Genomic DNA, 112,174 nt, shown 5'->3' with positions numbered 1-112,174 from the left:
GACTGAACGTCGGGGACAAGCTCACCCTGGAGCTCGGCGGACGGCGGACGGCGCTGACCGTGATCGGCGAGACGATGGACGGCGCGCCCGGACCGCCCGGCATGTTCGTGGACTGGCGCGTCCTCACCGAACTCGCGCCGGACCGCGCCGTCAAACCAGATGAGGTGTACTACCAGGTCCAGCTCAAGCGTGGCGGCGATGTCGCGGCGTACGTCGCCGCGGTCACGGCGGCCGACCCGGCGATCGACGCGTGGGACACGTCCCAGCTCAGCGATTTTGCGGTGACCGTGATCGGCTTCTCGTCGGTGCTCTCGCTGCTGCTGTCCACCGTCGCGGCGCTCGGCGTCTTCAACACGGTCGTGCTCAACGTCCGGGAGCGCCGCCGCGACCTCGGCATGCTCAAGTCGATCGGGATGACGCCACGCCAGGTCGTCACGATGGTGCTGACGTCGATGGCCGTCGTCGGCGGGGCCGGCGGTGTGCTCGGCATCCCCCTGGGGGTCGTCGCGCACCGGTACATCGTGCCGATCGCCGCCGACGCGGCCCGGGTCGCCATCCCGCATTCGGTGCTGGAGGTGTGGCAGGCGCCGACGCTCGCGCTCATGGCCCTCGCCGGCGTCGTGATCGCGCTCCTCGGCGCGCTGCTCCCGGCCCGCGGCGCGGCCCGGCTCACGATCGCCGAGGTGCTCCACAACGAGTGAGTCGTCGCGGTTGGGGCCTCCGAACGCGATGCCGGCGGCCCCAACCCGACAGGTCGAGATGCTCGCAGTCGTCGGGTTGGATCACCCGGTGACTATGGCAGCACCGCGTCGGTCCTGTCTGCCCCTAGCGGCCTCGAAGGGGTGGTCCGGAATTGTGGCGGTGCCGTCGATGTAGCGACGGTAGGTACCGTTATGGAACGGGGCGCGGATCGGGGTCTCGGCCGATGAACGCGACCAGCCGGTCCACGGCGGACGCTTCGGCGCTGACCTCGACCTCGTAGCCGAAGGTCTTGCCCGGGCCTCGGTAGGCGGGCATGAGCATGCCGCAGGCCGCGTCGAGCGCCGCCTGCGCTTCCAGTTCGGTGTACGGCACCGGTTGGCCTGTCGCGACCGCGAGGTCCCAACCGTGCCCGACGTACTCGATCAACATCATCCCGAGCACCATGGCGCCGGGCAGTTCGGACGACGTCATGCGCAGCGGCCGATCGACAGCCCCGGACCGGAACGCCGCGACCGCCTGCCCACCTGCGGCGGCGAACTCGGCAGCCGGGTCGACACCGCATCGGTATGAGTTCGGGTCGTCGTGGTGTTCCACCCCGGTGGCCCGGGCGGCGAACATCCGCAGCCATCCGACCAGGTGATCGGTGAGCGCCGCCACGTCATAGTCTGGACACGGGGTCGGCAGCGTGCGCTGGTCGGGCTGGATCCCGGCGAGGAGCGTCGTTGTCTTGTCGATCACGGTGGCCAGATTGGCTGCGTCTGCGGGCATGAACATCCTCCTGGGAAGCGGTACCAGCAGCGATGGTAGGCGGGAGCCGGCCGGCGGCGTTGAACAAACGCGCCAGCCACAGCGGGCGCGGCCGGCCGTCGAGGATTCGCGAGGCATCCTGCGTCCGCAGGAGAGCCTGCGCGCCTTCCGGCGGAGCAGGTCTGCGGTGCCCGGCCCGCTCGCGGCCCACCTCGACCTGTTCTGGCATGTCGAGTGGGATCTGCCGGACGGGGTTACCCACCACCAGCGACTTCTGACGCTCCCGGCGGTCCACGTGGTGATCGAAGCGCGGGACGCCACCGTCATGGGCCCACTGCGGCGTACCTGGGTCCGCGATCTCAGTGGCAGTGGCTGGGCACTCGGCGTCATGTTCCGGCCAGGCGCATTCCGGGACGTGCTCGGTGCGCCCGTCAACACGCTCACCGACCGTGGCGTCGCGGTCAGGGATGTGTTCGGCCCGGCCGGTGACCAGTTCGCCGCCGCCGTTCGGGGCGCCGTTACCGACGAGGAGCGGTTCGCCCAGGCTGCGGCGTTCTTCGCGGATCGGCTGGCGGCACCATCGGCCGAGCAGCTCGCCGCGACCGCTGCGGTCGAGCGCGTCCGCGACGACGAGGCGATCGTCAGGGTGGCCGATCTGGCACGGTCGTGCCATTGGAGCATCCGGCACCTGCAGCGGCTGTTCTCGGAATGCGTTGGCGTGACCCCAAAGTGGGCGATCCGCCGGTACCGGCTGGTCAACGCGGCCGAGCGGGTGGCTCGGCAGCGCGAGGTGCGGTGGGATCTACTCGCCCACGAACTCGGCTACAGCGATCAATCGCACCTGGTCCGCGACTTCACCAGCGTCATCGGCATGTCCCCGGCTCGCTACGCCTACGTCTGCCGTACGTCAACCCCGGGGCGTTCGGTGTGAGCGGGACGCTTGCTTGCCGGCTGCGACCCGCGCGCCTTGCCCCCGATCCGTTCCCGCCGGCCGTAGTCTCACCGGCATGACGAGAACGCAGACGCACACCCTCGCCGCGCCCGGCGTCGACCTGGTCTACGACGTCCGGGGCCCGCTACCCCCGTCCGGCGGGCGCCCTGCGTTGCTCATGATCGGCCAGCCGATGACGGCGGAGGGCTTCGAAGCGCTCGCCGCACACTTCACAGACCGCACAGTCGTCACCTACGACCCGCGCGGCCTGGGCCGCAGCATCCGCAAGGACGGCCGGTCCGACCACACGCCGCAGCATCAGGCGGCCGACCTGCACCTGCTGATCGAGGCGCTCGGCGCCAGTCCGGTCGATGTGTTCGCCACCAGCGGCGGTGCGGTGACCGCACTCGAACTGGTCGCTACCCACCCCGGCGACGTCGTCACGCTGGTAGCGCACGAGCCGCCGATCAACGCCGTGCTCCCCGACGCCACGGCCGCCGAGCGCGCCCGGGCCGCCTTCCACGAGGCGTACCAGGCGAAGGGCACCGGCGCGGGCATGGCCGCGTTCATCGCGATGACGTCCTGGCAGGGCGAGTTCACTGAGGCCTACTTCGCCCAGCCCCAGCCTGACCCGGCGATGTTCGGCATGCCGACCGGCGACGACGGCACCCGCGACGATCCGCTGCTGTCGAAGAACTCGTGGGCGATCACCGACTACCGCCCCGAGGCGAGCGTGCTCACTGCGGCACCGACCCGGATCGTGATCGCGGTCGGCGAGGAGTCAGCGGGAACGTACACCGCGCGTACGGCCGTAGGCACTGCGGCGTTGCTCGGCCAGGAGGCCGCGGTGTTCCCGAGCCACCACGGCGGCTTCCTCGGTGGTCAGTCCGGTTACGCGGGCAAGCCCGAGGAGTTCGCGGCAAGGCTGCGCGACGTTTTGGACGCCGGCTGACCGTCGCGGGCACGTGCGCGGGTCCGCTGAGCGCGCGTCGCCATTCGGCTGGCAGTGGCACTCACGCCAGTTCGGCGATCACCGCGCGGACCATTCGGCGGCCATGCTCGGCCATTCGCGGGAAGGTATGCCGGTAGTAGTCGATGCCGGTCAACGACGGTGCGAGGGCCCAGCCGCAGGCGCGGAGCCAGGTAGCATCGTCGTACCCGATTGCCTCCCGGTAGGCCTCCCGGGCCGCGCCGGTGAAGGTCCATAGCGCCGGAGCCACGTCCGGCGCCGGATCGCCGACACCGAGTGCGCCGAAGTCGATGACCGCGGCCAGTCGGCCGCAGTCGGTGATCAGGTTGCCCGGCTGCAGATCACCGTGGATCCATACGGGGTCCCGGTCCCAGTCAGGAGCAGCCAGGCAGGCCTCCCAGGCCGCCTCAGCCGCGGTCACATCGAAGCCGTCGTCATGCTCGGCGAGCCGGGGCAGCACACGGCGGACGCCTTCATCGGCGTGGAGCAGGGCCGACCCGCGGGAACCCGGTGGCTTGACCGGACCTCCGGCCGGATCCACCCCGTGCAGGGCGCGAACGAAGGCTGCCACGTCGCGGGCCAGGAGTACGTCGGCGCAGCCAAGCCTGGGAGGCGTGCTCCCCACGACCCACGGCACCACGGTCCACCGCCACGGGTACCCCGCGCCCGGCTCGCCCACGTGAAGCGGAACTGGAATCCGCACAGGCAGGTGGGACACCAGCAAGGGCAGCCACCGCGCATCAAAATCGGCCTGGTCGACCGCCCAGGCAATCTTGGGCATACGGGCGACGAGTTCGTTGCCGATCCGAAAGAGTACGTGGTCGGTGCCCTCCAACTCGTCGGGTAGGGGTGTCACGGGAAGGTCGGCCCACTGCGGGCACTGGGCCGCCACCAGGCGGCGCACCTGCCCGACGGTGGCTCGGATCTCGTCATCATGGATGGGCACGGCTGGCACGGTAGTGCGGTTGGGCGGTGTGGTGCCAACCGATTAGGTGTCCAGCACCGACGCACCCGAAGGACTCCGGCGCTGACCGCGGTTGGCGGGTGCTGACGATCGAGCCACGCGGAGGAACCATCGGATCGTGCGCGAGGCAGGTCGGGCCCGCGACCGGCGAGGATTCCGGACCGCGACGCACTCAACTCGGCACGACCGACGGTTCGACCTCACCGCATCTCGTCACGGAGCGTGGCGCACGGTCGGCGGCATGTGCGGATTGGGTGGGCTTGCCGAGGGGCTCGGTCGGCAGGTGCTTTGGGTTTGGGCCGGCCAGCCGGGTTCAACGATGATCTGTTCCGTTGCCGGTCGGTCGGGGTTGACCCTCTCCCAGGGGGAGGGTCAAGGCTGTTGGGAGGCGGAGATGACGGGGTTGATGTCGATCGGGGTGTTCGCGCGGGCGACCAGGTTGTCCGTTCGTGTGCTGCGCAACTATGACCGGCTGGGTCTGCTTGTTCCGGCGCGGGTCGATCCGGATACCGGTTACCGGTGGTACGGCGTCGACCAGTTTCCGCGGGCGGGGCTGATCCGGCGGCTACGAGAGCTGGAGGTGCCGTTGCCCGAGATCGCCGAGATTCTGGTGGCCGACACCCCGGAGCGGGCACGCGCCGCCATCGAGCGGCACCGGGAGCGCGTGGCCGCGCGGGCGGCGCGGCTGGAGCGGATCGCCGGGGAGTTGGGCGCGGTGCTGGCCGAGCCGGAGCGCGTGCCGGGCTGGCTGCAGGTGTACGAGCGGTGGCGTGACGCCCAGCCGATTGCTTATGCGCGGGTGCGTACACCGCTGAGCAGGTTGGCCGAAGCGCTGGGGCCCGGGTACGCGCGGTTGTTCGCGGGCCTCGCCGAGCAGGGGATCGCCCCGGCGGGGCCGGCTGGGACCCGCTACCTCAGTGACGACCTCGACGCGGCGGAGCTGGACGTGGAGCTGTTCGTGCCGGTAGTCCGCCCGCCCCGGCCGACCGCGACGATCGCAGCCGGGCAACTGCCGGGCTGTCTGCTCGCCGCGACCGTCCATCAGGGCGGCTACGACGACGTCGAGACCGCCTACCGGTCGCTGGGCCGCTGGATCGCCGAGCACGACCGGGCTCTGGCGGGCCCGGTCGAGGAGCACTACCTCACCTCGCCCGCGCCCGGTATGCCCACGGCCGCGCTCCGCACGGAGATCGCCTGGCCGGTCCGGTCCCCGGCCGGCCCGGCCCGACCAACAGATCGGAAAACCAGATGATCATCGAGAAGGTGGCGTTCCCCGCCGGTCAGCACTGCGAGACCACCGCGCTTGGCGCTCTGCTGCGCCACGAAGGCCTCGAGTTGTCCGAGCCCATGCTGTTCGGCCTCGGCGAAGGCCTGGGCTTCGTCTACTGGGACGCCAAGAGCATGGACTTTCCGTTCCTCGGCGGCCGCACCAAGCCGTTCACGATTACCCGGACGCTGGCCAACCGGCTGGGCCTGACGCTGCACACCGAGGAGACCGCCTCGCCCCGCCGGGCCTGGCAGAACGTCGCTGCCGCCCTCGACGCCGGACGCCCGGTCGGCCTTCAGTTGGACTCCTACCACCTGGACTACTTCACCACGAAGGTCCACTTCGGGGCCCACTTCGTCGCGATGCACGGCTACGACGACACGCACGCCTACCTGATCGACACTGCCCAGCAGGGCGGTACCGTGACAACCACGCTGACGAGCCTGGAACAGGCCCGCAACGAACGCGGACCGATGACCGCCCGCAACCTTTCGTACACCGTGGCTGGCTCTGCGGCCCGGACCGACCTGGGCGACGCCATCCGGGCAGCCATCCTCCGCAACGCGCACGCCTTTCTCAACCCGCCCATCGCCAACCTCGGCCACCGCGGCATCGGCAAGGCGGCCCGGCAGGTGGCACGATGGCTCGACCGCTCAAGCGACCCGCACCGCGACCTCAGCCTGGCCGCGACGCTGATGGAACGGGGCGGGACCGGCGGCGCCCTGTTTCGCGCAATGTACCGCGACTTCCTCGCCGAATGCGCCACGATCGTCGACGACGACAACCTCCACCTCGGCCACCAACTCTACGCCGAGGTCGCTCCGTTGTGGACCGAGGTCTCCCACCACATCGCGACCGCCGGAGAAACCGGCGACCCAGACCACCTGACCCGCGCCTCGGAAATCCTCGCCGAGCTGTCGAACAAGGAACGACACGCCATGCAGACCCTGACCGGCATTCGCACCGCCCAACCACCCGACAACTGCGCGCCCACACCCGTTCCAACGCACTGACATCGGTACGACCGGGCGTCCGCCCCACATCGCGGCGACACGGGACCGTGGCGCCCGCTCGGCGGCAAATCCGTGTGCCTGATCTCGGATTGAGCGCCATCCGGCCCATGCTGGACCCGGTACCGCTGCCACATCGCCTGCTGACCGGGGCGCGGCCCACGCCGGATCAGCCCGCGTCAACGACGTCAGGGACGCGGCGGACCGAGCGGATCACCTGGGCACATCGGCAGGAGCGATCACGGCGTGGACCGTATCTCTGCGCCGTCGCCGCTGCAAGCCTCGAACAACCCAGGGGCTGTCGGCCGGCCCCCTTTCTGGCCCGTCGGCCGATCGGATGACCGAACAGGACGGTCGGCTATTTCCATGTGCGACGGGAACGCTGCGGCGGCTAGGAAGGAGGCATGGCCAACGAGGTGACCGTTCCGCTGCTGCCTTGCGCATCCATCGACGACGTCGTCGCCTTCTACGAGGTTCTCGGATTCCGGACGACGTACAAACAGCGCAAACCCAACCCATACGTGGCGTTGCAGCGTGAAGACCTGCACCTACACTTCTTCGAGATCGCCGGATTCCAGCCAGATCAGTCAGCCGGTTCCTGCCTCGTACTCAGCTCGGACATTGAGGGACTGCACCGGGCGTTCGCCGCCGGCATGCGCGCCGCGTACGGCAAGGTACTGGTGTCCGGTACACCGCGAATGACCCGACCAAGAGCGCGGAAGAACTACGACGGGTTGGGCGGATTCAGCGTCATCGACCCAGGCGGCAACTGGATCCGTGTCGTTCGGAATGCCACTACTGCTCCCATGGTGGCGACCCTGCCTGAAGGGCGTCTGGCCAAGGCTCTGGCGAACGCTGTCGTGCAGGCCGACTCCAGGGGTGACGTCCGACAGGGCGTCCGGATCCTCGACGGCGCATTGGCCCGCCCGCAATCCGAGAACGACCCGGTCGCGCAGGTAGAGGCCCTGATCTACCGCGCCGAACTGGCGATGGTGTACTGCACGACCCAGAGACCGCGGCGGAAATGCTGGACCGCGTCAAACGCGTCGTGCTCAGTGAAGGCGAGATCGAACGGGCGACGCCAGCGTTCGAGAACGCCGCCGAACTTGCAGCGGCGCTGCGGTGAGCCAGCTTACGCATCGATCTACCGCTCATCGGCAGATCCAGGGCGTCTCACACACGCAGTCGGCGGCCGGATGCGGTGCCGCCAGTTCCCCGCCGGCCGAGCTTCGCATGCACCGCCCAGCACGGTCTCGACCGCGTTGAGTAGCGGCGCGAATGCCGGGATTTCGTTGCTCTTCACGGCGCTCAGAGCCCTGCCGCCCGACTACGCAACAGCTCTGGCTCCTGTGGCCTGATCGAACTGCGGAGAGCGGGACACGTCGCTGGCATTCCTTTCACGTGCCGTGCGGCTCAGGTTGGTGTGGCTTTGTGGCGCGGGTGGGCCGCGCCTGCCGGCCGATGGCGACCACGGCGGCGATGATGATGGGGACGAGTGTCAGGTGGCAGAGGGCCAGTGTCGCCTTGCTCGCGGTGTCGAAGTCGGTGGGCAGAGTCATTAGGACGATCGTGCCGACCGCCAGCGCCGGGCCGGCGACCAAGGCGACCTGGATGACCCAGGCAGCAAGAGGTGCCAGCAGGGCGACGGCAGCAAGGCCGATCAGCAGCGGTACCGCGCTGAAACCAGCGACGGTGACCGCGTCGACCTCGGCCGGTCCGCTGGAGGAGGTGAATCGGAACGTGCCGCCGGCTGCTCGCCCGGTGCTGTAGACGATGAGATTGACCACCACGGCGGTCACGCCACCGACAGCGACGACCGCCACCCGCGACGGCCTACTCGACATCAGCAAGCTCCGTTCCGCCCTCACGGGCCAGGAACGCCTCGATACGGGCGAATGCACCTGCCCACACCTCGCCGACGAAGAAGTCACGGACCTCGGGAACCGGGAAGCCGCTCTGGACGACGGTCATCAGGGTGCCGCCGTCCTTCTCTTCGAAAGTGACCTCGATGCGGGTCGTCATGGTCATGCCGTCCGGGCTGGCGCCGTTGGACTCGGTGACGAGCCGGTGCGGACGGTCGATCTCGACGAACGTCTGCGTCTCCCGGAACAACATGTCGGGGCTGGGCCCCCACACCGCAGTCTGCTGTCCGCCGACTCGCAGATCGACCTCGATCTCGACGATGCCGGGCTGCTCGTCGAGGATGGAGAACCAGACCTTCTGCTTCTCGGCGTCCGTGTACGCGTCGAAAACCTCCTCCGGTGTCGCGGGCAGTTGCCGCGTCATCCGCATGTCAAGAGTCATGAATCCTGTCCCTTCGGGCCGGGCTGGAGAGTGAAGTAGGCGTCGAGACCGTCGAGGCGGCGCGCCCAGAGCCGCTGGTAGAAGCCGATCCAGGCCATCGCCTCATCCAGCGGCGCAACACCGAGGCGACACTGGCGTGACCGGCCGACCTTCTCCGTGACGACGAGTCCGGCATCTTCGAGCACCTGGACGTGCTTCTTCATGCCGGTCAGGCTCATCCCGGTCGGCTCGGCGAGCTCGCCGATGGTGGCCGGGCCCTCGCCGAGCCGGATCAGAATGCCTCGGCGGGTCGGATCGGCCAGCGAGGCGAACACCCGATCCAGGACCTGTTGGTGAACCATGTAGTTCACCTTACGACGCTGAACCTTCAAGTTCAATGTCGTCGTGGTGCTGCGCGTGGCGACGCAGTCGGGTAGCCCCGACGCATTGCTGCGTCGGGGCCCCCTCAGATGGTCATGGTGCTGGCGCACCGCTGGTGGGTGGATGAAACTGGGGGTGCGTCACCCGCTGACGTCGACGGTTCTTGGTACGGGTTGAGTCCGGCCCTCAGATTGACGCTGGATCTGGCCCCGGTGGGTACTCCGGGTTGCTGCCTGTGAGCGCGAGTCTCAGAATCCTGCGCAGCAGGCCGACGTGATCGGTCATGATGCCAGGAACGCCGTTCGCTGCCGGTGGGGTGAACAGGCGGCGCATCGCCGACGGGGCGGTGCCGGGTTCGCGGCGGCGGCCTCCACCACCCTCGGTCAAGGCCGTCGAGCGGGCCCTCTGGGATCTGCGGGCGGAGCGCGGGATGCGCCGCCGTCGGCGCAGGCGGGCGACCGTACCAGGCAGAGGTCCAGGGCGAGGGCGACCCGGGACCCGCCCCCGGGCGACCAGCAGCCTCCGCTGGGCGGGGGTGAGGTCGTCCCGGCCGGCGAGTTCCCACAGGGGGGCGTCCGCGTGGCGGACGAGCAGGTCCAGCAGGTCGGCGGGGATGGCCGGGTTGCGGGCCAGCCCTTCCAGCGTGCCGTCCGTCGTCACCCCCTGGTCATGATCGCCCCGCCTGAAGCATCTCAAGGTAGTGCGGGTTCGTCATCACCCCCAGCACGTTTCCGAACGGGTCCACCACGGACGCGGTGACGAATCCGGCGCCCCGCTCCCGGATCGGGTCGTGCTCGCGGGCGCCGGCCGCCAGCAACCGGGCCACGGTCGCCGGCAGGTCGTCGACGTGCCAGTAGGCGACCGCGCCGCCCGGTCCGGCGGCGGTTCCGGGCGGGGCGTACCGGCTGTCGATAAGGCCGAGCTCGTGCTGGTGGTCGCCGAGCCGGAACTCGTAATACGCCGGGTTCCCGTCGGCCCCGGCCCGCTCGAAGTACGGCTCGACGCCGAGCAGGTCGGCGTACCAGGTCTTCGCGGCAGGCAGGTCGTCGGCCCAGAAGTTGACGGTGGCGATGCCTCGCAGCATGGTGGTCCCTCTCCTCGATCGGTTCCTTGCCACGCACGCTACGAAGGATTGCGGAAGGTGCGGTTCCGCGATGGCGGGCAGACTGTCCGGCATGGTGGAGACGTCGGTGCGGTTGCTGCGGTTGCTGTCGTTGCTCCAGTCCCGGCGGGACTGGCCGGGTGGTGAGCTCGCCGCCCGGCTGGGCGTAACCACCCGGACGGTGCGCGCCGACATGGAGCGGCTGCGCGCCCTGGGCTACCGGGTGGACTCCCGCCCGGGAGCGGCGGGCGGTTACCGGCTCGGGCCGGGCAGCGTCCTGCCGCCGCTGCTGCTCGACGACGAGGAGGCGGTGGCGGTCGCCGTCGGCCTGCGGGCCGCCGCGGCGGGCACCGTCACCGGGATCGAGGAGACCTCGCTGCGTGCGCTCGCCAAGCTGGAGCAGTCGCTGCCGTCCCGGCTGCGGCACCGGGTGGACGCGGTGCGGGCCGCCACGGTCTCGACGGCCGGGGGCGGTCCGACCGTGCCGGTGGCGACGCTGACCGAGGTCACTGCGGCGATCCACCAGCGGGAGCGGCTGCGCTTCGACTACGTCCGCCGCGACGGCACCGCCAGCCGTCGGGAGGTGGAGCCGCACCGGCTGGTCTACACCGGACACCGCTGGTACCTGCTGGCCTGGGATCCGGAGCGCGCGGACTGGCGGACGTTCCGCGCGGACCGGGTCCGTCCGCGGTCGCCGAACGGTCCCCGTTTCGCGCCCCGGGCGGTGCCGGAGGCCGAGGTCGACTGGCGGCTGCGGCGGGGCGCCGGCTCCGCGCCGTGGCGGCACCCCGCGCGGGTACGGCTGCACGCGCCCGCGAGTGTGGTCGCCGGGCTGCTGGCGCCCTCGGCCGGCCTGCTGGAGCCGCTCGACGAGGCCACCTGCCTGCTGGAGACGGGCGCGAACTCGCTGCACGACCTGGCCGGCTTCCTGGGCAGCCTGAACCTCGGGTTCGACGTGCTCGACCCGCCGGAGCTGCGCGACCTGCTCGCGGCGCTGGCGGCCCGCTACGCGGCGGCGGCCGGCAGCGGCGGGCCGCTCCACGGCCCGGGCAACGGCGATGTGGGGCCGTACGGCGCGATGCCCCAGCCGGTGCCGGACTCCTCGGGTGGCCCGCCGTTGGTTCCGCCCCGGAACGGGTGACCGGCCGGGATGCCGCCGGACAGCGTGGACGTCGACGAGCCGCTGGCGGTGGGCGTACCCCCGGCTCCGCACGACGCGAGCGGCGAGCGGGTGCCGACCCGCGACCTGGCCGGGCTGGCCGGCTCGCGCTCGACGGGTACCCGGTAGGGCTGACCATCGCGCCGATCATGCCGCTGCCGGACTGGCGAACCCGAGCTCCCGCCGCCTGCCCGCCGCGCGGGGCCGGCTGAGCCGGTACGGTCAGAGACCATGGCACTGGTCCGTTGCGACTTCTTCTCCGAGGCGCTCGGCCTCAACACGTCGATGATGGTGATCCTGCCGCAGGCCACCACCGCCGAGATCGGGGTGTCGGGCGGCGGGGCCGACGGCGACCCGCCCGTGCTGTACCTGCTGCACGGCCTGACCGACGACGAGAGCATCTGGCTGCGGCGCACCTCGGTGGAGCGGTACGTCGCCCCGCTGGGCCTGGCCGTGGTCATGCCCCGCGCCGAGCGGAGCTTCTACACCGACGAGGCGCACGGCAACCGCTACTGGACGTTCCTCAGCGAGGAGCTGCCGCAGGTGTGCCGGTCGTTCTTCCGGCTCTCCCCACGGCGGGAGGACACCTTCGTGGCCGGGCTGTCGATGGGCGGGTACGGCGCGCTGAAGTGGGCGCTGCGCCACCCGGACCGGTTCGCCGCCGCCGCGAGCCTCTCCGGCGCGCTGGACGTCGCCCACCGGCGGGACCACCCGACCAGGCCGGTCGACCCGACCGTCTGGCACACCGTCTGGGGCGACCGGGAGGTGCCGGGCAGCGACGACGACACGGTGGCGCTGGTCGGCCGGGCCGGCGTCGACCCGCCCGCGCTCTACGTCGCCTGCGGCACCGAGGACTTCCTGTACGAGGACAACCTGCGCTTCGTCGAGGCGGCGCGGGCACGGGGCGTGCCGGTCACCGTGGACTTCTCCCGCGGCGACCACGACTGGGCGTACTGGGACGACAAGATCCGCGACGTGCTGGCCTGGCTGCCGCTACCCGGCCGGCCGGCCGGCGGCGCGGCCGCCCCGGCGAACACCGGCCGGCACTGAGCCGGACACCGCACCCGCGGCGGGAGGGCCGCAGGTGCGGTGGGGCCGGTCATCGCTGGCCTCCTCTCCCGGCACGAACGGTCAGCCACGGGTCAGCACGACCTTCAACGCGCCGGTCTCGGCCGGACGGGAGAAGACGTCGTACGCCTGCTCGATCTCCGCCAGGGCGAACCGGTGGGTGACCATCTGCGCGGTGTCGAACTGCCCGGCGACCAGCATGTCGAGCAGCTTGGGCGTGGTGCGGGTGTCCACCAGGCCAGTGGTGATGGTGACGTTGCGGATCCACAGCTGTTCCAGGTGCAGGGTCGCCGGACCGCCGTGCACACCCACGTTGGCCACCCGCCCGCCGGGGCGGACCAGGCCGACGCAGAGTTCGAAGGTGGCCGGGACACCGACCGCCTCGATCGCCACGTCCGCGCCGAGGCCGCCGGTGAGGCCACGTACCGCCTCCAGCGGATCGTCCTCGGGCCGCAGCGTGACATCCGCGCCGAACCGCTTGGCCGCCTCCAGCCGGCTCACCGCCTGGTCGACCACCACGATCCGCGCCGGCGAGAACAACTTCGCCGTCTGGACGGCCGCCAGCCCGATCGGGCCGGCCCCGACCACCACGACGGTGTCGCCGGGGGTGACCCGGCCGTTGAGCACGCCGACCTCGTACGAGGTGGGCAGGATGTCGGCCAGCAGCACCGCCGCCTCGTCGGTGACCGACTCCGGCAGCCGGTAGGTGGACAGGTCGGCGAACGGGATGCGGGCATACTCGGCCTGCACGCCGTCGACGGTGTGGCCGAGGATCCAGCCACCGCCGCCGAGGCACTGCCCGTAGCTGCCCTCCCGGCAGTACCGGCAGACTCCGCAGGCGGAGATGCAGGATGCGAGGACCCGGTCCCCCTCGGCCAGGTTGGTCACCCCGTCGCCGACCGCCACCACCGTACCGACGGCCTCGTGGCCGAGGACCCGGCCGGGACGTACCTCGGGCACGTCACCGCCGAGGATGTGCAGGTCGGTCCCGCAGATGGTGACCGCGTCGACCCGGACGATCGCATCGCGGGGGCCGACGAGTCGGGGATCGGGAATGTCCTGCCAGGACCGCTCACCCGGTCCGCCGTAGACGAGTGCCTTCATGGCTCCTCCTTACGCCGTAGGTCACCTCCCACGCTGCTCGCATGTGGGGACCGGGGGCAGGGCCGGAGGACCCGGCGCCGGGGACGGTCGGCCCGTCACACCCCGACGGAACCGTCGATGCTCTCCCGGAGGAAGTCGGCGTGGCCGTTGTGCCGGGCGTACTCGTGCATCATGTGCAGCATCACCAGCCGCAGCGAGACGTCCTCGCCCCAGCGCGCCTGGTGCCCGGTGACGTCGAGGGAATCGGCCTCCCGCTCGATCCGGCGGGAGTGCTCCACCTCCCGCTGCCACACCTCGAACGCCTCCGCGCCGGTCGAGCCGGTCGGGTCGTACGCCTCCTGGTAGTCGCCGGTCTCCGACCAGATCAGCGGGATGTCCTCGGCGTTGATCACCCGCCGGAACCAGGCCCGCTCCACTTCGGCCAGGTGCCGCAGCAGGCCGAGCAGGGTGAGCGTCGAGGGCGACATGGACCGGCGGCGCAGTTCCTCGTCGGTCAGGCCCCGGCACTTCATGGCCAGGGTCGCCCGGTGGAAGTCGAGAAACGCGCGCAGCGTCTCCCGCTCCCCCGCGAGCAGGGGCGGGCCGATCCGTTCGAGCTCCACGACGGCTCCTTCACGTCGGCGACGGGACGGCGGTGGCGTGCCCGCCGAGGGTTGGCAGGGGTCGCCGGGGAGCCTAATCCCAGCGGATCGGTCCGCCCTCGACGGGATCACGAGATGCCTCCGCACCTCGCCCGATCCGCCGACCGGGACCCCGGAGGCCTGCGTCGCCGACTGGGACGCGGTCGCCTACACCCATACCGCGCCGCACTGCCTGCGCCGACTGGACGAGGCGAAGGTCTACCCGCGCGACGTGCGGGGCGAGGTGCACGCCGACGGCGAGATCTGGTCCCGGGCGCTCTGGGACATCCGCGCCGCCCTGGGCGACCGCCGGGCCACCACCGCCATCGTGGAGGCGCAGTTCGCCTTCGCCCGGGACACCACGTTCCGGGACGCGGCGCTGGCCACCGTCGCCGCCGTCCAGCGGCTGCACGGCGCGTCCGCCGCCGCGGCGACCCGCGCGGCCTTCGAGGCCCGCGGCATCCGCTGAGCTGACCGGCCGGGGCATCCGCCGCGGACGCTCCGGCCTCGGGTGGCACCCCCGTGGCTCAGCGCGGCGGGAGCGACGACACCGCGACGGGGAAGTCGAAGTACATGTTCGGATACGGCTCGTCGGCGTAGCGGTAATGCCACCACTCACGGTCGTAGTTGACGAACCCGCCCTGCTCCATCAACCGACGCAGCAGGTGCCGGTTCTGCCGTGGCGTGCCGGTGACGCGCGGGTCGTCGGTGTGGGCCAGCGGGTCGAAGCAGTCGAAGCCGGTGCCCATGTCGACGCCGCCGTCGGCGAAGCGCCGGCCGGCCGGTGCGGTGCAGGCCACCAGCGGCTGCCCCGGGGTGAACGTGGCCCCGGGCGGCGCCGGCACCGGCTCCAGGGTCAGGTCGAGGGTGCTGCCCCGGCTGTGCGCGGTGGGCGCCCCGAGGTAGCCGTCGTCGAAGAGCCTCGACTTGTCCACCCCGGGATAGAACTCGGCCTTCATGCGCTGGTCGGCGGGGTCCTGCGCCCAACGGACGAAGTCGTCGACCGCCCGCTGGGGTCGGTAGCAGTCGTACACCCGCAGGCTGCGGCCTTGGGCGCGGGCGGCCGTCTGCACCCGGCGCAACGCCTCGGCCGCGGTCCGGGTGAGCAGGCAGAGCGGTTCGGGGTAACCGTCGACCGGCCGGCCCACGAAGTTGTGCGCGGTGGCGTACCGGATGTCCACGGCGATGCTCGGGTCGACCTCGGAGAGCAGCACGAAGTCGGCCGGGGCTGTCACGCCGGTCGGCGACGGCGTGACCGCGCTGGGCCGCGGCGCCGGACCGGGCGGGCGCTGGCAGCCGTCGACCGCCGCCACCGCCAGCAGCAGGGCCACCGCCCGGGCCACTCGCCGCCGGTGGCTGGGCGGCGCGGCACCGGGGCGGGCCCGGGCGGTGGGTGTCACGCGGGGTCCGCCGGGGGCGGTGCCGGCCGCGGCGGCCGGGATACCGACGGTACGGGCGGGCACGGCCCGGTGCTGACGGCGGCGGTCCCGGTGGCGTTCGCCACGGCCGGTGTGCCCGCCGGCGGCAGGACGGCGGCGAGGGCAGCGACGATCCGGCTGCGAACTCTCACTCTGACGAACGGTAGTGAGGCGCGGGCGGTCCGGTCCGCCGATCCGGGAAATCACCGCCGGGCCCGGCCGTACGATCCCGACCTGGCCACCGGCGGTCAGGAGTCGAGAAAGGGCCGCGGCCAGGTGTCGGGCGGGACGGCGCACCCGCAGCCCCGCCCGCGCCGGCGTCAGTGCCGGGCGGCCTGACAGATCTCCACCGGCTGGGCCGGCGCGCCGTCGACCGGCGCCGGCTCCTCGGGGGTGGACGCGATCCCGCCGGCGGCGATCCGGTCGAGCGTGGCGAGGCCGGCCTCGTCGACCGAGCCGAAGACGGTGTAGTTGGGGCGCAGCGCCGAGTCGGCCTGCACCAGGAAGAACTGACTGCCGTTGGTGTCCGGCCCGGCGTTGGCCATCGCGAGCGTGCCCCGGGCGTAGAGCCGACGGACGCCGGTCGGGTCGGTCGGCGCCGGCGGCAGGTCGGTGGGCAGCTCGTCGGCGTACCGGTAGCCGGGGCCGCCCTCGCCGGTGCCGGACGGGTCGCCGCACTGGAGCACCTTGAGCGTCGGGTACGCGGTCAGCCGGTGGCAGGGCGCGTGGTCGTAGAACCGGTGCCGGGCCAGGTGCAGGAAGCTCTGCACGGTGCACGGGGCCTGCTCCCGGTCCAGGGTCAGCCCGATGGGGCCCTGGTTGGTGCGCAGGGTGACCCGGACGGTGCCCCGGTCGGGCGTACGCCGCGGGTCCGGGGGCAGCGGCACCGGCCGGGCCGCCGGCTCGTCGGGCGTCGCGGTGTACGCGCACGGTCCGTGGGTCGTCCGCGGCGGCGCGGACGCGTCGGTGCCCGGCGCGGCGACTGCGGCGGTGCCGCCGGCGACGACCAGCGCGGCCGAGGCCAGCGTCACGCCGGCGAGGCGGCGCAGCGTCGGAGCCGCGCGGAACCGCGGCGGAATGGCGTGCGGTCGGGGTTCGCTCGACACGTGGGGTCCTCCCTGGACTCGTGGCACCAGAAGACCGGAGTCTATGGAGGTGTCGGCCGGTTGTCGACGCCCGTCAATCCCATCGGGCCGCCCGCCGCCGGGACCGGCGACGCCGCCGCCCGACCGCCAGCAGCGCGGCGAGCAACCCGACCAGTCCCGCCGAGCCGCCGACCACCGCGCCGCCGAGCCAGTCCGGCGCGCCACCGGGCGACCGGTCGGCGGCCAGGGCCGCGCCGGCGTCCGGGCCCACCGACGGGGTCGGGCCGTCCCCGCCGTCCCCGGTCACCTCCCCCGGCTCCACCAGCCTGCCCACGGACGAGTCCGTGGGCAGCGAGAAGCCCCAGTCGAGCAACCGCGCCCCCTGCTCCCAGGCCCGTACCGGACGCCGTTCGGCGTTGAGCAGGGTGACCACCAGCCGCCGGCCGTTGCGCTCGGCGGCGCCGACGTAGGTGTGCCGGGCCAGCTCGGTGAAGCCGGTCTTGCCGCCGAGCGCCCCGGGGTAGTCGTAGATCAGGCGGTTCTCGTTCTGGATCTGGAAACCGGGCTTGCGCAGGGCGGGCTGGGCGGGGATCTGAGTCCGCTCGGTGAGCGCGTACCGCCGGAAGGCGGGGTTGGCGAAGCAGACCCGGGCGATCAGCGCCAGGTCGTACGCGCTGGTGAACTGGCCCGGGCCGTCCAGGCCGGAGGGGGTCACCGCGTGGGTCTGGAGGGCACCGAGCCGGCGCGCCTCGGCGTTCATCTCCCGTACCCCGGCCTGCGCGCTGCCGGCGCCGAGCCGGGCCAGCAGGTTCGCCGCCTCATTGCCGGACTGGAGCAGCAGTCCGAGCCAGACCGTCTCCACCGGGTACCGGCCGCCCACCAGCAGACCGACGGCGGAGCTGCCCGGCTCGATGTCCAGGTCGTCCCGGGTCACCGTGACCACCTGCTTCGGGTCCAGCTTCGGCAGCATGGTGGCGGCCAGCAGCAGCTTCTGCACGCTCGCCGGGGTGGCGTGCTCGTGCGGGCCGCAGCCGCCGAGCACCTCGCCGCTGTCCAGGTCCGCGACCAGCCAGGAGGTCGCGGTGACCGGCGGCGGCGCGGGCGTTCCGGGCGGGACGACCAGGCCGGGGGTGGCCAGCGCCTCCCCGCCCACCGTGCGTTGCTCAGGCACCGCTTCCGGTGGCGTCGGTCGCGGCGGGCGGGTCACCGCCGGTGCCGCCAGCTTCGGGCAGGGCGCGGCGACGCCGGGGGCCAGCGCCGCCGGCGGCGCGGCGTCCGCCGGGACGGCCGTCCCGGTGCTGAGGAGTACGGCGACGGTGGCGGCGGCCAGGACCCGGGCTCTCATGGTCAGGCACCATACCGACAACCAACCGTGCCACCGGTACGCCCTCACCCACCGGGCAGCCCCGTCGCGCCGTCGTTGAGGTGGAAGGCGCGTTCCTCGGCAACCTCCCGGGCCCGCAGGAACCGTGTCGTCCACTCCGGGTCGCCGTCCGGGATCCGGTCGACCACCTGCTCGTCGAGCGCCCGGCCGCCGGACGGGACGAGTGCCACCACCACCAGGGTCGCCCCGTCCCGCCCGTAGTGCCGCACCTGCCAGCGCGCCCGCCGCCCGCGCCGGGCGGTGAGGGCGGTGAGCAGCAGGTACGTCAGACCGACCACGCCCAGCGCGACACCGAGGGCCAGCGCCAGGACCAGGGCGCGCACTACTTCAGTGGCACGGTCGCGCCGGCGCCCGGGGCGTACGTGGTGACCCCCGGCGGCAACGCCTTGATGATGTCGATCTGGGCGCAGGCGGAGCAGGCGTCGTAGCCCTGCTGGCGGGTCTTGTTCGCGTCCGCCTCGGCCCTGGCCTGGGCCACCTTGGCCTGGGCCTCGCTCACCGCCGCGTACGCCGCCTGGGCCTTGTTGACGGCGTCCTGGACGGTGGCCGGCAGGGTGACCCGGGCGAGGTTGAACTTGATTCCCTCGAAGAAGGCGCCACCGAGCATCTCGGCGAGGTCCTTGGGCAGGCTCTCGTTGACCGCCTCCTGCACCTTGGCGATGTTGGTGTTGTTGGCCTGCCCGGCGGCGTCCGGGTCGCCCGGGGTGGCCGCCGGCGCACGCTGCGCCCCGTTCTGCACGAGGGCGCAGCTGGAGACCAGCTCGGCGCAGCGGAACTTGCTGATCTGGATGCGCAGGTCGTTGTCGATCACCGGGCGGACGATGGCGTCCAGGAAGCTGCTCCAGCCCTCGTCGCCGTCGTAGGCGTAGCGCAGCTCGCCGTCGACGCCGCGGAACTGCCGCGTGCCGAACCTGGTGTCGAACTCCGCCATCACCTTCGGGTCGAGGTTGAGGGTGAAGTAGATGGTGCCCTCGATGCCCATCTCCACGCCGTCGCTGGACGGGGTGTTGACCACGTCCACGCCGGTGCGGTCGCCCCGGGAGGAGTCGGCGGTGACGGTGTAGAAGCGCTGCTGGGCCGGGTATCGGTGCATGGTGGAGTAGAGGCCGGTCCAGGTCCGGGCGGAGCCGGCCGGGATCACCTGCCGGACCCGGTTGTTGTCGAACCAGCCTCCGTTGCGCACCACGCCCACCTCGCCGCCGGCGGTCTTGTCGAAGCCGCCGATCAGCGTGGCCAGCGCGACGATCAGCACCGTCACGCCGGCCAGCACCGCCCCGACGATGGGCAGCACCCGCGACGGCACCGGCGACGCTGCCCGACGGTTGTGCAGTGTGGTCATCCTGATTCCTCCCCCGACATGGCGCGGGCCACGTCCGCGCTTCGAGATCAGGTTGACACCCGTGGTCAACGCACCGGCTGCGACGTGCGCCGCGACTCGGCGTCGTCGTCCTGACGGTGGACCGGGCCGGGCAAGGTGGACGGGCGGAGCGCGGATCAGCCGGGGCCGGCGAGCCCGATCTCGGCGAGGTAGTCGTACAGGGTGGCCGAGGCGCGCAGCCGCCGCAGGCTGCGCCGGTGCAGATCCTGCTCGCGCCGGGCCAGCTCGGCGTGGACCCGCTGGGGCCGACCGGTGGTCCGCATCTCGGCCAGGACGGCCGCCACGATCTCAAACGGGTAGCCGCCCCGGCGCAGCAGCGCGACGACCTGCGCGGCGCGCAGCTCCGCGCCGTCGTACAGCCGGTAGCTCGTGCCCGGTTCGCGCGCGGGCCGCAGCAGCCCCCGCTCCTCCCACAGCCGCAGCTGGGAGGTGCGGACCCCGACCAGGTCCGCGACCTCGCCGATCCGCGCGCCGCGACGCGGCGCGGGCACCACGACCGGCGGGCTGACCACCACCGTCTCGAAGGCGCCGAGGACGCGGCGGATCTCTGTCCGCTCGCGGTCCAGTTCGGCGTGGCCGGCGTCCAGCGCCGCCAGCGCCGCCGCCAGGTCGCCCCGGTGGACCGCGGCCATCACCGTCCGGGTACGCGCCCAGCCGTGCCCCTCGGCCATCAGGCGCAGCACGGCGAGCGCGCGCACGTGTGCGGCGGTGAGCACCCGGTAGCCGCTGGGCGTACGGCCGGCCGGCGGCAGGACCCCCTCGTCGAGGTAGTTGCGCACCTGCTGGGTGGAGATCCCGGCGGTGGCCGCGACATCGACCACCCGCAACCGCCCGTCCTTCACCGGGTCACCCTATCGGCTGCCACGTCGTTTGAGACTTTCCGGGCCACATCCCACCGCCGACCTCGGGAACTCGTGCTGAAGCTTTCACACGGAGCTCAATGAGAGGATTGAATCCATGGAGCAGCGAGCGCGGTACGCCGCCGACAGCCACGACGTCATCGAGGTACGAGGCGCCCGGGAGAACAACCTCACCGGGGTTTCGGTCGACCTCCCCAAGCGCCGGCTGACCGTCTTCACCGGGGTGTCCGGGTCCGGGAAGTCGTCCCTGGTCTTCGGCACCATCGCCGCCGAGTCGCAACGCCTGATCAACGAGACGTACAGCGCCTTCCTGCAGAGCTTCATGCCGAGCCTGAGCCGGCCGGACGTCGACGCGCTGCGCAACCTGAGCGCCGCGATCGTCGTCGACCAGGAGCGGATGGGTGCCAACTCCCGCTCCACGGTGGGCACGGCGACCGACGCGTACGCGATGCTGCGCATCGTGTTCAGCCGGCTCGGGGACCCGCACGTCGGGTCGGCCGGCGCGTTCAGCTTCAACCTCACCGAGGGGATGTGCCCCACCTGCGAGGGGCTGGGCCGGGTCTCCGACCTGGACGTGCACGCGATGGTCGACGTGGAGCGGTCGCTCAACGACGGGGCAATCCTGGTGCCGAACTTCGCCGTCGACTCCTGGTACTGGCAGACCATCGTCGGCTCCGGCCTCTTCGACCCCGACGCCAAACTGCAGGACTTCACCCCGCAGCAGTGGCAGGACTTCCTGCACAAGCCGGCCACGAAGATCAAGATGGGCAGCAACAACTGGACGTACGAGGGGCTGGCGGTGAAGGTGCGCCGGCTCTACCTGAGCAAGGACCGCGAGTCGATGCAGCCGCACATCCGGGCGTTCGTGGACCGGGCGGTCACCTTCACCACCTGCGCGGACTGCGGCGGCGCCCGACTCAACCGCGCGGCGCTGTCCTCCCGGATCGCCGGGCGCAACATCGCCGAGTGCGCGGCCATGCAGATCAGCGACCTGGCAGAGTTCGTCCGCGCCGTGGACGACCCGTCGGTGGCGCCGCTGGTGGCCACCCTGCGCGAGACGCTGGACTCGCTGGTGGAGATCGGCCTCGGCTACCTGAGCCTCGACCGCGAGTCGACGACCCTGTCCGGGGGCGAGGCGCAACGGGTGAAGATGGTCCGGCACCTGGGCTCCAGCCTCTCCGACGTGACGTACGTCTTCGACGAACCGACGGTGGGGCTGCACCCGCACGACATCGCCCGGATGAACGACCTGCTGCTACGCCTGCGGGACAAGGGCAACACGGTGCTGGTCGTGGAGCACAAGCCGGAGACCATCGCGATCGCCGACCACGTGGTCGACCTCGGTCCCGGCGCCGGATCGGCCGGCGGCCGGCTCTGCTACACCGGCGACGTCGCCGGCCTGCGCCGCTCCGACACCCTCACCGGGCGCCACCTCGACCACCGGGTCACCCTGCGCGACCCGGTACGCCGTCCGACCGGGCAGCTGCCGATCCGCAGCGCCGACCTGCACAACCTGCGCGACGTCGACGTCGACATCCCGCTCGGGGTGCTCACCGTCGTCACCGGGGTGGCCGGCTCGGGCAAGAGCTCGCTGATCCACGGCTCGCTGCCGCGCCGCAGCGGGGTGGTCGTGGTGGACCAGTCCCCCATCCGGGGTTCCCGGCGCAGCAACCCGGCCACCTACACCGGGCTGCTCGACCCGATCCGCACCGCCTTCGCCAAGGCCAACGGGGTCAAGGCGGCCCTGTTCAGCGCCAACTCCGAGGGCGCCTGCCCGACCTGCAAGGGCATCGGGCTGGTCTACACCGACCTGGCGATGATGGCCGGCGTCGCCACGGTCTGCGAGCGGTGCGAGGGGCGCCGATACACCGACGAGGTGCTGACCTACACCCTGCGCGGGAAGAACATCAGCGAGGTCCTCGCGATGCCGGTCACCGAGGCCCGGGAGTTCTTCCCCGGCGGTCAGGCCCGAGCCGTGCTGGACCGGCTGGCCGACGTCGGCCTGGGATATCTCGGCCTGGGCCAGCCGCTCACCACCCTCTCCGGCGGCGAGCGGCAACGGTTGAAGCTGGCCATCCACATGGCGGAGAAGTCGAGCACCTACGTGCTGGACGAGCCCACCACCGGCCTGCACCTGGCCGACGTGGACCAACTGCTGGCCCTGCTGGACCGGCTGGTCGACGACGGCAACACGGTGGTCGTCATCGAGCACCACCAGGCGGTGATGGCGCACGCCGACTGGATCATCGACCTCGGGCCGGGCGCCGGGCACGACGGCGGCCGGATCGTGTTCACCGGCACCCCCGCCGACCTCGTCGCACACGGCGACACGCTCACCGCCCGCCACCTGCGCGAGTACGTCGGCGGATAGCGGCTCAGCCGGTGATCATCGGCGCCGGCCCGGAGCCGCCACCGCTGCCCGATCAGCACCACCGGCCGGCCATCAGCATGGACACCGCGGACGTCACCAGGAAGACGTCCAGGAAGAGCGTCGCCAGCACGCTGAGCACCGTCAGCGAGACCGTGACCCGCCCGAGGTGGCGAGGGGTGGACAGCGGGACGGTCGTCAGCCGCCGGCCCGGTGCCGCGCCGTCCGGCGGCGCGGCTGCCGTGCCACAGCCGGCGCCCCGGTCACCCCAGCCGGCGCAGCCAGCGCCGCTGCCAGGGCGTCTCCACCGCCCGGAGGTGGTAGCGCTCCCGTACCCAGCTCACCGCCCGTTCCGCCGGCAGGCCGTCCAGGATCGCCAGGGCGGCCAGCGCCGTCCCGGTCCGGCCGACGCCGCCCCGGCAGGCGACCTCGACGCGCGCGCCGTCGTGCGCCCGGCGCAGTGCCTCCCCCAGCGCATCGAGGGCGTCGGCGCGGTCCAGCGGCAGCCAGAAGTCGGGCCACCGGATCCGCCGGTGCGGCCAGGCCGGCGCTGGGCCCGGGGCCAGGAGCAGGGCGAAGTCGGCGGGCGAGGCGGGATCGCCGACGCGGCGCCCGCGCACGGTCGCGCCGCTGGGCAGTACGACCACCCCGGTCGTCTCGGACCAGTTCATCCCGTGATTCTGCCGCAGGAGGTGCGCAAGCAGCGCCGCCCCCGGCCCGGGTGGGTCGGGGGCGGCGCTGGGGTGTCGGTGTGCAGGTCGCCTCTCGGCGAGTGGCGCGACGCGGCTCCAGCCGGACGGTATTCCGCGGCGGCAATTAGGTGAGGCCCGGGGACACTGGACACACCGACACCTGACTCAACAGGCTACCCCGGTCCGCTGTTCCACCCAGCTCGGGTGACCGGTGCCACCACTCGGGCGGGCCACACCCCCCGTCGTGGGCAGCCGCCGCGGGGTCGTGTCGGATATGCCGCAGGCCGGCACCCCTGGTGGGGGTGCCGGCCAGCATGGTGGTGCGGTGGGTCAGCTGTTCCAGTGCTGGGCGACGAGGTCGGCGGCCTGCTGCTCCCACTGGGCGTAGGCGTCGGGGTAGGCCGACACCTGCACGGTCTGCGCGGCCTCGGTCAGCGGCATGTCCTGCCAGCCGTCAACCTGCTTCAGGCCCTTCTCGAACGCCATCGTCGAGTACTCGGGGTCGGTGATCTGCTCGACCGTGCCCCAACCGCTGGAGGGGCGCTGCTGGAACAGGCCCAGCGAGTCGTGGTCGTTGCGGTCACCCAGGTGACCCAGGTTCTCCAGCTTCGACTCCTGCAGGCTGGTGGCGATCGAGATCACGGCGGCCCGCTCGTCCAGACCCGACTTCTTCGTCGCCGCGATGATCGCCTTCACGTTCTTCATCTGCTCATCACCAAGGTCGATCCGGGACTGCGCGCCCTGCACACCGTGCTTGTCCGCCTGCACCGCAACGGCGACCGGCTTGGCGTCCACTGCCGGGGCAGCGTGGGCACCGGTGGCCGGACCGGCGAACACACCACCGGCGAAAGCCAGACCAGCAATACCAAGAACGCTCTTACGCATGATCGTGTTCATGGGGGTAGCTCCTTCGAGGGGGATCGGCGACGCATCCGACGGGGGCCGGACACGCGCAAGCACCACGACAAGGCGCTCAACAAAAACAAGAGGGGAAGTCTCTGTCCGGCAGAACATCGCGAACCGCAGGGGCTCGCGGCGCCGGGACCATGTGTAACGACCGGCGGCCCACCACCATTCCCGGGGACCCACACCCCGGGCCGGCCACACCATCAAGCCAAGCCAGCGGGGGTTGCTGCTGCGATCGTCCAGGTGATGTAACCACCCCCGCCCGGCCACCATTCCGGGCCCACGATGCCGCCGGTCACAGGACACTCGGCCACGGTCGGGGCGAACCGGACGGTGAGCGGCCCCACGAACCGGACATGACGCGCCGCCCGAGCTTCCCCGCGCAGCCCGCACATACCGTGCCGGCCAAAGTCTCCCGCGCACTCCGGACATACCGGGCCGCTGGCCCCTCGGCGCGCACCGGACATACCGCGCTGCCTCCGCGCGGACCCAGGCATACCGAGCGGCGAGCGCCGGCCTGCACGTAACCGGACGTACCGCGCGGAGCCCGCCGATGACACCAACCGTCTGCAACGGCAGCCCGACCGAGCGGCCACCGAACCGGCGACGGGGGTGGGATGTCGCGCGTACCCGGGCAGGGGTGACCAGGCGGCGGCGCCCGCGCCCCGAGGACGACGAGTGGCTGACCCGCGTCGCGGACCTGCGCGCGCTGGTGCTGCCGGGAGCCGAACGCCGGGTCGACCTGGCCGCGCCACCGCTCTGCTCCTGGGTAAGCGGGCCGGCCGGGAGTGATGGTGCCGGGTCCGGTCACCTCCCGCCCGTCGCCGGACGGGCTCAGCCGGCCGAACGTCGAAGGGCCACCACGAGCGCGACCACAACGATGAGAGCGACGGTATCGAACCAGCCTGAGCTGAGCAGTCGCGCCGCCCGCCGACTTCCCCGCAACGCCGGAGTCAGGTTCGCCGCCACCGATGCCAGCAGGAACAGCCCGTGCCAGGCACCCATCGCCACGGTGATGAGGAGAACGACGATGAGGCTCTCCACAACCGCCCGCTCCACACCCTGCGCCCCGAGCTGGAAGGCGATCAGCCATGGGCCAGCCGAAACCACCGTGAGCAGCGCGAGCAGAACGAACCAGCTCGCCGCTCGCATGCCATGTCCGAACGCCACGTCGGACATCGATCCAGATCGCCCGAACCTGAGCTCGTCCCGTTCCTTCTCGCTCAGGGCGTAGAACCGCCGCAACGACAACGTCAACAGGGTGCTGGGATCGGCAGGCCTACTCACTTGAGAGATCTCACTCCTCGAGGATCAATACCGTCCCCTGTTCTTGCAGACGGTTCGAATGTAGTCCGCCGTCCCGTACGAGGCCGCGACCCAGCCGGCACAACCCAACGGCGGTACGACCGCACGGACTTGTGGCGGAGAACGGGGTTTCAGGACGTGCGGGCGCGGACCTTGGACGCGCACTCGGCGACCACCGATCGGGCGTCCAACCCCAAGCTCTCGATGGCGACCAGGGCCGTGAAGACCACGTCGGCGAGTTCGGCGGCGACGTCCTCGCGGGTGTGCGTGACGCCCTTGCGGGGGTTCTGGCCGAGCACGCCGATCCAGGCGCCCGCCGCCTCGCCGGCCTCCTCGGTGAGCTTGAGGATCCGGCAGGTCAGCTCCGCCTGCCCGGTGCCGTTGGCGGCGTCCAGCCAGCCCCGCGAGGCCCGCACCGCGTCCCAGATCGACTCGTCCACGCCGACCAGTGAACCGGACATAGGTGACGGCCCCTATCCCGGGACGGTTGGCGGGTACGCCGACATTCGTTGCGCGGTGCCGGCACGAGTGCCGGTCTTACGTACGCTCCACGGTCGTTTGGCCTGTCCGCCCGTCCGGCGGCCAAGATGTTGATCGCGGCGTTGACGTCCCGATCGTGGCGACTGCCACGGGCAGGCCCACGCTCGGACGTTCAGCGCCATCGTGTCGTTGACACGCCCGCAGCCGGAGCACATCCGGGTCGACGGGAAGAACCGGTCCACCCGGGCAAGGTGCGCCCGTACCGGGCGGCCCTGTACTCCAACATCTGCACGAACTGCGCGGTTGACCACCACCCGAGCACATCCGATAGTTATAACGAAGCCGCACCCGCACATGGTGTCATTGGTATATGACAGACCTGGACAACTTTTCCCACTCGCGGACCCGCATTTTTCGTCGTCCGCACGCTCACTCGGCCTACGCGACGACGTTCCCGCTACGCCACCAAGGGCACCGGCAAGGTCGGTGACCGCAAGATCGAGCTCACCAGCTGATCGGCGACCGGCGCCTGTCCCGGCTCGAAGCGATCATGCGGGCGGTGCACGCCGACTCCGAGACCGAGCTGGACTCTGGTCTGGTTCGTACTTCGCCAGCTCCGTGGGACGGCACACCGCTGAATATCCTGCGTCAATACACCGAGCAGCAGAATCGCCCGGTATAAGGCACGCTCGGGCCTGGCGCCCCTCCCGCACGGGCCTTCTCCCCCGCCCTGAAGGGCGGAGCACTGGCCCGCATATCGATAGCAACGGGGCTACCAGCAGGAAACGAAGGGACGTGTCGGTATGCCGGAGACCGTGGAGACGGTGTTCGCCAGTGTGGTCGCCCGCAATCCGGGTGAGCCGGAGTTCCATCAAGCGGTGCGCGAGGTGCTGGAGAGCATCGGCCCGGCGCTGGCCCGACACCCCGAGTACGCCGAGGCGCGGATCATCGAGCGGATCTGCGAGCCGGAGCGACAGGTCATCTTCCGGGTGCCGTGGGAGGACGACCGCGGTCGGATCCGGGTCAACCGGGGCTTCCGGGTGGAGTTCAACAGCGCGCTCGGCCCATTCAAGGGCGGGCTGCGCTTCCACCCGTCGGTCTACCTCGGGATCGTCAAGTTCCTCGGCTTCGAGCAGATCTTCAAGAACGCGTTGACCGGGCTGCCGATCGGCGGCGGCAAGGGCGGCGCGGACTTCGACCCGAAGGGGCGCTCGGACCGGGAGGTGATGCGCTTCTGCCAGAGCTTCATGACCGAGCTGTACCGGCACATCGGCGCGCAGACCGACGTGCCGGCCGGGGACATCGGCGTCGGCGGCCGGGAGATCGGCTACCTGTTCGGCCAGTACAAGCGGATCACCAACCGGTACGAGTCGGGGGTGCTCACCGGCAAGGGCCTGTCGTACGGGGGTGCGCAGGTGCGCCGGGAAGCGACCGGCTACGGGGCGGTCTTCTTCGCCGAGGAGATGCTCAAGCAGGCCGGGGACAGCCTGGACGACAAGCGGGTGGTGGTCTCCGGCTCCGGCAACGTGGCGATCTACGCGATCGAGAAGGCGCACCAGCTCGGCGGGAGGGTGGTCGCCTGCTCCGACTCGACCGGGTACGTGCTGGACGAGAAGGGCATCAACCTGGAGCTGCTGCGGGAGCTGAAGGAGCAGCGCCGCGCCCGGCTCGACGACTACGCCCGGCACGTGCCGCACGCGGTGGCGGTCTCCGGTCGTACCGTCTGGGAGGTGCCCTGCGAGCTGGCGCTGCCATGCGCGACGCAGAACGAGATCGGCGGCGCGGAGGCCGCGGCGCTGGTGACCGGCGGCTGCGTCGCGGTGGTGGAGGGCGCGAACATGCCGACCACGCCGGAGGCGGTGCGCATCCTCGGCCGGGCCGGGGTGCGGTTCGCCCCGGGCAAGGCGGCCAACGCGGGCGGGGTGGCGGTGAGCGCTCTGGAGATGCAGCAGAACGCCAGCCGGGACTCGTGGACGTTCACCCAGTCGGAACAGCGGCTGCGGGGGATCATGCGGGACATCCACGACCGCTGCTGGGCCACCGCGGAGGAGTACGGGCTGCCCGGAGACTACGTGGCCGGGGCGAACATCGACGGGTTCCGCCGCGTCGCCGAGGCGATGCTCGCGCACGGACTGGTCTGAGCCGGGCGGCCTGACCGGACGAACACCTTGTGCCGGAACTTTGTCACGAAGACCAAGTGAACGTGCGGGGCAAACACGCAGTGCCTACCAGTGCGAATACCTTCGAGTTCAGGCACAAACCAATGGGAGAGTGTGGTTCGTGCAGCTCCGTTACAACTACCGGGTGTACCCGGACGCCAGCCAGCGCGGCGCGCTGTCTCGGGCGTTCGGGTGCGCCCGCGTGGTGTTCAACGACGGGCTGCGCGCACGCCAGACGCCCAGGGAGAACGGCCTGCCATACGTGTCGGACGGGGAACTGTCCAAGCAGGTCATCACGGCCGCGAAGCAGACGCTCAAGCGGAATGGCTGGGCGAGGTGTCGTCGGTCGTCTTGCGGCAGGCTCTGGCGGACCTATGGCATACCGCAACGGGAGATCATCAACCGCTCCGGCGGCCCGCGCCCGGGCGCGGAGCAGGCCTTCGCGGTCTGGAAGGACTTCCTCTTCGGCCGCCGGTTCAGCGACCGGGCCGCGTACGCCGCCGGGGTGGGCACCCGTCGGCTGTACTCCGCGTGCCCCTGACCGGGCCGGTCCGGATACGCCGCTGGCCGGCACCCCTGGTGGGGGTGCCGGCCAGCATGGTGGTGCGGTGGGTCAGCTGTTCCAGTGCTGGGCGACGAGGTCGGCGGCCTGCTGCTCCCACTGGGCGTAGGCGTCCGGGTAGGCCGAGACCTGCACGGTCTGCGCGGCCTGCGTGAGCGGCATGTCCTTCCAGCCGTCGACCTGCTTCAGACCCTTCTGGAACGCCATCGTCGAGTACTCGGGGTCGGTGATCTGCTCCGGCGTGCCCCAACCCGAACTCGGGCGCTGCTGGAACAGGCCCAGCGAGTCGTGGTCGTTGCGGTCACCCAGGTGACCCAGGTTCTCCAGCTTCGACTCCTGCAGGGCGGTGGCGATCGAGATCACGGCGGCCCGCTCGTCCAGGCCCGACTTCTTCGTCGCGGCGATGATCGCCTTCACGTTCTTCATCTGCTCATCACCAAGGTCGATCCGGGACTGCGCGCCCTGCACACCGTACTTGTCCGCCTGCACCGCAACGGCGACCGGCTTGGCGTCCACTGCCGGGGCGGCGTGGGCACCGGTGGCCGGACCGGCGAACACACCACCGGCGAAAGCCAGACCAGCAATACCAAGAACGCTCTTACGCATGATCGTGTTCATCAGGAAAGCTCCAATGCGGGGGTCGGCACCACGACTCGACCGGGGGATCGAGCACGCGGGCAAGCACCACGACAAGGCGCTCAAGAATCAAAGGGAAAGTCTTCGTCCGGCAGGACATCGCGAGCGGGGGCTCGCGGCGCCGGGACCATGTGTAACGACCACCGGCCCGCCGTCATTCCGGGCCACGTCACGTCATCGGGCCAGGCCGGCGGGGCTGCTGCTGCGGTCGTACGGAGGGTGTAACGACCCCGGCCCGACCACCATTCCAGGCTGACGGTGCCGCCGGTCACGGGACAGCCCGCGCAGACATCGCAAATTCGAACATCGACGCGCTCGGCGATTCGGACATCCGGGGTGCCATCGGACGCCACGTCGTCAGACGACGAGACCGCCCGCGACGCCCACCCCATCCCCGTACCTCGAAAGGGCCCGGCGCGGACGCACGGAGCCTGCCGACGACGAGGGTGTGGCCGGCGCAGGGATCAAGCGCCCGGAGCCGGGCACGGCGGCCACACCCACCGCGGACAGCGGGCGGAACCCGGTGGAGGAAACCAGAGCCCGCCATTACGGTGCGGTGATGCCGCTGCATCCCGCCCCGGAAGCACCCGACCACCACCTCCTGATCACCGACGACGGCACTCCGCTGGCCCGTCTACGGCTGCACGACGACGACGGGGGGCGCGTGGCCACGGAGGTGACGCCGTTGCCGGGATCGGACGTGCGCCGGCTCGCCGCCCAGGCCCGCCGGGACCTCGCGGGCGCACGGCTGGAGACGCCGGACGATGCTCTGGCCGGCGCGCTGGTCGCCGGGGGTCTGACCCTGCGCAGGGCGGCCACGGACATGCGGCACGACCTGATCGACGTACCGGAGGCGGCGACGCTGCCGGCCGGCTGGTCGTTGGCCCCCGCCGGCTGGGACGACGACCTGGCCGAGGGGCTGGCGGCGGCGTACGGGCCGGACCATCCGGACGGGCGGTGGCAGCCGAGCGACACCGCCGAGGTGCGGGCGATGTTCGAGCGGGCCGAGCCGGTGCCGCCGCTGCTGCCGGCATCGGCGCGGGTGGTCGGTCCGGACGGGCGCAGCGCCGGTCACGTCCTCGCCGCGGGGCCGGTGCCGTGGACCGCGGACGTCTGCGCCTGGATCCTCAACCTCGGGGTGGTGCCGGCGGCGCAGCGGCGGGGGCTGGGGCGGGCGCTGCTTGGCCACGCGCTGCGCGGAGCCTGCGCGGCCGGGCTGCCCCGGGTGGGCCTGTCGGTAGCCGACGGCAATCCGGCCCGCCGGATGTACGACGCGGCCGGTTTCCGCCCGGTGGCCCGGGTGCTCACGGTGCCGCTGCCGGCCGCTACGTCTCCGTTATCCAGCTTTCCGACGCGACACACCGCTCTCGGTGACACCACTCTCTGCTTCGCACCGGACAGAAGCGACGATTCATCGAATCTCTAGCACGAACAACGACGCTGACCTGCGACTTCACCCCTTTAGGGCCACGGAAGGTGTTCTGCCAGGATCGTTCGGGGTCACCCGCGATGCCGTGCGGCTGCCACCTGGTTCAGCAGGTCCTCCACCCGGTCGACGCCCGCCCGCAGCGACATCTCCCGCAGGTACACCTCGCGCCCCCGCTGCCCCATCTCCGACCGCGCGGCGGCCGGAATGGTGGAGGCGAGCCAGAACCGGTCGGCCAGCGTGGCCCAGTCCTCGGGCGGGCAGGACAGCCCGGCCCGCGCGCGCTCCACCAGCTCCACGGTGTCCCCGCCGGCGGAGGCGATCACCGGAGCGGCGCAGGCGAGCGCCGCCTGCAGCTTCCCGGGCACGGTGCCGCGCAGCTCGGGCAGGTCGCGGAGCATGACCAGCTGGTAGTCGGCGGCCGCGTACAGCTCCGGCATGTCGACCGGTGATCGACGCTCCACGAAGCGGACGTTCTCCGCCCGCAGCTCGGCGGCGAGCCCCCGCACCCGCCGCTCCTCCGCGCCCGAGCCCACCAGCACCAGGTCCGTTCGGCCGTCGAGCGCCGCCGCCGCGCGGACCGCCGTCTCGAGTCCCTGCCGCACCCCGATCGTGCCGGCGTGCATGACCACGCACCGGCCGTCACGCCGCACGAATCCCTGGGCGGCGCGGCTGGGCCGAACCGGCTGGAAGATCCGCTCGTCGGTCCAGTTGAGCACCACCCGCACCCGGTCGGGGTCGACGCCGCCGGCGAGCACCAGGTCCCGCATGGACGGCGCCGTGACGGCCAGGGCGTCCGCCTCGCGCAGCACCCGGCGCATGGTGGTGGCGAGCCGTCCGGGCCAGCGCTGCCGCTGCGCGCCGTCGCCGACGACGCCCTCCTCCAGCCAGAGGTCCTGCACGTGCAGGACGGTGGGCACCCGGCCGAGCATCCGCAGCAGCGCGGCGGTGGCGAACGTCGTCGCGGGAAGCTGGAAGACGTAGAGCACGTCCACGTCGGCCAGGTAGCGACGGCCGACCATCGCCACGCTGCCCGCGAACGAGAGGTGACTGGCCATCCGCGCGCCGGTGGAGCCGTCGCCGCCGGCGTAGCGCGGCACCCGCCGTACGGTCAGCCGCTCGCTGCGCGTCAGGTGCCGCCAGCGCTGCCGCCAGCCCGGATACACGTGCCCGCCCGGATAGTCGGGGAAGCCGGTCAGGACCCGCACCTCGTGCCCGCGGGCGGCCAGTTCCTCGGCGAGGCTGCCCGGGATGAAGGCCGGTTCGGGCGGGAAGTGGTACGACAGGATACCGATCCTCATGAGCGAAGCCCCCTCGGTGGCGGGACCGGCGCGGCAGTCGGCGACCCCGGCACCGCCGTCGCGGTGCCGCCTTCCGCGACGCCGACAAGAGGGACCGAGATGGTCGACCGGGTGCTCATCGTGTGCCACGCCACCGTGTGCCGGTCGCCGATGGCGGAGTACATTGTCCGGCGCCTGCTCGGGGACCGGCCGGTCGGAGTGACCAGTGCCGGCACCCACCCCCCCGGCACGCTGCACCGGACCTTCACGCTGCGCCAGTTCGGGCGGCTGGCGGCGGCCGACCCGCTGGCGGAGCGGGTCGACGCGCCGCTGCGCGCCGTGGTGCTGGCCGACGCACCGCTGCGCGCCGTGGTGCGGGCCGCCGCCCGCGCCCGGGGACGGCGGCAACCAGCCGCCCCGGACGCCGACAATCTCGGTGATCCCATCGCCGGCCGGCCGGTCGACTTCCGGCGCTGCGCCGAGGAGACCGAACGGGCGATGCGACCAGTGGTGGCACTCATCGGCGCAGCCGGGTGAGTTCCTGCGCACGTTCGGTCACGCCGTCGCCCCCGTTCGACTTGCTTCGGCGGGTCGCCGAGGCCCGGTCCGCGGGGACCGAGGGCGTGCCGGTGGGGACGATCCGGTAGGCCTCGTACTGGTAGGCGTCGGCCTTGGCCACCTTGGTCATGTTCAGCACGCAGCCGAGCAGGCGTACCGAGACCGAGTGCAGTGACCGGGCCGCCGCAGCGACCTGGGTCCGCGAGGTGCGCCCCTGCTGGGTGACGAGCAGCGCGCCGTCGGCCTGCACCGCCACCACCACGCCGTCGGTGACGGCCAGCAGCGGCGCGGTGTCGATGACCACGATGTCCGCCGACTCGCGCAGCGCGAGCAACAGGTCCGCCATCGCCTTCGAGCCGAGCAGCTCGCTCGGGTTCGGCGGGGCCGACCCGCTGGGGAGCACCAGCAGTGACCTGTCGCCCCAGCGCTGCACCACGTCACCGACCTGCACGTCGCCGACCAGCACGTCGGTCAGGCCGACCCCGCCGTCGAGGCCCAGGTAGTCGGCGACCTTCGGCCGGCGCAGGTCGGCGTCGACCAGCAGCACCCGCCAGCCCGCCTCGGCCAGCGCGATCGCCAGGTTGCAGGACAGGGTCGTCTTGCCCTCGCCCTGCAATGCGCTGGTGACGGCGATGACCCGGGCCGGCTCGTGCACGTCCACGAACCGCAGGTTGGTCCGCAGCTTCCGGACCGCCTCGGCCCGCGCGGAGGTCGCCGCGTCGCCGACGATGAGCGGCGCCGACTTCGCCCCTGCCTCGAACGGGACCTCGCCCAGCAGCGGGCTGCCGGTGACCCGTTGCAGCCCGGCGGCGTCGCGCAGCCGGACGTCGACCAGCCCGCGCAGCACGGCCAGCGCGGCGCCGAGCAGCAGCCCGACCAGCGCGCCGATGATCAGGTTACGGGTGGGCTGCGGGGAGACCGGCTTCGCACTGACCCGGGGGCCGTTGACCACCTCGATCTTGATGGGGGCGGGTCGGCCCTCGGTCGTCGTCTCGACCTTCTGCACCAGCTCGACGAACTTCGCGGCGAGCGTCTCGGTCACCTTCATCGCCCGGGTCTGGTCGGTGTCGGTGACCGTGGCACGCAGCAGCACTGTGTCGGTCTCGGTGGAGGTGCTGAGTCGGCGCTGCACGTCGTCCGCGGTGAGGCCGACCGGCGTCTCCGCCACCACGCTCTGCGCCAGGCGGTCGCTGCGCAGCAGGTCCGCGTATGACTTCACGCGTTGCTGCAGGAATAGGCTGCCCTGGTAGGCGTCGGTGACCCCCTGGCTCGGGGTGGTGACGAAGAAGGTCACGGAGGCCACGTACCGGGGTGGCGTACGGACTGTGATGAGCGCGGCCGAGCCGACCGCCACCATCAGCGTGACCAGGACGATCCACCAGTGTCGGCGGAGCAGGCGCAGGTAGGTGCGTACGTCCATCACGCTCTCCGTTCCGCCGGGACAACTAGCCGGTGAAACTGCACGGAATCCCCCAATACTCCCCAAACGACATGACAGGATCTATTCGTCGCAGGCTTGCCATGACGTGACCAAACGAATGTAAGCGATCGAACATCCCCGGAGGCCTGAATCCTCGCAATCCCGCCACAAACGCGGAGGACTCCGATGGACGATGCAGCCCCCGGCCGGCACGAACATCCCGCGACGCGACTGGGTCACCCGACGTGCGAAGACCCCTGTCTCTGCTAACGCTCGACACCGGCGCATGGTGCGCAGGATTCCTGGCCCCCTTCTGGCCAGGCAGAAATTCGGCCTCACCCCACCGACGTCGCGGCGGCGGAGCCCGGTGGGGCCCGCCGCCGCAACCGCGTCAGGGGCGGTACCCGGCGATCACCGCCGCTCGCGGGTCCGATCCTCGTCGTCCTCGTCGTCCTCGTCGTCCTCCTCGGTCTCCTGGAGCGCGTCGGCGTACGGCTCGGTCAGGTCGTCGCCCGGCACGGCGACGGCCTCGGCGCGGTCCTGCTCGTCGGCCCGGCCACCCGGCGGCGGTTCGGGAGCGGTGGTTTCACCGGCAAAGCCGTATTCGTTGGGTTCGTCATGCCTGCTCATGGGGCTATCCTCCCGTTATGTTCGCTTTGCGTCCTGCCGCTCACGGTAGGCCGTGATCGTCTTACCCGCAGCGCGGCGGCGATAGTCGGCGACCGGGCGGGCGGACCGGCGGCAAGCCCGGCCCAGAGGAGGTGGCGCAGCAGGATGACCGCCGCCGCGGCCGCCAGCGACCTCCAGCCACTTCCCACGGCGAGCCGGAGCAGGCCGGCGGCGACGAGCAGGTCCAGCAGCACCCGCAACGCGGCATGCCAGGAACCGGCGGTGAGCAGGACGACCGCGCCGCAGCACAGCGCGAGGGCAGTCGCCACGCTGGCGAGGCCGGCCCTCACGTCCCCCTCCCCGCGTCCGCCCCTGCCTCGCCGACCTGCCGCTGCTCCTGGGCGATCTCCCGGCGCAGGAAGTAGTTCAGCGCGGTCCGGATGGTGGCGATGGCCGCCAGCTGCCCGAGCTGATTGAACGTCGGGGACACGGCGGTACGCAGGATGTCCGCGGCGAGCTGGAATTCGAGCCCGAGGGTGAGGAACCGGCCGAGGGAGAGCCGGATCGGGGTGAAAACGGCGGCGCTGCGGTGTCGCAGTCCCTCGACCACGAACCGCAGCGCCGCCCAGAGCGCACCGACGAAGATCACCACCGCCCCGGAGGTCTCCACCACGGCGACCGCGATCCGGTCGCCGTGGCGCAGGATCTCGTCCAGGGCCACCGGGGGGCGTTACCCGCCCCCGCCGGCGCTAGTCGGCGCCGGGTCAGAGCTGGTCAACCGCCTCCAGGATCAGCCAGAGGCCGCTGATGGCGAAGAGCACCGCCGCGCCGTACCGGATGGCCCGCTCCGGCAGGTGCCGGCCGAGCAGCCGGCCGACCAGGATGGCGAGCGCGTCGGCGGCCACCATGCCGAGGGTGGAGCCGAGCCAGGTGCCGAACCAGCCGTACTTGGTGGCCAGGGTGATGGTGGCGAGCATCGTCTTGTCACCCAGCTCGGCCAGGAAGAACGCGACGCCCACCATGACGATGGCCGACTTGCCGGTCTTCTCCGCCTTGCGCTTCTCCTCCTCGGTGAGCTTGTCGCCGCGCAGCGTCCACGCACCGAAGCCGAGGAACGCCACACCGGCGATCAGCGAGATCCAACCGGTGGGCAGGGCCGCGTGCAGGCCGTACCCGATCGCCACCGAGGCCAGGTGCACGATCGCGGTGGCGATGGTGATGCCAATCAGCACCGGGACCGGCTTGAAGCGGGTGGCGAAGGTCAGGGCCATGAGCTGGGACTTGTCCCCCAGCTCGGCGACGAAGATGACGCCGAAGCTGATCACCAGCGCGGCGAGAAAACCGTCCATGAGAGCCTTTCCCGATCAGGCCGGGAGGAGGTACGGGGGCGCCCTCGACCCGGCTGCTACAGCCTGAGTCGAAGGTCTCGCCCGCCCCACCGAGGTGGGGCCGCGTGGCCGGATGCGGAACGCACCAGTATGTCGACCACGACATTGGGGGCTACTCCCCTTCGCGCCCACCACCCTAGCCGACCGCGCCGGCCACGCCCCCGGCCGGGTGCCCCACGTCACCCGCGGCCGTCTACGGAGGTTCACGCGGGGACCGTCGGAAGCGGGCGGGTGGGCCGTGGCTCAGTCGGCCCGGGCGAGGCTCACCCCGAACAGACCGTCGAGGTCGGTCCAGAACTCGCCAACGGTGAAACCGGCCGCCGCCAACTCCCGGGCGATCCCCTCCGGCCGGAACTTCGCCGACACCTCCGTGCGCAACTCCTCGCCCGCGGCGAAATCGACCGTCAGGTCCATCACCTCGACCCGCATCGCCCGGTCGGCCCGCAGCCGCATCTCGATCCACTCCCGGACCGGGTCCCAGCGCGCCACGTGGGTGAAGGCCTCCGGATCGAAGTCGGCGCCCAGCTCCCGGTTGACCACCCGCAGCACGTTGCGGTTGAACTCGGCGGTGACCCCGGCCGCGTCGTCGTACGCCGGCACGATCACCGACGGGTCCTTGACCAGGTCGGTGCCGATGAGCAGGCAGTCCCCCGCCTCCAGCGCCGCCCGCATCGCGCGCAGGAACTCGGCCCGCTCGGCCGGCAGCAGGTTGCCGATCGTGCCACCGAGGAAGACCACCAGCCGCCGGCCGCCGGTGGGCAGCCGGTCGAGCTGGCGGGTGAAGTCGCCGACGATGCCGCGTACCCGCAGGCCCGGGTAGTCGTTGGCGATCTGCTCGGTGGACTGGCGCAGCGCGCTGACCGACACGTCCAGCGGCACGAAGGTGCCGAGCCCACCCCGACGGGTGAAGGCGTCCAGCAGCAGCCGGGTCTTCTCCGACGAGCCGGAACCCAGCTCGATCAGCGTCTTCGCGCCGGTCAGCTCGGCGACGTCGGCGGCCCGCTCGGCCAGCACCGACCGCTCCGCCCGGGTCGGGTAGTACTCGGGCAGCCGGGTGATCTCCTCGAACAGCTCGCTGCCCCGGGCGTCGTAGAACCATTTCGGTGGCAACCACTTCGGGTCGGCGGTCAGCCCCACCCGTACGTCCTCCCGCAGGCTGCGGCCGAGGTCCTGCTCCTCGAGGTAGATCTCCAGTGGCTCCGCGCTCATGAGCTGTCCCCTCCATTCGGCGAACTTCCCTGTCTCCACCTGCGACACTGCTGCGGCGTCACGCTCCCGTCAGGGCGCGGACGCGCACCGAGGTCGAGGTCGCCACCACGAGGTGCCGGTCCGGCACCGACCGCCAGCCCGGGTCGTCGTCGTGCGGCTCGGAGGCCAGCAGCACTGCGTCCGGGGTGGCGCGCACCGACAAGGCGTGCCCGGCCGCGCTGGCCACCACCGTCCGCCCGTCGGTCAGCAGCAGGTTCAGCCGCGATCCCGGCGCGGCCTCCGACACCCCCGCGACCGTCTCCGCGACCACCTCCGCCGGGTCGGCCCCGGCCCGCAGCCCGTACCGGACCAACGCCCAGAGCAGGGCGGAGTCGGTCGGGGCGTCAAGGGTGAGCAGATCGCGCACGGGAAGCCGGTCGGCGAGCGGGACAACCGAGTCGGGCCAGCCCCGGACCACGCCGTTGTGGCTGAACAGCCACCGGCCCTCCGCGAACGGCGCGGCGGCGCTCTCCTGCACCGGCATGCCCACGGTGGCGGAGCGCACGGCGGCGAGCACCGCGCCGGCGACGGTGGCCGCGGCCAGCACCGGCAGCGTGGAGTCGCCCCAGATCGGCTGCGCCCGCCGGTAGCGCACCGGGTCGCCGTCGCCGGGGTACCAGCCGACGCCGAAGCCGTCGGCGTTGACGGTCCCGCCGCCGCGCATGTCCCGCGGCGCCCAGGACTGCCGGACCAGCGAGTACGGCGGGTCGTACAGCAGGGCGCACAGGCTCACCGGCGGCCCGAGATAGGCCAGGTGCCGGCACATCAGGCGATGCCGCCGATCACCCGTGCGCCTCCTCTGGTCGGACGTCGCGGGCACAGCGGAAGCCGCTGAAGATCTGCCGCCGGATCGGGTGGTCCCAGTTACGGAAGGTGCCCCGGCAGGCCGCCCGGTCGGTGCCGAACGAACCGCCGCGCAGCACCCGGTAGTCGTCGCCGAAGAAGACCTCGGAGTACTCCCGGTAGGGGAAGGCCGCGAACCCGGGGTGGCCCCGGAAGGTGCTCGACGTCCACTCCCAGACATCGCCGATCAGCTGGTGCACCCCCAGCGGCGAGGCGCCGGCCGGGTACGCGCCCACCGGCGCCGGCCACAGGTGCCGCTGGCCCAGGTTGGCGTGCTCGCCGGTCGGGTCCTCGTCGCCCCACGGGTAGCGGCGGGAGCGGCCGGTGGCCGGGTCCCAGCGGGCCGCCTTCTCCCACTCCGCCTCGGTGGGCAGCCGCTTGCCCGCCCAGGCCGCGTACGCCTGCGCCTCGTACCAGCAGACGTGCACCACCGGCTCGTCGTCGCGCACCGGCGACCACCGCCCGAACCGCCGGTACGCCCAGCCGTCACCGTCGCGCCGCCAGTGCATCGGCGCGGTCAGGCCCGCCTCGGTGCGGTGCCGCCAGCCGGCCTCGCTCCACCAGCGCGGGTCGTCGTACCCGCCGTCGGCGATGAACGCCCGGTACGCGCCGTTGGCGACCGGCGCGGCGTCGATGACGTACGCGGGCAGCTCGACGGTGTACGCGGGACGTTCGTTGTCCAGCGCCCACGGGTCGGTGGAGGTGCCCATGGTGAACGGCCCGGCCGGCACCAGCACCTCGTCGGCGACCCGCACGCGCGGCTCGGGCGGCGGGGGCGCGTCCAGCACGGCGGGACCGGAGCGCAGCTGGTGGGTGGCGAGCATGGTCTCGTCGTGCTGCTGCTCGTGCTGCACGATCATGCCGAAGGCGAACCCCTCGGCGACCAGCGGACGGTCGGTGAAGCGGATCCCGTCCAGCAGGTCGTACACCTTGTCCCGGACCGTCGACACGTAGCCGCGCGCCTCCGCTGGCGGCAGCAGCGGCAGCGAGGGGCGGTCCTTGCGGGGCTGCTTGAACGCGTCGTACAGGTCGTCGATGTCGTGGCGGACGGGCGGGCGGCCGCCGACGTCGCGCAGCAGCCAGAGCTCCTCCTGGTTGCCCACGTGGGCGAGGTCCCAGACCAGCGGCGACATCAGCGGGGAGTGCTGGCGCGTCAGGTCGGCGTCATCCACCGCCTCGGTGAGCAGGGCCGTACGCGCCCGGGTCCGTTCCAGCTCCGCCGCGATCCGGCTGCGCAGCCGCTCCGCCTGCGTGCCCGGCTGCTCGGTGGTGGTCACCGGTGCCCCCTCTCCGCGGCGGCCCGTCGCCGCCGGATTCCTCGGCTCGTCTCCTCGTGGGTTCCCGGCGGCAGGTCCAGCCGGGGAAGCGCCTCCAGCGCCAGGTCGAGCAGGGCCGCGGCCGACCCGGCCAGCGGCGGGTCGGCCAGGCCGTACCGGGCGGCGGCGTACCAGCGGTCGGCCACCGGCCCGGCGACGGCGCGGGCCGACCGGGCGGTGTCGGCGCGACCGAGCAAGGCGCTCAGCACGGCCAGTGGAACCGTCCAGTCCGGACCGGGCTGGGCGTCCAGGTACCGCACCTCCAGGTAGCCCCGGGGGCGCACCGGCGGGAAGAGGGTACTGACGTGGTATTCCAGGTCGTCCGTCGTCGGCGGCCGGGGCAACGCCCCGTCGATCCAGTCGGCGAAGGTCACCCCCGGCGGCGGCGTCCAGTCCGGACCGTCGTGGCGCAGGCAGAGCAGCGGCGCGGCGAGCGCGTACTCCGTCCAGGCGGCGACCGGGTCCTCGTCGGGCCGCTGCGGCGACCAGACCGGCCGGGTGCGGGCCGGGTCGATGCCCAACCAGGCGGCCATCCGCGCGGACGCCCAGCCGGTCCGCCGGCCGGCGTGCCGGTCGGCGGTGGCGAACGCGGCCACCAGCGGCGGCCCGACCGCGTGCACGGTGGCCCAGCGGGCGGCCAGCTCGGCCGGTTCGCCCGCGTCCAGGCAGAGCTGCAGGCCGGCGGTGCTGTACATCATGGTCCGCCCGGCCGGGCCCCGGCGGTCGAAGACGCAACGCATGGCGCGGTAGCGGGAGGTCTCGACCACCGGCTGCGGGGCCCGCCACGGGTCGATACCGCTGCGGCCGAGCACCAGGCCGGCGCGCTCCAGCAGCGCGCTCAGCTCGGCGATGTCGGCCTCGGTGGCCAGGATCAGCGCGGCGACCGATGGCCGGGGCGCGGTGGACACCTCCACCTGCCCGCCGGGCTCCACGGTCACGCTGCTGCCGTGCCGGAGCGGCTGGGCGGGGCTGGTGTCGTCCAGGGTGACGGGGCTGTGTTGCCCCAGGGCCGCCCGCAGCCGCTCCCGGTCCACCGGTCGAGCGGGGTCGGCGGCGTCGTGCACGGTCCATTCCAGTTCGACGCCGGTGAGGACCGGTGGCCCGGTCTTGAAGCAGATCCGGCCCAGGTGGGCCGCGGCGGCTGCCTTTTCCCGCAGCACGGTCGTCCGGTCGAGCTCCGGGGACGTCACCACGAGATGGTCTCCTCCCGACCCGGGGATCCGGCCGCACCGCCAGCACAGGCAACGCGGCCGTACCGGCCAGGCCCCCGTGTCTCACCATCTTCTGTCTAGCAGATGGATCCGCCGACCCGGGCGGGAAGAAATTTCTGTTACGCCTTTTCGACTACCCCCTTGCGGCTGGGCCGGGCGCCCGGAGTGGGCTCCGCCGGGGCCGCCTTCACCTTCACCTTCGCCTTCGGCGAGGCGTCCGGGGCCCGCTCCGGGACCAGCCGCTGGCAGTACGCCTCCACCTGCCCGGCGCCGCCGGCGGCGGCCACCAGATCGGCGAACCCGGGGGTGCGCAGCGCCTTCTCGCGCTGCGCCGCCGACTTCGCCAGGTACGCGCGGCAATGCCCTGCCAGCTTTCCGTCGGGGGCCGGCTTCCCGGAAACCCCGGGCCGCCCGGAGGGCGCACCCGGTGCGCCGGTCGTGGGCCCGCCGCCCGACGACGGCGCGGCCGGGTCGGTGTCGGTGCCGGCCGGTGCGGAGACGGGCGGACGGGGCGGACGGGGCGGCTCGGCGGGACGGTCGAGGGTAACGGCGGCGAAGGCGGCGCCGGCAGTGACGGTGGCGGCGATGCCGGCGACCCAGGCGACAATGCCGGTGGTGATCCGGCGACGGCGGCGCGACGACCGCGCGGGCGTCGGCGGGCCCGCCGCGCGGGCGGCCCGGAACGCGGCCAGCGCGGCCTCCTCGCCGGCCAGCTCACCCGGGCGGGGCGGGGCGGCCGCGGCGGAGAGCAGCCGGGCGAGCGGGTCGTCACCCGGGGGCGGCAGGCCGCCGGCCCGGGCCGCGTCGAGCAGCAGCTCGGCCTCGGCCCGGTCGGCAAGCCGCTCGGAGCCGTCGGATCGGCGGAAGTCCCATCCAGTCTCCCCTCACGTCATCCGTCCGCCCGCTCGGCGCGGGACGTGCTCGGCGCCTGCCGGCCCCGCCGAGGGCGGGGCGGGGCGGGCCGCTCGTCGCCACCCGACGGCTGGGGCAGCTCGTGACGTTCCAGCAGCGCGGCCAGCCGGCGCAGGCCGCGGTGCGCGGCGGTGCGGACCGCACCGGGGCGTCGCCCGAGCACCCGGCCCGCGGTCTCGGCGTCCAGCCCGATCACCGCCCGCAGCAGCACTGCCTCGGCCTCCCGCGGTGGCAGCGTCGCGATCAGCGCCAGCGCGGCCTCCGTCCCGATCGTCTCACCGGCCCGTTCCGCCGTGTCGAGGTCCCCCGCCAGTTCGTTCAACGCCTGCACCGGCACCGGTAGGGAGGGGCGGCGACGCTGGCGGCGCAGGTGGTCCATGGCCCGGTTCCGGGCGATGGTCACCGCCCAGGCCCGGAACTCGCCACCGGTGAAGGTGGGCAGGTCCCGGGAGATCTGCAACCAGGTCTCCGAGGCGACATCCTCGGCGTCCGCGCCGACGAGGGCGGTGAGATACCGCAACAGGCCGGGCTGGAGGCTGCGGTAGAGGGAGCGGAAGGCCTCCTCGTCCCCGGCCTGCGCCGCGACGACCGCGTCGGTCAGCTCACCGGTCATACGCCCGCCGTTCCCCGCCGTCCCGCCCGACCCGTCGCCGGCTGGACGTGGGTGACGCACCTCCGGTCCGGCAGCCGGACCCCATCGCGCACCATCAGCCCCCCGCTGACCCCACCGCGCCCCGCCGAGTGGCCCGGGCGGTATGTCTGACACACGCCGCGACAATACGGCGGCCGGCGCGGATGCCGTACCGGCACCGTGGGCTGAGTTGCGCTAACGGTAGGAGCGGACCGGCGGGTGGACAAGTCGCCGCCGGTCGGGGAAAGAGTGAGAAATATCTACCTGAACGGACGGCGAGTCCGTGTGACAGAACTCGGCCGCCTGACGCTACCGGCCAGGTTGCCGCGGTGCCCGCGTCCCGCGTCGGCCGGTTCGCCCAGCTTACGGCTTCGCCCCGCGGTCATTGTGACAGCGGGTCCGGGCGCCGTCACCCCTCGTCCGTCGGCCCGTCCGCGACGGCGGGACGAGCACCACGCCGCCGTCGATGCGACGGGGAGATCGCCATGCGTCCTCCTCGTCTGACTCTGGGTACGGTATGCGGGTGTTGTCATCGGAGGTCGTGCTCAGCGGTCGCTACCGCTTGGACGAACGTGTCGCCACCGGCGGCATGGGCGACGTCTGGCGCGGCACGGACCTGATCCTGGGCCGCCGGGTCGCAGTGAAGGTGCTGCTGCCGGCGCTGGTCTCCGATCCCGACTTCATCGCCCGGTTCCGCGCCGAGGCCCGGATCATGGCCGCCCTGCGCCACCCGGGCATCGTGCAGGTCTTCGACTGTGGCGAGGACCAGCTCGACGACGGCGGGCGGGCCGACTATCTGGTCATGGAGTTCGTCGAGGGCGAGCCACTGTCCCGGCGGATCGAGGCCGCCGGCCAGCTGGAGGTGGCCGAGACGATGTCGGTCGTCGCGCAGGCCGCCCAGGCGCTGCACGCCGCGCACGCCGGCGGGATCGTGCACCGCGACGTCAAGCCGAGCAACCTGCTGGTGCAGGAGGACGGCATGGTGGTCCTGGTCGACTTCGGCGTCGCCCGGTCGACCAACATGACCAGCATCACCAGCACCAACGCGGTGCCGGGGACGGCGCTCTACATGGCGCCGGAGCAGGCCTCCGGCCGGCCCGTCTCCGCCGCCACCGACATCTACGCGCTGGGCGCGGTCGCGTACTGCTGCCTCACCGGCGGCCCGCCGTTCACCGGCGACAATCCGCTCCAGGTCGCCGTGCGGCACCTCGACGACGAGCCGCCGGCGCTGCCGGACGACATCCCGGCGCCGGTCCACGCGCTGGTGTCGCGGGCGTTGGCCAAGGATCCGGCCGACCGGTTCGCCACCGGCGCGGAGATGGCCGCAGCGGCCCGGGCCGCCCTGAGCGACGGCGCCGCGACGACCGCCTTCGTCCCCCCGGCACTGCGGGGCGCCGCCGCCCCCACCCCCACCACGCGCGACGATGTCCCGGTGCTGCCGCCGGCCGGCACGGTGGCGTCGAGGCGGCGCCAGGGTCGGCGTGGCTCGCTGATCGGCGCGCTGGCGGCCGTCCTGGTGGCGCTCACCGCCCTGGGCACGGCGCTCGGCGCGGCCAAGGACATCGGCGACGGGGCGACCAACATCAAGAGCCCGTCGCCGGCCGCGGTGCCCAGCGACCAGGAGGAGCTGCCGGCGGCCCCCGAGGAGACCGGGTTGGAGCAGCCGAGCCGGCCGGACCGCACCCGGAAGCCGAACACGCGGCCCTCGGCCACGGCCTCCGAAAGCCCCTCGCCAGGGCCGAGTGGGTCGGTCGAGCCGCAGCCCACCACCGCGCCGCCGAGCACGTCAACGAGCCCCACGACGAGCACCTCCCCGACGGCCGGCGAGCCCACCAGCACCTCACCCGCGCCGAGCACCACCTCGGCACCCCCGGAGGGCACCGCACCACTCGCTCGCCGCTGACGGCGACCCACACGGCTCGGCCGGGCACTGGGCAGCGGTCGCTACCGGCCGAGCACGGACTACACCGACGCCGAGGACTTCGGCCTCTGCGTCATCACCGTCTTCGACACCCGTGACCGCTGCTGGGGCGCGGTCGTGGAGCGGCTCTGACGCCTGCGGGCGCGGCCGGTCCCGCCCGGAACCGGCCGCACCCGGGTCACTCCGCGCCCAGCGCCTCCACCACCGGCCGGCCCAACGCCCGACGGGCCGGCAGCACGGAGGCGAGCAGGGCGGCCAGCACCGCCACCGCGAGGATCAGCGCGAGCCGGCCCCAGGGCAGCACCAGGGTGAAGTCGCCGCCGATCTTCGCCACGAAGGCCATCGCCCCGGCGCTGACCCCGGTGCCGAGCGCCATGCCGAGCACCGCCCCGACCAGCGCCATCAGCACCGCCTCGACGGCCAGCATCGCCCGCAGCCGACCCCGGGTGAGGCCGACCGCCCGCAGCACCGCGTTCTCCCGGGTCCGCTCCACCACTGACAGGCTCAGCGTGTTCGCCACGCCGACCAGGGCGATCACCACAGCCAGGCCGAGCAGCGCGGTGACGAAGGCCAGCAGCATGTCGACCGTGCCGGTGAGCATCTTCTTGTAGGCGGCCTGGTCCATCAGGTTGACCGTCGGGTACCGCGCGACGACCGTCTCGATCGCCGCCCGGGCCTGCTCGGCGGAGACCCCGTCGGCGGGGTCCACCTCGGCCAGGAAGCCGCGCTCGCTGGGAAAGAGCCGGGCGAAGTCGTCGTCGACCAGGTCGACCACGTGTCCCTCGGGCACCGGGGCGCCGGCCGGGGCGGCCTCGTCGGCGGTCACCACCGCGGCCACCCGGAAGGACCGGCCGGCGAGCGTCACCGGGGAGCCGACGGTCCAGCCGCGCGCCTCGGCGAGCTGCCGGTGCACCAGCACCGCGCCCGAGCCAAGGTCGCCGCTGTCGCCCGCCACGGTGCCGGTCAGGCTGCGGGCGACCAGCGCCGGATGCGCAGCGCGGACCTCCAGCCCGTCGACGACCCGGCTGCGCTGCTCGTGCACCACCCCCAGCTCCGGCCGCGCGGCCAGCTCACCGGCGAGCGGCGCCGGCAGGTCGCCCCCGATGCCGGTGACCAGGTAGTCGACGCCGATCTGGGCGTCGACGGCGCGTTCGATGCCCACCTTCACGCTCCCGGCACCGACCACGAACGCCGAGACCAGGCCGATCCCGATCACCAGAGCGGTGGCGGTGGCCGAGACCCGGCGGGGATTGCGCACGGCGTTGGCCACGGCCAGCCCGGCGGTGGCGCCGAAGAGCAGCCGGGCCGGCACCCCGAGCAGCCGGACCAGAATGGGCACCAGTACCGGGCCGTAGAGCACGATGCCGAAGAAGGTCAGCACCCCGCCGAGAGCGACCAGCACGATCTGGCCGACGCTGGCGGCGACCGCGAGCGCGGCGACCCCGGCGGCGAAGACGAACGCGCCGACCGCCAGCCGGACCCGGCCGGCCCGGCGGGTCACCTGCACCGCAGCGTCGGTCAGCGCGGCCACCGGGGCAACCCGGGTGCCCTGCCAGGCCGGCACGCAGGCGGCTGCCACGGTGATCACGGTGCCCAGCGCCACGCAGAGCAGCACGGTCGACCCGGTCAGCGTGACCCCGCCGGAGACCGGCAGGTCCAGGGCGGACAGCGCCGCCGCCAGCCCGGCGGCCAGGCCGGCGCCGACGAGCACCCCGAGCGCCGAGGCGGCCAGGCCCAGCACCGCCGACTCCAGCAGGGCGGCCCGGAACACCTGCCCCCGGGTGGCGCCGACCAGCCGCAGCAGGGCGGTACGCCGGGTCCGCTGGGCGAGCACGATGGCGAAGGTGTTGGCGATGACGAACCCCGCCACCACCACGGCGACCCCGGCGAAGATCAGCAGGACCATCCCGAACTGCTCCAGGTCGCGGACCGCGTCGTCCACCGCGGCGTCGAGGATCTGCTGGCGGGTCTGCACGGTCGCCCCGCCGCCGGCCACCCCGGCCAGCCGCTCGGCCACCGCCTCCCAGGACGTACCCGGGGCGACGGCCACCATGATCCGGCCGTACCCCCGCTCCCCGGTCACCGCCAGCGCGTCGGCGCCGACCAGGCCGATGAAGGGGCCGCCGATGTCGCGGGAGGTGCCGGCCACGTCGACGGCGCCGACCAGGGTGTACGGCCGGGCCGCGCCCGTTGCCCCGCCGACCCGCACCGGCGCGCCGAGGGCGAAACCCTCCTTCCGCACGGTGGACGCGTCGAGGACGACCTCGCCGGGGCGGTCCGGCAGCCGGCCGGCGGTCAGGTCGTACGAGCGCAGGGCCGGGTCGGTGGGGATCGAGGCGAGCACCGCGTAGCCGAGCACCGGGCGGCCGTCGGAGCCGACCACCCCGGCGGAGCCGGTCAGCTCCCCCTCGGCGGCGGTCACCCCGTCGACCGCGCGCACCCGGTCGACCAGGACGGGCGGGAGTGGGTCCGTCCCGCCGTACACGCCGAGGTCGGTGTGCCGGTCGAACGCGCCGGCCCGGTCGTAGGCGCCGGCCCGCATCCCGTCGGTGACCATCAGGGTGCCGGCGACGAAGGCCACGCCGAGCACGATCGCCAGGGAGGAGAGCAGCAGCCGCACCGCGTCGGCGCGCAGCAAGCGCAGGGTCAGCCGGATCATCGCGGTCACCGCCCCCGGGCCGGGGCGACCGGGTCGAGGCCGCCGAGCGCGTCCAGGATCCGCTCGGCGGTCGGGGTGGCCAGTTCGCGGACCAGCCGGCCGTCGGAGAGGAAGACCACCCGGTCGGCGTACGCGGCAGCCACCGGATCGTGGGTGACCATAACCACGGTCTGGCCGAGGGCGTCGACGGCCTCCCGGAGCAGCCGCAGCACCTCGGCTCCCGAGCGGGAGTCCAGGTTGCCGGTCGGCTCGTCGGCGAAGAGCACCCAGGGACGGGTCACCAGTGCCCGGGCGACGGCGACCCGCTGCTGCTGGCCGCCGGAGAGCTCGGCGGGCCGGTGGCCGAGCCGGTCCGCCAGGCCGACCGCCGCCACCACCTGCCGCTGCCAGGCCGGGTCCGGTCGCCGGCCGGCGATGGCCAGCGGCAGGACGATGTTCTCCTCGGCGGTCAGGGCCGGCAGCAGGTTGAACTTCTGGAAGACGAAGCCGATCCGGTCCCGGCGCAGCAGGGTGAGTCGCTTGTCGTCGAGGCGGGCGGTCTCGGTGTCGCCGAGGCGGACGGTGCCCGCGGTGGGGCTGTCGAGGCCGGCCAGGCAGTGCATCAGCGTCGACTTGCCGGAGCCCGAGGGGCCCATGATGGCGGTGAACCGGCCGGCCGCGAAGTCGACGTCGACGCCGTCGAGGGCGACGACCCGGGCGGCGCCGCGCCCGTACTCCTTGCGCAGGCCGCGGGCGGTGACCGCGACGCCGGTACGGGCCGGAACGGGTGGTGCGAGGGACATGCGGTGGCTCCCTGTGCAGTCGGTGACCAGGACGTCTCCGACGCTATGCAGCCCCACCGGCGGCGGCGTCCACCCGCGCGGTCGAGGTCGGTACACCCCGGGTCGTCCCCGACCGGGCGGACCCGTACGACCCAGGTCGTACCCGCGCCTCAGCCCCCCGGCGTGACCAGCCCGCTCTCGTAGGCCAGCACCACCGCCTGCACCCGGTCGCGGAGCTGGAGCTTGGCCAGGATCCGCCCGACGTGGGTCTTCACGGTCGCCTCGGCGACGTGCACCCGGCCGGCGATCTCCGCGTTGGACAGCCCCTGCGCGACGAGCAGCAGGATCTCCCGCTCCCGCTCGGTGAGCTGGGCCAGCCGGGGGTCCTCGGTGGGCCCGGGCCCCAACCGGTCGGCGAACCGGTCCAGCAACCGGCGCGTGATCGACGGCGCGACCACCGAGTCGCCGGCGGCGACCACCCGGATGGCGGCGAGCAGCTCCTCCGGGGGCACGTTCTTGAGCAGGAAGCCGCTCGCCCCGGCCTGCAGCGCGGCGAACGCGTCGGCCTCGGTGTCGAAGGTGGTGAGCACCAGCACCCGGGGCGGGCCGGTGGGGCGGTCCCGGCAGATCCGGCGGGTCGCCTCCACCCCGTCCATGGTCGGCATCCGAACGTCCATCACCACCACGTCCACCTCGGTGCGGGCGAGCAGCCGCAGCGCGTCCGCGCCGTCGATCGCCTCGCCGACCACCTCCAGGTCCGGCTGGGAGTCCAGCACCATCCGGAACCCGGCGCGGACCAGCGCCTGGTCATCCACGATCACCACCCGGACCGTCATGCTGCAATCGCCTCCGTCCCGGGAGTCGACGGTAGCGGCAGTCGCGCCTCGACCCGCCAGCCGCCGGCCAGCCTCGGCCCGGCGACGAGGCTGCCGTCGTACACGCCGACCCGCTCGCGCATGCCGACCAGGCCGTGCCCGCCGGACGGCGCGGGACCGACCGGCGGGCGGCCGTGCCCGTCGTCGACCACCCGGACCACGACGGCCTCCGGGGCGTGTTCCAGGGTGACCGTGACGCTCGCGCCGACCCCGGCGTGCTTGAGCACGTTGGTCAGCGCCTCCTGCACCACCCGGTAGACGGTGAGGTCGAGGCCCGGGGGCAGCGCGGCCGGTTCGCCGGCGACGGTGTGCCGCACCCGCAGCCCGGCCTCGCGGAACCGGTCCAGCAGCGTGGGCAGTTCGGCGACCGCCGGCCGCCGGCGCTCCGGGTCGGCGGCGCCGTCCGAGGCGTCGGCCGCCCCGGGCGCGGGGGCTGGCTCCGCCCGGCTCGGCTCACGCAGTACGCCCACCAGCCGGCCCATCTCCTCCAGCGCCTGCCGGCCGGTGTCCGCGACCACCTTGACGGCGGTGCGGGCGGTCTCCGGGTCGCGGTCGAGCATGTACCGGGCCCCGTCGGCCTGGACGATCATCACGGCCATGCTGTGCGCCACGACGTCGTGCAGCTCCCGGGCGATCCGGGCCCGCTCCCCCGCGACCGCGACGCGGGCCTCGGCCTCCCGCTCGCGTTCCAGGGTGGCGGCGCGTTCCTCCAGGCTGAGCACGTAGAGCCGGCGCGTCCGCACGTTCAGCGCGACCAGCCACACCCCGCCGGTGACCAGCCCGAACCAGATGGCCGAGGCCCACCAGGCGATGTTGCCGGCGGCCTGCGAGGCGGCCAGCAGCACCCCGACCGCCGCGACGATCCCGGCGAGCACGCCGTCGCGGAGCCGGTCGGCGTACTTGACCACGCTGTAGAGGGCGACCAGCACCCCGAGGTCGAAGGCCAGCGGCCCCCAGCCGGCGATCACCTGGACCAGGGCGAGCACGGCCACCACGGCGGCCACCACCGACGGGTGTACCCGGCGCCACAGCAGGGCGACCGCCATCGCGCAGCCCACCAGCGTGGCCCGCCAGCCGCCGGGCTGGCTCACCACGCCCGCCAGGGCGAAGAGCACCACCACGCCGGAGACGAGGACGTCGAAGGCGACGGAGCGCAGCGGACGGCCGAAGACGGTGCGGTTCACGGTCACCCAGCGTACGGGTCAGGTCGGGTCGTGGGGCACGCCGACCATCGGCCTGCGCCGGCGACCGGGGTATGGCGATGACGTCCACTACGCCCGAGGTACTACCTGTATGTTTTCCGCATTCTGTTCCGAGAACCATGCCTCAAGTTCGGCACCGTCGAGCGACAGGGTGGCGCCCTGATCGACGAAGACCGGGCCGACAACGGCGCCCTTCGCGCCCTCGAGCTGGCAGCCGAACATTCTCGCACCGCTCAGCACCGCGGGCATGTTCTTGCCGCCGAGAGTGCACCACCGCATACTCGAAAACTCAAGATTGGCGTCGCGTAGATCGGTTTTGTAGAGCTTGGCCGAGTTGAGGATCGCGTGGCTGAGATCGGCCCCCTCCAGGATGGCGTCGTCGAACTCCACCGAAAACAGCCGCGCTCCGCGGAACCGCGCGTTCCTGGCCGAGCAGCCGACCATCTCAGCCTTGGCCAGGTCGGAGAAGGAAAAGTCGGCGTCCTGAAGCTCGGAGTTGTTCAGGTTCGCGTCGCCGAGGTTGGCGTCCTCGAATCGAACGCCGATCAGGCACGAATTGGCCAGGTAGGCGCCCGCCAGGTCGAGGTTGCTGAGATCTGCACCGCGAAAATCGAGAAAGTCGCCCGACAGGTATGAAGAAGTGCCCGAAGAAACGGCGCCGAACCACTCCTCAAGTGCCTCCCTGGCGTCGGGACTGTCCGGCCAGCGGATCACGTCAGCGCCGCTCCGCTTGTACCTGCTCATTTGTCAAACACCACCTTGCCGTCCCAGTCCGTTCGACCGGCGACCCGCCCCTTGAGATCAGCCACGGCACTCGGCGACAGATTCTTGGTGTCAATGAGGACATGCTGTCCGCCGGCTACCTCGTCGGCGAGCTTCTGCTCGAAATCGTCGCCATTATAGCGCCCCTTCATGCCCTCGGGCATCGGCTGGCCGGCGTGCCGCCCGGCGGGGAAGATATCAGCAGGTGCTTTGACGTCCCAGTTGTTTTCGTTGGCGTCGATGAATTCACCCTGATCCTTCTGGAATGCCGGATCCGAGTTGTCGAGCTCGGCACGGCGAATCGGACCGGGGATCTTGCCCTGCGCCTCCGCCTCGAGCCCAACCTCCGCCTCTCTGCGGGATTTCGCGCTGATGTTGCCGTTGTGAGCCGGGTCGGCGGCGAGATCCTCCACCCGGCGGTCGTACTCGGGGGTGCCGGGTTTGGGGGTGCGGTATCCGTCGTCGCTGCCGGAGGGCTTGCCCTGTGATCCACCGGGGTCTCCACCCGGGCGGCCCTGTCGCGCCTCCTCGGCGGTTATCTCCTGCGCCCTGGTGACGTTTTCGGGCACCTCGCTGGAACCGCGTCGCCGTGGGGACGGGATGCTGCTCTCACCGTCACCGTCACCGGAGCCGCGGCCCGGGTGCGACGGCGTTCCGCCGGCACCGTCCCCGCCGTGGGGTGTCCTGGGTCTCGCCATCGCCTGGCCCTAGCCGTTCAGAAGCTTGGAGAGGTTGGTCAGGCTGGTGATCAGTGCGGCGACGTAGGTCAGGATGCGTCCGGCCCACTTGACGACGGCCGCCGCGATCTGCGAGGCGATCACCGGGATCGTGACGACGAAGATCGCCTCGACCGCCCACACGATCACGCGCGCCACCAGGTCGGCGATGAGATCGCGCACGACATCACGCGTGAACGCCACCAGATTCCCGGCGGCCTGGGTAGCCGCGACCATCGCGGCGGAGATGCCGCCCAGCCCGTCGAGCGCCGTCACGTTGTGCGTCATCAGGCTCTCGTACGCCGTGGCAGCCTGCCCCTGCCAGTGCGGCATGTCCACGCTGAGGTGTGACTTCAGGTCGGTGGCCATGCTCTGCAGTTCGGCGGCCATGTTGTCCCAGGTGGCCGCGTGCGAGGCCACCACGTCGGGCATTCCGGTGAGCTCGTCGAGGATCTGCCGCAGTGGCTCGAAGTATTCCATCGCCCAGCCCAGCCCATTGGCCAGCAGCGCGCTGAAGGGGTCCATCACGGTCGCGGCGACCTCGACACCGAACGCCGCACCGGCCAGCAGGTCGTCGACCCAGCCCTCACTGTGAATGGCGTCGATCAGCCCCTGGAAGCTGTCGGCCAGGGCCGCCCCGGTCCAGGGCTTGTGGGTCGACTGGACGTCGGCGATCAGCGACCCGTCGCTCACTGCGCCGCCCTCGCGAGGCCCCCGTCCAACCGGCTCCCCGCCTTGCGGATCGTGCTGTCGGCGTCGGCGTCGGCGCTGTCGTAGTTGTCGGCGGTCGTGCGTAGTCCCTTGGCGACCAGTGCCAGGTTTTCCTCGACGTAGGCGATCAGCTCATCCTGCCGAGTGTGCCGGCCTTCCAGGATTCCGGAGATCCACCCGCACAGCAGCCCGTACGCCGCGTCGTTCTGCGCGATGTGCGCGCTGGCGGCTTTGACCGCGCCGAAGCGTTCGCGTAACACCTCGATGTTGCGCGCGTGCGCGCGGATCTCCTCCGCGTCGACAGCGAAACCGTCGCCCACGCGCTCACCACCCCTGGTGCTGGTCGTCGGCGCCGTCCGGGACGGGATCGGCGCCGCGCAACTGCTGCCCGACCCGCTCGGCGATCGCGCGTGCCGCGGCCGACTCGGTCCCCACGGTGTCGGCGATGATCTCCTGCGAGCGGTCGGCCAGTTGCCGCCTGGCCGCACGGATCGTGTCCATGATCGTCCTGGCGACGACGTCAGGTGCGACCCGTTGAATCCGCTGACCCAGCCACAGATCGACCACCCCTCCTGCGGAATCGACCGTGACCTCCACCAGTCTGTTGCCGTCAGCGGCCGTCACACGCAGATCCTGGAGACGGTCGCTCATCGCCTTGGTGTCGGCCGCCAGCTGGTTGATCCGGCCCTTCCACTCAGCCAGCCGTTCCGTAGCGCCGTCCGGGTCGAGCAAGCCTCCCGTGCCTGGAACGCCCGCCCCCATGTGTCCCCTCGGTCGCTCGCCGTGATCATGCCTGGCTGAAGGAGGCTAACACGCCGTCGCCACGCGTACGATCCACATCGGACAATTGGTGAAAACCACCAATGGGGTCGGTCAGGCGGGCGGCCGGACCAGCTCGCGCATCCGGCCGATCTCGGCGGACTGCTCCGTGGCCACCGAGTTTGGCGAACTCGCTGAGCTGCTGGTCGGCGCCGACGGAGAGCAGGTCGGTGGCCATCGTGAACGCGCCTGGTGGTGCGCGGGCGCCGGGCCCTTCCGCGTACGCGACGGTCAGCTCATCGGCAGCCGGTAGCGCCGCTCTCCGCCGGTCGCGGTGACCAGGCTGACCTCGCCACTGCGCAGCCCGTACGTCACCGACCAGCGGGTGTGGCCCTGCCGCACCTTGTCGAGGATCCGCAGCGCCGCCGGGGCGTCCACCCGGGCACCGGCCCGCTCCAACGCGGCCGCGATGACGCCGTACCGGCGGTCGTCGCGCCGCTTCTCCTCGGACACGCCGACCACCGGCACGTTGGTCAGTGCCTGCCAGCGGCCCTCGCCGCGCTGGACCCGCATCGTCCCGTCCACGAACTCCACCACCGCCGAGCGACCGCCCGCGTCCGCGAGCAGGTAGTGCAGCGGCGGCCCGCCGTCGAAGTCCAGGTTGTAGCGACCGAAGACGGCCACCGCCTCGTCCACCGTGGCGGCCCGGTCGAGCACCAACCGCAGGATGCGCACCGAGCCGACGGTGGGGCGGCCCGGCACCGGCTTTACCGTCGCCCCGTCGTCGGCGGCCAGCCCGACCGCGAGCCCGCGCTCGTTCATCCCGTCGAAGGGCAGCAGCGGCGCGTCCAGCAGCCGCCGGTCCCCCGTCGGGTCCGGCCCGATCCCGAGGTACGACAGGTCCACCAGGGACACCGACGCGTAGCCGTCCGGCGGGTCGGTGCGCAGCACCATCGCCGGGTTGGCGTCCCAGTCGAAGTTGCGGGCGAACAGCGGCCGGGCCGGGTCGCCACTGGCGGCGAAGAGCGAGCAGCCGAAGGAGTTCGTCTCCGGCTTCGCGTCCGTGCCGACCGTCGCGTCGTACCGGCCGACGTAGGTCATCTCGTACAGCGGCAGGTTGTCGACCCGGCGCACGGTGGCCAGGGTCCGCCCGATCTCGTCGGCGTCCTGCCGAGAGGCGATCGGGACCCCGGCGCCGGCCGGCGCGGGCGGCGCGTCGTCGGTGCCGGCACAGCCGGTGGTGGCGAGCAACAGGGCCAGTCCGGCGCCCAGGAGAGTCCTCCGCATAGCTCCGGAACGTATGGGAGGGAGCGTGGGTTGTCCACCGGCCGGCGGCGACACCGGTTTTCCGATTCACGTACCCGGGTGCCTCGATCAGGACGGACGAGAGGAAGGCGATGAAAGTACGACGTCCTGGCTGGTCATCGGACCCTCCGTCTCGATCATCCGGAGCCTCGCCTCGACGCCGGCCAGCCGGGCGGTGTCCGCCGCCACCTGCGCCTCGAGCTGGACACGGCGCAGCCGCAGCATGCCGCGCAGCTCGGCGACGTCAACCGCGTCATCGAGGATCGCCTGCACCTGGGCCAGGGTGAGGCCCAGCTCCTTGAGGGCGATCACCCGGTTGAGCCGGCGCAGCTGCTCGGCCCGGTAGGATTGGTACCCGGTGTGCGGGTCGACGGCGGCCGGGCGGAGCAGGCCGATGCTGTCGTAGTGGCGCAGCATACGCACCGACACTCGGCCCAGGCTGGCGAAGCCTCCGATCTTGCGAGCAGCCATCATGCTGAATTCGGCTCTTTGAGGTTCAAGGCGGCCCGCCAAAGTGGGCCTCGCCGGCTCGGCCCCGGCCTGCTGGCGACCTCCGGCCAGCACCAGCTGGGCCGGCCAGCCACGCTTGCGACAACCAGGACCACCAAGACCCAGGGAGGAAGGCAGTCATCCGATGAAGCTCAGCTCATCCATCGTCGTCCCGCAGGACATTCGGCCGGTGTGGCAGTTCCTCAGCGATCCACTGACCGCGCCCCGCTGGGACCGCAGCGTCGCGGAGGTTGTTCCCCTGTCAACCGGGCCGGTCGGCGTGGGATACGAGGCGATGACCATCGCGCCGTCGGGCAAGCGCCAGCGGTTCCGCATCACCCGGTACGACGCCGAACGGGAAGTGGCCTTCGTGCTGCTGGAGTCCCACCTGTTCCGGCGGGCCGAACTCAGCTTCCGGCTCGACCGCGTGCCGGACGGGACCAGCATCCTGCACCAGATCGACCTGGACCTGCGCAGCCCGCTGCTCGCTCCGCTGCTTCGGCTGACCAGCCGGAACGCCCTCGGCACCGACCTGGAATACCTGCGGAGGGCGCTGGCCCGGGACGCCCACCACTGACAGCTTCCCTGGCCCTGCCGCGCCGGGTGGGCCGGGCGCTCCACCGACCGGGCTCACCTGACCGACGCCTCCCGGTTGGGGCGCGGCCCGACCAGCCGGCGCACCAGCGGCACGGCGTTCCACCTCGCCGCCCCGACCAGGTCCCGGGCGTGCTCCAGCACCGTGTAGTCGGGTCGGGCCAGCCCGTCGGCGATGGCCCGGTCCAGGTCGTTGCCGCAGCGGGTGAGCACGCTGTCGAAGTCGCGGCGGACGGGTTCCAGCAGGTCGTAGCCGCACACGCGGTGCAGCCGGGAGAAAAGCGGCTTGTAGAGCCGGGCCCGCTCGTGCAGGCCCGAGGAGTACGACATCGGGTTCTTCGGCCGCCGCCGGACGTAGTCGGGCAGGACGTCGGCGAACGCCCGCCGGACGATCCACTTCTCCTGCCCGTCACGCATCTTGAGCGCCAGCGGCAACCTCATGGCCAGCTCCACCACGCTGAGGTCGAGGAAGGGCACCCGCGCCTCCACCCCGTGGCCCATGCTGGCCCGGTCCACCCGCTGCAACTCCGTACGGCAGAGGTTGCGGATCTTGTGGAGGACGAGCCGGCGGGCCCGGTCCGGGCCGACCTGGTGATACATGGGGTAGCCGCCGAACAGCTCGTCCGAGCCGTCGCCGGTGAGCACCACCTTGATCCCCAGCTCGCGCAGCCGGCGGAAGATCGGCACGGAGACCACCGCGTTGATGATGTCGCCGTACTCGGTCAGCTCGGAGATCCGGATCGCCTCGCGGACGTCGGCCAGCCGGATGTCGCGCGGGCGCAGCTGGATCACCTCGTGCGGCACGCCGAGGTCGGCGGCGAGCCGCCGCGCGTACGCCACGTCGGGGCTCTCCGGCACCCCCACCGTCACCGCCACGCAGTCCGGGTGCAGCTCGCGGGCGTGCAGCAGCGCCAGTGAGCTGTCCAGCCCGCCGGAGAACACCACGCCGACGGTGAGGTCGGTGTCGACCCGCATCCGGATGCTGTCGGCGATCGCGGCCCGGACGAGCAGGGCAGCCTCGTCCGGATCGTCCACCATGGGCAGCCCCTCGCCGAGGGTGAGCAGGTCGAGGTGCGGGTGCAGCTCCACCCGCCCGTCCGGATCGACCCAGCCGTGGTGCCCGGGCGGGACCTCGCCGACCGGGACGCGCAGGCCGACCAACGCCTTGACCTCCGAGGCGACGTGCAGGCAGCCCGGCGTGCGGGCCCAGTAGAGCGGCTTCACCCCGAGCGGGTCCCGGGCCAGGTAGACCCGGCCGGTGGCGCGTTCGGCGACGGCGAAGGCCCACTCCCCGCGCAACCGGTGCACCGCCCGCTCACCCCAGCGCAGGAACGCCGCGAGCACCACCTCGGTGTCGCTCGCGGTGCGGAACGGGTGCCCCCGGCGGGTCAGCTCCGCGCGCAGCTCGTGGTGGTTGAAGACCTCGCCGTTGTAGCAGAGCACGTACCGGCCGTCGTCGGAGGTCCACGGCTGCACGGCCCGGTCCCGGTCGACGATCCGCAGCCGCCGTACGCCGGCGAGCAGGCCGGCCTCCTGCCGGGTCTCGGTGACCTCGCCCCGGGGAGCGAGGGCGGTGAGCATCCGGCGGAAGATCGCCGAGTCGGCCTCGGGGCCGGCGCTGAGCGCGATGCCGCACATCCGCCTCAGACCCCCATCTCCGCCTCGTAGGCCGAGCGCAGCCGGGCGCGGGCGCACGGTGCCAGGCACACGTGCCAGGCCTGCCCCTCGTCGACCACGTTGATCTCACCGGCGGCCTGCCGGGCGAGCAGGATCTCGGCCAGCGTGTCCCGCGCGCCGAAGCGCGCGAACCAGGCCATCTCCACGTCCACCGCCCAGCCGAGGCAGTGCCCGCTGGGCACCATCGCGGCGTACCCGAGACGGCGCAGCTGGTACTGGTGCTCGGCGCTGCGCACCAGGCTGGTCACCCAGAGCGGCGGGGTGCCGGGCGGGGTGGCCCGGTCCAGCTCGCGGGCCACGTCGTTGAGCAGCGCCACCACCTCGCGCCGGGTCCGCCGGAACTTCACCCCGGCGGTGCGCGGGGTGGCGTCCGGGCGGAGCCGGCGACGCACCGCCCGCACGCTCCGGCGGAGCACGGTGGCCGGCTGCTCCTGGTAGCGGAAGCCGAGCAGTCCGCGCCGGCGCAGCCACTCCAGGTCGACCAGGTCCGGGTGGGTGTCGACCTGTTCGTCGGTGAGGAAGGGGATGCTGTCGCGCCACCACATCACGTCGATGCGGGAGAGCAGGTAGATCCGGACCAGCGCGGTGAGATCGCTCGCCGAGGTCCGCTCGTTGGGCTGGTAGCGGGCCATCTCCAGCAGCAGGGTCTCGCGGGCGCCGATGAACCCCTGCGGGGTCGCATCGAGCACCGCGGCGATCGCCGGCTCCCGCAACCGCTGGTCGAGCAGGACCTGGCGGGCCGCGGTGGACGTCGCGTCGGCGAGCGCCCCCACCTCGACCAGCAGCTCGACGACGGCGTGGCGGTACGCGTCGAGATCCGGCGGGGTGGGTGGGACCGCTCGTGCCGGGGCCGGCGGGGGCGACCGGCGCGCCGGAGCGGGCGAGGAGACGGACGGGCCGGGCTGGTGGCCGGAACTTCGGCTGGGCACGCGCATGGTCAGGTCCTCTCCCAGGTACGGCACGGTGCGGATGAACCTGAAACACACCGTAAACACCCGGAACAGGGAAAGACTGAGCAATCCTCCCATTGCCACCTAAGGGCGACCACCGCTCGCCGTCATCCGCTGCACGTCCGCGTACGACGGCAGCGCCGGATCCGGGTCCACCCCCACGCGGACGGCATCGGCGGTGCGGACCGCGGCGGCCAGCGCCGCCCGGAACAGCAGCGAGCCGGTGCTGACCCGGGCCACCCCGAGGCGACCGAGCGCCGCCAGCGGCGGTCCGCCGGGCTGGGCCAGGACGTTCAGCGGCGCGTCGACCGCGTCGGCGAGCAGCCGGACGGTGGCCGGGTCGTCCACACCCGGGACGAAGACGCCGTCCGCGCCGGCCCGCCGGTATGCCCGCGCCCGAGGCAACGCCCGCTCCAGCGGATCGGGCAGGCCGAGCCACCAGGCGTCGGTGCGGGCGTTGACGAAGAGCCGCGGCACCCGGGCACGGACCGCCTCGATCTTCGCCACCACCAGCGCGGGATCAGCGAGGGACCCGTCGGCCCGCCCGTCCTCCAGGTTGATCCCGACCACCCCGAGCGCCGCCAGCTCGGCGGCGTACCCGGCGACCGCCGACGGGTCGTCGCTGAAGCCGGCCTCGACGTCCACGGTGACCAGCACCGGCAACCGGACCAGCAGCTCGGCGAGGCGGAAGGTCTCCTCGGCCGTGGCCGCAACCCCGTCCGGCCGGCCGCCGGCCGCGGCCACGCCGAGGCTGGTGGTGCCCACCGCCGGATGACCGACGGCGGCCAGGGCGGCACCGGAGGCATGGTCCCAGGCGTTCGGCAGCAGCAGCGGCCGGCCGGGACGGTGCAGGGCGTGGAAGGCGGCACTGCGGTCGCTCATCGGGGCATCACCTTCAGGTCGGTCGGCACGCGCGGCAGCGCGGGCGGTTCGTGATCGGGTCGGGTCACCGTGGTCGACCAGCGTTCGCGCAACCCGTCCACGACTCCGGTGGCCAGGGCCAGCGCATGCCGCTCGCCCGGGCAGCCGTGCGGACCGGCACCGAACGTCAGCACCGACCGGCCCGGCGCGAACCGGTCCGGCGCGGTGACGACCGTGGGGTCCCGGTTCGCCGCGTCGAAACACAGCACCAGCTCGGCGCCGGGCGCGACGGGCTGCCCGCCGACCCGGGCGGCGCGGACGGCGACCCGGCGGGTGCCGCGTACCGGCGGGTCGAGGCGCAGCACCTCGGCCAGCAGCGCCGCGGTGGGCACTGACGGCGGCGCCGCCAGGGCGTACCGGGCGGCGGCGCCGATCAGCCCGGCCGTGGCGTCGCACGCCTGCACCAGCAGGCCGATCCGGTTGGCCACCACCTCGGGCGACCCCGGCGGGTGCATCGCCACCAGCGCCGCCACCGCGCGGTCCGCGCGCCGCACCGCGACCGGACCCGCGCCGGGCTGGTAGGCCGCGGCCACCACGGTCACCGCCGGCACCGCCGCCGCCGGATCGGCCAGGCCGAGACGAGCCGCCAGCACCCGCAGCGGTACGCCCCGAGCCAGCCGCGGCGACACGGCGAGCCGGCCCCCGACGCGGTCGAGTTCCTCGGCGGTCAGCCGCGCCGCGTCGCGCCGCAGCCCGTCCGGCTCGCACCCGGCGAGCGCGGCCACGGCGGCGGCCCGCCGGGCCGGATGCCGGTCGGGACCGCTGAACCGGGCGACCGTGCCCCGCAGCCAGGCGAGGCTGCCCGGCGCGCCCGGCGCCGCCTCGGGCACCCGGAAGCACGGATCGGTGAGCACGGCGCGGACGTCGGCGTGCCGGGTCACCGACCAGAAGCCGCCATCGTCGAGACGTGGCGGGCCGCAGGCGGGGGTGTCGGGGGCGGACGGGATCAGGGGAACTCGGTCGCTCACCCGCCACACGCTATGGGCGGCTCGCTTCGGCGCTGGCCGAACCGTGCCGGACGCCCCGCTCAGGCGCGCCCGCCGCCGCCGTCGCGGCGGGGCGGCGCCAGGTCGGCGGGCCCGATCCCCAGCACCTCGGCGAGCGCCGCCACGCCGGCCGGGGTGACCCGGACGCTGCGCCCGCTGCCGCGCGCCGTCCAGCCAAGCTCGGCGAAGCGGCGACACAGCGCGGCGCCGAGCGCGCCGGCGAGGTGGGGACGGCGCTCCGTCCAGTCCAGGCAGTCCCGCACGAGGGGCCGCCGGCTGCCGCGCAGCGGCTCGACGCCGAGGTCGGCCAGCCAGTCCCGCCCGGCCGAGGTCAGCGCCAGGCCGTCCGCGCCGTCGAGCAGGCCACAGGTCAGCAGCGCGTCGCGCAACCGGACGCCGAGCCGTCCGGCGAGGTGGTCGTAGCAGGTCCGGGCGTGGGCGAGCGCGGCGTCGGCGGTGGCCGCGCGCAGCGACCGGGCCGGGCGCTGCGCCGGCGGGGCGTGCCCGGCCAGGTCCTCGATCAGCTGCGCCACGGCCGGGCCCGCCAGCCGCAGGTAACGGTGCCGTCCCTGGCGTTCCTCCACCAACAGCCCGCCGCGCACCAGGCGGGTGAGGTGTTCGCTGGCGGTGGAGGCGGCCACCCCGGCACAGCGCGCCAGTTCGCCCGCCGTCCACGCCCGCCCGTCGAGCAGGGCCAGGCAGATGCCGGCGCGGGTGTCGTCGGCGAGCAGGGCGGCGAGGTCGGCGAGACGGCGGCCGTCGGTGGGCGGTGCGGTCATCCGCCGATGGTGCCACGGCGACGGTTCGCCGGACGCCGACCCGTGACGAACGCGGATCGGCCTCGTCGCGCACGGCGGGGCGGAGCCGCCGGTGACCGCCGTGTTCGACCAAGTCCACGTCCACCGCTGACCCCCGACGGGCCGCCCGCCATGCCGGTGGGCGGTCCGCCCGAGGTCGGGCGGCGGGACCGACGGTCGACTTGAGCGCTGCGGCGAGCAACGACGAGCGTCAGGCGGCGGGGACACCGCCCAGCGGGCTGACCGTGCGGGTGTCGGCGTCGTAGCTGCGGGCCGCCACGAACTCGCCGGTCGGCCGGATCGCGCCGGCCAGCGCCCGGGCCAGCCGCCGGTCGTTGGTGCGGAAGCGCAGCGCGAGGCTCAGGTGCGGGATCCACCGGCCGGGGGCGTGCCACGGGTGCTGCCCGGCGGCGCCGGCGAGCACGTCCCAGACCGCAGCATGCAGGGCGGCCAGCTCCGGGGTGGGGCGGACCAGCCAGACCAGCGGGGCGCTGCCGTCGAGCACGTCGACCCGGTCGAGGCGTACCGGCAGTGGCAGCGCGGCGTCGAGGAGATCGGCGAGGCGGTCGGCGGCGCCGGGCGGGAACTCCTCGACCGAGGCCATGGTCAGGTGCGGCCGGTTGGTGGGGTGGGCGTTGCGGGCCAGGCTGGGCAGCCCGGCGGCGGCGAGCCGGTCCCAGGTGGCGCGTACCGTCTGATCCAGCGGCGGGGAGCAGAGAAGTTCGACCGTACGCACGCCCGTCAGACTAGCGGGGGTCGGAAATAGCTCGCGGCTGAGTGTGCATAGGTGTGCACGAAGTGGTTCGAGTTGCGGTACGGGTGTTCCTGTGAACCTGACGGAGTGGGCGCGTGCGCAGGGGATTAGTCCTCACACTGCGTACCGCTGGTTTCGTGAGGGCACCTTGCCGGTTCCGGCTCAGCGGGTCGGCCCACGCATGATTCTGGTCAACGTGGATGCGAACAGCGCGCCAGTTGCGGTCGGCGGTGTGGGCCTGTATGCCCGGGTGTCGTCGTATGATCAGAAGTCCGATCTGGAGCGCCAGGTCGCCCGACTGTCGGGGTGGGCGGCCAAGGCTGGCCACCGGGTGGTGCGCGTGGAGTCCGAGATTGGATCGGGGGTGAACGGCGCTCGGTCGAAGGCGCGCCGGTTGCTCGCTGACCCGAATGTGACCACTGTCGTGGTGGAGCACAAGGACCGGTTGGGTCGTATGAACGTCGAGTTGGTCGAGGCCGCGCTGAGCGCCCATGGTCGCCGCCTGGTGGTGCTTGACGATGGTGGAGTCGCCGACGATCTGGTCCGTGACATGGTTGAGGTGCTGACGTCGTTTTGCGCCCGACTGTACGGGCGTAGGTCGGCTCGGAGCCGGGCCGAGAAGGCCCTCGAGGCCGCCGAGCATGGCTGACCTGCGCTCGATTGAGCAACCGTTCGTCGTGTCCGGCCCGTCCGGGGTCGCTGTCAGCGACCGTTTGAAGGGCCTCACCAGTCAGGACGAGAAGGTCCTGCGCCTGGTGGGTTCGCATCTGGGCTCGCTGGCCTCGGAGGATCTCAAGACCCGGTGCGCTGACGGTCTGGAGCACTCCACGCACACGTGGGCGGCTCGCAAGCGGCAGTTGACGCCGAACTCGTCGGCGCGTTGGGCGGGAGCGATCACCAAGGCCTCGCATGACCAGTGGGCGTTGGCCCGCAGGTGCCAACTGGCGCACGTCCGCAAGCTTGAAGCCGGGATCGCGATGATCCGACACCGGTTGTCTGTGCCGGTCGGGCAACGGGGCGGCAAACGGGTGCCCGGCGGCTACCGCAGCAAGCGGGAGTGGTTCGTCAAGAGCCGCCGCGTGCATGTGCTGATGGATCGGCTTGATCGGGCGCGGGCCGACCGTGAGGCCGGGATTGTCCATGTGGTGCGTGGCGGCAGGCGACTCGCCCGTAACCGCCGCAACTTGGCTGATACCGGGCTGACCGAGACGCAGTGGCGACAACGCTGGGAAGCCCACCGCTGGTTCCTGCAAGCCGACGGGGAATCGGGTAAGCGATACGGCAACGAGACGATCCGCGTCACCCCGCTCGGCGAGGTGTCGATCAGGTTGCCTGCCCCGTTGGCCGAACTCGCAAACGCCCCACACGGTCGGTATGTCCTCACCGCGAAGGTGCGGTTCCCGTACCGCGGCCAGGAATGGGCCGACCGCGTCCAGGCCAACCGAGCGGTCGCCTACCGCATCCACTACGACGCGCAACGCACACGCTGGTACATCACCGCATCCTGGCAGTGCGCAACCACCAGGACGGTCCCACTCAAGGCCGCGCTGGCCGAGGGTGCGATCGGCGTGGACACCAACGCCGACCACATCGCCGCCTGGCGCCTTGATGTCCACGGCAACCCGGTCGGTAACCCGCGCAGATTCCCCTACGACCTGTCCGGCGCCGTCGACCACCGCGACGCCCAGGTTCGTCACGCCCTGACTCGACTACTGAAGTGGGCGACAACCTGCGACGTGACGGCGATCGCCATCGAGGACCTGAACTTCGACGGGGAGAAAACCCGGGAGAAACACGGCCGCCGGAAATGGTTCCGCAATCTCATCTCCGGCATGCCCACAGGCAAACTCCGCGCCCGGATCACATCCATGGCCCAGACGGCCGGGGTCGCGATCGTCGCAGTCGACCCCGCGTACACCTCAAAGTGGGGGGCCCAGCACTGGCAGAAGCCACTGACCAGCAAGAACCGCAAGACAACCCGCCACGACGCCGCCGCCGTGGCGATCGGACGACGCGCCCAGGGACACCCGATTCGGCGACGGACGACACCGCCCCCTGCCCACCGGAGTGACGAGCAGGGGCATCGGATCGCCCAGGCCGGACCGGGAACCCCGAGCGCGAAGGAACCCGCCCCCGTATCACCGGACCCGCGGACACGATCCGTACGCGCCGGATACGGAGCGAACGCGGGGGACCAGTGTGCCCAACACCGTTCGGGGCACGCGGCCGAGCACGTGCAACTCATGCTCAGTCCATAGGAACGGTGTGGTGGCCCCTCCGGCGGGGAACCCGACCGGGATGAGCGCGCTGACCGAGACCGACGAACAACACCTGCGCCGCGCGATCGAGCTGGCCGGCACGGCCCGGGCGGCCGGGGACGGCCCGTTCGGGTCGCTGCTGGTCGCCGCCGACGGGCAGGTGCTGGCCGAGGAGGTCAACACCGAGCGGACCGACGACGACATCACCGCGCATCCGGAGCTGAAGCTGGCCCGTTGGACGGCCCGGAGGCTCGACGCCGACGAGGCGGGCCGCGCGACGATGTACACCAGTTGCCAGCCGTGCGGGATGTGCGCCACCGCCATCGAGCGCTCCGGGCTGGGCCGGGTGGTCTACGCGCTCAGCGCCGAGCAGTTGGCCGGGCTGCGACCAGCGGGGGCGGCGCCGCCGGTGGCGTACGCCGGACCGGCGCTGTTCGACGAGGCACGGGTGCCGGTCGAGGTGTCCTAGCTAGAGCCAGCCCGCCTCGCGGGCGATCCGCACCGCCTCGGCCCGGTCGGCCGCGCCGAGCTTCTGCACGCCCGCCGCCAGGTGGTTGCGGACCGTCCCGGCCGCCAGGTGGGTGCGTCGGGCGATCACCGCGACCGGGGCGCCGTACTCGGCCAGCCGCAGCGTCTCCAGTTCCCGGGGGGTCAGCGGGCAGGGCGGGAGGGTCAGCGCGTCGGCGGCCAGCGCCGGGTCGACGTACCGGGAGCCGGCGTGGACCCGGCGGATCACGTCGGCGAGCGCGCCACCGGGAGCGCCCTTGGGCAGGAAGCCGCGGGCCCCGGCGGTGAGCGCCTGCCGAAGGTGGCCGGGGCGGCCGTGGCCGGTGAGGATCACCACCGCGCACGAGGGCAGAGCGCGGCCCAGTTCCGCCGCCAGCTCGATCCCGCCCGGCGGCGGCATCTCCAGGTCGACCACGGCGACGTCCGGCCGGTGGGCCCGCGCCGCGTCGAGGGCGGTACGCCCGTCGCCGGCCTGCGCCACCACCTCGAGGTCGCTCTCCAGGCCGAGCAGAGCGGCGATGGCCTGCCGGATCAGCTCCTCGTCGTCGGCGAGCAGCACCCGGATCACGGGCTCACCGGCACGGTCGCCTCGACGGTGAAGACGCCGGCCGCCCGGCGGGTACGCAGGCCGCCGCCGGCCGCCGCCAGCCGCTCGGTCAGGCCGCGCAGCCCGTGGCTGTGCCGGTCCGGTTCGGCGTCGGCGCCGACGCCGTCGTTGCGTACCGTCATCGTGGCCACGCCGCCCTCCCGGGTGATCTCGATCCGGCACCAGCCGGCCCGGCTGTGCCGCAGCACGTTCGTGCCCGCCTCGCGCAGCACCGCCGCCAGCTCGGCGGCGACACCCGCCGGCAGGTCGTCCGGCGGGGGTACGACGTCGCACCTCACCCCGCAGGAGCGCAGCACCTCCGCCACCGCGGCGAGCTGTTCGGCGAGGTCGACCGCCCGGTACCCGTGCACCGCCTCGCGGACCCGGTGCAGCGCCGAGCCGGCGAGCCGCTGCACCTCGGCGGCCTCCCGGCCGGCCCGGCCGGCGTCGACCGGGGCGAGCCGGGCCGCCAGTTCGGCCTTGAGCGCGATCACCGTGAGGTCGTGCCCGAGCAGGTCGTGCACGTCCCGGGCGAAGCGCAGCCGCTCCTCGGCGGCGGCGAGCCGGGCCTGGGCCGCCTGCCCCTGCCGGGCCTCGACGAGCAGATCCCAGAACCACACCTGCACCCGGTTGACCGCGGCGGTCCCGCCGCCGACGAGGCCGGTGACGGCCAGGGTGGGGCCGAGCGCCCCGCCGGTCCAGGCGGCCACCGCCAGCGCGACCGCCCCGATCGCCGCGGCGGCGGCCAGCGCGGCAGCGGGCCGCAGCAGCAGCGGGGTCATGCCGATCAGCGAGGCGCCGAGCCAGGCCCAGGTCGGCCAGGAGCCGGCCGCCACCGGGCCGACCAGGGGCACGCTGAGCGCCGCGACGACGGCGAACGCGATCTCGAACCGGCGTCGCCGCCGCTGGGCCAGCCACGGCGTGACCGCCGCGTGCAGCACCGCGGTCTGCGCGAGCGCGAACGCGACGACACCCACCGCGCCGCACGCCAGCCGGACCGGGTCGGGCTCCCGGGTCAGGCCGATCCCGGGCAGCAGCAGGCTGGCCCAGAGGCTGACGGCCAGCGATCCGAGGGTCACCCTGCGGGCCCGGCGCAGCCGCCGGTCCGTCGCCGCCACGCCGACCGTCATGTCCGCTGATCCTAGGGCCCGGCCGGCCCCGGCCACCCGGACGGAACGTCACGGTCCGGCCGTGCGCCCCGCACGGTCTTTCCGTGACGGTCGCGCCTGTCGCCCGGGCGCCGGTCGGCGGCAGGGTCGAGGCATGTCCGAGACACTCGCCGTACCCTCGTCCCCGCCGACCCCCGCGGACCGCCCCGGCCGCCGCCTGCTGCGGCACCTGGCCGAGATGACCGTCGCCATGGTGGTCGGGATGCTGCTGCTCGGTCCGCTCTGGCGCACGGCCGGCGCGGCGCTGGGCTTCTCCGGCACGCTGGCCCGGCCGGAGGTCGCCGCCCTGGTGATGGCGACTGACATGTCGATCGGGATGGCCGCCTGGATGTGGCACCGGGCCCACCCGGCCCGCGCCACCGCCGAGATGGTCGCCGCCATGTACCTGCCGTTCCTGCTGCTGCTCGTGCCCTTCGCCGCTGGGCTGATCGGCGGGGACGCCCTGATGCTCGGCGGGCATCTGCTGATGCTCCCGGCGATGGTCCTGGTGGCGCTGCGGCACCGGCACGGGCACCCGGCGCCGGCGCCCCGACACCCGGTGGTGGCCGCGCTGGCGCGCCGCTGGCCGACCTGGCTGGCCCTGCTGATGACGGTCGACAACTGGGTCGCCCCGGTGGCCCTGCCGCCGTGGAGCCTGCTGGTGCTGCCGGCCGGCTACCTGCTGCTCGGCACGCTGCGCCGGCAGTGGCGTACCCCGGGTGCGCTGCCGGTGCAGCTGGCCGGCCTGGCGGGCTGGACGGCACTGGCCGGGCTGGCGGCGGTCGCGGACGACGGGCCGGCCCGCTGGCTGGTGGCTGCCGGCTGGCTGGGGCACGCCGGCTGGGACGTCGCGCACCACCGCACCGGCCGGGTGGTGCCGCGCGGATACGCCGAGTGGTGCGCCGTCGTCGACGTCGTCGTCGGGGTCACCACCGTGCTCACCATCGTCGGCTGAGCGTGTCGCGGGCGACGGTTGTGCCGGTCGCCGGAGCGGGCGCGGGCGGGTAATGAAAAGCTCTGCCCATGAGTTCCGCACCCGCACCGACCGACCCCACCACCACCGGCAGCGACGAGGAGGCGACCGCCTTCGCGGATCTCGGGCTGCGCGCCGAACTGCTCGGCGCGCTCTCAGCCCTCGGCTACGAGGAGCCGACCCCGATCCAGCGGGAGGCGATCCCACCGCTGCTGGCCGGTCAGGACCTGCTCGGTCAGGCGGCCACCGGTACGGGCAAGACGGCCGCGTTCGCGCTCCCGCTGTTGCAACGGATGCCGGACGGGCGCGGCGGGGGCGACCCGGTGTCGCTGGTGCTGGTGCCGACCCGGGAGCTGGCGGTGCAGGTATCGGAGGCGTTCCACCGTTACGGCAAGGACCTGGGCACCCGGGTACTGCCGATCTACGGCGGCCAGCCGATCGGCCGGCAGCTGCGGGCGCTCGACATGGGCGTGGACGTGGTGGTGGCCACCCCCGGCCGGGCCCTGGACCACATCGCCCGGGGCACGCTGCGCCTGGGCGAGCTGGCCACGGTGGTGCTGGACGAGGCGGACGAGATGCTCGACATGGGCTTCGCCGAGGACATCGAGGCGATCCTGGAGCACGCCCCGGCACAGCGGCAGACGGTGCTCTTCTCGGCCACCATGCCGTCCCGGATCGACGGGATGGCCCGCCAGCACCTGACCGACCCGGTGCGCATCCAGATCGGCCGGGAGCAGCCGGTCGCCGGCGAGGCGCCCCGGGTGCGGCAGAGCGCGTACATCGTCACCCGGGCGCACAAGCCGGCCGCGCTGGGCCGGGTGCTCGACGTGGAGTCCCCCACCGCGGCGATCGTCTTCTGCCGCAGCCGGGAGGAGGTGGACCGGCTCACCGAGACGATGAACGGTCGCGGTTACCGGGCCGAGGCGTTGCACGGCGGGATGAGCCAGGAGCAGCGCGACCGGGTGATGGGCCGGCTGCGCGCGGGCACGGCGGACCTGCTGGTCGCCACGGACGTGGCCGCCCGAGGCCTGGACGTGGAGCAGCTCACCCACGTGGTCAACTACGACGTGCCGTCGGCGCCGGAGTCGTACGTGCACCGGATCGGCCGGGTGGGCCGGGCCGGGCGGGAGGGCGTGGCGATCACCCTCGCCGAGCCGCGCGAGCACCGGATGCTCAAGACCATCGAGCGGGTGACCGGTCAGCGGATCGGCATCGACAAGATCCCGACGGTGGCCGACCTGCGGACCCGCCGGCTGGAGCTGACCCAGGCCGCGCTGCGCGAGTCGCTGCTGGAGGACGACCTGGACCCGTTCCGGGTGATCGTGGAGACGCTCAGCGACGAGTTCGACCTGATGGAGGTCGCGCTGGCGGCGGTGAAACTGGCCCACGAGGCGGCCGGGCCGACCACCGAGGACGAGGAGGAGATCCCCCAGGTCGCGGTGCGGGCCCCCCGGGAGGGCCGGCCGGAGGCCGGGGGCCGGGGGGACCATCGGCGCGGCGGCGCCCGACCGCGCCCGGGCGGCACCACCCAGGTCTTCATCGGGCTGGGCCGGCGCGCCGGCGTCCGCCCGCAGGACCTGGTGGGGGCGATCACCGGGGAGACCGGGCTGAACGGGCGGGACATCGGCTCGATCGAGATCGCCGACCGGTTCTCGTTGGTGGAGGTGCCGGTCGGGGTCGCCGACGACGTGATCGCGGGGCTGCGCGGCAGCACCATCAAGGGCCGCAAGGCCACCGTACGCCGGGACCGGGACGGCGACGGCGACGAGCGCCGCTTCGACGGCGGTGACCGGCGCGAGCGCCGCGACCGGGACTTCGGCAGCCGGGAGCGCCGCGACCGGCACTGAGGTACGCCGAGGCCCCCGGTCGACGACCGGGGCCTCGTTGCGTCCCGCCGCCTCGGGCGGCGTCGCCGGTCAGGTGGTGCTGAGCGCCGGCCTGTGGGGGTGTCGGCGGCGCCCGCGTGAGCAGCCTCAGGGCTGCCGCGGGGGTGCGGCCAGCCGCTCGGCGTGCTCCTGCTGCACCGCGCGGGCGGTGGCCAGGAATTCGACGATGGTGGCCAGTTGGGTGCCGTCGTAGCGGCCGAGGGCCCGCAGGCCCGCCTCGCCGATTGGCTGGTAGACCTCCCGTTCGGCGGTGTGGGCCGCCTCGGTGGCCGCCACCAGGACCCGACGCCGGTTCCCCGGGTCCCGGGTACGCGCCACCAGTCCCGCTCGTTCCAGCCGGTCGATGACGGTGGTGGTGGCCGCCGGGCTGAGCCGCAACGCCGTGGTCAGTTCCCCGGCGGTCAGCGGTCCACCGCCAACGACGATGTCCAGGGCCCGCAGGTCCGTACGGTTGATGCCGAGCCGGGCCGCTGCCGCCTCGTCGAACGCGTCGAAGCTTTGTTGCAGGAGCCGGACCTGCCGGGCCACCTCGCGCGCCAACTCACTTTTCGACATTCGAATCTTTCTGCTAACGTTAGTTTCGACGATCGAACAGTAGCAGGAGGTTTCCGTGACCGACGACGACCGCGCCGAGATCCAGCAACTCTTCGACCGGCTGCTGGCCGCCTGGACCGCGAATGACGCCACCGCCTACGGCGCCTGCTTCACGCCGGACTCGGACTACGTTTCGTACGACGGCACCAGGGCGACCGGCCGCACGCCCATGCAGGCGGCCCACGACCAGCTCTTCCGGGGCGTGCTCGCCGGCTCGGCGCTGGTCGGCGAGGTGGAGTCGATCCGCCTGGTCACCGCCGACGTGGCGGTCGTGCACGGGACCGGGTCGGTGCTCATGCCGTGGCGGTCCCGGCTGCCCCGGCGCCGGCTGTCCCGACAGACCCTGGTCGCGGTCCGGACCGGCGAGGGGTGGCGGTTCACCGCCTTGCACAACGGCCGGGTCCGCCCGATACGGATCCCCGCGCCCGACTCCGCGCCCGCGAGGCTGTCCCGGGCGATGGGACGATGCGCGCGCCGGCTCCGGCTCGGCCGACCCGTACGCTGACCGGCCACCGCCGCCATCGCGACGGACCGGGGGCGCGGGCGGAGTGCCCGCGCCCCCGGTCGCGCCGGGCCGGTCAGGCGGCGGTGAGCGCCGGCCCGGTGAGGGTGTCGGCGTCAGCCGGGCGCAGCGCCCGGGCGAGCACGTCGGCGACGTCGGCGAGGGTGTGCACGGTCAGCGCCTCGCGGACCTCGGTGGGCAGGTCGTCCAGGTCCGGCTCGTTGCGGGCCGGGATGATCACCTCGGTCAGGCCGGCCCGGTGGGCAGCGAGCAGCTTCTGCTTCACCCCGCCGATGGGCAGCACCCGGCCGGAGAGGGTCACCTCGCCGGTCATCCCGAACTCGGGCCGCACCGGCCGGCCGGTCACCAGGGACGCCAGCGCGGTGACCATGGTGATGCCGGCGCTGGGGCCGTCCTTGGGCACCGCGCCCGCCGGCACGTGCAGGTGGATCCGCCGCCCGGCGAGGGCGTTCGGGTCCAGCCCGTACCGGCGCCCGTTGGAGCGCAGATACGACCACGCGATGTGCGCGGACTCCTTCATCACGTCGCCGAGCTGGCCGGTGAGGGTCAGCCCCGGCTCGCCCTCCATGCTGGTCGCCTCGATGAAGAGCACGTCCCCGCCGGCGCCGGTGACCGCCAGGCCGGTGGCCACGCCGGGCACCGCGGTGCGCTCGGCCGACTCCGGGGTGAACTTCGGCCGGCCCAGGTAGCGGGCCAGGTTGCCGGTGTCCACCCGGACCGGTGCCGGGTCGGTGGCCAGCCCGACGGCGACCCTGCGCAGGATCTTCGCCAGGGCGCGTTCGAGCTGCCGCACGCCGGCCTCCCGGGTGTGCTCGCCCGCGATCCGCGCGATGGCCTCGTCAACAACGGTGACCTCGTCGGCGGTCAGGCCGGCCCGCTCCCGCTGCCGGGGCAGCAGGTGGTCCCGGGCGATGGCCACCTTCTCGTCCTCGGTATAGCCGTCCAGGGTGACCAGCTCCATCCGGTCCAGCAGCGGGCCGGGGATGGTCTCCACCACGTTGGCGGTGGCCAGGAAGAGCACGTCGGACAGGTCGAGGTCGACCTCCAGGTAGTGGTCCCGGAAGGTGTGGTTCTGCGCCGGGTCGAGCACCTCCAGCAGGGCGGCGGCCGGGTCGCCGGCGTAGCCGGCGGCCAGCTTGTCGACCTCGTCGAGGAGCACGACCGGGTTCATCGAGCCGGCCTCCCGCAGCGCGCGGACGATCCGGCCGGGCAGCGCGCCGACGTAGGTGCGCCGGTGACCGCGGATCTCCGCCTCGTCGCGGACGCCGCCGAGCGACACCCGGACGAAGTTGCGTCCGAGCGCCCGGGCGATCGACTCGCCGAGGCTGGTCTTGCCGACGCCGGGCGGGCCGGCGAGGGCGAGGACCGCGCCGGAGCCGCGGCCGCCGACCACGCCGAGGTTGCGCTCGGCGCGCCGGTTGCGCACCGCGAGGTACTCCAGGATGCGGTCCTTCACGTCGGCCAGGCCGGCGTGGTCGGCGTCGAGCACGGCCCGGGCCGCGGCCAGGTCGGTGTTGTCCTCGGTACGCGTGGTCCACGGCATCTCCAGCACCGTGTCCAGCCAGGTACGGATCCAGCCCGCCTCCGGGGAGGCGTCGCTGGCCCGCTCCAGCTTGCCGACCTCGCGCAGCGCCGCCTCGCGTACCTTCTCGGGCAGCTCGGCAGCCTCGACCCGGGCCCGGTAGTCGGCGGAGCCGTCCGGCTCGTCCTCGCCCAACTCCTTGCGGATGGCGGCGAGCTGCTGGCGGAGCAGAAACTCCCGCTGGGACTTCTCCAGGCCCTCGCGGACGTCGCTGTTGATCCGCTCGGTGACCTCCTGCTCGGCCAGGTGGTCCTTCACCCAGCCGACCAGCAGTTCCAGCCGGGCGACGACGTCCGGGGCGGCGAGCAGTTCGGTCTTCTGGGCCAGGGTGAGCCAGGGCGCGTAGCCGGCCGCATCGGCAAGCTCGGAGAGGTCGGTCATCCGCTCCATGGCGTCGATGACCTGCCAGGCGCCGCGCTGCTGAAGGACCGAGGTCATCAGCGCGCGGTACTCGCGGGCGAGGTCCCGGGCCCGGCCGGCCGGGGCGGGTTCGTCGAGTTCGGTCGCCTCGACCCAGAGGGCGGCGCCGGGTCCGGGAACGCCGGAGCCGATCCGGGCCCGGGCGAGGCCGCGCACCACGGCGGCGGGTTCGCCGCTGGGCAGCCGGCCGACCTTCTCGATGGTGGCGATCGTGCCGACGGAGCCGTACTCGCCGTCGATGCGGGGCACCGCGAGGAGCTGCTTGTCGCCGGTGGCGCGGGCCGCGTCGACCGCGGCCTGGGTGGTCGGGTCGAGGGTCACCGGGATGACCATGCCGGGCAGCAGGACGGCGTCGGTCAGGGGAAGTACCGGAAGAGTTGCCATCGAACACCTGCTATCGCGTTGAGTTGAGCGTGTCAGGCTCAAGTCACAAGGTGTTCCCCTTGTTCCGGGGTGTGATCCAGGCCACGCCGCCGCGAGGCGACCCGTGACAACAGCAGGTCGCGGCGGCAGCAGCGGTCCGGTGCGGCCCGCCGGAGCACGGTGTAGATCGCCGAGCGACGGCACGCCCCGGGGCGGGCGGTGAAACGGATACCGGCAGCGTTGCGACGTTACGTCGCGGCCCCGTCGGCGCGGCGGCGGGACCCGCCGGACCGCTCACGGACTGCTGCCGCACGCCCTTTGGCCCGCGCGGATTTTCCACGATTGCCGCGACTCGTCAAATGAAACAGACGCATATTGTTGCGGAATAGCCGGCCGATACGTCAAACTCTTAGCCACACCCCGCCCGACACAGGGAGCAATGGCGATGGCAAGGAAAGTAATCACCGTTCTGACCGACGATCTCGACGGCGGAAAGGCCGATCGGACCGTCGAGTTCGGCCTGGACGGGGGGGTGTACACCATCGACCTCTCCGACGAGAACGCGGGGGTCCTGCGCAAGGCCCTGGACCCGTACATCAACGCTGGCAGGCGAATGGGGCGGGGCAACGTGGACGCCGGCCGCCTGGCCCGCCGCCCGGTCCGTGGCGCGGTGTCGGGAATGGACCGCGAGCAGAACCGGGCCATCCGGGAATGGGCCGCCAAGAACGGCTACGAGATTTCCGAGCGCGGGCGCATCCCGGTCAACGTCGTGGAGGCGTGGAAGAACCGCTGACCCCGCACCGCCGGGGCATCACGATCCGCCGCGCCGGGGTCACGCTGAGAAATCAGTGATGGCCCCGGCGCGCTTTTCGCCCCCGTTAACAATTTCCACCCGCCGGTGTGCCCTGACGGGAACCGACGGACGGATCACTCCCCCGTCACGCCGTCGAGAAGCTGGCGGGCCACGTTGAGCTGCCCCACGTGCCGGGCGTACTCCTGCAGCAGGTGGAACAGGATCCGGCCCAGCGACGGCGCTGCTCGGCCGCGTGGAACCGGCCGCCGAGCGCCACGACAGCGGCACCCCGGCGATGATTCGGCGGGTGTGCGCCGCCTCCGCCCGGTACGCCCGCCACACCTGCTCCGTCGACAGGGCGTCCACCTGCCACTCTGCGTCGTCGTCACCCGGCGGACACGGCGCGACCTGCTCCGCGGCGTCTGGGCCTACGCGCTGACCGTTGTGGCCGTCGGCAACCTGGCCGCCGGCCCGGCCCGGCCCGGCGGCGCCGGATCGCCGCGCTGCGCGCCCCGGCCGCGGCGCCGGCCCGGCCGGCCCCGGCGCTAGTCTGAGCGGACGGCCGCGGGCCGCCCGGATCCCTCCGGGCGGCCCGCGGCCGTCCCGTACGACGGGTCAGTTGACCTGAATACGCACCACGTCGAAGGCGGGGGTCTGGTTGGCCCGCTCCATCATCGGCACCCGGTGCGAGCCATCACCGGCCCAGACCGCACACTGCGCCGTTCCCGACCGCGGCAGGCCGGGGACCTGGATCGCCACCTCGTCGGCCTGGCCACCGCCCCGACCGTCCTCGGTGGCGACGAAGAACGCCGGCACGTCCTGCGGATTCGACGGGGCCTCGGTGGTGCTCTGCACCATCCGGCAGGCGGTGTGGAAGTGACCGCGGGTCAGCCCCTGGTCGTTGAGGACCGAGCTCTCCAGGTAGTAGCCGCCCTGGCCGGCCGCGAGGAACCGGTCACGGATCAGGTTCCGGGTGGAGACCCGCAGGGTGAACGCCTGGTTGCGCTGCACCTCGTCGGGGAACTGGGTGATCAGCAGGGACGGGTTGTCGGCGGCCGCGCCGACCACGCCGAAGGCGGTGCTGACGCACCGGTTGCCGTTCTGGAAACCGTCGTGCGGCTGGAGCTTGCTGTTGGCGCAGTCCTTGGCCAGCACACCGAGCGCGTTGCCGTTGTTGTTCCCGCCACTGTTGTTCTGCCCGCCGCCGTTCTGCCCGCCGTTCTGGCCGCCCGTCTGGCCGCCGTTGGTGTTGGCGGCGACGGTGAACCTGGCGAGCTGGTCCAGGCCCTGCGGGCGCTGCGCCATCCGGCCGATCGTGGTCGCGATCCGGTTCAAGGTCGCGCGACGCTTGTCCTCCAACGGGGGCAGGATGGCGTTGTCGATGAAGTTCTGCCCCTTCGACCCTCGGCCGCCAGCCGCCGGTCGGCCTCGGCGATCTGGGTCTGCAGCAGGGCGAGGCTCCGGTCGACCTCGGCCTTGGCGCGGTCCGGGACCTGGGGAAGCTTGCCGGCCACGTCCGGACAGACCACGCCGGAGGCGACGGTGTCCACCGGCGCGTTGCCGTCCTTGACGGCGTGGCACTCGGCGACCGACAGCTGGCCGTCACCCCAGTGGTTGCGCACCCATCGACCGTCCTGCCACATCTGCGTGGTGCTGCCGCGGCCGCTCGGCGAGGTGGCGCCAGGGCTCGGCGTCACACAGGCGGACGAGACGTTGCGGGTCCGTCGCGGATTCTCGTGGGCCGACGAGATCTGGGTCACCGCGGCGATACCGCCGAAGACCGCGAGCGCGCCGACCGCCGCCAGCAGCCGCTTGCTCCGCGCGTTACCGGATGACCGGCGCGCCCCTGTGGACCTGCGCATCGAATTGCTCTCCTTCTCGATCCGGTACCTGACTCGTGACGCGCCGGGCGGACGGAGAATTTCGGGGTGGGACGCCCGTCGGATCACTGCGACGGTCCGGTCGCACGTCGATGGCCGACGATGCCCTTCCGCACCGTCCGCCGCGTCGGGTGGCGCGGCTGGGAAGATGTGTGTCCATTCCCGCTTAGGTGCGAAGCGCCGCCGACGATGGTTCAACCCGGATCGAGGAATTCGGAACGAAATGGCGACGACGGGGCGCCGCGGAGGACGTGGAGTCACCGCGCGGCGACGCTGCGCCCGGAGGTGTCAGTCGGTGCAGAGGTGGTCGAAGGCGAAATCGTCCACCAGTTCGTCCCGGCGGGCGCGCAGCCCACGGATCTCCCGCCGCAGCTCGCCCCGGTCCACCAGCGCCGGCTCGTCGGTCTCCAGCGCGCGCAGCCGGTCCCCGACCGCGACGGCGGCCAGGTCCTCGGCCAGCCGGGCGGCGTCCACCCCGCACCAGAAGCGGTGCTCGCGGACCGTCACCCGCTCGACCAGGCAGCGACCGGGCCGCACCTCGACCCAGCTCCACCCCTCGGCTGCCCCGTCCCGCCACCGGACGTGCAGCCCCCGCACGATGGGGTCGGCCAACTGCCGGGACACGTACGCGTCGACGGCCGCGGCCCGGACCAGCGCGCCGAGGTCGTTGACGTGACCCTCGCGGCCGTCGGGCAGCCGACCGACGATGTCGCGGAACCCGACCGGCGCGTCGAATCCGTCGCCGTCCTGCCCTGCCGCCGGGTCAGGGCCGGCGTAGGCGCGGGCGTCGATGACGTACCCGACGATCCGCCGGCCGTGCGCGGCGGACCGCAGGGCCTGCGACTCGATCCGCAGCACGGGCAGGCCGACCGCGGCGCAGACGGCGTCCCGCATCCGTTCGGCGCGCTGCCCCGCCGAGCCGGCCGGCGCCGGCGCGCCGAGCACCACGGCGAAGAGCGGCCGGCCGGTGTCGGCGGCACCGACCACGTGGTCGAACTCCTCGCGGGTCGCCGAACTCCACTGGTGCCCGGTGATCCCCTCCGGGCGCCGGGCCACCAGGTCACCGAGCCGGCGGCCGGCGTACACCACCTGACCGGCCCGGGTGAACAGCGCGCCGTCGTCGACCGGCAGCGGGCGCAGCCGGGAACCATCATCGGTGGCGGTACGCGTCGTCATGGTGATGCCGGATCCTCACGTGGTCGGTCGACCGGGCGAGTCTAGGGCGTCGAGCCGTCGCCTCGCCGATGCGGTCGGATCCGGGGTCCCGCGCCGCCGGATGCGCGGGCCGGCCGTCTTCTCTAGGCTCAGCGCGTGCGGCACAGCGGACAGGTCCCGGAACGGTTGACCAAGCGGAACCTCGTCACCGTCTCCCACGCCATCGAGCAGGCGGCGCTGGCCACCGCCGAGGACGGGCCGTTGGTGGTGATCGCGCTGTTCCAGCGGTTGCCGTACTTCGCCCGGGAACGGGCCCGCTACGAACGGATCGCCACCGGGGCGGCGGTGACGGTGGTCGGGCTGGTCGGCGAGCCGCCGTCGGGGCTGCCCGCCGGGGCGTACGGGGTGGCGCTCGACGAGGCCGGGGAACTGGCCCGGGAGTGGACCGTGGTGGCGCTGACCCGCGCTTCGGCGCGACCCTGGTGGCCGGGGACCGCCGCGAGGTCGAGGTGGCCGAGGCGCTGGCCGTCGCCGGCCGGGTGCATGCCGCGCTGGCCGGGCTGGCCCGGTCGTACCCGTTCGTCGCCTACGCGGTGCACGCCGCGGTCACCGTGACCGACCGGCGGCCGCTGCCGGTGGCCGAGGTGCGGCACGCCGTCGAGTGGGCCGCCCGGGAGGGTGTGCCGGTCGTCACGGTGGCCCGGGAGGCCACGACGGCGACGGCCGGCCGGGCCACGACGGCGAAGGTGGGCCGGGCCACGACGGCGAAGGTGGGCGGGGGCGGCTCACGCCGCCGGGACCGGCGACCGGAGCAGGAATGGATCGGACTGGCGGTGGTGGGCCGCCGTCGCACCGGCGCGGTCCGCGCCGCAGGAGGGGGTACGCCGTGCGGGTGGTCTCGCTGGTGCCGTCGCTGACCGAGGCGGTGGCGGTGACCGTGCCGGAGGTGCTGGTCGGCGCGACCGACTGGTGCACGCACCCGGAGGGGCTGGACGTGGCCCGGGTGGGCGGCAGCAAGTACCCGGACCTGGACCGGGTGCTCGCCCTGCGCCCGGACCTGGTGCTGCTCAACGTGGAGGAGAACCGACGGGCCGACGCCGACGCGCTGATCGCGGCCGGGGTGCCGGTCCGGGTCACCTACCCGCGTACCGTGCCGCAGGCGCTGACCGAACTGGCCGACCTGCTCACCGCGCTCGGCGTCACCGCCGAACCGGACTGGCTCGCCGCCGCCCGGCGCGCCTGGGCCGCCCCGGCCACGCCGCCGGTGCTGCGCCGGGCCGTCGTGCCGGTGTGGCGCCGGCCCTGGGTGGTGCTCGGCGGCGACACCTTCGCCGGGGACGTGCTGCGCCGGCTCGGCGTGGCGAACCTGTACGCCGACGACGCGCAGCGGTACCCGCGCCCGGACCTCGACGCGCTGCGGGCCCGGGAACCCGACCTGGTCGTGCTGCCCGACGAGCCGTACGCGTTCACCGCCGCGGACGGCCCGGAGGCGTTCCCTGGCACGCCCTGCGCGCTGGTCTCCGGCCGGCACCTCACCTGGTACGGCCCGTCGTTGGCGGAGGCGCCCGCGCTGCTGGCCGCGCAGCTCGCCGACCCGGTGACCCACCCGACCTGACAGGGCGCGAAACGACCGGGCCGCACCGGGCCCTTCGCGCCTGTCGCGCGCCCCGCCGGGTCAGGTCGTCGCCGGTGCGGACGGACTCCGGACGCACCCGTCCGGGCGGGGCGCTGTCCGGGCGGGGACGGGCCCCGTCCCGGGGGGAGGGACGGGGCCCTGGGGGCGGAGTGTCAGGCGACCGGGGTGACCTGGCCCGGGGGCAGCTCGACGAGGTCCGTGTCGTCCACGTCGTACCCGATGGTGTCGACCACCCGGACCACGCCGCTGACCTGCCCGGCGAGCCGGACCGCCAGGTCGGCGGCGCTGCGCCGGTCGAGCCGGCCGTCGAGGGTCACCTCACCGTCGCGGACCTGCACAGTGACCAGCCCGTCCCGCACGGCGAGCACCCGCCGCAGCACCTCCTGCACGACGTCCTCGCGGATCTCCGCGTCGCTGCGCAGGTGGACCCGGAGCAGGTCGCTGCGGGTCACGATGCCGACCAGCCGGCCGAGGTCGTCGAGTACGGGCAGCCGCTTGACCACCTCGCGGTCCATCAGCCGGGCCGCTGCCGGCAGCGACGACTCCGGGTACGTGGTGACCGCCGGGGCGGTCATCAGCTCCTTCGCCACCAGCGCGTCGGCCTTCTCCCGCGCGACCCGCCGGCGCCGGCCCTCGAAGACCCGCCGCTCGTCGGGGTTGCCGGCCCGTTCCACCTTGTGCAGCAGGTCTGCCTCGGACACCACGCCCAGCACCCGCTGGAACCCGTCCACCACCGGCACCGCGCTGATCCCCCGCCGGATCAGCATGTCGACGATGTCGCGGTACGGGGTCTCCTCCCCGGCCGTCGCGACTTCCCGGGTCATCACGTCGCCCACCTGCCACGTCCTCATCACGAACCTCCTTGGCTGGTCTCCACCGAACGGTATGGCGGCGCCGACCAGGGGGTCAGAGGCGGTGGACCGGGTCGGGTGGGGGCCGAAGGTCCCCCGTGGAGGGCTGCGTTCGGGGTCCAAGGTCCCGGTCCGGGACGGCCCGACCGGCCCTGCCCGCAACCGCTGCCCGGCGGTGGAATGAATGTGCCACCGAGAAAGCGCGGGGCGAGGCAGAGAAGGGACGTGGACACCATGACCGCGACGATCGAGCGGACCACCACCGCCACCACCATCGCTCCGGTGGCCGAGACCCCCCGTCAGCGCGCTGCCCGGTACGTCTGGGCCGGCACCCGGATCGCCCTCGGCTGGATCTTCCTCTGGGCGTTCCTGGACAAGGCATTCGGCCTCGGCCACGCGACCGAGGCGAAGAACGCCTGGATCAACGGTGGCAGCCCGACCAAGGGGTTCCTCACCTTCGGCGTGGCCGGCCCGTTCAAGGGCATCTACCAGGACATCGCCGGCGCGACCTGGGCCGACTGGCTGTTCATGACCGGTCTGGCGGGGATCGGCGTGGCGCTGATGCTCGGCATCGGGATGCGACTGGCCGCCACGACCGGTGCGCTGCTGATGGTGCTCATGTGGACGGCCGTCCTGCCTCCCGCGAACAACCTCTTCCTGGACGACCACCTGATCTACGCCGCGGTGCTCGCCGGTCTGGCCCTGGTTGGCGCGGGCAACACCCTCGGCCTCGGTCGGGCCTGGGCGAACCTCCCCATCGTCCGGAAGTACGGCTGGCTGAAGTGACCGCACCGACCCGGAGGGGCGCCACCCACGGTGGCGCCCCTCCGGCGTGTCCGGGTCCGCCGCGACGGCGGCGCCCGGCCGTCGTCGGGACTGCCGGGGATCGGTGGGTCGCGATCCGGCAGGATCGGAACCGACCGGACGGACGAGCCAGCACGGCAGGAGATCAGCAGATGAACATGCCCCAGGCAGCCAAGCCCGAGGTCGGCCCGATCGAGGGCGCGCCCCCGGCCGACCTCGTCATCGAGGACATCACCGTGGGCGACGGCCCGGAGGCCCGGCCCGGCCAACTGGCCAGCGTCCACTACGTCGGGGTGTCCCACTCCACGGGGCGCGAGTTCGACGCCTCGTGGAATCGGGGCGAGGCGTTCGACTTCCCGCTCGGCGGCGGCCGGGTCATCGCCGGCTGGGACCAGGGCGTGGTGGGCATGAGGGTCGGCGGTCGTCGCCGGCTGACCATCCCGCCGCACCTGGGCTACGGCAGCCAGGGCGCCGGTGGCGTCATCAAGCCGAACGAGACGTTGGTCTTCGTCGTCGACCTGCTCGGCGTCCGCTGACCGGACGCGGGGCCGGCGGCGGCGTGCCGGCGGCCCCGCGCCTCAGGCGCAGGCGACCAGCTCAGCGCGAGAGCAGGGCGTGCTGGCCAGGCTCTCCACCACCGGGATGACCCGGTGCAGGCCGGTGACCCGCAGCACCCGGGCGACCACCGGATCCGGGTCGGCCAGCACCAGCTCGCCACCGCGGGCCCGGACCCGCAGGTGCGCGGCGGCCAGGGCGCGGACCCCGGCGGCGGAGAGCAGCCGGACGCCGGAGAGGTCGACCCGCAGCACGGGGCGGGCCGGGGCGGCCCACAGCGCGGCGCGCAACACGCCGACCGAGGCGACGTCGATCTCGCCGACCACCCGCACCCCGACCACGTCGTCACCCACGCTGATCTGCACGTGGAGCCGGTCACCCCGCTGTCCCATACGGACGAATCTAGCCCCGCCCACCGACATTTCCGCCCTCCCACGGACCGAATCCGGGTAGGCCCAGGGTCGGCCCCGGGGGAGTCCCCCATCCTTCTCAGGGACGAGGTGCAGCCGCTGCGACACGCTTGGACGCGGAGGGCGGGGCGATGATCGGCGGGTGACAATGGTCCGATGGTCGTACCGCGCCAGCGCCAGCGCCCGCCCCGCCTGATCCGGCCCGTCCGCGAGCCGGCCACCGTCCCGCCCCCGCTGGACGGGGCCTGGGCGGCCACCGACCGGCGGCTCGACCGGATCGAGCTGCTGCCCCTGCCGCCGGGGGCGCACGGGCCCGAGGACGTGCTGATCGACCCGGACGGTCGGGTCGTCAGCGGCGACGAGGACGGCCGGCTCTGGTGGTGGCCCGCCGACGCGCCCGCCGGCACGGCCCCCCGGCTGCTCGCCGAGACCGGCGGACGACCGCTCGGCATCGAACTGGACCCGCGGGACGGCAGCCTGGTGGTCTGCGACGCGTACCGGGGGTTGCTGCGGGTCACCCCCGACGGCGGGGTGCGCGAGCTGACCGGTACCGCGCCGCCGGTGCACCTGGCCGACAACGCCACGGTGGCCCGCGACGGCACCGTGTACTTCACCGACTCGTCGGACCGCTACCCGCTCTCGCACTGGAAGCACGACCTGCTCGAACACCGCCCCAACGGGCGGGTGCTGGCGTACGACCCGCGCTCCGGGCGGACCGAGGTGGTGACCGACGGGCTCTACTTCCCCAACGGGATCGCGCTGACCCCGGACGAGTCGGCGCTGATGCTGGTGGAGACCAGCACCCACCGGCTGGTGCGGGTGGCCCTGCCCGACGGGGCGGTCACCGTGCTCACCGACCTGCCCGCGTACCCGGACAACCTGGCCGCGGTCGGCGACGGGACGTACTGGATCGCGTTGCCCAGCCCCCGACTGCCGGTCGTCGAGCGGCTGCTGCCGCATCCCCGGCTGCGCCAGTTGGTGGCGCTGCTGCCCGACGCGGTACGACCGCAGCCGCAGAAGTACGGGCTGGTCGCCCTCGTCGACGGCGAGGGGACGGTGCTGCGGACCCTGCACGGCCCCGATGGCGCCTACTGGATGATCACCGGGGTCCGGCAGCACGGCGACCGGCTCTGGCTGGGCAGCCTGGTCGGCACCGCCGTGGCGCGCGTCGACCTGACCTGACCTCCGGGCACCGGTCCCGCCGGCCGTGGCCGGGCGCGGCGGACAGGCCACGGCGTCCCGGGCAGCCACCCCGGCAGGGGCGCCGCAGTGGTCGACGGGTACCCGCCACAGGAGCACAGCACGACCGGCCCGCCGGATGGCGGACCGGTCGTACCCCCGGTCGTTCCTCCCCTGGTCTCAGCCGCCGCTGACGGACGGCGCGGGCGCGGGCGACGAGCCCCCGGCCACCGCGCCCGGATGCGGCGGGCTCATGACCGGCGCCGGCTTCAGTCCGGGCGGCACCGGCAGCGCGCTGCCCTTGACGAACTCGTCCCAGCCGGTGTTCCAGGCCGTCCAGCCGTTGCCGGCCTGCAGCGGCACCTCGGTGCCCTTCACCGTGACCAGGTCACCGACCTGGGTGATCCCCATCAGCCAGTCGGCCGCGGTGTTGGAGACGTTCGCGCAGCCGTGCGAGACGTTGGTGTAGCCCTGGTCCCCCTCCGACCACGGTGCGGCGTGGATGAACTCGCCGCCCCAGGTGAGCCGCTGCGCGTCCTCGACGTCGACCACGTAGCCGCCGTCCGGCGCACCCCGGGTGTCGAAGGTCGTCTGCTGGAACTTCTCCATGATCACCATCTTGCCGCTGGAACTCGGCGTGCTCTCCTTGCCGAGGCTCACCGGGATCTTGCGGAGCAGCTTGCCGTCCTGGAACACCGAGATCTGCTTGGTGGCGTTGTCGATGTCCAGGGCGACCTGCCGACCGATCTTCGACGCCGCCCTGCGGTCGTCGTCCCCGACGTACTGCTTGCCGATCGGCAGCCCCTCCAGCCCGGCCCGGACGCTGATATTCGTGCCCGGCTTCCAGAAGTCCGGCGCCCGGTAGTAGACCTGGGTGCCGTCCTCCAGCCACGACCAGGCGCCCGGCTGCGGCGGGTCGGTCTTCACGAACAATCGCCGTTGCACGTCCGCCCTGGCCTCTTTCGGAATTCCCGGCTCGAATGCGACGGTCACCGGCATGGCCGTGCCGTACGTCTGATTACCGGTGAAATAGAGGGTGCTGGTGATCGCCTGTTTGGTCGATTTCGCCGCCGTGACGAACGTCGTCCGTCGGACCGCCGTCCGTCCCTTGTCGCCAGACGCGGTCACCTCCGCGGTGTAGGTCCGGCCCTTCTCCAACGGAGTGCTCGGCACCCAGCTCGACCCGTCCTCCCGGGGCTCCCCCGCGACCTGTTTCCCCTTGTCGTCGGTGAGCTTGACCCCGGTGACCTTCCCACCGGTCACGCTGGTGCCGACCTCCGCGCTGACCGGGACGTCCTTCGTCCCCTCGGCGGGAGTCACCGTGACGGCTGGCCCCGCGGCTCCTCCCGCCGCCCCCGGCTTCCGGTCCGCCGTGCATCCGCCGAGGATCAGCGGTGTGGCTGCGATGGTCACCGCCAATAGCGTCAATCGCCGCCTCACATCCATATTCACCCCCCGTTTCCATTCCCCTTGGCCACATTCTGTACGGCGCTTCTCCGGCCGCGCCGCACTTTCGCGGGAAATGCTCAGAAACGGATGGGCTTTTGGTCGCCGATGTGCTCGACCGCGATTCACCGGCCCGGCCGTCCCGGATCGGGTGGCCCTGGGTGGTCCCCGTCCCCGACGTGCCGACTCCGACCTTCAGTCCCAGTCCTGGTCGCCGTGGTTACGGTCCCACCGGCCGCCGACCGGCGGAGTGTCCAACCGGGTGGGGCCGTCGCCGTTGCCGGCGAGGTCGTTGTCCTCGACCCGGCAGGCCACACAGCTGCCCCGCTCGGTGATCCACAGCCCGTGGGTCTGGGTGCGCTGGTGGTGGTTGTCCCAGACCCGGTTGCCCCGGATCGTCGCCGAGTCGAAGGGCGCGTTGATCGTGATCCCGGCCCGGGTGCGCGGCGCGTCGGGCAGCTCGTACCGCGTCCCGGGCAGCGGGGTGTCGCCGCTCCAGGCGCTGTAGGAGTCGGGGCGTACCGGGGCGAGGGTGAGCTCGGTGGCGGTGTTCGCGGCGACCGCGGCCACCCGCTCGCCGACCCGCAGCACCTTGCCCCGGTGCCCGTCCGGCGGCCAGTTCGCCGACCGGTCCACCAGCGACCTCTCGCTGTACCGGACCGTGTCGCCGCCACCGGCGGACGCCTGGCCGCACTGCCGCCCGTTGTTGCGGACCCGGTTGTTGAGCAGCATCGCGTCGGTCATCGGGCGGTCGATGCGGATCGCGTCCAGGCCGTTGCCCCAGAACTCGTTGCTCTCGATCACCACGTCCATCGCCGGGTCCTGGTAGCCCCGGCCGAGGTTGTGCTCGTGGTAGCCGTAGGCGCCGTTGCCGCTGACCCGGTTGCCCCGCACCGTGTACGGGCCGGGGGTGTTGCCCATGCTGATCCCGTCGCGGACGTTGCCGTCAATCACGCAGTCGGTCAGCAGCCCGCCCCGGCCGGCCACCCCCGCGGTGCCGTTCGCCGAGACGTCGAAGCCGGCCTCCAGATTGCCGGTCATCGTGCAGCCGGTGACGATCAACCCGTCGGCGCCCCAGTCGGAGATGCCGAACCGGTTGCCATGACTGTGGCAGCCGATGATCCGGTAGCCGCGCGGCAGCGCCCAGTGGTCCTTCTGCAGCTCCAGGAAGATGCCGTTGGTGCCGTTGCCGAGGGCGGTGCAGTTGGCGATGGTGAGCCGCTCCACGGCGCCCCAGCCGCCGACGCCGACGCCAATGCCGGCACCGCCCATCTCCTCGCCGTTGTCCAGCCGGCCGCAGCCGACCACCACCACGCCGTCGATGACGCTGTCCTGCAGGAAGTCGCACCCGAGCCCGCTCGCCGCGGTGTGGTGGATGTAGAGGTTGCGGAACACCCCGCGCACCACGTACTGGAGGCCGAGCCCCTTGGCCAGGTAGCTGTACTCGGCCATGGCCACGCCGGAACCGTCGATCTCGAAGTCGGCGAAGGTGCAGTCGGCGACGTGCCGGTCCCGGTCGGCGCCGTGCTGCAGGGTGGTCCAGAAGGCCAACGGCGTCGGGTCGGCCCGGTTGCCCTCGTTGCTCAACGTGAACCGGGTCGCGGCCGGTCCCGCCCCGACCAGCGACACCCCGCTGCGCCAGACCGTGCCGGCGTCGCGGATGGAGTAGATCCCGGGCGGGCAGTAGATCACCCGGGCCCGCCCGTCGGCGGCGCACCCGTCGCCGAGGCGGTCCACCAGGGCGGCCAGCGCCGGCTGGTCGTTGGTCACCCCGTCGCCGGTCAGCCCGTATTGATGGGCGTCGCACCACAGCGGCGCACCGGCGACGGACGGGCGACGGTACCGCACGCTGGCGGGCAGAACCTCGTACGGCACGGGTGCTCCTCTCGGCGGTCCGGTCGGTCCCCGCCGCCGTTTTCCCGGCCAACCGACCGGAAAACGCCGCCCCGCGCACCCGTGGCACCCGCGCCGGCGGACGGACGAACCGGACACCGCGCCGTCGAGCGGCGGAGCCGGCCATCCCGGCCGGCTCCGCCCTGACGCTCAGACGTTGGCGACCAGCAGGGCCGGCTGCTCGACGCAGTCGGCGACGTGCCGCAGGAAGCCGCCCGCCACGCCACCGTCGCAGACCCGGTGGTCGAAGGTGAGGCTGAGCTGGGTCACCTTGCGCACCGCGAGCTGCCCGTCGACCACCCAGGGCTTGTCCACGATCCGGCCCACCCCGAGCAGGGCCGCCTCCGGGTGGTTGATGATCGGGGTCGAGCCGTCCACCCCGAACACCCCGTAGTTGTTGAGGGTGAACGTCCCGCCGGTCAGCCGGGCCGGCGGCAGCGTGCCGGCCCGGGCCGCGGCGGTGGTCTCCGCCAGCCCGGCGGCCAACTCCCGGGTGGTGAGCCGCTGGGCGTCGCGCAGCACCGGGACGACCAGGCCCCGGTCGGTCTGCGCGGCGATGCCCAGGTGCACCCCGGCCGACTGGACGATCCGCTGACCCTCGGTGTCGACGTGCGCGTTGAGCTGCGGGAACCGTCGCAGCCCGCTGAGGCAGATCCGGGCCAGCAGGGCCAGGATGCTCACCGGCGCGTCGGGGGTGGCGGCGTTGATGGCCGCCCGCGTCTCCAGCAGCCCGGTGGCGTCCACGTCCACCCAGATGGTCACCTCCGGGATCTCCCGGCGGCTCCGGGAGAGCTTGTCGGCGATCACCTTGCGGATGCCGGTGAGCGGGATGACCACGTCCTGCCCGCCGGCCGGGGCGAGCCCGACGTGCGCGGCCGGCTGGTCCGGCACCGCCGCGAGCCGGGTGGCCGGCGCGGCCACGGCCGCCTCGACGTCGGCCCGGCGGATCACCCCGCCGGGCCCGGTGCCGTGCAGCGACGCCAGGTCCACGCCACGTTCCCTCGCCAGCCGCCGCACGATCGGCGAGATGACCAGGGCGGCCGCCCGGGCGGACGGGCCGGTCGACGTTTGCGCGCTTCCGCCGGTCGCGGCACCGCCAGCCGGGGCGCTCCCGGCGGCCGGGACCGGTTCGGCGCCCCCGCTCGGCACGGCGGTCCCGCTGGGCCTCCCGGCCGGCACCGGCACGGCGGCGATGGGCTCGGGGGCCGGCGCCAGCCGGGGTCGGCGCCGGCGCCGACCGGAGCCGGCGTGCCCGGTGCCGTACCCGATCAGCACGTTGCCGGAGCCGGCCCGCTCCTCCTCGCGGTAGGTGGCGTGCCCGGCCGGCTCGCCGCCGCCGTCCAGCGGCGCGATGGTGATCAGGGGCTGGCCGACCGGGCGGACCTCACCCGCCGCGCCGTGCAGGGCCACCACCCGGCCCGCGTACGGGCAGGGCACGTCGACGACCGCCTTGGCGGTCTCCACCTCGACCACGCTCTGGTCCACCGTGACCACGTCGCCGACCGCGACCCGCCACTCGACGATCTCGGCCTCGCTCAGCCCCTCGCCCAGATCGGGCAGGAGGAAGACCTGCGTCCGCTCGATGGTGGTCATGCGGCGCTCCCCTGGGGCAGCCAGCGCGCGTCGGGCTGGTCGTCCCACTGCAGGCGGGCCACCGTGTCCAGCACCCGGTCCACCGAGGGCAGGTGGGTGTGCTCCAGCATCGGCGCCGGGTACGGGATGTCGAGCCCGGACACCCGCAGCACCGGGGCGTGCAGGGCGTGGAAGCAGCGCTCTTGCACCCGGGCAGCGATCTCCGCGCCGACGCCGGCGAAGCCCTGCGCCTCCTGGATCACCACGCACCGGCCGGTCCGGCGCACCGAGGCGGTGACCGTCTCGTCGTCGAACGGCACGATGGTGCGCACGTCCACGACCTCCAGGTCCCAGCCCTCCTCGCGGGCGGCCTCGGCGGCCTCCAGCGCGACCGGCACCGCCGGGCCGTAGGCGACCAGGGTGGCGTCGGTGCCGGCCCGGCGCACGACCGCGCGGCCGAAGGGCGCCGTGGTCGCCGGCAGCTCCGCCTCGGCGCTGGAGAAGTAGAGCTTCTTCGGCTCCATGAACACGACCGGGTCCGGGTCGTCGATCGCCTGGCGCAGCAGCGAGTACGCGTCCTCGACGGTGGCCGGGGTGACCACCTTCAGGCCCGGGGTGTGCGCGTAGTACGCCTCGGACGAGTCGCAGTGGTGCTCGACCCCGCCGATGCCGCCGGCGTACGGCACCCGGATCACGATCGGCACGCTCAGCGCCCCGCGGGTCCGGTTGCGCAGCTTCGCCACGTGCGAGGCGATCTGCTCGAACGCCGGGTACGCGAACGCGTCGAACTGCATTTCCACCACCGGGCGCAGCCCGGACATGGCCAGCCCGACGGCGAAGCCGACGATGCCGGCCTCGGCCAGCGGGGTGTCGAAACAGCGCTTGTCGCCGAAGCGGGCCTGGAGCCCGTCGGTGATCCGGAAGACACCGCCGAGCTGCCCGACGTCCTCGCCGAAGACGATCACCCGCTCGTCGTCCAGCAGCGCGTCAGCGAGCGCGGCGTTGAGCGCCTTCGCCATGGTCATGGTGGCCATCAGGCGTCCCCTTCCTCGTCCCGGGCGGCGGCCAGCTCGGCGCGGACCTGCTCGCGCTGCTCGACCAGCTGCGGGGTCGGCTCGGCGTAGACGTGGTCGAAGAGGCTGAGCGGGTCGACCGTGGGCTGGGTGTTCATCCGGTCACGCAGGTCGGCGGCGTACGCCTCGGCCTCCTCGGCGATCGCCGCGACCGCGGCGTCGTCGAGCACCCCGCGGGCCCGCAGGTACGCGTCCAGCCGGGCGACCGGGTCGCGGTCGCGCCAGGCCTCGACCTCGTCGGCGTCGCGGTACCGGGTGGCGTCGTCGGCGTTGGTGTGCGGCTCCATCCGGTAGGTGTGCGCCTCGACCAGGAAGGGGCCGTGACCGGCGCGGGCGTGCGCCACGGCGCGGGTGAGCACCGCCAGCACCGCCACCGGGTCGTTGCCGTCGACCTGCTCGCTGGGCACGCCGTAGCCGACACCCTTGTACGACAGGGCCGGCGCGGCGGTCTGCCGGGACAGCGGCACGCTGATGGCGTACTTGTTGTTCTGCACGAAGTAGACGACCGGGGCCTTGAACACGGCGGCGAAGTTGACCCCCTCGTGGAAGTCACCCTCGCTGGTGGCGCCGTCGCCGATGAAGGCCAGCGCCACGGTGTCCCGGCCCTGGTACGACTCGCCGTAGGCCAGCCCGGCGGCGTGCACGCACTGGGTCGCGAGGGGGGTGCACTGCGGCGCGGTGTGCCGCTGCGCCGGGTCGTACCCGCAGTGCCAGTCGCCGCGCAGCAGGGTGAGCACCTCGACCGGGTCGATGCCGCGGCTGACCAGCGCCATCGACTCGCGGTAGGTGGGGAAGACCCAGTCGGTGTCGCGCACGGCGAGGATGGCGCCGACCTGGCAGGCCTCCTGGCCCCGGGAGGACGGGTAGACGGCGAGCCGGCCCTGCTTGGTCAGCGCGGTGGCCTGGGTGTCGAAGCGGCGACCGACCACCATCCGGCGGTACATCTCGCGCAGCGCCTCGACGGGCGGCTCGGGATAGTCGGCCCGGGCTGGCAGCGGGCTGCCGTCCGGGTCGAGCAGTCGGACCGGCGCCGGCTGCGGGAGCAGGCCAGCGGACGGGTCGGGCGCGGCCGGGGTGGCCGGCCGGCGGGTGCGCGGGGATGCCCTGCGGACCGCCTGGGGTGTGGTCGTCACGGCGGGGACCTCCTGGACGTGTGGTGGCCTTATGCTCCTGCTGTCGGATGATTGACTCAAGATGCGCGATGAACGTGGGATGAATGGCATCCCGAGGGGGCTGACGTGAGCCAGGAGACCAGCCCGGGGCCGGGCGCGGCAGGCGGGACGGGACGTTCGGCCGGCCCGCTGGACGAGGTGGACCGGCGGATCCTCGACGAACTGGTCCGCGACGGCCGGCTCTCCATCCGTACGCTGGCAGAACGCGTGCACGTCTCACGCACCAACGCGTACGCCCGGGTGGAGCGGCTGCTGCGCGACGGGGTGATCACCGGGTTCCGGGCGCAGGTGGCGCCGGAACCGGCCGGGCTGGGCACCTCGGCGTACATCGCGCTGACCATCCAGCAGAACACCTGGCGGGAGGTGTCGGCGGAACTGGCCCGGGTGCGCTACGTCGAACACGTCGCGCTGCTCAGCGGCGAGCACGACGTACTCGCCCTGGTCCGGGCACCGGACAACGCCACCCTGCGGGACGTGGTGCTGGACCGGGTGCAGGGCATCGCTGGTGTGCTCGCCACCCGCAGCTGGCTGGTCTTCGAGGAGTTCGCCGGCGCGCAGACCCCCTGGCGGTGACCCCTCAGCGTTCCGGCGGGGCCGCCAGCCCCTCCCGGTCGGCCAGCTCCAGCAGCGGTTCCAGGGAGAAGCGCCGCTCGTCCAGGCCGGCGTGCGGGTCGCCCCGCCCGGCGAACCGGGCCGGCATGCTCACCACGTCGAAGTCCTCGGGCCGGGCGTCGTCCAGCTCCGACCAGTCCAGCGGCGCGGACACCAGCGCCGCCGGGGTGGGCCGGATGGAGTACGCCGAGGTCATGGTGTGGTCGCGGGCCATCTGGTTGTAGTCGACGAAGACCGGCCGGTCCCGCTGCTCGCGCCACCAGGTGGTGGTGACCAGGTCGGGACGGCGGCGCTGCATCTCCCGGCCCAGCGCCAGCACCGCGCGCCGGCACTCGCCGAAACTCCACCTCGGCTCGATCGACAGGTAGATGTGCAGACCCCGCCCGCCGGTGGTCTTCGGGCAGCCGACCAGCCCCAGCTCGTCGAGGAAGGCGTGGACCTCGCGCGCCACCGGCACCACCTGGTCGAACCCGACGCCCGGCATCGGGTCGAGGTCGATGCGGAGCTGGTCGGGGCGTTCCACGTCCGCCGCGGAGACCGGCCAGGGGTGGAAACGCAGCGTCCCCAGGTTGGCCGCCCAGATGACCACGGCCAGCTCGCTCGGCGCGACCTCGTCGGCGGTCCGCCCGCTCGGGAAGGTGATGTGCGCGGTGCGGACCCAGTCGGGGGCGCCGGCGGGCAGCCGCTTCTGGTAGAAGGCGTCACCGCGGTTGTCCTGCCGGGTGCCGATCTTCGCGCCCTCGAAGACGCCGCGCGGCCAGCGTTCCAGCATGGTCGGTCGGTCCCGCAGGGCGCGCAGGATGCCGTCGCCGACGGCGAGGAAGTAGCGCACCACGTCCAGCTTGGTCAGGGCCCGCTCCGGGAAGTAGGGCTTGTCCGGGCTGGAGACCCGGACCACCCGCTCCCCGACCTGGATCTCCTCCGCCGCCGTCGCCACGCCTCACACGGTAACGGCACCGACCGACTCCCGCGCCCCGGCTCACCGGGAGTCCGCGGTGACCGGCCGAGCATCGATCCCGACTCGTCCACCGCCCGGCACGACGCCGCAGGCCGGGCTCGGCCTAGGCTGCGGGCATGGCGACGTACCTCGACGTGCATCCGGAGAACCCGCAACCGCGGACGATCAGCCGCGTGGCCGACCTCGTCCGCTCCGACGGGCTGATCGCCTACCCGACGGACTCATGCTTCGCCCTCGGCTGCCGGATGGGCAACCGGGACGGCATCGAACGGATCAGGGAGATCCGCCAGCTCGACAGCCGGCACCACTTCACCCTGGTATGCCGGGACTTCGCGCAGCTCGGCCAGTTCGTCCAGATCAACAACGCCCTGTTCCGGTCGCTGAAGGCGGCGACCCCTGGCAGCTACACCTTCATCCTGCCGGCGACGAAGGAGGTGCCGCGCCGGCTGCTGCACCCGAAGAAGAAGACCGTGGGGGTCCGCATCCCCGACCACACCGTGGTGCAGGCGTTGCTGACCGAACTGGGCGAGCCGCTGGTGTCGAGCACCCTGCTCCTGCCCGACGAGGCCGAACCGATGACGCAGGGCTGGGAGATCAAGGAACGGCTCGACCACGCGGTCGACGCGGTGCTCGACTCCGGCGAGTGCGGCACCCTGCCCACCACGGTGATCGACTTTTCGCAGGGCGAACCGGAGGTCGTCCGGCGAGGCGCCGGAGACCCGGCCCCCTTCGAGTAGGGCGACCACCGCCGGCCACGGCGTGTCCTGGAGCGCGGCGACAGGTGACTCAGGACGTCTCGGCGTCCAGCGACGGCAACGGCAGGCGCACCGCGGTGCTGTCGGCACCGTACGCCGAGTGCTGCGGTGGCGGCCGGTAGCTGTCCAGAGCGCGGGTGTGCAGACGGCCGCCCGGTCCGTTGCGGCGGGCCACCTCGCACGTCACCACACGGATCGGCGGCGGCGGTGCCCCGAAACGGCCCGGCCCCCAGCGCACCCACACCGCGACCCGGCCGGCCTCGGCCTCCGCCGCCAGCTTGTCCCAGGTACGACGCCGATCGGTGTGATCGACCTCGATGACGACGGGCGGCCCGTCCGGCCTGGCACACGCCACGTCGAGCACGGACCGCTGGTGCGACAGGGGCGGCGGCAACAACACCACGCTCGGCGCCCGACGGTAGACCCGCCAACCCTGCTCGCTCGCCCACGCGACCACGGCGTCGATGACCAGCGCCGTCACCGCGTCGGTGGTCAGCTCGACGAAGGCGAGCCGGGCGAGCGCGCGCCCGAGCGACGCCGCCAGCTCTCCGCCGTCCTGCGCGCCGTCCATCGCCGCAGGGTATCGGCCACCCGTCCGCCTCGGCACACCGCGTTCGCCGCCCGGGTCCAGACTCACCGGCACTCGGCGGTGGCCAGCAGCCGGATCTGGGCGTCCACCCAGGCCCGGACCGCCTCCTGCCCGGGCGCCGGGCCGAGGGTGGCGGCGAACGACCCGAGCGCCGCCCCGCACCGGTCCAGACCGACACCGCCGAGGGTCGCCCCGGCCGCCCGGAGCCGGTCGGCGAACCCGGTCGGCAGATGCCGCAGCCCGCCGTGGGCGGCCTGGGCGAGCAGGCCCAGCCCCGCGCGCAGCGCGGCGTCGACCGCGTCCGGCGGGTCCGCCGCCGCGCCGGCCAGCGCGCCGTCGCCGCTCCCACCCGCCAGATCGGGTACGACCACCGTCCGGTCGGCCACCACCGCGAGGGGCTCGATCACCAGCCCACCGGCGCCGCGCCGGACGGTGCCGCTGACGTACCGTGGCGAGCCGTGGGTTCCGGCGAGGACGGCGGCGAGACTGTCCAGGGCACCCGGACAGACCGACCGGTGCACCGCCGAGACGGTGGCGACGCCACCGGACGGGTCGGCCACCACGGCGTCGAGGCGCTGCTCACCGGCGGCATACCCGACGGAGGGCACCTCGGCGATCTCCACCACCCGCACCGACTCGGCGTCGGTACGCGGTCGCAGCACCCGGGGTGGCAGCTCCACCAGGGCGGCGGCCAGCGCGTCCAGGTCCCGGACCAGCAGCCCCGGCGGCAGGTCGGCCCATGAGCCGCCGCCGGGCGAGACAGTCGTACGGGCGATCCGCCCGGCGGCGAACCGGATCCGGCGGGAAGCGCTGCGCACGGCGGACTCGGTGACCACGTTGCCGGCGGCGAGCGCCCCGATCGTGCTGCCGCCGGCCCGCCGGCCGGCGATCGTGTACCCGGTGAGGCTCTCCCCCTCGACCAGCAGCCAGTCCTGCCGCAGCACCAGCACGCCCGCGCCGGCTGGATGGGCGAGGAAGACCTGCGCGGTCACCTCGCCGGCCAGCTCCCGGACCCGCGCGCCGATGCCGATCAGCCGCAGCCGGCGCAGCGGCGTCTCGGCGGGCTCGTCGGTGCCGAGCACCCGCTGCATCGGGCTGGCGCCCCGGTTCACCACCGCACGTCGGCGGGCGGGCAGCTCCGCGAGGACCTCGGCGAGCACCTCCGGCCGGTAGCGGGCGCTACGGCCGGCGTACGCGTCGAGCTGCGCGGCCAACTCATCCAGGGCGAGCAGCGGCCAACGCAGCCCGGCGGCGTCCAGGTCGCGGCGGGCGGCGGCGACGCCGACGGCCGCCCCGGCGCCGGTGTGCACCGCCCCGGCCAGCAGCACCTCGCCGGCCAACGCGACCGCCCGGTCCAGTACCGCGTGGTCGACCTCGGACGTGCCGCCGACCCTCACCTGGGCCTCCCGCCGGCCCGGCTGCTCCCGGTCGGCCACCCGGTACGCCCACACGGCCAGCGCGACCGCCGCTGCGCCGCCGTCGGCCGCGTCGGCGTGCGCGAAGGCGATCTGATGCGGCACCAGGAACCGGACCGTGCCCGATGGCAGCTCCACCTGCGGCACCGGGTCGGCGGCCGTGGGCCGGCGGACCAGGGCGGTGTAGCCGCGCCGGCGCAGTCGGCGGGCGACGGCCAGCGCGGCGGCGCCGACGGCCTCGGCGAGCGCCTCGTCGGTGACGTCACCGGGCGACCACATCTCGACCCCGGCCGGTCCCGCCGACGCGACCGCCGAGGTGGGGCCGGCCGGCTGGCCGGCTTCACGCGGGGCGGGAGCCGCAACCGCTCCGCCGTCTGGCCCGACTTTCGGCGGCGAGCCCACGTCGGCCGCACCGGCTGCTCCTACCGGCGCGTCGGGGGCCGAGGCGGTCGCGCCGGGCGGTGTGCCGGTGACGCCCGCCGGCACGGTGGTCGCACCGTGCTGTCGCTGGTAGGCCAGGACGAGGACCAGCAGGTGCCGGCAGATGCCCGCCGCCCCACACGAGCAACTGCCCGCGCCCAGTCCCCCGGCCGCCGGCAGGCTGCTGCGCACACCGTCGGGGTGGGTGGCGTGGACGGTGCCGTCCCCGGCGGTGGTGAGGGCGGGCGACTCGCCGCCGTCCACCGCCTTGCCGGCCCGTTTGACCAGGCCCCGGTTGGTGAGGGTGGCGAGCACCTCCGGGGTGAGCGCCAGCAGGTCGGTACGGGTCACGGCTGCTCCTCCGGGTCGCTCATCGGCCCACGTGCTCGGCGACGAAGGCGGCCAGCTCGCCGGGGGTCATCGCGCCCACCCCGGCACCGGCGTCGGCGAGTCGCTGCGCCATGGCCCGGTCGTACGCCGGGTTGGCCTCCTCGTCCAGCGCGGCCAGACCGAGCACGTGGGTGCCCTGCTCGACCAGTTGCCGGACGCCCCGGACCAATTGCGCCTCGCTGCCGCCCTCGTAGAAGTCGGTGATCAGCACGAGGATGGTCCGGCGCGGGTTCTCGATCAGTTGCGCCCCGTACGCCACCGCCCGGGCGATGTCGGTGCCACCGCCGAGCTGCACCTTCATCAGCAGCTCGACCGGGTCGTCCACGGCGGCGGTGAGGTCGACGACCTCGGTGTCGAAGGCGACCAGGTGGGTCCGGACCCCGGGCAGGCCCCAGAGGCAGGCGGCGGTGACCGCGGCGTGGATCACCGAGCCGGTCATCGAGCCGGACTGGTCGACCAGCAGAATCACCTGCCACCGGTCCAGGTGCCGGCGGGTACGCGAGAAGAAGTGCGGGGTGCGCACGTGCAGTCGCCGCTCCTCCGGCCGCCAGTGCGCCAGGTTGGCGTGGATGGTGCGCCGCACGTCGAAGTTGCGGGCCTGTCGAAACCGGCTGGGCCGGCGGACCCGCGCGCCGGAGAAGGACTGCCGCACCTCGGCCGCCATCCGCTCCATCAACTGCCGGACCACCGCCTCGACGATCCGCCGGGCCAGCCGCAGCACCTCCGGGTTCATCAGGTGCTTGGTGCGCAGCACCGCCCGCAGCAGGGTCGGGCTGGGCTCCACCCGGGCCAGCACCTGCGGGTCGGTGACCACGTCGTGGATCTCGTAGCGCTCGACGGCGTCGCGTTCCAACCGCTCCACGGTCTCCCGTGGGAAGAGCCGGGTGATCTCGTCCAGCCAGTCCACGGTGGTCAACACCGACGGGCCGCTGCCGCCGCGGCGGACGTCGCGGCGGCCCAGCTCCTCGTCGCGCCCGTAGAGCCAGTCCAGCGCGGCATCCCGGGCGGCGGCCTCCGCGCCGAGGGCGCCCAGGCAGTCCTGGGCGGGCTCGCCGAGCACCAGCCGCCACCGTTCCAGGCTCGGATCGGTCATCGGAGGGCTCCTTCCTGGTCAGGGTCGGACCCGTCGGAGCGCAGTCCCTCGCGGGCGAGCAGCGCGTCGACCTCGGCGTCGAGCGCGCGGGCGCGGGCGACGAGCACCGGGTCGGCGTCGAGGCGCAGCAGCGTACGGGCCGACCGAGACGCCCCGTGCAGCTCCAGCACGTGCCGGGCGACGGCCTCCCGCTCCCGGGGCGGGAACCAGCCGAACGCCTGCCGCAGCGCCGGCAGGGCGACCAGGAAGTCGGCCGCGGTCATCGCGCCGAGCAGGCCGTCCAGCACTCCGATCAGCGTCTGGTCGCCGTCGACCACCTCCTCCCGGGCCAGCGCGAAGAGGCCTGCCAGCCAGTCACCGAGCACGGTCGGGGCGGCCACCGCCCGTACCGCGCGGACCGGATCCTCCTCCCCTCCGAGCGACCAGCCGAAGCCGAGGGCGGCGCCGCGCAGGTCGGGTGGAGCGGTCGGGTCGGCGGTGATCCGGCCCATCACCGCCAGCGCCGGCCCGGCGCCGATACCCAGCTCCGGCCCCGCGTACCGCAGCGCGTCGCGGACCGCGACCAGGGCCGCCAGCCGGCCGCGGTCGGCCGGGGCGGTGGCGGCGTGGACGCCCTCGGCGAGCCAGAGCGCGCGGTCGACCGCCGCGATGATCACGGCGGCCAGCGGTGCGGCGCCGGTGCTGCCGAGCAGCCGGTCGTGCCGCCACAGCCCCAGGGCCACGGCCAGCGCCCGGCCGAGCGCCGGCAGCTCGGTCACCGCGCCGACCGCGCCGGCGAGGGCCGCGAGGGCCCGCGCGGAGTGCTCCCGCAGACCGGCCAGGGCGGTGTCGAAGAGCAGCGTGGCAAGCCCCGGCACGTCGCCGCCGGTCAGGGTGATCCGTTCCTCGACCAGGGCGGTGGCCGCGTCGAGGACGGTCGGGCCGTACCCGCCGGCCTCGATCACCTCGGCCAGCCGGTCCGGCGCAGGCCGGGCCGACCAGCGCTCGGCGAGCACCGCCTGGGCGCCCACCATGGGGCCGCTGTCGCGGATGTGGCCGGGGACGCCCAGCAGCCGCAGCCGGTGCAGCAGCCGGCTGCGGTCGAGGTCGGCGGCGTCGGTGAGGTCCAGCTGGAGGTCGCCGTCGAGGCTGATGCCGTGCCGGTCCAGCTCGGCGTCGACGTCGTGCACCAGGGGCGGCAGCGGCGTCTGCGGGTGCAGCCGGCCGGTCCGGTCGCCGCTGAGCGCGGCCACCATCTCCACCACCGCCGGGTGGGTGCCGGCGGCGAGCCGCCCCCGGGAGGCCCACGGCAGCGGCTGATCGAGCGCGTCGGTGACCAGGGCAGAGACCAGCCCGTCCAGCACGTCGGTGCGGGCCGGGTGGGCGTGCCCGCGCAGCCGGGCCAGGCCGCCGGCCATGGTCCGGGCGGCGATCAGGTCGGCGGTGGAGACCGACTGCCGGCGCTGCCGCAGGCGGGTGGCGACCGACTCCACCAGACCGTCCGCCGCCCGCTGTGGGCCGTCCTCCCAGAGCCGCTGGTAGTAGCCGGGCGAGGGCATGCCCGACTGGTAGCCGTCGAAGGCGTCCAGCCGCTTGAACGAGTACGGCACCAGGTAGCTGCCCGCCACCGCGTCCCGGTCCGGGGCGGGCACCTCCGGCCAGCCGGCCTCGCCGGGACCGTCGGCGACCAGCCGGACCAGCGCCGGCCGGTGGAACCCACCGGTGACCACCAGTACCGGACGACCGCCGGCCCGGGCGCGTGCGGCGCGCACCCAGCGGGCCATGTACGCCTCCCGCGCCGCGTCGTCCTCCCCCGCCTCGGACTCCCCGCGCAGCAGGTCGAAGTACGCCGCCAGCCGGTGCGAGATCCCCTCGTCCGGACCGATCTCGAACAGGTGGTCCCACAGGGCGTCCACGTTGTCCACCGCCAGCGTGGCGCAGAGCCGGGCCACCGCCTCGGCGTACCGCTGGTCGGCGTCGGCGTACCGGTTGCTGCGCCGGGCGAAGGCTGGGTGCCAGGCCGGCAGGTCGATGAAGCGGACGTCCGCCCCGGCGGCCCGTCCGGCGGTCAGCGCCACCCACTCCGGCGAGTACGCGCAGAACGGGCTCCACGAGGCGTGCCGTCGGCCCGCGTCCCGGTAGGCGGTGAACACGGCGATCGGCAGTTCGTGGTCGAGCAGCAGCTCGTCCAGCCGGTCGTTGAGGTCGGCCGGCCCCTCCACCAGCACGTACGCCGGGCGAAGCCGCTCGACGGTGGCCGCCACCAGCCGGGCACACGCCGGGCTGTGGTGGCGGACCCCGAGGAAGGTGACGCCGGCCGGGTCGGTGGTCGCCATCAGCCGGGCAGCAGGTGCCGGGCGTCGTGCAACGCCCGCCACTGCGCGCCCTTGCGGCGGGACACCTGCTGCTCCAGGTAGCGGCGCAGCCGGACCAGGTCCTCCGCGTCGTCCTTGGCGGCCGTGCCCGCCAGGCAGGCGACCAGGTCGGCGGCGTCGCCCGCCTCGCCGCGCAGGAACCAACCGCGCAGCCCGACGGCGTGCGCCACCGAGACGGCCTCGGCGGTGCTCATCACCGCCGACAGCCGCTCCATCGCGTCGCCCCGCTCGGTGATCCCGCTACGCAGCTCCCGGAAGGTGGTCACCAGCACCTCCAACACGTCCCGGCGAGGTGGCACGGCGACGCCGGAGCGGCGCAGCAGCTCGCCCGCCTCCGCCTCGACCAACTCCAGCTCGGTACCGAGATCCGGGATCGGGAAGACCGTCTCGAAGTTGAACCGGCGCTTCAGTGCCGCGCTCATCTCGTTGACGCCCCGGTCCCGGGTGTTCGCGGTGGCGATCACGTTGAAGCCCTCCCGGGCGAAGACCATCGCGTCGGCGCCGGGCAGCTCGGGCACCGCGAGTACCCGGTCCGACAGCGGGGAGAGCAGGCAGTCCTGCACCTCCAGCGGACAGCGGGTGATCTCCTCGAAGCGGACCACCCTGCCCTGCGCCATGCCGCGCAGCAGCGGCGCGGGCACCAGCGCCCGCGGTGACGGGCCGTCGGCGACCAGCAGGGCGTAGTTCCACGAGTAGCGGATCTGGTCCTCGGTGGTGGCAGCGCCGCCCTGGATGGTGAGCGTCGAGTCGCTGCTGACGGCGGCGGCCAGCAGCTCGGACAGCAGCGACTTGGCGGTGCCCGGCTCACCGACCAGCATCAGCCCCCGGCTGGTGGCGAGCGCGACCAGGGCGCGGTCGATCAGCGACGGGTCGCCGACGAACTTACGGCGGATGCCGGCCGCCGGGTCGCCGAGGATGAACCGGCGGGCGGCCCGCAGACTCAGCGCCCAGCCCGGTGGGCGGGGGTCGGCATCATCGACGGCCAGCTTCGCCAGCTCGCCGGCGTAGCGCACCTCGACCGGGGGCCGCTGGGCCCGCTCCCCGGTGGGCTCGGGCGCGGTCACCGGACCACCTCCGCCAGGTCGCGCAGGATCTCGGACGCGGTGACCTCGTCGAGGTCGCCGAAGCGGACCTTGCCGCCGCGCGGGTACCAGTCGCCCTCGGGGCGGTCGTTCACCCAGACGTCCTCGATCTTCTGGTCGGGGAACATGTCGACCATGCCCACGGTGATGCCCGGGTCGATGTTGACCACGATCGCCCGGTTGCCGGGCAGTTCGCGCTCCAGCCACGGCTGGACGCCGTTGTCCTGCGCTCCGCTCCGGCGCCAGCCGCGCCGCTCCAGCCCGAGCAGCCGGCCGGTCGGGACGGCGACCCCCGCGTACCGGCTGAGCAGCCGCTCGTCCCGTTCGGTGTCGTCGAACCGGTGCACCTCCCGGCCGAGCTGGGCGAAGGGCTGGAGGATCTCGTAGTCGGCGAAGAGCTCCGCCCAGGCGGGCAGGTCCGCGCCGAGGTGCAGCGGGTGCGCGATGCCCACGCGCGCGTCGTCCGGCAGCACGTACGCCTCGTCCTCGACGTCGGCGAGACTGCGGTCCTCGGCCACCCGGAACGCGGTGCCCGGCGCGCCGGTGTCGTCGAAGGTCGCCCAGACCAGCCGGCGGACGATGTGCCAGAGCAGCGGGTGCGCCAGGAAGTACCGCCGGAAGTCGGCGGCGGCCCAGCGGCGCTGGGCCACCATCGCCGCCTCGAACCGGCGGATCTGGTCGGCGGCGAGGGTACGCACGTCCTTCTTCAACCCGACGAACCGCTGGTACGCCTCCGGCGCGAGCGCCTGGTCGTCCCGGGTGCCCGGCTTGGGCAGGTCCTTGCGGCGCGTCCCCGGCCCGTCCATCACGTACGGCTTCAGCTGCTCGTCGAAGCCGACGGTGAACCGGCGCGGGCCGTAGTCGAGGACCAGGCTGCCGTCGGCGTCCAGCCCCAGGTCGGGGACGAGCCGGTCGCCGAGCTGGTCAGCGTCCAGCCCGAGCTCGGTGGCCACCTCGGTGACCTTCTGCGCGGCCCGCTCCCGCAGGCCGCGGAACTTCACCTTCTGCGAGATCCCGTAGAGGTGCATCAGCGCCACGTCGGTGCCGATGGTGGCGAGCACGTCGAGGCCGGTGACCGCGCGGGCGTGCCCGCCCTCGCCGGGCCAGGCCCGGATCACCGGGGCGAGCCGGCGGGCGGTCGAGTCGTCGCCGATCCAGCCGAGCGCCGCCAGCACCCAGCTCTCTTTGGCGGGCGCGCCGGCGGCCTGCCAGCGCTCGAAGAGCGCCCAGCCGAACTCGGCCAGCGAGGCCGGATCACACGCCTCCCGGACCAGGGCCACACCCGGGTAGACCTCGCCCGGCTTCGAGATGGCGAGCATGGTGTACAGGTGCCGCAGCGCGTCGGCGGGCAGCGCCGCCGAGCGATCGCGCAGCAGCACCGGCGGGAGCAGCACCGGGTCCAGCCACTGCGGCAGGGCCGGGATGCGCGCCGGAAGCTGGTCCAGCGGGTCGGCGTCGAGCACGGCGACCGTGGCGGTGGCGGCCGCTTCGCCGCACGACCGGGCGACGGCGAGCACCAGCTCCCGATCGTCAATGGCGACCAGGCGCAGCGCCCGCTCGGCGGCACGCCGGGCCAGACCGGGCTCGCCGAGCGCCGCCGGCAGCAGCGCCCGCGCGGCGGTGGCCGGGTGCCGTCGGAACCAGGCCAGGGCTGCCGGTCGGGCCGACTTGAGCCGGTCCAGCCAGTCGGCCATCAGGTCGGCGACCTCGCTGGCGGCGTACGGCAGCAGCACGTCGCCGGCGCTCTGCGGGGCGCTCCGGGCGACGTGCAGGGCGGTGGGAAGCGCGGCCAGCTCGTGACGCCCGACCAGGCGGCGGGCCCAGTACTGGGCGCTCCAGGTGTCGTCCGGACGCCAGCTCGGCAGCAACGGTCGGACCAGCTCCTCGGGGGCCCGGGTGAAGAAGGCGATCGCCTCGTGGTCGCGCAGCGTCCCGGCAGCGACCTGCGGGGCGAGGTCGGCGAGGTCCTCGCCGCGTCGCCAGTACGCCAGGTACGGGTTCTCGGTGGCCGCCCACCACTCCCGCTCGCCGGGCAGCCACTGGATCGCCGCCTCGTCCGGCCGGGCCAGCCCCGGCACCACCGGCGGCGCGGTCCGCTGCCGCTTGACCAGCCAGGGCGGGCTGACCAGCACCGGGGGCAGCCGGTCGGAGTCGGCGGACGCGACGGCCGATGCCTGCTCCGCGCGGACCTGCCCCACCCGCTGCCGATGCGCCTCGTCGAGCAGCGGCAGCGCGGCCTCGACCGCCGCCGGGTTGGTCATCACGTGCCCGCGCAGCAGGGTGGCCGCCTCCCGGGCTGCCGCGGTACGGCCCTGCGCCGCATCGGCGAGGAGGCGCACCCCACGCACCGGGAAGCGCCGGAGCATGTCCAGCACGGCGGCCTGGACGTACTTCCGGTCGAGGCGGTCGAGCAGCAGCCGCATCGCCTCGTCGGTGGGGAAGGCGGCGAGCAGCGCCACCAGCCGCTGCCGGCCGGCCGCGTCGAGGTACTCCTCGTCGAACCATTCGGCCAGCAGCGGGGCGAGCGCCGGGCCGACGGTGGCCGCGCCGGCGGTGACCGAGGCCGGGTCGTGCATGACGGACCAGAAGGCTAGGTGGCCGGCCATCCGGGCGAACCGCTCGGCGGTGTCGGCGGAGAGCATCATCAGCTCGGCCAGCGGCGGCTCGGCGACCCGGTCGACGTCCGTCACGTCCTGGGCCAGCCAGGCGGTCTCGGTGGGCAGCAGGAAGGAGGTGACGACCCGGACCGGCAGCGCGGCGTCCCGGTAGTCGGCCAGGGCGGCGCGAGCGGCGGCGTACTCCTCGTCGGTGGCGACGGCGAGGTGGGCCCGGACCCGGCGCAGGACGGCCACTCGGCCCTCGCGGTAGTCCCAGTCGGCACGGTCACCTTCGGTGAGGGTGAGCACGCAGGTGCGACCGGCCCAGCTGTCCCGGGCGCTGAGCCGCGCCGACTCGACCAGGCCGCAGGCCGCGCCGACCACCCCGTCCGTCGCCACCAGCAGGTCGCCCAGGGTCCGGGCCCGATCGGTGTCCCGCCAGCCGATCTCGTGCGTCACCGCGACCACCAGCGCGCCGGCGCCCAGCGGCGTCCGGTCGCCGGCCCGCCAGGCCCGCAGCGCGTCGACCACCTCGGGGTCGCCGCCGTTGCCGATCAGCCGGTCGATGCCATCGCGCAGCGACTCCAGCAGTTCCTCGCCGGCCCGGCGGGCCTTCGCTCCGGTCGGCAGGGCCGGACCGGGCGCGCCACCGCGTCGGGGCACGAGCGAACGCCGCCACCCCACGGGCACCACGAAGGTCTCCTCGTCCGGCAGTGGGGCACCGGTGGCGGCGACCGAGCTCGCGCCGGATGCCTCCGCCGGCTCCCCGACGGTGGCGGACACGGCCGGCGCGGCGATCGAGGCAGACGCGGCCGGCGCCGCCGGCGTTCCGGTGGCGCTGGCGGATTCGACGTACCCCTTGCGGAGCTTCTCCGCGATCAGCCGGTCGACGTGCGCGGTGGCCTCGGCGTCGGAGCCGAACTCCTTGACCTGGCTCCGCCCCTGCATCCCGATCCGTCCATACTCGACGGTCACTATCGCGCCGGCCCGGTCCACCTGCCAGAACTTCGCCGCGCTGCCGCTGGTGTAGTCGAATCTGCGCACGCCGTCTCCTTGATCACCCGCAGTGTGCGGGGACCATAACCGGGCCCACCGACAACGCGGCGGGGGCGGTCAGGCGGCCAGCCAGATACCGATCGCCATCAGCGGCGCCGCGACGAACAGGAAGATGCCCACGCCGGTGAGGACCCGCCCGCCACCGGCATCCTCCCGCTCCGGCGGGATGCCGAAAATTGTCCGCGCCTCCATCGTGCCGAACCGGCTCAGGGTGAGGTCACCGGTCACCGCCAGCAGCGCGCCGAGAATCATGAGGAGGAGGCCGAAGCGCTGGGTGAAGTCACCGCCCTTGGCGGCGAGCCAGATCGCCGCGGCGAGCGCGGCCAACCCCACCGCGATGACGATCAGCACCAGCGCCTCGCGCAGTCCCCTGACCACGGTCATCCGAATCCGCCTCCCCGTCGCGCCCCGTCGGCGCGGAACCGGAGACACATTCTTGCCGGCCGATCGGGCCGGCGCTGCCCCGTATCGGACATTCACGGAACGTCACGGGCACGGCGGGTGCCGCTCGGGGACCGGGAACACCACGACCGGGCGGACCAGAGGTCCGCCCGGTCGGGCGCCGCCCGCGTTATCCGTTCTATCGCTGCATCCGGGCCATGAGCATCTGCTTGCCCTGATCACCCGCCTTGCGATTGTTGTTCTGCACCGCGCGGAACCAGTCGGCGAGCTCGGTATCGCCCTGGGCGTCCGCATCGGCGATGTACGTCTCAAGCTGCCAGACGTGCTGCAGCGACATCTGCAACGCGTGGATCAGGTCGTAGTCCTTGTCCTTCACCGGGCTGGTCGATCCCTTGACCATGGTCGCCACGGCGCACCTCCCCGTCTCGGCTTCTTGTGGTCCCAGCGGTTACCCGCCCTCATCGGGTTCACGCACGCGCCGCACGGATCTGCCGGAGCAGCCGTGGGGCAGCCCGCACGGTTACCACCGCGTTCCCGGGTAGGCATCGGCCTAGGCGGAACTGGCAGCCTTCTGGATCGTCCGGCACGGCGAGAGCACGGCCAACGTCGCCACCGTATGACGGATGCTGACCAACCGAACGGATGTGTGTAACGCCACACAAGCCTCCTACGCTGTTGGTTCGGAAGCGGGCGCCCCGCCCGCTTCCCGCCGGCCGCTCCCCGCCAGGGGGCGCAACCCGGCTGGAAACAGCCCCTGGGAGTCTGTGTGAAGAACCTCCGTCGAAAGACACTGGCTGCCGCGTCCGCCGTGACGCTCGGTGTCGGCCTCGCCGTCGCCGGTGGGCTGGCCCCGGCGGCATCGGCCGCCGGGCCGGACACCACGTTCCTGGTCCTGGCCCCGCAGGGCGCCTCGACCGGGAAGGCGGCAGCCCGCGTGGCCGCGGCCAAGGGCACCGTGGTGGCCACGTACGACCAGATCGGCGTGCTCGTCGTCCGCTCGACCAACCCCAGCTTCGCCACCGACGTGGCGGGCGCGGGCGTCGAGTCGGTGGCGTCCACCGCCGGCCTGGGCACCGCTCTCGAAGAGAGCGAGACCGTCGAGGTCTCCGCGGCCGAGGCGGCGAACATCACCGCCGACCCGACCAAGGAACCCATGTTCGGTCAACAGTGGGACATGCCGATGATCGGCCTCCCGCAGGCCCACGCCGTCAACGCCGGCAGCGCCGACGTGGTGGTGGGCGTGCTGGACAGTGGCATCTCCTCCAGCCACGAGGATCTGAAGGACCAGATCGCCAAGGACAAGAGCACGTCCTGCATCGGTGGGGTCACCGACACCACCGAGGCGGCCTGGAACCCGACCACCTCCGACCACGGCACCCACGTGGCCGGCACCATCGCCGCCGCCGTCAACGGCAAGGGCGTGGCCGGCATCGCGCCGGGCGTCAAGCTCGCCGCGGTGAAGGTGGTCGACGACGGCGGCTCCATCTTCCCGGAGGCCGCGGTCTGCGGGTTCATGTGGGCCGCCGAGCACGGCATGCAGCTGACCAACAACAGCTACTACATCGACCCGTGGGAGCTGAACTGCCGCAACGACGCGCGCCAGCGTCCGGTGTGGCAGGCGGTCCAGCGGGCCATCCGTTACTCGTCGAGCAAGGGCGTGCTCAACGTGGCGTCCGCGGGTAACTCGAACTACGATCTCGCGCACAAGATCACCGACGACGGCAGCCCGAACAACGGGACGCCCGAGACGCGCGAGAACCTCACCAACGCCTGCCTCGACCTGCCTGCCGAGGCGCCGGGCGTGGTGACCGTCGGGGCGGTCGGCCCGACCGGGGCGAAGAGCTACTACTCCTCGTACGGCCAGGGTGTCATCGACGTGACGGCGCCGGGTGGCGACACCCGCTTCCGCACGCAGGGTGCGAAGTCGACCATCACCGACGGGATTCTGTCGACCACCTTCAACACGGCGACGAAGACCAACGGCTACGGCTACAAGCAGGGCACCTCGATGTCCGGCCCGCACGTGACCGGCGTCGCGGCGCTGGCCGTCTCGGCGCACCCGGGCATGACCGCGGGTCAGCTGGCGTCGTTCCTGGAGCGTACGGCGGTGGCGCAGTCCTGCCCGGGCGGCGTCTACAACCCGGTGCCGAACTGGCCGACGCCGGTGCCGCCGAACGAGCTGCCGCGCAACATCGGCCCGTCGTACTGCTCCGGTGGTGAGCGGAACGGCTTCTACGGTGCTGGCATGGTCAACGCGTACAACGTGGTGAAGTAGCAGCACGCACGACCAGTGGTGGGGCCCGGCGGAACATCGCCGGGCCCCACCCGTTTCGCGGTCTTGACGACCCGTCAGGCGCTGGCGCCGGCGTAGGAGCGCAGGGCACGCCGCCAGGCCAGGCTGGCCAGCAGCACCGCGCCGGCCGCCACCACCGGGGCCAGCAGCAGCAGATAGGCGTCGAGCCGGCCCAGCAGCGCCGCAGCCGGGTAGGTGGTGAGGAAGGCCACCGGCACGACCGTCAGAAGGGCCTGCGCCGGATTGCGGTACAGGTCCACCGGGAAGCGGGACAACTCGACGAAGGCGAACGAGACCTCGCCCAGCTCCTCGGCGCCCATCAGCACCACGGCGAGCGCCATCAGTGCCACGGTCAGCGCGTACATCAGCAGCATGGCGCAGGCCAGCAGCAGCACGAACGCCGCCAGCGCGGCCGCCGACACGCCGCGGCCGGACAGGACAACCCCGACGGTGGACAGGGCCAGGCCCAGCACCGGGTCCAGCAGGTTACTCACGTTCAGGTGCCGCAGGCTCACCAGCAACTGGGCGTCGAACGGCTTCGTGAGCAGGAAATCGAGGGTGCCCCGGCGCACGTACTCGGTCATCCGCTCCAGGTTGGGTTGCAGCAGCACCTGACGCAGGCCGTTGAGGGCGAAGAACAGGCCGATGACGACGAGCACCTCGGCGTGTGTCCAGCCGGCCACGGCCCCGGTGAACCGGAAGTAGACCGACGCGCCGACCGCCGCCCACACCAACCAGAACGCGCTGAGCGCGACGTTGGAGACGAAGTTGAACCGGTACTCCAACTCAGCGGAGACCGCCGCCCGCCAGCAGATCTTCAGGACGCGCGCCTGCCTCGTCCATCGGCTCATCCGGCCACCGCCTGGTAGCGGCGCACGCCGTGCCGCCACAGCACCCGGTACAGCAGGGCGAACGCGGCCAGCCAACCGAGCCCGACGGCGAAGCCGTACGCGGTCTGCCGCGCGTCGAGGCGGCCCATCAGCAGCTCCACCGGGAAGCCCATCGCGGTGCGAAACGGCAGCACCAGTCCGGCCGTGCGCAGCCAGTCCGGCATCAGCGCCAGGGGCGCCACCCATCCGGAGGCGAACGAGCCCAGGCCCCACCACAGCAGCCAGGCGTTGGACGTCTGGGTGCTCCAGAACCCGATCAGCGCGAATGTCGACGCCATCAGCAGACTCACCGCGTACGCCAGCACGAACGCGGCGGCGACGGCGACAAGCTGGACCGGGCCGACAGGGTAGTCCAGGCCCGGCACCAGCAGCGCGGCGAGCAGCAGGGCCGGCGACAACACCGACAGGAACGCCAGGCGGTGGCCGAGGTCGGCGGTGGCGTACTGGTGGAAGGGATGCACCGGGCGCAACAGCCGCACGGACAGGTCGCCGCTGCGCATGTCCGCGTCCCACCGCCACACGACGCCGTCGCCCGTGAGGTTCCACAGCAGCGTCGCCGCCGCGTAGTAGGACAGGAAGTCGCCGGTGCTCCAGCCCGCCGGCGGCCCGCCCTCGGCGACGACGGTGAGCCACACCGCCATCGTCAGCAACGGGAAGAAGCTGGTGACCGCCGACAGCAGCATCCGGCCCCGGTAGGTCGCCGCCACCAGCGCCGTGCTGCGCACCAGCGCGGGGTACGCGGTGAGGACGTCACGCATGGGCGAAGACCGCCCGGACGATGTCCTCCACCGGCGGGTCCTCGATCGCGACGTCCTCGACGGGCAGCGTGGTCAGCAGCCGGGCCGCGACCGCGGCCGTCTCGGCGCGCGGCACGGTCAGGGTGACCACGGCTCCGTCGATCGAGGACACCTCGCCGAGGCCGAGCCAGGTCTGCGCCGGCACCGCCTCGCGCAGGGTGACCCGGACCAGCCGGTGCGGCGAGTGGGCCTCGACCAGCGCGGCGAGGTCGCCGTCGAAGCGCAGCATGCCGCGGTCGATGACCAGCACCCGGCGGGCCAGCGCCGTCACGTCGCCCATGTAGTGGCTGGTGAGCAGCACGGTCGCGCCGTGCCGGGTGTTGTAATCGCGCAGGAACGCCCGCACCGCCGCCTGGCCGTTGACGTCCAGGCCGAGCGTGGGCTCGTCGAGGAAGAGCACGTCCGGCCGGTGCAGCAGCGCGCCGGCCAGCTCGCACCGCATCCGCTCGCCGAGGCTGAGCACCCGGACCTGCTTGTTCAGGAGCGGTTCGAGGTCCAGCAGGGTGACCAGTTCGTCGAGCGCCGACCGGTACGGGCCCTCTGCGAGGCCGTAGATCCCCCGGTTGACCTCGAACGCGTCGGCGGCGGGCAGGTCCCAGAACAGGGAGTTGCGCTGGCCCATGACCAGCGAGATCCGGCGCAGGAACGCGGGCTCCCGGCGGTGTGGGACGTGCCCGAGCACCCGTACGGTGCCGGCGGTGGGATGCAGCAGGCCGGTCAGGCACTTCAGCGTGGTCGTCTTGCCGGCGCCGTTCGGGCCGAGAAAGCCGACGATCTCGCCCTCGGAGATGGTGAAGCCGACCCCGCCGACCGCGCGCACGGTGACGTGCTCACGCCGGACGAGAGAGCGCAGTGAAGCGCGCAGCCCGGGTTGCCGCTGGTGCACGCGGAAATGCTTGGCCAGGTCGCGCACCTCGATCATCCGGTGACCCTAGCGGTGGGCACACGTCGATCGATACGCATTTTCCCCTCCCCATGACCACTGAGCGCTCCCCCACGCCACCCGGGGGCGCCACGGGTCACCAGGCGGTCGGTGGCACGCCGTCCGGCGCCGGCAGGATCCGCCGCACCCGCCCCGGGGGTACGCTCCGCCGCCGCCACTCCCGCGGGTAGCCCACCGAGGCCTCCTCGAAGCGGACCCCGTCGTGCCAGGTGGTGCGGGGGATGTGCAGGTGCCCGTAGACCACGGCGGCGGCGTCGAAGCGGCGGTGCCAGTCGGCGGTGGCTTCAGTGCCGCACCACTGGGCGAAGATCGGGTAGCGCAGCACCCGGGTCGGCTCCCGCACCAGCGGCCAGTGGTTGACCAGCACGGTCGGCAGGGCCGGATCCCGCTCGGCGAGGCGGCGGGCGGTCTCGGCGATCCGCGCCGCGCACCAGTCCTGCCGGCTCGGGTACGGGTCGGGGTGCAGCAGGAACTCGTCGGTGCAGACGATCCCCGTCCTGTACGCCTCGGCCAGCGCGGCCTCGCGGGTGTCGAAGCCCTCCGGGCGCCAGCTGTAGTCGTAGAGCAGGAACAGCGGCGCCACCAGCACCGGGCCGCCCGGGCCGCGCCACACCGGGTACGGATCCTCCGGGGTGAGCACGCCCAGCGCCCGGCACCGTTGCACCAGGTGCTGGTAGCGGGCCACGCCCCGCAGGGTGACCGGGTCGCCCTGCGGGGTCCACAGCTCGTGGTTGCCCGGTGCCCACACCACCGTGTCGAACCGCTCGGCCAGCAGGCCCAGCGCCCACTCGATGTCGGCGGCCGTGTCGCCCACGTCCCCGGCGACGATCAGCCAGTCCCGGGGCGAGGACGGGCGCAGCGCCTCGACCAGCGCCCGGTTCTCCGCGTACCCGACGTGCAGGTCGCTGATGGCGACCAGGCTGCCGTCGGCGTCCTCCCCCAGCATCCGCCGATCGTACGCAGACCCGCGCCGCGCAGTGGGGCACGCGTGACGGCAGAAATCAGTCGGCCGAGCCGGTGCTCTGCCCGGACCCGGCCGCCCAACCACCCGGCCGACGGCGAGGTCGGGCGGGTCCCGGGACGACGACCCGGTAGGATCTCCCCGGGCCGTGACTGGCGCGTGGGGATGGAGCACCATCGGGAAGCGGTCCCGTCATGAGGACGCACGCCGAGCGCCTGGGCCTTCCGCACGCATCTGGAGGTCGCATGTCGCTGAACGCCGAATCCACCGCATTCCGTAGCGCGCTCGAGGTGATCCGCGCCGTCGAGCCCCGGGTGGCCGACGCCATCGGCGCCGAGCTGGCCGACCAGCGCGAGTCGCTCAAGCTCATCGCCAGCGAGAACTACGCCTCCCCGGCCACCCTGCTGGCCATGGGCAACTGGTTCAGCGACAAGTACGCCGAGGGGACCATCGGCCGCCGCTTCTACGCCGGCTGCCAGAACGTCGACACCGTCGAGGCGCTCGCCGCCGAGCACGCCCGGGAGCTGTTCGGCGCCACCCACGCGTACGTGCAGCCGCACTCCGGCATCGACGCCAACCTGGTCGCGTTCTGGGCGATCCTGGCCGATCGGGTCGAGTCCCCGGCCCTGAAGAAGGCCCAGGTACGCCAGGTCAACGACCTCACCGAGGCGGACTGGTTCGAGCTGCGCCGGGAGCTGGGCAACCAGCGGATGCTCGGCATGTCGCTGGACGCCGGCGGCCACCTCACCCACGGCTTCCGGCCGAACATCTCCGGCAAGATGTTCGACCAGCGCAGCTACGGCACCGACCCGGCCACCGGCCTGATCGACTACGACCAGGTCGCCGAGGCGGCCCGGGAGTTCAAGCCGCTGATCCTGGTCGCCGGCTACTCGGCGTACCCGCGGAAGGTCAACTTCCGGATCATGCGGGAGATCGCCGACTCGGTCGGCGCCACCTTCATGGTCGACATGGCGCACTTCGCCGGCCTGGTCGCGGGCAAGGTCTTCACCGGCGACTTCGACCCGGTGCCACACGCGCACATCGTCACCACCACCACCCACAAGTCGCTGCGCGGCCCGCGCGGCGGCATGGTGCTCTGCGGCCCGGAGCTGGCCGACCAGGTGGACCGGGGCTGCCCGATGGTGCTCGGCGGTCCGCTGCCGCACGTGATGGCCGCCAAGGCGGTCGCGCTGGCCGAGGCCCGCCGCCCCGACTTCGCCGACTACGCGTCCCGCATCGTCGACAACGCCCAGGCGCTCGCCGAGGGCCTGCTGCGCCGGGGTACGAAGCTGGTCACCGGCGGCACCGACAACCACCTGGTGCTGCTCGACGTCTCCGGCTACGGGCTGACCGGGCGGCAGGCCGAGCAGGCGCTGCTGGACTCGGGCATCGTCACCAACCGCAACTCGGTCCCGCAGGACCCGAACGGCGCCTGGTACACCTCGGGCATCCGGATCGGCACCCCGGCGTTGACCAGCCGGGGCCTCGGCACGGCGGAGATGGACCAGACCGCCGAGCTGATCCACACCGTGCTCAGCCAGACGCAGGCCGGCGCCAACGCCGACGGCACCCCGTCCAAGGCCAAGTACGTCCTCGACCCGGCGCTGGCCGACAAGATCGGCAAGCAGGCGAGCGAGCTGCTCACCGGCTTCCCCCTCTACCCCGCCGTCGACCTGGGCTGACCCCGCGTGCGTGGGCCGGCGCGGCGCGCCGGCCCACCGCCGCTCGGCCCGCCATCCCCGCGTCCGCCGGTGATCAGGACCCTCTCGTCCGGAATTCTCGGCGAGCCGGTCGGATCGGGTGCCGTCCGAGGTCATCCGGCCTGCTGAGGCTCGTCTCAGCCCGGTATGGCTGGCACGGTTGCTGTACTTCGCTGCTGTACTGCTGGCGTCGACCGGTCGGCCACCCTGGTCCAGCCGAGGAATCGGCGGTGCAACACGCCGGCCGGCGTCCAGGGCATGTCCTCGGCGGCCTGGACGAGGTAGGAGCCGAGGTAGAGGGCCAGCGACACCGGCGCGTCGGCATACTCCGCCCGTAACTCCCGCTTCCGCGTGGGGCAGGGCCAGGGCAGGCCGCAGCCTCCGCAGCTCCAGATCGGCATGACCGGGCCGTGGGTGGTCACCGCACACCGCCGAGGAACCGGGCGGTGATCGTTCGGGCCTGCCGGCTGGTCGCCCAGTCCACCTGCCAGCACGGGTACGGCGCCAGCCGCGACCACCAGGCGCGGCAGCCGGCGCACATGCCATCGAGCCCTCGGACGTGTACGGCCAGGATCGCCTGTTCCTGGTCGTCTTTCACTGCGCCTCCTCGCCCGGCCAGTGGCCACGGTTGATAGGGATGCGGTGCCGGGCATGGCAGGGCAGGTCAGCTCCACAGCGGCAGATCTGCCGCCACTTTCGCCAGGACCAGACCGGCCGGTGCCGGCGAGCCAGGGTGAGGGCGACAGCGACCAGGTACTCCTCGTACGAGACGCGTTGCACCTGCTCCCCCTCGTCAGTCACGAGGGCGTCTGTCGTGCCCCCGAATTGAGAGGGACGCGGCGGCCAGGCGATACCGCACCGCCCGCCGCATCCCGTGAGGAGGAAGATACGGAGCGTTGCCGCAGAGAACGGGTAAGGTTCCTACCCCTAGATCACGAGACGAGGCCGACCTTCAGCGCGAGGTCATGCACGTCGTTCCGCACGGAACGCGGCCCGTCGAGCAGGTCCAGGGTGATCTGGCGCGCGTGGCCGTTGAAGCGAATCGTCTCCGGTGCCGACTCGTACGCCTGACGGAGAGTCCCAACGGTGGCTTCGTTGTCGCCCTTGCCGTAGTGGCCGCGGGCCACCTCGATCAGGTGCCGAGCGCGACGCGGCCTCGACGGGATGGCTCCCGGGTCAAGGCGCTTGGCCTGTCGCACCGCCTCACCGGACTTCTGCAACTCGACAGCCACGGTCACGGCGTGGGCGCCCATGATGACCCGCGAGAACGACGTCTGCGGCTGGTAGAAGCCCTGCGGCAGACCCTGCGCCACCCGATCCGCGCGGTCCCAGTACCGCCAGGCGCGGCCCTCCTCACCGGCGCGGGCGGCGGTATAGGCGGCTTCGAAGTTCAATGCTCCCCAGAGAGCGAGGAGGTTCGGTGTCGCGTCGGCCATCTGCGCTTCCAGTGCCGAAACGACGTCGAGGGTCACCGTCATGGCAGTGTCCCAGTCCCCAGCATCCCGATGAACCTGACACAGGAACCACCCGGCGCAGGCCAGCGCCTGGGGATCTCCCGACTCTTGGGCAGCCACCATCGCCCGGTCGGCGACGCGCCACAGCAACTCGGCAGCGGGCTGGTAGGCAAGGAACATCTGCGCCAACCCGAGCACCTCGGCCAGCAGGGCATGCGCCTGTCGACGCTCGTCACCCTCGTACATCAACGCCGCGCGTTGGGCGTCCCGAACCAGGCCCGGGAGCAGAGCGCCGAGCACCGTGCGATGGTCCGAAGCCTGATGACGTGCCCGCCAGGCTGCGGCAAGACGTCCCCTGATCTGCGGCAACGGCTGGGGGCGCCGTCATCGGACAACGGGAATCGATTCACGGCGTCACGGACCGAAGCCAGTGCAGGATGCTCCGGCCCGTTGACGACGGCAGACCGGTCGCTCAACTCCCCGACCAGGGCGGACACGTCGACCTTGAGGGCACGGGCGATCCGATCCAACATGTGGACTCGCGGCGGAAGGATGCGATCGGTCTCCACGGCCTTAACCCACTCGGCGCTACGACCGACCAACCCACCAAGCACAGCACGGGTCTTGCCCGAACGCTCACGGTAGACCTTCAAACGTTGTCCGAAGGTCAACTCTGGCATGGAGTCCATCCCGAACCTCCCTGTAGCGCGGGATGCATGGCCGGGCCTGCCGGCCGCCGTCGTGACCACGGTACTCACCGTCAACCCAGCTGGTAACCCGGTGAGCTCAACGAACGGCCGCAGGTCGCTTGCCCTGGAAGCAAGTCACGACATCTCGTGCTAGCGGACGCTGGAAAATCCTTGTTGGCGGACAGTTGAGTCCCTGCTCGCGGACAGCAGAAATCCTGTTGGGCGGTCAGGTGATCTCCGTCT

General features: G+C 73.2%; 109 protein-coding genes, 5 pseudogenes and 1 riboswitch (1 of these 115 cut by a window edge). Of the genes and pseudogenes, 35 read left to right on the top strand and 79 right to left on the bottom strand.

All coding sequences use genetic code 11. The features are described from left to right. On the top strand, positions 1-701 hold the 3' end of the coding sequence (locus tag ABZ807_RS15430) for an ABC transporter permease (RefSeq protein WP_357157180.1). 1,669 nt of this gene lie to the left of the window's left edge; 701 of the gene's 2,370 nt are visible here — the last part of the coding sequence; its start codon lies beyond the left edge, outside the window; the stop codon is at positions 699-701. Positions 702-891: 190 nt separating this feature from the next. Here the strand turns inward: ABZ807_RS15430 and ABZ807_RS15425 are convergent, their stop codons facing one another. Continuing rightward, complete coding sequence (locus ABZ807_RS15425) at positions 892-1,470, bottom strand: TIGR03086 family metal-binding protein (protein WP_357157177.1); 579 nt, start codon at positions 1,468-1,470, stop codon at positions 892-894. Positions 1,471-1,636: 166 nt separating this feature from the next. On the opposite strand from ABZ807_RS15425, the gene ABZ807_RS15420 reads away from it, so the two are divergent. Both ABZ807_RS15420 and ABZ807_RS15415 read left to right on the top strand, forming a co-directional pair. Beyond that, positions 1,637-2,380 carry an AraC family transcriptional regulator gene (locus ABZ807_RS15420; RefSeq protein WP_357157174.1) on the top strand — a complete coding sequence of 248 codons (744 nt, stop codon included), beginning with the start codon at positions 1,637-1,639 and terminating at the stop codon, positions 2,378-2,380. Positions 2,381-2,456: 76 nt separating this feature from the next. Next, the gene (locus ABZ807_RS15415; RefSeq protein WP_357157171.1) at positions 2,457-3,332 is read left to right on the top strand and encodes an alpha/beta hydrolase; all 876 of its coding nucleotides are present in this window, start codon (positions 2,457-2,459) and stop codon (positions 3,330-3,332) included. A 61-nt stretch (positions 3,333-3,393) separates the two neighbouring features. Here ABZ807_RS15415 and ABZ807_RS15410 read toward each other — a convergent pair whose 3' ends face one another. After that, positions 3,394-4,185 carry an aminoglycoside phosphotransferase family protein gene (locus ABZ807_RS15410; protein WP_357157168.1) on the bottom strand — a complete coding sequence of 264 codons (792 nt, stop codon included), beginning with the start codon at positions 4,183-4,185 and terminating at the stop codon, positions 3,394-3,396. 523 nt (positions 4,186-4,708) lie between these two features. On the opposite strand from ABZ807_RS15410, the gene ABZ807_RS15405 reads away from it, so the two are divergent. The 3 genes and pseudogenes from ABZ807_RS15405 (at position 4,709) to ABZ807_RS15395 (ending at position 7,717) form a co-directional block, all read left to right on the top strand. Next, a complete protein-coding gene (locus ABZ807_RS15405; RefSeq protein WP_357157165.1) occupies positions 4,709-5,566 on the top strand; it encodes a GyrI-like domain-containing protein in 858 nt (285 codons plus the stop codon). Then, a complete protein-coding gene (locus tag ABZ807_RS15400) occupies positions 5,563-6,594 on the top strand; it encodes a BtrH N-terminal domain-containing protein (protein WP_357157162.1) in 1,032 nt (343 codons plus the stop codon). Before ABZ807_RS15405 ends, ABZ807_RS15400 begins: the two co-directional genes overlap by 4 nt. A gap of 401 nt (positions 6,595-6,995) precedes the next feature. Continuing rightward, a pseudogene (locus ABZ807_RS15395) lies at positions 6,996-7,717 on the top strand (VOC family protein). Between the two features lie 271 nt (positions 7,718-7,988). Here the strand turns inward: ABZ807_RS15395 and ABZ807_RS15390 are convergent. From ABZ807_RS15390 to ABZ807_RS15370, 5 genes are all read right to left on the bottom strand, one after another. Continuing rightward, complete coding sequence (locus tag ABZ807_RS15390; protein ID WP_357157159.1) at positions 7,989-8,435, bottom strand: DUF6069 family protein; 447 nt, start codon at positions 8,433-8,435, stop codon at positions 7,989-7,991. Continuing rightward, entirely contained in the window at positions 8,425-8,895 is a 471-nt protein-coding gene (locus ABZ807_RS15385; RefSeq protein WP_357157156.1) for an SRPBCC domain-containing protein, read from the bottom strand. Before ABZ807_RS15385 ends, ABZ807_RS15390 begins: the two co-directional genes overlap by 11 nt. Further along, the gene (locus ABZ807_RS15380) at positions 8,892-9,236 is read right to left on the bottom strand and encodes a metalloregulator ArsR/SmtB family transcription factor (protein ID WP_357157400.1); all 345 of its coding nucleotides are present in this window, start codon (positions 9,234-9,236) and stop codon (positions 8,892-8,894) included. The genes ABZ807_RS15385 and ABZ807_RS15380 overlap by 4 nt, the downstream gene beginning before the upstream one ends. Before the next feature lie 205 nt (positions 9,237-9,441). After that, entirely contained in the window at positions 9,442-9,915 is a 474-nt protein-coding gene (locus tag ABZ807_RS15375) for a hypothetical protein (RefSeq protein WP_357157153.1), read from the bottom strand. 7 nt (positions 9,916-9,922) lie between these two features. Then, complete coding sequence (locus ABZ807_RS15370; protein WP_357157150.1) at positions 9,923-10,339, bottom strand: VOC family protein; 417 nt, start codon at positions 10,337-10,339, stop codon at positions 9,923-9,925. 91 nt (positions 10,340-10,430) lie between these two features. Here ABZ807_RS15370 and ABZ807_RS15365 point away from each other — a divergent pair, with 91 nt between their 5' ends. From ABZ807_RS15365 to ABZ807_RS15355, 3 genes are all read left to right on the top strand, one after another. After that, positions 10,431-11,498 (top strand): YafY family protein, encoded by a 1,068-nt coding sequence (locus tag ABZ807_RS15365; RefSeq protein ID WP_357157397.1) that lies wholly within the window; start codon positions 10,431-10,433, stop codon positions 11,496-11,498. Between the two features lie 9 nt (positions 11,499-11,507). Beyond that, positions 11,508-11,645, top strand: a complete 138-nt coding sequence (locus ABZ807_RS15360; protein ID WP_357157147.1) for a hypothetical protein — start codon at positions 11,508-11,510, stop codon at positions 11,643-11,645. Positions 11,646-11,747: 102 nt separating this feature from the next. Further along, on the top strand, positions 11,748-12,566 hold the full coding sequence (locus ABZ807_RS15355) for an alpha/beta hydrolase family protein (protein WP_357157144.1): 819 nt from the start codon (positions 11,748-11,750) through the stop codon (positions 12,564-12,566). 81 nt (positions 12,567-12,647) lie between these two features. Here ABZ807_RS15355 and ABZ807_RS15350 read toward each other — a convergent pair whose 3' ends face one another. Further along, the gene (locus tag ABZ807_RS15350; protein ID WP_357157139.1) at positions 12,648-13,688 is read right to left on the bottom strand and encodes a zinc-dependent alcohol dehydrogenase family protein; all 1,041 of its coding nucleotides are present in this window, start codon (positions 13,686-13,688) and stop codon (positions 12,648-12,650) included. 95 nt (positions 13,689-13,783) lie between these two features. Next, complete coding sequence (locus ABZ807_RS15345) at positions 13,784-14,290, bottom strand: DinB family protein (RefSeq protein ID WP_357157136.1); 507 nt, start codon at positions 14,288-14,290, stop codon at positions 13,784-13,786. Between the two features lie 37 nt (positions 14,291-14,327). Between ABZ807_RS15345 and ABZ807_RS15340 the strand changes: the two genes are divergently transcribed. After that, positions 14,328-14,777 carry a hypothetical protein gene (locus ABZ807_RS15340; protein WP_357157133.1) on the top strand — a complete coding sequence of 150 codons (450 nt, stop codon included), beginning with the start codon at positions 14,328-14,330 and terminating at the stop codon, positions 14,775-14,777. Between the two features lie 58 nt (positions 14,778-14,835). Here the strand turns inward: ABZ807_RS15340 and ABZ807_RS15335 are convergent, their stop codons facing one another. The 6 genes from ABZ807_RS15335 to ABZ807_RS15310 all read right to left on the bottom strand — a co-directional run bounded on the left by ABZ807_RS15335 (position 14,836) and on the right by ABZ807_RS15310 (position 20,415). Next, positions 14,836-15,633: a M15 family metallopeptidase gene (locus tag ABZ807_RS15335; RefSeq protein WP_357157394.1), complete on the bottom strand. Its 798-nt coding sequence runs from the start codon at positions 15,631-15,633 to the stop codon at positions 14,836-14,838. A gap of 413 nt (positions 15,634-16,046) precedes the next feature. Beyond that, a complete protein-coding gene (locus ABZ807_RS15330) occupies positions 16,047-16,832 on the bottom strand; it encodes a peptidylprolyl isomerase (protein WP_357157130.1) in 786 nt (261 codons plus the stop codon). 73 nt (positions 16,833-16,905) lie between these two features. Beyond that, positions 16,906-18,156, bottom strand: a complete 1,251-nt coding sequence (locus ABZ807_RS15325) for a serine hydrolase (RefSeq protein WP_357157127.1) — start codon at positions 18,154-18,156, stop codon at positions 16,906-16,908. A 44-nt stretch (positions 18,157-18,200) separates the two neighbouring features. After that, complete coding sequence (locus tag ABZ807_RS15320) at positions 18,201-18,518, bottom strand: hypothetical protein (protein ID WP_357157124.1); 318 nt, start codon at positions 18,516-18,518, stop codon at positions 18,201-18,203. Further along, a complete protein-coding gene (locus ABZ807_RS15315; protein WP_357157121.1) occupies positions 18,518-19,534 on the bottom strand; it encodes an SPFH domain-containing protein in 1,017 nt (338 codons plus the stop codon). The genes ABZ807_RS15320 and ABZ807_RS15315 overlap by 1 nt, the downstream gene beginning before the upstream one ends. Before the next feature lie 155 nt (positions 19,535-19,689). Continuing rightward, positions 19,690-20,415, bottom strand: coding sequence for a MerR family transcriptional regulator (locus tag ABZ807_RS15310; RefSeq protein WP_357157119.1), 726 nt, complete (start codon positions 20,413-20,415; stop codon positions 19,690-19,692). A gap of 115 nt (positions 20,416-20,530) precedes the next feature. On the opposite strand from ABZ807_RS15310, the gene ABZ807_RS15305 reads away from it, so the two are divergent. Further along, positions 20,531-22,804 carry an excinuclease ABC subunit UvrA gene (locus ABZ807_RS15305; protein WP_357157116.1) on the top strand — a complete coding sequence of 758 codons (2,274 nt, stop codon included), beginning with the start codon at positions 20,531-20,533 and terminating at the stop codon, positions 22,802-22,804. Positions 22,805-23,064: 260 nt separating this feature from the next. Here ABZ807_RS15305 and ABZ807_RS15300 read toward each other — a convergent pair whose 3' ends face one another. The 4 genes from ABZ807_RS15300 to ABZ807_RS15285 form a co-directional block, all read right to left on the bottom strand. Further along, positions 23,065-23,472, bottom strand: coding sequence for a protein-tyrosine phosphatase family protein (locus ABZ807_RS15300; protein WP_357157113.1), 408 nt, complete (start codon positions 23,470-23,472; stop codon positions 23,065-23,067). 351 nt (positions 23,473-23,823) lie between these two features. Beyond that, entirely contained in the window at positions 23,824-24,390 is a 567-nt protein-coding gene (locus ABZ807_RS15295) for a hypothetical protein (RefSeq protein WP_357157110.1), read from the bottom strand. A gap of 843 nt (positions 24,391-25,233) precedes the next feature. After that, entirely contained in the window at positions 25,234-25,650 is a 417-nt protein-coding gene (locus tag ABZ807_RS15290) for a hypothetical protein (protein WP_357157413.1), read from the bottom strand. A gap of 185 nt (positions 25,651-25,835) precedes the next feature. Next, a complete protein-coding gene (locus tag ABZ807_RS15285; protein WP_357157391.1) occupies positions 25,836-26,144 on the bottom strand; it encodes a MazG-like family protein in 309 nt (102 codons plus the stop codon). A gap of 843 nt (positions 26,145-26,987) precedes the next feature. Here ABZ807_RS15285 and gdhA point away from each other — a divergent pair. Together gdhA and ABZ807_RS15275 are read left to right on the top strand one after the other, a co-directional pair. Next, the gene (gene gdhA, locus ABZ807_RS15280) at positions 26,988-28,325 is read left to right on the top strand and encodes an NADP-specific glutamate dehydrogenase (protein ID WP_357157107.1); all 1,338 of its coding nucleotides are present in this window, start codon (positions 26,988-26,990) and stop codon (positions 28,323-28,325) included. Between the two features lie 139 nt (positions 28,326-28,464). Next, on the top strand, positions 28,465-28,884 hold the full coding sequence (locus ABZ807_RS15275; protein ID WP_357157103.1) for a helix-turn-helix domain-containing protein: 420 nt from the start codon (positions 28,465-28,467) through the stop codon (positions 28,882-28,884). 72 nt (positions 28,885-28,956) lie between these two features. Here ABZ807_RS15275 and ABZ807_RS15270 read toward each other — a convergent pair whose 3' ends face one another. Further along, positions 28,957-29,523: a hypothetical protein gene (locus ABZ807_RS15270; RefSeq protein WP_357157100.1), complete on the bottom strand. Its 567-nt coding sequence runs from the start codon at positions 29,521-29,523 to the stop codon at positions 28,957-28,959. Positions 29,524-30,100: 577 nt separating this feature from the next. Between ABZ807_RS15270 and ABZ807_RS15265 the strand changes: the two genes are divergently transcribed. Further along, positions 30,101-30,967, top strand: a complete 867-nt coding sequence (locus tag ABZ807_RS15265; RefSeq protein WP_357157097.1) for a GNAT family N-acetyltransferase — start codon at positions 30,101-30,103, stop codon at positions 30,965-30,967. A gap of 74 nt (positions 30,968-31,041) precedes the next feature. On the opposite strand, the gene ABZ807_RS15260 is transcribed toward ABZ807_RS15265, so the two are convergent. Then, complete coding sequence (locus ABZ807_RS15260; RefSeq protein ID WP_357157094.1) at positions 31,042-32,268, bottom strand: glycosyltransferase family 4 protein; 1,227 nt, start codon at positions 32,266-32,268, stop codon at positions 31,042-31,044. A 111-nt stretch (positions 32,269-32,379) separates the two neighbouring features. Between ABZ807_RS15260 and ABZ807_RS15255 the strand changes: the two genes are divergently transcribed. Further along, positions 32,380-32,784 (top strand): hypothetical protein, encoded by a 405-nt coding sequence (locus ABZ807_RS15255; RefSeq protein WP_357157091.1) that lies wholly within the window; start codon positions 32,380-32,382, stop codon positions 32,782-32,784. Here the strand turns inward: ABZ807_RS15255 and ABZ807_RS15250 are convergent. The 11 genes from ABZ807_RS15250 to ABZ807_RS15200 form a co-directional block, all read right to left on the bottom strand. Then, entirely contained in the window at positions 32,765-34,225 is a 1,461-nt protein-coding gene (locus ABZ807_RS15250) for a polysaccharide biosynthesis tyrosine autokinase (protein WP_357157088.1), read from the bottom strand. The two genes, ABZ807_RS15255 and ABZ807_RS15250, sit on opposite strands and share 20 nt — an antisense overlap. 411 nt (positions 34,226-34,636) lie before the next feature. Continuing rightward, on the bottom strand, positions 34,637-34,855 hold the full coding sequence (locus ABZ807_RS15245; RefSeq protein WP_357157085.1) for a hypothetical protein: 219 nt from the start codon (positions 34,853-34,855) through the stop codon (positions 34,637-34,639). Continuing rightward, positions 34,852-35,184: a hypothetical protein gene (locus ABZ807_RS15240; protein WP_357157082.1), complete on the bottom strand. Its 333-nt coding sequence runs from the start codon at positions 35,182-35,184 to the stop codon at positions 34,852-34,854. Before ABZ807_RS15240 ends, ABZ807_RS15245 begins: the two co-directional genes overlap by 4 nt. Beyond that, positions 35,181-35,555, bottom strand: coding sequence for a DUF1622 domain-containing protein (locus ABZ807_RS15235; protein WP_357157080.1), 375 nt, complete (start codon positions 35,553-35,555; stop codon positions 35,181-35,183). The genes ABZ807_RS15240 and ABZ807_RS15235 overlap by 4 nt, the downstream gene beginning before the upstream one ends. A 43-nt stretch (positions 35,556-35,598) precedes the next feature. After that, positions 35,599-36,183, bottom strand: a complete 585-nt coding sequence (locus ABZ807_RS15230) for a TMEM165/GDT1 family protein (protein WP_357157077.1) — start codon at positions 36,181-36,183, stop codon at positions 35,599-35,601. A gap of 282 nt (positions 36,184-36,465) precedes the next feature. Beyond that, positions 36,466-37,431 carry an L-histidine N(alpha)-methyltransferase gene (egtD, locus tag ABZ807_RS15225; RefSeq protein WP_357157074.1) on the bottom strand — a complete coding sequence of 322 codons (966 nt, stop codon included), beginning with the start codon at positions 37,429-37,431 and terminating at the stop codon, positions 36,466-36,468. 58 nt (positions 37,432-37,489) lie between these two features. Continuing rightward, positions 37,490-38,236: an ergothioneine biosynthesis protein EgtC gene (gene egtC, locus ABZ807_RS15220; RefSeq protein WP_357157071.1), complete on the bottom strand. Its 747-nt coding sequence runs from the start codon at positions 38,234-38,236 to the stop codon at positions 37,490-37,492. Between the two features lie 16 nt (positions 38,237-38,252). After that, positions 38,253-39,590, bottom strand: coding sequence for an ergothioneine biosynthesis protein EgtB (egtB, locus tag ABZ807_RS15215; RefSeq protein ID WP_357157068.1), 1,338 nt, complete (start codon positions 39,588-39,590; stop codon positions 38,253-38,255). Next, positions 39,587-40,822, bottom strand: coding sequence for an ergothioneine biosynthesis glutamate--cysteine ligase EgtA (gene egtA, locus ABZ807_RS15210; RefSeq protein WP_357157065.1), 1,236 nt, complete (start codon positions 40,820-40,822; stop codon positions 39,587-39,589). The genes egtB and egtA overlap by 4 nt, the downstream gene beginning before the upstream one ends. Positions 40,823-40,959: 137 nt before the next feature. Further along, positions 40,960-41,127 carry a hypothetical protein gene (locus ABZ807_RS15205; protein ID WP_357157062.1) on the bottom strand — a complete coding sequence of 56 codons (168 nt, stop codon included), beginning with the start codon at positions 41,125-41,127 and terminating at the stop codon, positions 40,960-40,962. A 602-nt stretch (positions 41,128-41,729) separates the two neighbouring features. Next, complete coding sequence (locus ABZ807_RS15200) at positions 41,730-42,365, bottom strand: RNA polymerase sigma factor (RefSeq protein WP_357157059.1); 636 nt, start codon at positions 42,363-42,365, stop codon at positions 41,730-41,732. 541 nt (positions 42,366-42,906) lie between these two features. On the opposite strand from ABZ807_RS15200, the gene ABZ807_RS15195 reads away from it, so the two are divergent. Next, complete coding sequence (locus ABZ807_RS15195; RefSeq protein ID WP_357157056.1) at positions 42,907-44,286, top strand: protein kinase; 1,380 nt, start codon at positions 42,907-42,909, stop codon at positions 44,284-44,286. A 196-nt stretch (positions 44,287-44,482) separates the two neighbouring features. On the opposite strand, the gene ABZ807_RS15190 is transcribed toward ABZ807_RS15195, so the two are convergent. The 9 genes from ABZ807_RS15190 to ABZ807_RS15150 form a co-directional block, all read right to left on the bottom strand. After that, the gene (locus ABZ807_RS15190) at positions 44,483-46,963 is read right to left on the bottom strand and encodes an FtsX-like permease family protein (RefSeq protein ID WP_357157053.1); all 2,481 of its coding nucleotides are present in this window, start codon (positions 46,961-46,963) and stop codon (positions 44,483-44,485) included. A 5-nt stretch (positions 46,964-46,968) separates the two neighbouring features. After that, entirely contained in the window at positions 46,969-47,745 is a 777-nt protein-coding gene (locus tag ABZ807_RS15185) for an ABC transporter ATP-binding protein (RefSeq protein WP_357157050.1), read from the bottom strand. A gap of 149 nt (positions 47,746-47,894) precedes the next feature. Beyond that, positions 47,895-48,560, bottom strand: coding sequence for a response regulator transcription factor (locus ABZ807_RS15180; protein WP_357157047.1), 666 nt, complete (start codon positions 48,558-48,560; stop codon positions 47,895-47,897). Then, positions 48,557-49,789 (bottom strand): histidine kinase, encoded by a 1,233-nt coding sequence (locus tag ABZ807_RS15175; protein ID WP_357157044.1) that lies wholly within the window; start codon positions 49,787-49,789, stop codon positions 48,557-48,559. Before ABZ807_RS15175 ends, ABZ807_RS15180 begins: the two co-directional genes overlap by 4 nt. An 81-nt stretch (positions 49,790-49,870) precedes the next feature. Beyond that, positions 49,871-50,545, bottom strand: a complete 675-nt coding sequence (locus ABZ807_RS15170; protein ID WP_357157041.1) for a pentapeptide repeat-containing protein — start codon at positions 50,543-50,545, stop codon at positions 49,871-49,873. Then, positions 50,542-51,132 carry a hypothetical protein gene (locus ABZ807_RS15165; RefSeq protein ID WP_357157038.1) on the bottom strand — a complete coding sequence of 197 codons (591 nt, stop codon included), beginning with the start codon at positions 51,130-51,132 and terminating at the stop codon, positions 50,542-50,544. Before ABZ807_RS15165 ends, ABZ807_RS15170 begins: the two co-directional genes overlap by 4 nt. Positions 51,133-51,270: 138 nt before the next feature. Next, positions 51,271-51,972 carry a hypothetical protein gene (locus ABZ807_RS15160; RefSeq protein WP_357157035.1) on the bottom strand — a complete coding sequence of 234 codons (702 nt, stop codon included), beginning with the start codon at positions 51,970-51,972 and terminating at the stop codon, positions 51,271-51,273. After that, positions 51,969-52,310 (bottom strand): type VII secretion target, encoded by a 342-nt coding sequence (locus ABZ807_RS15155; RefSeq protein ID WP_357157032.1) that lies wholly within the window; start codon positions 52,308-52,310, stop codon positions 51,969-51,971. Before ABZ807_RS15155 ends, ABZ807_RS15160 begins: the two co-directional genes overlap by 4 nt. 4 nt (positions 52,311-52,314) lie before the next feature. Next, complete coding sequence (locus ABZ807_RS15150; RefSeq protein ID WP_357157029.1) at positions 52,315-52,722, bottom strand: YbaB/EbfC family nucleoid-associated protein; 408 nt, start codon at positions 52,720-52,722, stop codon at positions 52,315-52,317. Positions 52,723-52,918: 196 nt separating this feature from the next. Here ABZ807_RS15150 and ABZ807_RS15145 point away from each other — a divergent pair, with 196 nt between their 5' ends. Then, positions 52,919-53,062, top strand: a complete 144-nt coding sequence (locus ABZ807_RS15145) for a hypothetical protein (protein ID WP_357157026.1) — start codon at positions 52,919-52,921, stop codon at positions 53,060-53,062. Here the strand turns inward: ABZ807_RS15145 and ABZ807_RS15140 are convergent. Then, on the bottom strand, positions 53,041-54,036 hold the full coding sequence (locus tag ABZ807_RS15140; RefSeq protein WP_357157023.1) for a linear amide C-N hydrolase: 996 nt from the start codon (positions 54,034-54,036) through the stop codon (positions 53,041-53,043). The genes ABZ807_RS15145 and ABZ807_RS15140 overlap by 22 nt on opposite strands. A gap of 114 nt (positions 54,037-54,150) precedes the next feature. Then, positions 54,151-54,525: pseudogene (locus ABZ807_RS15135) on the bottom strand (helix-turn-helix domain-containing protein); the annotation flags it as partial. A 163-nt stretch (positions 54,526-54,688) separates the two neighbouring features. Between ABZ807_RS15135 and ABZ807_RS15130 the strand changes: the two are divergent. Beyond that, positions 54,689-55,120, top strand: coding sequence for an SRPBCC family protein (locus ABZ807_RS15130; protein ID WP_357157020.1), 432 nt, complete (start codon positions 54,689-54,691; stop codon positions 55,118-55,120). Positions 55,121-55,173: 53 nt separating this feature from the next. Here the strand turns inward: ABZ807_RS15130 and ABZ807_RS15125 are convergent, their stop codons facing one another. The 6 genes from ABZ807_RS15125 to ABZ807_RS15100 all read right to left on the bottom strand — a co-directional run bounded on the left by ABZ807_RS15125 (position 55,174) and on the right by ABZ807_RS15100 (position 61,204). Beyond that, on the bottom strand, positions 55,174-56,775 hold the full coding sequence (locus ABZ807_RS15125) for an asparagine synthase-related protein (RefSeq protein ID WP_357157017.1): 1,602 nt from the start codon (positions 56,773-56,775) through the stop codon (positions 55,174-55,176). A 5-nt stretch (positions 56,776-56,780) separates the two neighbouring features. Then, the gene (locus ABZ807_RS15120) at positions 56,781-57,749 is read right to left on the bottom strand and encodes a hypothetical protein (protein ID WP_357157388.1); all 969 of its coding nucleotides are present in this window, start codon (positions 57,747-57,749) and stop codon (positions 56,781-56,783) included. A 99-nt stretch (positions 57,750-57,848) separates the two neighbouring features. Further along, positions 57,849-58,646, bottom strand: a complete 798-nt coding sequence (locus ABZ807_RS15115) for an isocitrate lyase/phosphoenolpyruvate mutase family protein (protein ID WP_357157014.1) — start codon at positions 58,644-58,646, stop codon at positions 57,849-57,851. Beyond that, positions 58,643-59,653: a cytochrome P450 gene (locus ABZ807_RS15110; protein ID WP_357157010.1), complete on the bottom strand. Its 1,011-nt coding sequence runs from the start codon at positions 59,651-59,653 to the stop codon at positions 58,643-58,645. Before ABZ807_RS15110 ends, ABZ807_RS15115 begins: the two co-directional genes overlap by 4 nt. A 59-nt stretch (positions 59,654-59,712) precedes the next feature. Next, on the bottom strand, positions 59,713-60,450 hold the full coding sequence (locus tag ABZ807_RS15105) for a winged helix-turn-helix domain-containing protein (RefSeq protein ID WP_357157007.1): 738 nt from the start codon (positions 60,448-60,450) through the stop codon (positions 59,713-59,715). A gap of 229 nt (positions 60,451-60,679) precedes the next feature. After that, positions 60,680-61,204, bottom strand: a complete 525-nt coding sequence (locus ABZ807_RS15100; RefSeq protein ID WP_357157004.1) for a 2'-5' RNA ligase family protein — start codon at positions 61,202-61,204, stop codon at positions 60,680-60,682. 91 nt (positions 61,205-61,295) lie between these two features. Here ABZ807_RS15100 and ABZ807_RS15095 point away from each other — a divergent pair, with 91 nt between their 5' ends. Genes ABZ807_RS15095 through ABZ807_RS15085 form a run of 3 tightly spaced genes read left to right on the top strand, consistent with a single transcriptional unit; the run spans position 61,296 to position 63,949 of the window. Next, positions 61,296-61,871: an IS607 family transposase gene (locus ABZ807_RS15095; RefSeq protein WP_357157001.1), complete on the top strand. Its 576-nt coding sequence runs from the start codon at positions 61,296-61,298 to the stop codon at positions 61,869-61,871. Continuing rightward, positions 61,864-63,480, top strand: coding sequence for a hypothetical protein (locus tag ABZ807_RS15090; RefSeq protein ID WP_357156998.1), 1,617 nt, complete (start codon positions 61,864-61,866; stop codon positions 63,478-63,480). Before ABZ807_RS15095 ends, ABZ807_RS15090 begins: the two co-directional genes overlap by 8 nt. Positions 63,481-63,490: 10 nt before the next feature. Beyond that, the gene (locus tag ABZ807_RS15085) at positions 63,491-63,949 is read left to right on the top strand and encodes a nucleoside deaminase (protein WP_357156995.1); all 459 of its coding nucleotides are present in this window, start codon (positions 63,491-63,493) and stop codon (positions 63,947-63,949) included. Here the strand turns inward: ABZ807_RS15085 and ABZ807_RS15080 are convergent, their stop codons facing one another. Continuing rightward, entirely contained in the window at positions 63,950-64,555 is a 606-nt protein-coding gene (locus ABZ807_RS15080; protein ID WP_357156992.1) for a response regulator transcription factor, read from the bottom strand. Continuing rightward, positions 64,552-65,703, bottom strand: a complete 1,152-nt coding sequence (locus tag ABZ807_RS15075; RefSeq protein WP_357156989.1) for a histidine kinase — start codon at positions 65,701-65,703, stop codon at positions 64,552-64,554. Before ABZ807_RS15075 ends, ABZ807_RS15080 begins: the two co-directional genes overlap by 4 nt. 133 nt (positions 65,704-65,836) lie before the next feature. Here ABZ807_RS15075 and ABZ807_RS15070 point away from each other — a divergent pair, with 133 nt between their 5' ends. Both ABZ807_RS15070 and ABZ807_RS15065 read left to right on the top strand, forming a co-directional pair. Further along, entirely contained in the window at positions 65,837-66,676 is an 840-nt protein-coding gene (locus ABZ807_RS15070; RefSeq protein ID WP_357156986.1) for a hypothetical protein, read from the top strand. 68 nt (positions 66,677-66,744) lie between these two features. Continuing rightward, positions 66,745-68,541 carry a DEAD/DEAH box helicase gene (locus ABZ807_RS15065; protein WP_357156983.1) on the top strand — a complete coding sequence of 599 codons (1,797 nt, stop codon included), beginning with the start codon at positions 66,745-66,747 and terminating at the stop codon, positions 68,539-68,541. Between the two features lie 126 nt (positions 68,542-68,667). Here the strand turns inward: ABZ807_RS15065 and ABZ807_RS15060 are convergent, their stop codons facing one another. Continuing rightward, positions 68,668-69,135 carry a MarR family transcriptional regulator gene (locus tag ABZ807_RS15060; protein WP_357156980.1) on the bottom strand — a complete coding sequence of 156 codons (468 nt, stop codon included), beginning with the start codon at positions 69,133-69,135 and terminating at the stop codon, positions 68,668-68,670. 55 nt (positions 69,136-69,190) lie between these two features. Between ABZ807_RS15060 and ABZ807_RS15055 the strand changes: the two genes are divergently transcribed. After that, entirely contained in the window at positions 69,191-69,679 is a 489-nt protein-coding gene (locus tag ABZ807_RS15055) for an SgcJ/EcaC family oxidoreductase (RefSeq protein WP_357156977.1), read from the top strand. A gap of 73 nt (positions 69,680-69,752) precedes the next feature. Here the strand turns inward: ABZ807_RS15055 and lon are convergent, their stop codons facing one another. After that, positions 69,753-72,083 carry an endopeptidase La gene (gene lon / locus ABZ807_RS15050; protein WP_357156974.1) on the bottom strand — a complete coding sequence of 777 codons (2,331 nt, stop codon included), beginning with the start codon at positions 72,081-72,083 and terminating at the stop codon, positions 69,753-69,755. A 424-nt stretch (positions 72,084-72,507) separates the two neighbouring features. On the opposite strand from lon, the gene ABZ807_RS15045 reads away from it, so the two are divergent. Next, positions 72,508-72,855, top strand: a complete 348-nt coding sequence (locus ABZ807_RS15045; RefSeq protein ID WP_357156971.1) for an Lsr2 family protein — start codon at positions 72,508-72,510, stop codon at positions 72,853-72,855. A gap of 134 nt (positions 72,856-72,989) precedes the next feature. Here the strand turns inward: ABZ807_RS15045 and ABZ807_RS15040 are convergent, their stop codons facing one another. Next, positions 72,990-73,244: a DUF664 domain-containing protein gene (locus tag ABZ807_RS15040; RefSeq protein WP_357156968.1), complete on the bottom strand. Its 255-nt coding sequence runs from the start codon at positions 73,242-73,244 to the stop codon at positions 72,990-72,992. On the opposite strand from ABZ807_RS15040, the gene ABZ807_RS15035 reads away from it, so the two are divergent. Then, positions 73,165-73,404: a hypothetical protein gene (locus tag ABZ807_RS15035; RefSeq protein ID WP_357157410.1), complete on the top strand. Its 240-nt coding sequence runs from the start codon at positions 73,165-73,167 to the stop codon at positions 73,402-73,404. The two genes, ABZ807_RS15040 and ABZ807_RS15035, sit on opposite strands and share 80 nt — an antisense overlap. A gap of 66 nt (positions 73,405-73,470) precedes the next feature. Here ABZ807_RS15035 and ABZ807_RS15030 read toward each other — a convergent pair. Together ABZ807_RS15030 and ABZ807_RS15025 are read right to left on the bottom strand one after the other, a co-directional pair. After that, positions 73,471-74,717: pseudogene (locus ABZ807_RS15030) on the bottom strand (hypothetical protein). A gap of 306 nt (positions 74,718-75,023) precedes the next feature. Beyond that, a complete protein-coding gene (locus ABZ807_RS15025; RefSeq protein WP_357156965.1) occupies positions 75,024-75,911 on the bottom strand; it encodes a hypothetical protein in 888 nt (295 codons plus the stop codon). Between the two features lie 165 nt (positions 75,912-76,076). Here ABZ807_RS15025 and ABZ807_RS15020 point away from each other — a divergent pair, with 165 nt between their 5' ends. Together ABZ807_RS15020 and ABZ807_RS15015 are read left to right on the top strand one after the other, a co-directional pair. Next, a complete protein-coding gene (locus ABZ807_RS15020) occupies positions 76,077-76,505 on the top strand; it encodes a DICT sensory domain-containing protein (protein WP_357156962.1) in 429 nt (142 codons plus the stop codon). A gap of 271 nt (positions 76,506-76,776) precedes the next feature. Then, entirely contained in the window at positions 76,777-77,505 is a 729-nt protein-coding gene (locus ABZ807_RS15015; RefSeq protein ID WP_357156959.1) for a helical backbone metal receptor, read from the top strand. A 173-nt stretch (positions 77,506-77,678) separates the two neighbouring features. On the opposite strand, the gene ABZ807_RS15010 is transcribed toward ABZ807_RS15015, so the two are convergent. Further along, positions 77,679-78,377: a CBS domain-containing protein gene (locus ABZ807_RS15010; protein WP_357156956.1), complete on the bottom strand. Its 699-nt coding sequence runs from the start codon at positions 78,375-78,377 to the stop codon at positions 77,679-77,681. 234 nt (positions 78,378-78,611) lie between these two features. Here ABZ807_RS15010 and ABZ807_RS15005 point away from each other — a divergent pair, with 234 nt between their 5' ends. Next, the gene (locus ABZ807_RS15005) at positions 78,612-79,163 is read left to right on the top strand and encodes a hypothetical protein (protein ID WP_357156953.1); all 552 of its coding nucleotides are present in this window, start codon (positions 78,612-78,614) and stop codon (positions 79,161-79,163) included. Between the two features lie 176 nt (positions 79,164-79,339). Further along, the gene (locus ABZ807_RS15000; protein ID WP_357157385.1) at positions 79,340-79,717 is read left to right on the top strand and encodes an FKBP-type peptidyl-prolyl cis-trans isomerase; all 378 of its coding nucleotides are present in this window, start codon (positions 79,340-79,342) and stop codon (positions 79,715-79,717) included. Between the two features lie 42 nt (positions 79,718-79,759). Here the strand turns inward: ABZ807_RS15000 and ABZ807_RS14995 are convergent, their stop codons facing one another. After that, positions 79,760-80,128, bottom strand: a complete 369-nt coding sequence (locus tag ABZ807_RS14995; RefSeq protein ID WP_357156950.1) for an STAS domain-containing protein — start codon at positions 80,126-80,128, stop codon at positions 79,760-79,762. 174 nt (positions 80,129-80,302) lie between these two features. Between ABZ807_RS14995 and ABZ807_RS14990 the strand changes: the two genes are divergently transcribed. Beyond that, positions 80,303-81,328 (top strand): SMP-30/gluconolactonase/LRE family protein, encoded by a 1,026-nt coding sequence (locus ABZ807_RS14990; protein WP_357156947.1) that lies wholly within the window; start codon positions 80,303-80,305, stop codon positions 81,326-81,328. 177 nt (positions 81,329-81,505) lie between these two features. Here ABZ807_RS14990 and ABZ807_RS14985 read toward each other — a convergent pair whose 3' ends face one another. From ABZ807_RS14985 to pdhA, 5 genes are all read right to left on the bottom strand, one after another. After that, positions 81,506-82,771: an Ig-like domain-containing protein gene (locus ABZ807_RS14985; protein ID WP_357157382.1), complete on the bottom strand. Its 1,266-nt coding sequence runs from the start codon at positions 82,769-82,771 to the stop codon at positions 81,506-81,508. A gap of 195 nt (positions 82,772-82,966) precedes the next feature. Beyond that, positions 82,967-84,646 (bottom strand): right-handed parallel beta-helix repeat-containing protein, encoded by a 1,680-nt coding sequence (locus tag ABZ807_RS14980; RefSeq protein ID WP_357156944.1) that lies wholly within the window; start codon positions 84,644-84,646, stop codon positions 82,967-82,969. 168 nt (positions 84,647-84,814) lie between these two features. After that, entirely contained in the window at positions 84,815-86,257 is a 1,443-nt protein-coding gene (locus ABZ807_RS14975) for a dihydrolipoamide acetyltransferase family protein (protein WP_357156941.1), read from the bottom strand. Next, positions 86,254-87,270 carry an alpha-ketoacid dehydrogenase subunit beta gene (locus tag ABZ807_RS14970; RefSeq protein ID WP_357156938.1) on the bottom strand — a complete coding sequence of 339 codons (1,017 nt, stop codon included), beginning with the start codon at positions 87,268-87,270 and terminating at the stop codon, positions 86,254-86,256. The genes ABZ807_RS14975 and ABZ807_RS14970 overlap by 4 nt, the downstream gene beginning before the upstream one ends. Beyond that, the gene (pdhA, locus tag ABZ807_RS14965) at positions 87,270-88,475 is read right to left on the bottom strand and encodes a pyruvate dehydrogenase (acetyl-transferring) E1 component subunit alpha (RefSeq protein ID WP_357157379.1); all 1,206 of its coding nucleotides are present in this window, start codon (positions 88,473-88,475) and stop codon (positions 87,270-87,272) included. Before pdhA ends, ABZ807_RS14970 begins: the two co-directional genes overlap by 1 nt. 72 nt (positions 88,476-88,547) lie before the next feature. Between pdhA and ABZ807_RS14960 the strand changes: the two genes are divergently transcribed. Next, positions 88,548-89,054 carry an Lrp/AsnC family transcriptional regulator gene (locus tag ABZ807_RS14960; protein ID WP_357156935.1) on the top strand — a complete coding sequence of 169 codons (507 nt, stop codon included), beginning with the start codon at positions 88,548-88,550 and terminating at the stop codon, positions 89,052-89,054. Positions 89,055-89,058: 4 nt separating this feature from the next. On the opposite strand, the gene ABZ807_RS14955 is transcribed toward ABZ807_RS14960, so the two are convergent. Continuing rightward, positions 89,059-90,030 carry a DNA primase small subunit domain-containing protein gene (locus ABZ807_RS14955; protein WP_357156932.1) on the bottom strand — a complete coding sequence of 324 codons (972 nt, stop codon included), beginning with the start codon at positions 90,028-90,030 and terminating at the stop codon, positions 89,059-89,061. A gap of 137 nt (positions 90,031-90,167) precedes the next feature. Between ABZ807_RS14955 and ABZ807_RS14950 the strand changes: the two genes are divergently transcribed. After that, the gene (locus ABZ807_RS14950; protein ID WP_357156929.1) at positions 90,168-90,788 is read left to right on the top strand and encodes an L-threonylcarbamoyladenylate synthase; all 621 of its coding nucleotides are present in this window, start codon (positions 90,168-90,170) and stop codon (positions 90,786-90,788) included. Positions 90,789-90,837: 49 nt separating this feature from the next. Here the strand turns inward: ABZ807_RS14950 and ABZ807_RS14945 are convergent, their stop codons facing one another. The 8 genes from ABZ807_RS14945 to ABZ807_RS14910 all read right to left on the bottom strand — a co-directional run bounded on the left by ABZ807_RS14945 (position 90,838) and on the right by ABZ807_RS14910 (position 102,604). Beyond that, positions 90,838-91,377, bottom strand: coding sequence for a hypothetical protein (locus tag ABZ807_RS14945; RefSeq protein ID WP_357156926.1), 540 nt, complete (start codon positions 91,375-91,377; stop codon positions 90,838-90,840). Between the two features lie 62 nt (positions 91,378-91,439). After that, positions 91,440-93,581, bottom strand: coding sequence for a hypothetical protein (locus ABZ807_RS14940; RefSeq protein ID WP_357156923.1), 2,142 nt, complete (start codon positions 93,579-93,581; stop codon positions 91,440-91,442). 19 nt (positions 93,582-93,600) lie between these two features. After that, a complete protein-coding gene (locus ABZ807_RS14935; protein ID WP_357156920.1) occupies positions 93,601-94,713 on the bottom strand; it encodes a VWA domain-containing protein in 1,113 nt (370 codons plus the stop codon). Next, positions 94,710-97,028, bottom strand: coding sequence for a DUF5682 family protein (locus tag ABZ807_RS14930; RefSeq protein WP_357156917.1), 2,319 nt, complete (start codon positions 97,026-97,028; stop codon positions 94,710-94,712). Before ABZ807_RS14930 ends, ABZ807_RS14935 begins: the two co-directional genes overlap by 4 nt. Continuing rightward, complete coding sequence (locus ABZ807_RS14925; protein WP_357156914.1) at positions 97,028-98,131, bottom strand: AAA family ATPase; 1,104 nt, start codon at positions 98,129-98,131, stop codon at positions 97,028-97,030. Before ABZ807_RS14925 ends, ABZ807_RS14930 begins: the two co-directional genes overlap by 1 nt. After that, a complete protein-coding gene (locus ABZ807_RS14920) occupies positions 98,128-101,790 on the bottom strand; it encodes a DUF4132 domain-containing protein (RefSeq protein ID WP_357156911.1) in 3,663 nt (1,220 codons plus the stop codon). The genes ABZ807_RS14925 and ABZ807_RS14920 overlap by 4 nt, the downstream gene beginning before the upstream one ends. 69 nt (positions 101,791-101,859) lie before the next feature. Further along, positions 101,860-102,186, bottom strand: coding sequence for a hypothetical protein (locus ABZ807_RS14915; RefSeq protein WP_357156908.1), 327 nt, complete (start codon positions 102,184-102,186; stop codon positions 101,860-101,862). Positions 102,187-102,382: 196 nt separating this feature from the next. After that, complete coding sequence (locus ABZ807_RS14910; RefSeq protein WP_357157376.1) at positions 102,383-102,604, bottom strand: hypothetical protein; 222 nt, start codon at positions 102,602-102,604, stop codon at positions 102,383-102,385. Between the two features lie 366 nt (positions 102,605-102,970). Between ABZ807_RS14910 and ABZ807_RS14905 the strand changes: the two genes are divergently transcribed. After that, a complete protein-coding gene (locus ABZ807_RS14905; RefSeq protein WP_357156905.1) occupies positions 102,971-104,479 on the top strand; it encodes a S8 family serine peptidase in 1,509 nt (502 codons plus the stop codon). Positions 104,480-104,553: 74 nt separating this feature from the next. On the opposite strand, the gene ABZ807_RS14900 is transcribed toward ABZ807_RS14905, so the two are convergent. The 4 genes from ABZ807_RS14900 to ABZ807_RS14885 all read right to left on the bottom strand — a co-directional run bounded on the left by ABZ807_RS14900 (position 104,554) and on the right by ABZ807_RS14885 (position 108,073). Then, positions 104,554-105,348, bottom strand: a complete 795-nt coding sequence (locus ABZ807_RS14900) for an ABC-2 family transporter protein (protein ID WP_357156902.1) — start codon at positions 105,346-105,348, stop codon at positions 104,554-104,556. After that, entirely contained in the window at positions 105,345-106,145 is an 801-nt protein-coding gene (locus tag ABZ807_RS14895) for an ABC-2 family transporter protein (protein ID WP_357156899.1), read from the bottom strand. The genes ABZ807_RS14900 and ABZ807_RS14895 overlap by 4 nt, the downstream gene beginning before the upstream one ends. After that, positions 106,138-107,106 carry an ATP-binding cassette domain-containing protein gene (locus ABZ807_RS14890; protein WP_357156896.1) on the bottom strand — a complete coding sequence of 323 codons (969 nt, stop codon included), beginning with the start codon at positions 107,104-107,106 and terminating at the stop codon, positions 106,138-106,140. Before ABZ807_RS14890 ends, ABZ807_RS14895 begins: the two co-directional genes overlap by 8 nt. A gap of 97 nt (positions 107,107-107,203) precedes the next feature. After that, positions 107,204-108,073: a metallophosphoesterase gene (locus tag ABZ807_RS14885; RefSeq protein WP_357156893.1), complete on the bottom strand. Its 870-nt coding sequence runs from the start codon at positions 108,071-108,073 to the stop codon at positions 107,204-107,206. 153 nt (positions 108,074-108,226) lie between these two features. Continuing rightward, positions 108,227-108,316, top strand: a riboswitch (ZMP/ZTP riboswitch). Between the two features lie 17 nt (positions 108,317-108,333). On the opposite strand from ABZ807_RS14885, the gene ABZ807_RS14880 reads away from it, so the two are divergent. Continuing rightward, positions 108,334-109,770: a glycine hydroxymethyltransferase gene (locus tag ABZ807_RS14880; protein WP_357156890.1), complete on the top strand. Its 1,437-nt coding sequence runs from the start codon at positions 108,334-108,336 to the stop codon at positions 109,768-109,770. 155 nt (positions 109,771-109,925) lie between these two features. Here ABZ807_RS14880 and ABZ807_RS14875 read toward each other — a convergent pair whose 3' ends face one another. The 3 genes and pseudogenes from ABZ807_RS14875 to ABZ807_RS14865 all read right to left on the bottom strand — a co-directional run bounded on the left by ABZ807_RS14875 (position 109,926) and on the right by ABZ807_RS14865 (position 111,931). Then, complete coding sequence (locus ABZ807_RS14875; RefSeq protein WP_357156887.1) at positions 109,926-110,210, bottom strand: hypothetical protein; 285 nt, start codon at positions 110,208-110,210, stop codon at positions 109,926-109,928. Continuing rightward, positions 110,207-110,521, bottom strand: a pseudogene (locus ABZ807_RS14870) (hypothetical protein); the annotation flags it as partial. The pseudogene ABZ807_RS14870 and the gene ABZ807_RS14875, both read right to left, overlap by 4 nt. 199 nt (positions 110,522-110,720) lie before the next feature. Next, positions 110,721-111,931, bottom strand: a pseudogene (locus ABZ807_RS14865) (helix-turn-helix transcriptional regulator). Positions 111,932-112,174: the final 243 nt, after the last annotated feature.

It is taken from the genome of Micromonospora sp. NPDC047548 (assembly GCF_040642975.1).
Classification (GTDB): domain Bacteria; phylum Actinomycetota; class Actinomycetes; order Mycobacteriales; family Micromonosporaceae; genus Micromonospora.
Note: the sequence above shows the minus strand (reverse complement) of the source record. Positions and strands in the feature narration are given on the sequence as shown.

What these genes read in the sequence shown, in the direction of transcription:
- ABZ807_RS15185 (WP_357157050.1), bottom strand. Translation starts at nt 47,745, where the DNA reads ATGTCCCTCGCACCACCCGTTCCGGCCCGTACCGGCGTCGCGGTCACC.
- ABZ807_RS15305 (WP_357157116.1), top strand. Translation starts at nt 20,531, where the DNA reads ATGGAGCAGCGAGCGCGGTACGCCGCCGACAGCCACGACGTCATCGAG.
- ABZ807_RS15075 (WP_357156989.1), bottom strand. Translation starts at nt 65,703, where the DNA reads ATGACGGTCGGCGTGGCGGCGACGGACCGGCGGCTGCGCCGGGCCCGC.
- ABZ807_RS15265 (WP_357157097.1), top strand. Translation starts at nt 30,101, where the DNA reads ATGCCGCTGCATCCCGCCCCGGAAGCACCCGACCACCACCTCCTGATC.
- ABZ807_RS15140 (WP_357157023.1), bottom strand. Translation starts at nt 54,036, where the DNA reads ATGCGGAGGACTCTCCTGGGCGCCGGACTGGCCCTGTTGCTCGCCACC.
- ABZ807_RS15350 (WP_357157139.1), bottom strand. Translation starts at nt 13,688, where the DNA reads ATGAAGGCACTCGTCTACGGCGGACCGGGTGAGCGGTCCTGGCAGGAC.
- gdhA (WP_357157107.1), top strand. Translation starts at nt 26,988, where the DNA reads ATGCCGGAGACCGTGGAGACGGTGTTCGCCAGTGTGGTCGCCCGCAAT.
- ABZ807_RS15300 (WP_357157113.1), bottom strand. Translation starts at nt 23,472, where the DNA reads ATGAACTGGTCCGAGACGACCGGGGTGGTCGTACTGCCCAGCGGCGCG.
- ABZ807_RS15000 (WP_357157385.1), top strand. Translation starts at nt 79,340, where the DNA reads ATGCCCCAGGCAGCCAAGCCCGAGGTCGGCCCGATCGAGGGCGCGCCC.
- ABZ807_RS14975 (WP_357156941.1), bottom strand. Translation starts at nt 86,257, where the DNA reads ATGACCACCATCGAGCGGACGCAGGTCTTCCTCCTGCCCGATCTGGGC.
- ABZ807_RS15045 (WP_357156971.1), top strand. Translation starts at nt 72,508, where the DNA reads ATGGCAAGGAAAGTAATCACCGTTCTGACCGACGATCTCGACGGCGGA.
- ABZ807_RS15180 (WP_357157047.1), bottom strand. Translation starts at nt 48,560, where the DNA reads ATGACGGTCCGGGTGGTGATCGTGGATGACCAGGCGCTGGTCCGCGCC.
- egtC (WP_357157071.1), bottom strand. Translation starts at nt 38,236, where the DNA reads ATGTGCCGGCACCTGGCCTATCTCGGGCCGCCGGTGAGCCTGTGCGCC.
- egtD (WP_357157074.1), bottom strand. Translation starts at nt 37,431, where the DNA reads ATGAGCGCGGAGCCACTGGAGATCTACCTCGAGGAGCAGGACCTCGGC.
- ABZ807_RS15245 (WP_357157085.1), bottom strand. Translation starts at nt 34,855, where the DNA reads ATGAGCAGGCATGACGAACCCAACGAATACGGCTTTGCCGGTGAAACC.
- ABZ807_RS15230 (WP_357157077.1), bottom strand. Translation starts at nt 36,183, where the DNA reads ATGGACGGTTTTCTCGCCGCGCTGGTGATCAGCTTCGGCGTCATCTTC.
- ABZ807_RS15405 (WP_357157165.1), top strand. Translation starts at nt 4,709, where the DNA reads ATGACGGGGTTGATGTCGATCGGGGTGTTCGCGCGGGCGACCAGGTTG.
- ABZ807_RS15385 (WP_357157156.1), bottom strand. Translation starts at nt 8,895, where the DNA reads ATGACTCTTGACATGCGGATGACGCGGCAACTGCCCGCGACACCGGAG.
- lon (WP_357156974.1), bottom strand. Translation starts at nt 72,083, where the DNA reads ATGGCAACTCTTCCGGTACTTCCCCTGACCGACGCCGTCCTGCTGCCC.
- ABZ807_RS15315 (WP_357157121.1), bottom strand. Translation starts at nt 19,534, where the DNA reads ATGACCACACTGCACAACCGTCGGGCAGCGTCGCCGGTGCCGTCGCGG.
- ABZ807_RS15200 (WP_357157059.1), bottom strand. Translation starts at nt 42,365, where the DNA reads ATGACCGGTGAGCTGACCGACGCGGTCGTCGCGGCGCAGGCCGGGGAC.
- ABZ807_RS15090 (WP_357156998.1), top strand. Translation starts at nt 61,864, where the DNA reads ATGGCTGACCTGCGCTCGATTGAGCAACCGTTCGTCGTGTCCGGCCCG.
- ABZ807_RS15025 (WP_357156965.1), bottom strand. Translation starts at nt 75,911, where the DNA reads ATGACGACGCGTACCGCCACCGATGATGGTTCCCGGCTGCGCCCGCTG.
- ABZ807_RS15005 (WP_357156953.1), top strand. Translation starts at nt 78,612, where the DNA reads ATGACCGCGACGATCGAGCGGACCACCACCGCCACCACCATCGCTCCG.
- ABZ807_RS15390 (WP_357157159.1), bottom strand. Translation starts at nt 8,435, where the DNA reads ATGTCGAGTAGGCCGTCGCGGGTGGCGGTCGTCGCTGTCGGTGGCGTG.
- ABZ807_RS15170 (WP_357157041.1), bottom strand. Translation starts at nt 50,545, where the DNA reads ATGAGCAGGTACAAGCGGAGCGGCGCTGACGTGATCCGCTGGCCGGAC.
- ABZ807_RS15250 (WP_357157088.1), bottom strand. Translation starts at nt 34,225, where the DNA reads ATGGACGTACGCACCTACCTGCGCCTGCTCCGCCGACACTGGTGGATC.
- ABZ807_RS14915 (WP_357156908.1), bottom strand. Translation starts at nt 102,186, where the DNA reads ATGACCGTGGTCAGGGGACTGCGCGAGGCGCTGGTGCTGATCGTCATC.
- ABZ807_RS14900 (WP_357156902.1), bottom strand. Translation starts at nt 105,348, where the DNA reads ATGAGCCGATGGACGAGGCAGGCGCGCGTCCTGAAGATCTGCTGGCGG.
- ABZ807_RS15190 (WP_357157053.1), bottom strand. Translation starts at nt 46,963, where the DNA reads ATGATCCGGCTGACCCTGCGCTTGCTGCGCGCCGACGCGGTGCGGCTG.
- ABZ807_RS15360 (WP_357157147.1), top strand. Translation starts at nt 11,508, where the DNA reads ATGCCGCCGGACAGCGTGGACGTCGACGAGCCGCTGGCGGTGGGCGTA.
- ABZ807_RS15425 (WP_357157177.1), bottom strand. Translation starts at nt 1,470, where the DNA reads ATGCCCGCAGACGCAGCCAATCTGGCCACCGTGATCGACAAGACAACG.
- ABZ807_RS14880 (WP_357156890.1), top strand. Translation starts at nt 108,334, where the DNA reads ATGTCGCTGAACGCCGAATCCACCGCATTCCGTAGCGCGCTCGAGGTG.
- ABZ807_RS15065 (WP_357156983.1), top strand. Translation starts at nt 66,745, where the DNA reads ATGAGTTCCGCACCCGCACCGACCGACCCCACCACCACCGGCAGCGAC.
- ABZ807_RS15070 (WP_357156986.1), top strand. Translation starts at nt 65,837, where the DNA reads ATGTCCGAGACACTCGCCGTACCCTCGTCCCCGCCGACCCCCGCGGAC.
- ABZ807_RS15130 (WP_357157020.1), top strand. Translation starts at nt 54,689, where the DNA reads ATGAAGCTCAGCTCATCCATCGTCGTCCCGCAGGACATTCGGCCGGTG.
- ABZ807_RS14935 (WP_357156920.1), bottom strand. Translation starts at nt 94,713, where the DNA reads ATGACCGATCCGAGCCTGGAACGGTGGCGGCTGGTGCTCGGCGAGCCC.
- ABZ807_RS14895 (WP_357156899.1), bottom strand. Translation starts at nt 106,145, where the DNA reads ATGCGTGACGTCCTCACCGCGTACCCCGCGCTGGTGCGCAGCACGGCG.
- ABZ807_RS14930 (WP_357156917.1), bottom strand. Translation starts at nt 97,028, where the DNA reads ATGGCGACCACCGACCCGGCCGGCGTCACCTTCCTCGGGGTCCGCCAC.
- ABZ807_RS15115 (WP_357157014.1), bottom strand. Translation starts at nt 58,646, where the DNA reads ATGAGCGACCGCAGTGCCGCCTTCCACGCCCTGCACCGTCCCGGCCGG.
- ABZ807_RS15295 (WP_357157110.1), bottom strand. Translation starts at nt 24,390, where the DNA reads ATGAACACGATCATGCGTAAGAGCGTTCTTGGTATTGCTGGTCTGGCT.
- ABZ807_RS14990 (WP_357156947.1), top strand. Translation starts at nt 80,303, where the DNA reads ATGGTCGTACCGCGCCAGCGCCAGCGCCCGCCCCGCCTGATCCGGCCC.
- ABZ807_RS15105 (WP_357157007.1), bottom strand. Translation starts at nt 60,450, where the DNA reads ATGACCGCACCGCCCACCGACGGCCGCCGTCTCGCCGACCTCGCCGCC.
- ABZ807_RS14885 (WP_357156893.1), bottom strand. Translation starts at nt 108,073, where the DNA reads ATGCTGGGGGAGGACGCCGACGGCAGCCTGGTCGCCATCAGCGACCTG.
- ABZ807_RS14910 (WP_357157376.1), bottom strand. Translation starts at nt 102,604, where the DNA reads ATGGTCAAGGGATCGACCAGCCCGGTGAAGGACAAGGACTACGACCTG.
- ABZ807_RS15365 (WP_357157397.1), top strand. Translation starts at nt 10,431, where the DNA reads ATGGTGGAGACGTCGGTGCGGTTGCTGCGGTTGCTGTCGTTGCTCCAG.
- ABZ807_RS15010 (WP_357156956.1), bottom strand. Translation starts at nt 78,377, where the DNA reads ATGAGGACGTGGCAGGTGGGCGACGTGATGACCCGGGAAGTCGCGACG.
- ABZ807_RS15400 (WP_357157162.1), top strand. Translation starts at nt 5,563, where the DNA reads ATGATCATCGAGAAGGTGGCGTTCCCCGCCGGTCAGCACTGCGAGACC.
- ABZ807_RS15370 (WP_357157150.1), bottom strand. Translation starts at nt 10,339, where the DNA reads ATGCTGCGAGGCATCGCCACCGTCAACTTCTGGGCCGACGACCTGCCT.
- ABZ807_RS14970 (WP_357156938.1), bottom strand. Translation starts at nt 87,270, where the DNA reads ATGGCCACCATGACCATGGCGAAGGCGCTCAACGCCGCGCTCGCTGAC.
- ABZ807_RS15415 (WP_357157171.1), top strand. Translation starts at nt 2,457, where the DNA reads ATGACGAGAACGCAGACGCACACCCTCGCCGCGCCCGGCGTCGACCTG.
- ABZ807_RS14995 (WP_357156950.1), bottom strand. Translation starts at nt 80,128, where the DNA reads ATGGGACAGCGGGGTGACCGGCTCCACGTGCAGATCAGCGTGGGTGAC.
- ABZ807_RS14985 (WP_357157382.1), bottom strand. Translation starts at nt 82,771, where the DNA reads ATGGATGTGAGGCGGCGATTGACGCTATTGGCGGTGACCATCGCAGCC.
- ABZ807_RS15120 (WP_357157388.1), bottom strand. Translation starts at nt 57,749, where the DNA reads ATGCGCGTGCCCAGCCGAAGTTCCGGCCACCAGCCCGGCCCGTCCGTC.
- ABZ807_RS14890 (WP_357156896.1), bottom strand. Translation starts at nt 107,106, where the DNA reads ATGATCGAGGTGCGCGACCTGGCCAAGCATTTCCGCGTGCACCAGCGG.
- ABZ807_RS15270 (WP_357157100.1), bottom strand. Translation starts at nt 29,523, where the DNA reads ATGAACACGATCATGCGTAAGAGCGTTCTTGGTATTGCTGGTCTGGCT.
- ABZ807_RS15325 (WP_357157127.1), bottom strand. Translation starts at nt 18,156, where the DNA reads ATGAGAGCCCGGGTCCTGGCCGCCGCCACCGTCGCCGTACTCCTCAGC.
- ABZ807_RS15125 (WP_357157017.1), bottom strand. Translation starts at nt 56,775, where the DNA reads ATGTGCGGCATCGCGCTCAGCGCCGGCCCCGAGGCCGACTCGGCGATC.
- ABZ807_RS15380 (WP_357157400.1), bottom strand. Translation starts at nt 9,236, where the DNA reads ATGGTTCACCAACAGGTCCTGGATCGGGTGTTCGCCTCGCTGGCCGAT.
- ABZ807_RS14945 (WP_357156926.1), bottom strand. Translation starts at nt 91,377, where the DNA reads ATGGACGGCGCGCAGGACGGCGGAGAGCTGGCGGCGTCGCTCGGGCGC.
- ABZ807_RS15355 (WP_357157144.1), top strand. Translation starts at nt 11,748, where the DNA reads ATGGCACTGGTCCGTTGCGACTTCTTCTCCGAGGCGCTCGGCCTCAAC.
- ABZ807_RS14950 (WP_357156929.1), top strand. Translation starts at nt 90,168, where the DNA reads ATGGCGACGTACCTCGACGTGCATCCGGAGAACCCGCAACCGCGGACG.
- ABZ807_RS15260 (WP_357157094.1), bottom strand. Translation starts at nt 32,268, where the DNA reads ATGAGGATCGGTATCCTGTCGTACCACTTCCCGCCCGAACCGGCCTTC.
- ABZ807_RS15060 (WP_357156980.1), bottom strand. Translation starts at nt 69,135, where the DNA reads ATGTCGAAAAGTGAGTTGGCGCGCGAGGTGGCCCGGCAGGTCCGGCTC.